104 protein-coding genes (1 of these 104 only partly in view) are annotated in these 115,343 nt (G+C 45.0%); 45 read left to right on the top strand and 59 right to left on the bottom strand.

Going from position 1 to position 115,343, the window contains the following annotated elements; genetic code table 11:
* Nucleotides 1-112: 112 nt before the first annotated feature.
* From KCV26_08370 to KCV26_08300, 15 genes are all read right to left on the bottom strand, one after another.
* A complete protein-coding gene (locus KCV26_08370; protein ID WZX38359.1) occupies nt 113-757 on the bottom strand; it encodes a creatininase family protein in 645 nt (214 codons plus the stop codon).
* 39 nt (nt 758-796) lie between these two features.
* On the bottom strand, nt 797-1,246 hold the full coding sequence (locus tag KCV26_08365) for a GatB/YqeY domain-containing protein (GenBank protein WZX35354.1): 450 nt from the start codon (nt 1,244-1,246) through the stop codon (nt 797-799).
* Nucleotides 1,247-1,311: 65 nt separating this feature from the next.
* A complete protein-coding gene (ftsZ, locus tag KCV26_08360) occupies nt 1,312-2,601 on the bottom strand; it encodes a cell division protein FtsZ (protein WZX35353.1) in 1,290 nt (429 codons plus the stop codon).
* A 22-nt stretch (nt 2,602-2,623) separates the two neighbouring features.
* Nucleotides 2,624-3,973, bottom strand: coding sequence for a cell division protein FtsA (ftsA, locus tag KCV26_08355; protein WZX35352.1), 1,350 nt, complete (start codon nt 3,971-3,973; stop codon nt 2,624-2,626).
* A gap of 5 nt (nt 3,974-3,978) precedes the next feature.
* The gene (locus KCV26_08350; GenBank protein WZX38358.1) at nt 3,979-4,689 is read right to left on the bottom strand and encodes a hypothetical protein; all 711 of its coding nucleotides are present in this window, start codon (nt 4,687-4,689) and stop codon (nt 3,979-3,981) included.
* Nucleotides 4,690-4,738: 49 nt separating this feature from the next.
* The gene (locus KCV26_08345) at nt 4,739-6,115 is read right to left on the bottom strand and encodes a UDP-N-acetylmuramate--L-alanine ligase (GenBank protein WZX35351.1); all 1,377 of its coding nucleotides are present in this window, start codon (nt 6,113-6,115) and stop codon (nt 4,739-4,741) included.
* The gene (gene murG / locus KCV26_08340; protein ID WZX38357.1) at nt 6,105-7,226 is read right to left on the bottom strand and encodes an undecaprenyldiphospho-muramoylpentapeptide beta-N-acetylglucosaminyltransferase; all 1,122 of its coding nucleotides are present in this window, start codon (nt 7,224-7,226) and stop codon (nt 6,105-6,107) included. The genes KCV26_08345 and murG overlap by 11 nt, the downstream gene beginning before the upstream one ends.
* Nucleotides 7,226-8,575, bottom strand: coding sequence for an FtsW/RodA/SpoVE family cell cycle protein (locus tag KCV26_08335; protein WZX35350.1), 1,350 nt, complete (start codon nt 8,573-8,575; stop codon nt 7,226-7,228). The genes murG and KCV26_08335 overlap by 1 nt, the downstream gene beginning before the upstream one ends.
* A 67-nt stretch (nt 8,576-8,642) precedes the next feature.
* Nucleotides 8,643-9,980 (bottom strand): UDP-N-acetylmuramoyl-L-alanine--D-glutamate ligase, encoded by a 1,338-nt coding sequence (gene murD / locus KCV26_08330; GenBank protein ID WZX35349.1) that lies wholly within the window; start codon nt 9,978-9,980, stop codon nt 8,643-8,645.
* A gap of 13 nt (nt 9,981-9,993) precedes the next feature.
* Nucleotides 9,994-11,253: a phospho-N-acetylmuramoyl-pentapeptide-transferase gene (locus KCV26_08325; GenBank protein WZX35348.1), complete on the bottom strand. Its 1,260-nt coding sequence runs from the start codon at nt 11,251-11,253 to the stop codon at nt 9,994-9,996.
* A gap of 13 nt (nt 11,254-11,266) precedes the next feature.
* Nucleotides 11,267-12,727, bottom strand: coding sequence for a UDP-N-acetylmuramoyl-L-alanyl-D-glutamate--2,6-diaminopimelate ligase (locus KCV26_08320; GenBank protein WZX35347.1), 1,461 nt, complete (start codon nt 12,725-12,727; stop codon nt 11,267-11,269).
* Nucleotides 12,728-12,742: 15 nt separating this feature from the next.
* The gene (locus KCV26_08315) at nt 12,743-14,941 is read right to left on the bottom strand and encodes a transpeptidase family protein (GenBank protein WZX35346.1); all 2,199 of its coding nucleotides are present in this window, start codon (nt 14,939-14,941) and stop codon (nt 12,743-12,745) included.
* Between the two features lies 1 nt (nt 14,942).
* Nucleotides 14,943-15,284, bottom strand: a complete 342-nt coding sequence (locus KCV26_08310; protein ID WZX38356.1) for a hypothetical protein — start codon at nt 15,282-15,284, stop codon at nt 14,943-14,945.
* 27 nt (nt 15,285-15,311) lie between these two features.
* Complete coding sequence (gene rsmH / locus KCV26_08305) at nt 15,312-16,220, bottom strand: 16S rRNA (cytosine(1402)-N(4))-methyltransferase RsmH (GenBank protein WZX35345.1); 909 nt, start codon at nt 16,218-16,220, stop codon at nt 15,312-15,314.
* A gap of 7 nt (nt 16,221-16,227) precedes the next feature.
* Nucleotides 16,228-16,671 carry a division/cell wall cluster transcriptional repressor MraZ gene (locus tag KCV26_08300; GenBank protein WZX35344.1) on the bottom strand — a complete coding sequence of 148 codons (444 nt, stop codon included), beginning with the start codon at nt 16,669-16,671 and terminating at the stop codon, nt 16,228-16,230.
* Nucleotides 16,672-16,915: 244 nt separating this feature from the next.
* Between KCV26_08300 and KCV26_08295 the strand changes: the two genes are divergently transcribed.
* From KCV26_08295 to KCV26_08260, 8 genes are all read left to right on the top strand, one after another.
* Nucleotides 16,916-17,752 carry a 1-acyl-sn-glycerol-3-phosphate acyltransferase gene (locus KCV26_08295; protein WZX35343.1) on the top strand — a complete coding sequence of 279 codons (837 nt, stop codon included), beginning with the start codon at nt 16,916-16,918 and terminating at the stop codon, nt 17,750-17,752.
* Nucleotides 17,753-17,758: 6 nt separating this feature from the next.
* Complete coding sequence (locus KCV26_08290; GenBank protein ID WZX35342.1) at nt 17,759-18,775, top strand: GNAT family N-acetyltransferase; 1,017 nt, start codon at nt 17,759-17,761, stop codon at nt 18,773-18,775.
* Between the two features lie 345 nt (nt 18,776-19,120).
* On the top strand, nt 19,121-22,054 hold the full coding sequence (locus KCV26_08285; GenBank protein ID WZX38355.1) for a SusC/RagA family TonB-linked outer membrane protein: 2,934 nt from the start codon (nt 19,121-19,123) through the stop codon (nt 22,052-22,054).
* A gap of 13 nt (nt 22,055-22,067) precedes the next feature.
* Nucleotides 22,068-23,678 (top strand): RagB/SusD family nutrient uptake outer membrane protein, encoded by a 1,611-nt coding sequence (locus KCV26_08280; GenBank protein ID WZX35341.1) that lies wholly within the window; start codon nt 22,068-22,070, stop codon nt 23,676-23,678.
* A gap of 15 nt (nt 23,679-23,693) precedes the next feature.
* A complete protein-coding gene (locus tag KCV26_08275; protein WZX35340.1) occupies nt 23,694-25,133 on the top strand; it encodes a SusF/SusE family outer membrane protein in 1,440 nt (479 codons plus the stop codon).
* A 71-nt stretch (nt 25,134-25,204) separates the two neighbouring features.
* Nucleotides 25,205-27,058 (top strand): glycoside hydrolase family 13 protein, encoded by a 1,854-nt coding sequence (locus KCV26_08270; protein WZX35339.1) that lies wholly within the window; start codon nt 25,205-25,207, stop codon nt 27,056-27,058.
* A gap of 26 nt (nt 27,059-27,084) precedes the next feature.
* Nucleotides 27,085-29,001, top strand: a complete 1,917-nt coding sequence (locus KCV26_08265; GenBank protein ID WZX35338.1) for an alpha-amylase — start codon at nt 27,085-27,087, stop codon at nt 28,999-29,001.
* 152 nt (nt 29,002-29,153) lie between these two features.
* Nucleotides 29,154-29,660, top strand: coding sequence for a flavodoxin (locus tag KCV26_08260; protein ID WZX35337.1), 507 nt, complete (start codon nt 29,154-29,156; stop codon nt 29,658-29,660).
* Between the two features lie 25 nt (nt 29,661-29,685).
* Here the strand turns inward: KCV26_08260 and KCV26_08255 are convergent, their stop codons facing one another.
* Nucleotides 29,686-31,026 carry a hypothetical protein gene (locus KCV26_08255; GenBank protein WZX35336.1) on the bottom strand — a complete coding sequence of 447 codons (1,341 nt, stop codon included), beginning with the start codon at nt 31,024-31,026 and terminating at the stop codon, nt 29,686-29,688.
* A 204-nt stretch (nt 31,027-31,230) separates the two neighbouring features.
* Here KCV26_08255 and KCV26_08250 point away from each other — a divergent pair, with 204 nt between their 5' ends.
* Nucleotides 31,231-32,487, top strand: a complete 1,257-nt coding sequence (locus tag KCV26_08250; protein WZX35335.1) for an arginine deiminase — start codon at nt 31,231-31,233, stop codon at nt 32,485-32,487.
* A gap of 2 nt (nt 32,488-32,489) precedes the next feature.
* Here KCV26_08250 and KCV26_08245 read toward each other — a convergent pair whose 3' ends face one another.
* The 5 genes from KCV26_08245 to KCV26_08225 all read right to left on the bottom strand — a co-directional run bounded on the left by KCV26_08245 (nt 32,490) and on the right by KCV26_08225 (nt 37,119).
* Nucleotides 32,490-33,182 carry a YjjG family noncanonical pyrimidine nucleotidase gene (locus tag KCV26_08245; protein ID WZX35334.1) on the bottom strand — a complete coding sequence of 231 codons (693 nt, stop codon included), beginning with the start codon at nt 33,180-33,182 and terminating at the stop codon, nt 32,490-32,492.
* Between the two features lie 95 nt (nt 33,183-33,277).
* Complete coding sequence (locus KCV26_08240; protein WZX38354.1) at nt 33,278-34,075, bottom strand: hypothetical protein; 798 nt, start codon at nt 34,073-34,075, stop codon at nt 33,278-33,280.
* Nucleotides 34,076-34,190: 115 nt separating this feature from the next.
* Entirely contained in the window at nt 34,191-34,865 is a 675-nt protein-coding gene (gene rsmI / locus KCV26_08235; protein ID WZX35333.1) for a 16S rRNA (cytidine(1402)-2'-O)-methyltransferase, read from the bottom strand.
* A gap of 102 nt (nt 34,866-34,967) precedes the next feature.
* Complete coding sequence (locus KCV26_08230; protein WZX35332.1) at nt 34,968-35,630, bottom strand: hypothetical protein; 663 nt, start codon at nt 35,628-35,630, stop codon at nt 34,968-34,970.
* A gap of 64 nt (nt 35,631-35,694) precedes the next feature.
* The gene (locus KCV26_08225) at nt 35,695-37,119 is read right to left on the bottom strand and encodes an AAA family ATPase (GenBank protein ID WZX35331.1); all 1,425 of its coding nucleotides are present in this window, start codon (nt 37,117-37,119) and stop codon (nt 35,695-35,697) included.
* Nucleotides 37,120-37,236: 117 nt separating this feature from the next.
* Between KCV26_08225 and KCV26_08220 the strand changes: the two genes are divergently transcribed.
* The 4 genes from KCV26_08220 to mgtE all read left to right on the top strand — a co-directional run bounded on the left by KCV26_08220 (nt 37,237) and on the right by mgtE (nt 40,903).
* The gene (locus KCV26_08220) at nt 37,237-37,938 is read left to right on the top strand and encodes a hypothetical protein (protein ID WZX35330.1); all 702 of its coding nucleotides are present in this window, start codon (nt 37,237-37,239) and stop codon (nt 37,936-37,938) included.
* A 27-nt stretch (nt 37,939-37,965) separates the two neighbouring features.
* A complete protein-coding gene (locus KCV26_08215) occupies nt 37,966-38,769 on the top strand; it encodes a DUF3822 family protein (GenBank protein WZX35329.1) in 804 nt (267 codons plus the stop codon).
* 1 nt (nt 38,770) lies between these two features.
* Nucleotides 38,771-39,301, top strand: a complete 531-nt coding sequence (rsmD, locus tag KCV26_08210; protein ID WZX35328.1) for a 16S rRNA (guanine(966)-N(2))-methyltransferase RsmD — start codon at nt 38,771-38,773, stop codon at nt 39,299-39,301.
* Nucleotides 39,302-39,535: 234 nt separating this feature from the next.
* Nucleotides 39,536-40,903, top strand: a complete 1,368-nt coding sequence (gene mgtE, locus KCV26_08205) for a magnesium transporter (GenBank protein WZX35327.1) — start codon at nt 39,536-39,538, stop codon at nt 40,901-40,903.
* Here mgtE and KCV26_08200 read toward each other — a convergent pair.
* From KCV26_08200 to KCV26_08190, 3 genes are all read right to left on the bottom strand, one after another.
* Nucleotides 40,878-43,178, bottom strand: a complete 2,301-nt coding sequence (locus KCV26_08200) for an NADP-dependent malic enzyme (protein WZX35326.1) — start codon at nt 43,176-43,178, stop codon at nt 40,878-40,880. The genes mgtE and KCV26_08200 overlap by 26 nt on opposite strands.
* 142 nt (nt 43,179-43,320) lie before the next feature.
* Entirely contained in the window at nt 43,321-44,670 is a 1,350-nt protein-coding gene (locus KCV26_08195) for a serine hydrolase (protein ID WZX35325.1), read from the bottom strand.
* Between the two features lie 164 nt (nt 44,671-44,834).
* The gene (locus KCV26_08190) at nt 44,835-45,272 is read right to left on the bottom strand and encodes a peptidylprolyl isomerase (protein ID WZX35324.1); all 438 of its coding nucleotides are present in this window, start codon (nt 45,270-45,272) and stop codon (nt 44,835-44,837) included.
* 61 nt (nt 45,273-45,333) lie between these two features.
* On the opposite strand from KCV26_08190, the gene KCV26_08185 reads away from it, so the two are divergent.
* Nucleotides 45,334-45,837, top strand: a complete 504-nt coding sequence (locus tag KCV26_08185) for an SRPBCC domain-containing protein (protein WZX38353.1) — start codon at nt 45,334-45,336, stop codon at nt 45,835-45,837.
* A 17-nt stretch (nt 45,838-45,854) separates the two neighbouring features.
* Here the strand turns inward: KCV26_08185 and KCV26_08180 are convergent, their stop codons facing one another.
* The 5 genes from KCV26_08180 to KCV26_08160 form a co-directional block, all read right to left on the bottom strand.
* Nucleotides 45,855-46,415: a DUF4256 domain-containing protein gene (locus KCV26_08180; GenBank protein WZX35323.1), complete on the bottom strand. Its 561-nt coding sequence runs from the start codon at nt 46,413-46,415 to the stop codon at nt 45,855-45,857.
* Between the two features lie 121 nt (nt 46,416-46,536).
* Nucleotides 46,537-46,890, bottom strand: coding sequence for a DUF2200 domain-containing protein (locus tag KCV26_08175; protein WZX35322.1), 354 nt, complete (start codon nt 46,888-46,890; stop codon nt 46,537-46,539).
* A 64-nt stretch (nt 46,891-46,954) separates the two neighbouring features.
* On the bottom strand, nt 46,955-47,491 hold the full coding sequence (locus KCV26_08170) for a GNAT family N-acetyltransferase (protein WZX35321.1): 537 nt from the start codon (nt 47,489-47,491) through the stop codon (nt 46,955-46,957).
* A 196-nt stretch (nt 47,492-47,687) separates the two neighbouring features.
* Nucleotides 47,688-48,116 (bottom strand): DUF1801 domain-containing protein, encoded by a 429-nt coding sequence (locus KCV26_08165; GenBank protein ID WZX38352.1) that lies wholly within the window; start codon nt 48,114-48,116, stop codon nt 47,688-47,690.
* A gap of 13 nt (nt 48,117-48,129) precedes the next feature.
* Nucleotides 48,130-48,642, bottom strand: a complete 513-nt coding sequence (locus KCV26_08160) for a hypothetical protein (protein WZX35320.1) — start codon at nt 48,640-48,642, stop codon at nt 48,130-48,132.
* Between the two features lie 190 nt (nt 48,643-48,832).
* Between KCV26_08160 and KCV26_08155 the strand changes: the two genes are divergently transcribed.
* Together KCV26_08155 and KCV26_08150 are read left to right on the top strand one after the other, a co-directional pair.
* Nucleotides 48,833-49,261, top strand: a complete 429-nt coding sequence (locus tag KCV26_08155) for a hypothetical protein (protein WZX35319.1) — start codon at nt 48,833-48,835, stop codon at nt 49,259-49,261.
* An 8-nt stretch (nt 49,262-49,269) separates the two neighbouring features.
* A complete protein-coding gene (locus tag KCV26_08150) occupies nt 49,270-49,791 on the top strand; it encodes a DUF4260 family protein (protein WZX35318.1) in 522 nt (173 codons plus the stop codon).
* A 2-nt stretch (nt 49,792-49,793) separates the two neighbouring features.
* On the opposite strand, the gene KCV26_08145 is transcribed toward KCV26_08150, so the two are convergent.
* From KCV26_08145 to KCV26_08120, 6 genes are all read right to left on the bottom strand, one after another.
* Complete coding sequence (locus KCV26_08145; GenBank protein WZX35317.1) at nt 49,794-50,024, bottom strand: hypothetical protein; 231 nt, start codon at nt 50,022-50,024, stop codon at nt 49,794-49,796.
* Nucleotides 50,021-51,277: a S8 family serine peptidase gene (locus KCV26_08140; GenBank protein ID WZX35316.1), complete on the bottom strand. Its 1,257-nt coding sequence runs from the start codon at nt 51,275-51,277 to the stop codon at nt 50,021-50,023. The genes KCV26_08145 and KCV26_08140 overlap by 4 nt, the downstream gene beginning before the upstream one ends.
* A gap of 75 nt (nt 51,278-51,352) precedes the next feature.
* Entirely contained in the window at nt 51,353-52,180 is an 828-nt protein-coding gene (locus tag KCV26_08135; protein ID WZX35315.1) for a hypothetical protein, read from the bottom strand.
* 415 nt (nt 52,181-52,595) lie between these two features.
* Complete coding sequence (locus KCV26_08130) at nt 52,596-54,194, bottom strand: RagB/SusD family nutrient uptake outer membrane protein (GenBank protein ID WZX35314.1); 1,599 nt, start codon at nt 54,192-54,194, stop codon at nt 52,596-52,598.
* A gap of 18 nt (nt 54,195-54,212) precedes the next feature.
* Nucleotides 54,213-57,179, bottom strand: coding sequence for a TonB-dependent receptor (locus KCV26_08125; GenBank protein ID WZX35313.1), 2,967 nt, complete (start codon nt 57,177-57,179; stop codon nt 54,213-54,215).
* Between the two features lie 5 nt (nt 57,180-57,184).
* Entirely contained in the window at nt 57,185-57,406 is a 222-nt protein-coding gene (locus tag KCV26_08120) for a hypothetical protein (GenBank protein ID WZX35312.1), read from the bottom strand.
* Nucleotides 57,407-57,570: 164 nt separating this feature from the next.
* Between KCV26_08120 and KCV26_08115 the strand changes: the two genes are divergently transcribed.
* Nucleotides 57,571-57,942, top strand: a complete 372-nt coding sequence (locus tag KCV26_08115) for a helix-turn-helix transcriptional regulator (protein WZX35311.1) — start codon at nt 57,571-57,573, stop codon at nt 57,940-57,942.
* Here the strand turns inward: KCV26_08115 and KCV26_08110 are convergent.
* Nucleotides 57,939-59,111 carry a dicarboxylate/amino acid:cation symporter gene (locus KCV26_08110; protein WZX35310.1) on the bottom strand — a complete coding sequence of 391 codons (1,173 nt, stop codon included), beginning with the start codon at nt 59,109-59,111 and terminating at the stop codon, nt 57,939-57,941. The genes KCV26_08115 and KCV26_08110 overlap by 4 nt on opposite strands.
* A gap of 135 nt (nt 59,112-59,246) precedes the next feature.
* Here KCV26_08110 and KCV26_08105 point away from each other — a divergent pair, with 135 nt between their 5' ends.
* From KCV26_08105 to KCV26_08080, 6 genes are all read left to right on the top strand, one after another.
* Entirely contained in the window at nt 59,247-59,822 is a 576-nt protein-coding gene (locus KCV26_08105; protein ID WZX35309.1) for a DUF5063 domain-containing protein, read from the top strand.
* Nucleotides 59,813-60,391, top strand: coding sequence for a 3'-5' exonuclease domain-containing protein 2 (locus tag KCV26_08100; protein ID WZX35308.1), 579 nt, complete (start codon nt 59,813-59,815; stop codon nt 60,389-60,391). The genes KCV26_08105 and KCV26_08100 overlap by 10 nt, the downstream gene beginning before the upstream one ends.
* Nucleotides 60,378-61,577, top strand: coding sequence for a class I SAM-dependent rRNA methyltransferase (locus tag KCV26_08095; GenBank protein WZX35307.1), 1,200 nt, complete (start codon nt 60,378-60,380; stop codon nt 61,575-61,577). The genes KCV26_08100 and KCV26_08095 overlap by 14 nt, the downstream gene beginning before the upstream one ends.
* Before the next feature lie 286 nt (nt 61,578-61,863).
* Nucleotides 61,864-62,853 carry a GSCFA domain-containing protein gene (locus tag KCV26_08090; GenBank protein WZX35306.1) on the top strand — a complete coding sequence of 330 codons (990 nt, stop codon included), beginning with the start codon at nt 61,864-61,866 and terminating at the stop codon, nt 62,851-62,853.
* Nucleotides 62,850-65,318: a bifunctional UDP-N-acetylmuramoyl-tripeptide:D-alanyl-D-alanine ligase/alanine racemase gene (locus tag KCV26_08085; GenBank protein ID WZX35305.1), complete on the top strand. Its 2,469-nt coding sequence runs from the start codon at nt 62,850-62,852 to the stop codon at nt 65,316-65,318. Before KCV26_08090 ends, KCV26_08085 begins: the two co-directional genes overlap by 4 nt.
* A 21-nt stretch (nt 65,319-65,339) precedes the next feature.
* The gene (locus KCV26_08080; GenBank protein WZX35304.1) at nt 65,340-65,741 is read left to right on the top strand and encodes a DUF2721 domain-containing protein; all 402 of its coding nucleotides are present in this window, start codon (nt 65,340-65,342) and stop codon (nt 65,739-65,741) included.
* Nucleotides 65,742-66,019: 278 nt separating this feature from the next.
* On the opposite strand, the gene KCV26_08075 is transcribed toward KCV26_08080, so the two are convergent.
* The 12 genes from KCV26_08075 to KCV26_08020 all read right to left on the bottom strand — a co-directional run bounded on the left by KCV26_08075 (nt 66,020) and on the right by KCV26_08020 (nt 77,084).
* Nucleotides 66,020-66,853, bottom strand: coding sequence for an MBL fold metallo-hydrolase (locus KCV26_08075; protein ID WZX35303.1), 834 nt, complete (start codon nt 66,851-66,853; stop codon nt 66,020-66,022).
* Complete coding sequence (locus KCV26_08070; GenBank protein WZX35302.1) at nt 66,850-67,266, bottom strand: DUF134 domain-containing protein; 417 nt, start codon at nt 67,264-67,266, stop codon at nt 66,850-66,852. The genes KCV26_08075 and KCV26_08070 overlap by 4 nt, the downstream gene beginning before the upstream one ends.
* 14 nt (nt 67,267-67,280) lie before the next feature.
* The gene (locus tag KCV26_08065; GenBank protein ID WZX35301.1) at nt 67,281-67,466 is read right to left on the bottom strand and encodes a DUF5320 domain-containing protein; all 186 of its coding nucleotides are present in this window, start codon (nt 67,464-67,466) and stop codon (nt 67,281-67,283) included.
* 287 nt (nt 67,467-67,753) lie between these two features.
* Nucleotides 67,754-68,905, bottom strand: coding sequence for an OmpA family protein (locus KCV26_08060; protein WZX35300.1), 1,152 nt, complete (start codon nt 68,903-68,905; stop codon nt 67,754-67,756).
* 274 nt (nt 68,906-69,179) lie between these two features.
* Complete coding sequence (locus KCV26_08055; protein WZX35299.1) at nt 69,180-70,040, bottom strand: RNA polymerase sigma factor RpoD/SigA; 861 nt, start codon at nt 70,038-70,040, stop codon at nt 69,180-69,182.
* Between the two features lie 206 nt (nt 70,041-70,246).
* Nucleotides 70,247-71,770, bottom strand: coding sequence for a Do family serine endopeptidase (locus KCV26_08050; protein WZX35298.1), 1,524 nt, complete (start codon nt 71,768-71,770; stop codon nt 70,247-70,249).
* Nucleotides 71,771-71,970: 200 nt separating this feature from the next.
* Nucleotides 71,971-73,146: a glycosyltransferase gene (locus KCV26_08045; protein ID WZX35297.1), complete on the bottom strand. Its 1,176-nt coding sequence runs from the start codon at nt 73,144-73,146 to the stop codon at nt 71,971-71,973.
* A 2-nt stretch (nt 73,147-73,148) separates the two neighbouring features.
* Nucleotides 73,149-74,306, bottom strand: coding sequence for a diaminopimelate decarboxylase (gene lysA, locus KCV26_08040; GenBank protein ID WZX35296.1), 1,158 nt, complete (start codon nt 74,304-74,306; stop codon nt 73,149-73,151).
* Nucleotides 74,307-74,392: 86 nt separating this feature from the next.
* Complete coding sequence (miaA, locus tag KCV26_08035; protein WZX35295.1) at nt 74,393-75,307, bottom strand: tRNA (adenosine(37)-N6)-dimethylallyltransferase MiaA; 915 nt, start codon at nt 75,305-75,307, stop codon at nt 74,393-74,395.
* A complete protein-coding gene (locus KCV26_08030; protein ID WZX35294.1) occupies nt 75,307-76,074 on the bottom strand; it encodes a TPM domain-containing protein in 768 nt (255 codons plus the stop codon). Before KCV26_08030 ends, miaA begins: the two co-directional genes overlap by 1 nt.
* Nucleotides 76,064-76,489, bottom strand: a complete 426-nt coding sequence (locus KCV26_08025) for a TPM domain-containing protein (protein ID WZX35293.1) — start codon at nt 76,487-76,489, stop codon at nt 76,064-76,066. The genes KCV26_08030 and KCV26_08025 overlap by 11 nt, the downstream gene beginning before the upstream one ends.
* Nucleotides 76,490-76,505: 16 nt before the next feature.
* Nucleotides 76,506-77,084, bottom strand: coding sequence for a LemA family protein (locus tag KCV26_08020; GenBank protein WZX35292.1), 579 nt, complete (start codon nt 77,082-77,084; stop codon nt 76,506-76,508).
* A gap of 358 nt (nt 77,085-77,442) precedes the next feature.
* Between KCV26_08020 and rimP the strand changes: the two genes are divergently transcribed.
* The 9 genes from rimP (at nt 77,443) to KCV26_07975 (ending at nt 86,192) form a co-directional block, all read left to right on the top strand.
* Complete coding sequence (gene rimP, locus KCV26_08015; protein ID WZX35291.1) at nt 77,443-77,907, top strand: ribosome assembly cofactor RimP; 465 nt, start codon at nt 77,443-77,445, stop codon at nt 77,905-77,907.
* A gap of 83 nt (nt 77,908-77,990) precedes the next feature.
* Nucleotides 77,991-79,274: a transcription termination/antitermination protein NusA gene (nusA, locus tag KCV26_08010; protein WZX35290.1), complete on the top strand. Its 1,284-nt coding sequence runs from the start codon at nt 77,991-77,993 to the stop codon at nt 79,272-79,274.
* A 54-nt stretch (nt 79,275-79,328) separates the two neighbouring features.
* Nucleotides 79,329-82,319, top strand: a complete 2,991-nt coding sequence (infB, locus tag KCV26_08005; GenBank protein WZX35289.1) for a translation initiation factor IF-2 — start codon at nt 79,329-79,331, stop codon at nt 82,317-82,319.
* A gap of 147 nt (nt 82,320-82,466) precedes the next feature.
* A complete protein-coding gene (locus KCV26_08000) occupies nt 82,467-82,988 on the top strand; it encodes an OmpH family outer membrane protein (protein WZX35288.1) in 522 nt (173 codons plus the stop codon).
* A gap of 23 nt (nt 82,989-83,011) precedes the next feature.
* Nucleotides 83,012-83,851, top strand: a complete 840-nt coding sequence (murI, locus tag KCV26_07995) for a glutamate racemase (GenBank protein WZX38351.1) — start codon at nt 83,012-83,014, stop codon at nt 83,849-83,851.
* A 3-nt stretch (nt 83,852-83,854) separates the two neighbouring features.
* Nucleotides 83,855-84,472, top strand: coding sequence for a CvpA family protein (locus KCV26_07990; protein WZX35287.1), 618 nt, complete (start codon nt 83,855-83,857; stop codon nt 84,470-84,472).
* Between the two features lie 12 nt (nt 84,473-84,484).
* Entirely contained in the window at nt 84,485-85,177 is a 693-nt protein-coding gene (locus KCV26_07985; GenBank protein WZX35286.1) for a phosphatidylserine decarboxylase family protein, read from the top strand.
* Nucleotides 85,158-85,868, top strand: a complete 711-nt coding sequence (gene pssA / locus KCV26_07980) for a CDP-diacylglycerol--serine O-phosphatidyltransferase (GenBank protein WZX35285.1) — start codon at nt 85,158-85,160, stop codon at nt 85,866-85,868. Before KCV26_07985 ends, pssA begins: the two co-directional genes overlap by 20 nt.
* A 75-nt stretch (nt 85,869-85,943) precedes the next feature.
* Complete coding sequence (locus tag KCV26_07975) at nt 85,944-86,192, top strand: hypothetical protein (protein ID WZX35284.1); 249 nt, start codon at nt 85,944-85,946, stop codon at nt 86,190-86,192.
* A 75-nt stretch (nt 86,193-86,267) separates the two neighbouring features.
* Here KCV26_07975 and KCV26_07970 read toward each other — a convergent pair whose 3' ends face one another.
* Nucleotides 86,268-87,572: an acetylxylan esterase gene (locus KCV26_07970; protein WZX35283.1), complete on the bottom strand. Its 1,305-nt coding sequence runs from the start codon at nt 87,570-87,572 to the stop codon at nt 86,268-86,270.
* Nucleotides 87,573-87,883: 311 nt separating this feature from the next.
* On the opposite strand from KCV26_07970, the gene KCV26_07965 reads away from it, so the two are divergent.
* The 9 genes from KCV26_07965 to gldN all read left to right on the top strand — a co-directional run bounded on the left by KCV26_07965 (nt 87,884) and on the right by gldN (nt 98,148).
* Entirely contained in the window at nt 87,884-89,143 is a 1,260-nt protein-coding gene (locus KCV26_07965) for a pyridoxal phosphate-dependent aminotransferase family protein (protein ID WZX35282.1), read from the top strand.
* A 5-nt stretch (nt 89,144-89,148) separates the two neighbouring features.
* Nucleotides 89,149-90,480, top strand: a complete 1,332-nt coding sequence (locus KCV26_07960) for a pyridoxal-phosphate dependent enzyme (protein WZX35281.1) — start codon at nt 89,149-89,151, stop codon at nt 90,478-90,480.
* Nucleotides 90,481-90,532: 52 nt separating this feature from the next.
* The gene (locus KCV26_07955) at nt 90,533-91,330 is read left to right on the top strand and encodes an SDR family oxidoreductase (protein WZX35280.1); all 798 of its coding nucleotides are present in this window, start codon (nt 90,533-90,535) and stop codon (nt 91,328-91,330) included.
* A 25-nt stretch (nt 91,331-91,355) separates the two neighbouring features.
* Entirely contained in the window at nt 91,356-92,444 is a 1,089-nt protein-coding gene (locus KCV26_07950; protein WZX35279.1) for a VOC family protein, read from the top strand.
* A gap of 127 nt (nt 92,445-92,571) precedes the next feature.
* On the top strand, nt 92,572-93,495 hold the full coding sequence (locus KCV26_07945; GenBank protein ID WZX35278.1) for a PorP/SprF family type IX secretion system membrane protein: 924 nt from the start codon (nt 92,572-92,574) through the stop codon (nt 93,493-93,495).
* A gap of 62 nt (nt 93,496-93,557) precedes the next feature.
* Nucleotides 93,558-94,970: an SUMF1/EgtB/PvdO family nonheme iron enzyme gene (locus KCV26_07940; protein WZX38350.1), complete on the top strand. Its 1,413-nt coding sequence runs from the start codon at nt 93,558-93,560 to the stop codon at nt 94,968-94,970.
* Nucleotides 94,971-94,991: 21 nt separating this feature from the next.
* The gene (gene gldL, locus KCV26_07935) at nt 94,992-95,600 is read left to right on the top strand and encodes a gliding motility protein GldL (GenBank protein ID WZX35277.1); all 609 of its coding nucleotides are present in this window, start codon (nt 94,992-94,994) and stop codon (nt 95,598-95,600) included.
* Nucleotides 95,597-97,153, top strand: coding sequence for a gliding motility protein GldM (gene gldM / locus KCV26_07930; GenBank protein WZX35276.1), 1,557 nt, complete (start codon nt 95,597-95,599; stop codon nt 97,151-97,153). The genes gldL and gldM overlap by 4 nt, the downstream gene beginning before the upstream one ends.
* Nucleotides 97,154-97,200: 47 nt before the next feature.
* Nucleotides 97,201-98,148: a gliding motility protein GldN gene (gldN, locus tag KCV26_07925; GenBank protein WZX35275.1), complete on the top strand. Its 948-nt coding sequence runs from the start codon at nt 97,201-97,203 to the stop codon at nt 98,146-98,148.
* Nucleotides 98,149-98,158: 10 nt separating this feature from the next.
* On the opposite strand, the gene KCV26_07920 is transcribed toward gldN, so the two are convergent.
* The 8 genes from KCV26_07920 to nifJ form a co-directional block, all read right to left on the bottom strand.
* Nucleotides 98,159-98,785: an NAD(P)H-dependent oxidoreductase gene (locus KCV26_07920; GenBank protein ID WZX35274.1), complete on the bottom strand. Its 627-nt coding sequence runs from the start codon at nt 98,783-98,785 to the stop codon at nt 98,159-98,161.
* A 23-nt stretch (nt 98,786-98,808) separates the two neighbouring features.
* Nucleotides 98,809-100,125 carry a UDP-glucose/GDP-mannose dehydrogenase family protein gene (locus KCV26_07915; GenBank protein WZX35273.1) on the bottom strand — a complete coding sequence of 439 codons (1,317 nt, stop codon included), beginning with the start codon at nt 100,123-100,125 and terminating at the stop codon, nt 98,809-98,811.
* A 33-nt stretch (nt 100,126-100,158) separates the two neighbouring features.
* Nucleotides 100,159-101,391, bottom strand: a complete 1,233-nt coding sequence (locus KCV26_07910) for an ABC transporter permease (GenBank protein WZX35272.1) — start codon at nt 101,389-101,391, stop codon at nt 100,159-100,161.
* 1 nt (nt 101,392) lies between these two features.
* Nucleotides 101,393-101,725: a 30S ribosome-binding factor RbfA gene (gene rbfA / locus KCV26_07905; protein ID WZX35271.1), complete on the bottom strand. Its 333-nt coding sequence runs from the start codon at nt 101,723-101,725 to the stop codon at nt 101,393-101,395.
* 6 nt (nt 101,726-101,731) lie between these two features.
* On the bottom strand, nt 101,732-102,367 hold the full coding sequence (locus tag KCV26_07900) for an O-methyltransferase (GenBank protein ID WZX38280.1): 636 nt from the start codon (nt 102,365-102,367) through the stop codon (nt 101,732-101,734).
* A 3-nt stretch (nt 102,368-102,370) separates the two neighbouring features.
* A complete protein-coding gene (gene pyk, locus KCV26_07895; GenBank protein WZX38279.1) occupies nt 102,371-103,843 on the bottom strand; it encodes a pyruvate kinase in 1,473 nt (490 codons plus the stop codon).
* Nucleotides 103,844-103,901: 58 nt separating this feature from the next.
* Nucleotides 103,902-104,333 carry a type II 3-dehydroquinate dehydratase gene (gene aroQ / locus KCV26_07890; protein ID WZX38278.1) on the bottom strand — a complete coding sequence of 144 codons (432 nt, stop codon included), beginning with the start codon at nt 104,331-104,333 and terminating at the stop codon, nt 103,902-103,904.
* A 133-nt stretch (nt 104,334-104,466) separates the two neighbouring features.
* Complete coding sequence (gene nifJ, locus KCV26_07885) at nt 104,467-108,033, bottom strand: pyruvate:ferredoxin (flavodoxin) oxidoreductase (GenBank protein ID WZX38277.1); 3,567 nt, start codon at nt 108,031-108,033, stop codon at nt 104,467-104,469.
* Between the two features lie 338 nt (nt 108,034-108,371).
* Here nifJ and KCV26_07880 point away from each other — a divergent pair, with 338 nt between their 5' ends.
* Complete coding sequence (locus tag KCV26_07880) at nt 108,372-110,540, top strand: bifunctional alpha,alpha-trehalose-phosphate synthase (UDP-forming)/trehalose-phosphatase (GenBank protein ID WZX38276.1); 2,169 nt, start codon at nt 108,372-108,374, stop codon at nt 110,538-110,540.
* Between the two features lie 24 nt (nt 110,541-110,564).
* Nucleotides 110,565-111,653, top strand: a complete 1,089-nt coding sequence (locus KCV26_07875; protein ID WZX38275.1) for a mechanosensitive ion channel — start codon at nt 110,565-110,567, stop codon at nt 111,651-111,653.
* On the opposite strand, the gene KCV26_07870 is transcribed toward KCV26_07875, so the two are convergent.
* Both KCV26_07870 and KCV26_07865 read right to left on the bottom strand, forming a co-directional pair.
* Nucleotides 111,640-113,433, bottom strand: a complete 1,794-nt coding sequence (locus KCV26_07870; protein WZX38274.1) for a glycoside hydrolase family 15 protein — start codon at nt 113,431-113,433, stop codon at nt 111,640-111,642. The genes KCV26_07875 and KCV26_07870 overlap by 14 nt on opposite strands.
* A gap of 38 nt (nt 113,434-113,471) precedes the next feature.
* Entirely contained in the window at nt 113,472-114,512 is a 1,041-nt protein-coding gene (locus KCV26_07865; GenBank protein WZX38273.1) for an asparaginase, read from the bottom strand.
* 191 nt (nt 114,513-114,703) lie between these two features.
* On the opposite strand from KCV26_07865, the gene KCV26_07860 reads away from it, so the two are divergent.
* Together KCV26_07860 and KCV26_07855 are read left to right on the top strand one after the other, a co-directional pair.
* A complete protein-coding gene (locus KCV26_07860) occupies nt 114,704-115,123 on the top strand; it encodes an OsmC family protein (protein WZX38272.1) in 420 nt (139 codons plus the stop codon).
* A gap of 110 nt (nt 115,124-115,233) precedes the next feature.
* On the top strand, nt 115,234-115,343 hold the start of the coding sequence (locus KCV26_07855; GenBank protein WZX38271.1) for a phosphoglycerate kinase. It continues 1,150 nt past the right edge of the window; 110 of the gene's 1,260 nt are visible here — the first part of the coding sequence; it begins with the start codon at nt 115,234-115,236; its stop codon lies off the right edge, out of view.

Raw genomic sequence — 115,343 nt, 5'->3', positions numbered from 1 at the left:
GTGAAAATACCCCCTCTTACCACTTTCCCATTCCGGTCAGCTATGTCTCAAAAAACTCAAATCCATAAATTAAAAAATGCCCACTGTCAGATCAAGTCTGAACTATTACATTTTATTGTTTCGTATCCAACGGATTTTCGGCTTCTTCAAAAAACTGATTTTGCAATTCAGGCACATTTTTATCCGCCTTGATATCCTGGATACTTTTTACAAATTGCTCCACTACACTGTTTAAGATAAGTTCTCCCGCCTGGGCATTGGCCTTCCTTCCATCTCCAGAATAATGATTAGGATACCGGGCGTACCACCATATTCCGGAATAAACACTGGGAAGATTTTTCAACCTGTCCAAATCCACACCCGATTGTAGCCCTGCCTTTTCGGGATGAACCAAGTCCGGAACAATTGCCGCCACCATAGAGGTTTCCCTGTTTCCAGCGTGTTGATCATAACGATCGTGTTGAGTCAGGGCTTCCGCCTTTTTGATCACTTCAGGGTCGTAGTCCGGTTGAAACCAGTAAAGTGCATAATCTCTTTTTTCGGATAATTGCGCCATACCAAAATAATTCAGAAACGCGTTGTTCCCGCCATGTCCGTTTATAATGATTATTTTCTTAAAACCGTTCCGACTAAGTTCATTGAGTGTTTCCTGAAGTACTTTCCAGATAATCTCGGGTGAATAAGCAATCGTTCCCGGCTGAAGACGCACTTCGTTTATCTGGCTGAAATAATACCATGGAAAAACTAATGCACCCAGTAGTAATGGCCTTAGATAGGAGTAGGTTTGGGAGTTATTTCAACTCAACAGTTTCTTCACCATTTCTGAAATAGCCCGTCCTTCTGCCTTTCCTGCCAGCTGACGGGTAGCGACTCCCATCACCTTTCCCATCTCCTTCATGGATTGGGCACCGGTCTCAGAAATGATCGACTTCACGGTCGACTCCAACTCTTCCGGTGAAAGTTGCTGAGGAAGAAATTCCTGAATAACACGCAACTGCGCCAATTCGTCAGAAGCCAGGTCTGCTCTTCCCTGTGCGGTATAAATTTCCGCACTGTCTTTGCGTTGTTTCACCATTTTTTGCAGAATTGCCGTTGCTGCTTCGTCCGAAAGCTCATCAGATGCACCTTTAGCCGTTTTGGCTTCTAAAAATTCTTTTTTCACGCCCCTCAGTGCTTCCAAACGCACTTTATCTCTGGCGAGCATTGCTTTTTTTATTTCGTCGCTAATTGTATCGAACAGGTTCATAATGTTTAACTATTTAAATGTTTAAAGTTCAAGGTTCAACGTCGAGGCTTGCCTTGTGCTCTCCGCTAATCAAACAACGATGTTGCTGAGCGGGTTTCTGTCTTGAATAATCGAGGATTGAAATCCCGGTCGCGCTTAAATACCGGTGTTTTCTCAAGTGCCTCCAACACCTTATCATCGTCGAGTTCGTCCATAGTAAGGATAAAGGGTTCAAATTTATAATTGGCGGTAGAAAGCATTTTCAATCCCAATGTCCCGTAATACTTATCGATGAGTTTCTGTTCATCCTCCTCCTCTTGCCTTCGTTGATCTTCTTTAATTTTTCTTTCCAACTCTTCCGCTTTCGTTTGCGCTTTGTGCTGCTCTTCAATTCCGGGAACATCCATAATGGAAAAACCGGTTGCTAGTAATGTTACTTTGACCTCTTCCTCCAAATCCTTTTCCACGGCAGCCCCCCAAATAACCTCGATCTCGTGGCCGAATTTCGACATAAAGTCGTGCAGGGCGTTCATCTCTTCCATCATAAGCGGATTTTCCTCGCCAAAAGAGAGGTTGATCAAGATCTTCTTTGCACTGAAAACATCGTTGTTATTGAGCAACGGAGAATTTATGGCATCTTCGATAGCCCTGTTCACACGATCCTTTCCCGAACCAATGCCGCGACTCATAATAGCTACACCACCGTCTTTCAAAGTGGTTTCCACGTCGGCAAAGTCAAGATTTACGTGTCCATGTATAGTGATGATCTCTGCAATGCTCTTGGCGGCGGTTGCCAGCGTATCATCGGCCCGGGCAAAAGCATTCAGCATCGTCAGGTCGTGATAGATATCCCGTAAACGCTCGTTGTTGATCACAAGCAACGCATCCACATTGGCAGCAATCTGTTCTACACCTTTCAATGCTTGTACAATCTTACGCTGTCCTTCAAAAACGAAAGGAATGGTAACGATTCCCACTGTGAGAATGCCCATATCCTTAGCTATGCGTGCCACAACGGGAGCAGCCCCGGTTCCGGTTCCTCCGCCCATTCCAGCTGTAATGAACGCCATACGGGTACCGTCACTCAGCAAATCCTGAATCAGGTCGATACTCTCTTCTGCAGCCCGTCGGGCCACATCGGGTTTGTTCCCTGCACCCAACCCTCCTGTGGTATGTTCGCCCAGCTGTATTTTCACAGGCACAGGTGAACTCAACAAGGCTTGGTTATCGGTATTGCAAAGTGCGAAGGAAACATCGTGTATCCCTTCTTTAAACATGTGGTTTACTGCATTTCCGCCACCACCACCCACCCCAATAACTTTAATAATCGCTTCGGTACGGCTGTTTATTTGAAAATCTAGTATATCGGTATCCATTGTTGGAAATATTTTTTTTCATTCACTGATCATCGTCTTCTTCCTCAAACATAGTAGAAAACATATTTTTCATTTTTCCGCCTATGTTGATGGATTTCTCTTTTTTACCCTTGCTTTCCTTCTCTTTTTGCTCTTTGCCTTTGTCTCCCTTGTCCCGGTCTCCAAAGAAATTACTCCAAACCGATCCTTTCGACTTTTGGTCCGAGGATTCCTCATCTTCGAATTCTTCAACCGTTTTCTCGCAATTTTCACTAGCAAGCAAAAGCATTCCCAGCGCTGAAGTTAGGGCAGGATCATTGGCAAACTCCGGCGTGTTATTTACCAGGGTCTTCCGTGAAGATGCCTTGCGGACAGGTAAATCGAGCTGCTGACTCAAATACTCTTCCAGATTTCTCAGTTGCGACGCACCACCTGTGATAACAAGCCCTGCACCCAGCTGGTCCTGATATCCGGAAAGCCGGATCTGTTCCCTGATGTTGGCTGTAATCTCATCAAGACGCATCACAATAACCTTGTTCAACTCTACCAGGTCGATATCGGGTTTTGATGAAAAGGGTGAAGAGAAAAGCGAACTTTCATTATTTTCCCGGGCTTTGCCGAATTTTATCTTGTATTGTTCCGCATCGCTTTCCACAAAATTGAGTTCCGCAATATCCCGGGTTATGCTTCTCCCGCCAAAGGGTATGGTCACCATACGGCGCAAAAGGCCTCCTTTATATATGGATAACGTAGTCGTTCCGGCACCAAAATCGACAAATGCGCACCCCAACTCTTTTTCCTCCTCGGTAAGAACTATAGCTGCGGCAGCAAGCGGGCCAACGATGTATCCGGCAATTTGCAGGTGTCCTTTATCAACGATGGTTTTCTCGATGTTAGATACCAGGTTGGGACGGCCCACCACAATCTGGTATTCTGCCTCTACCATGGAGCAGGTTACCCCAACCGGGTTTTTTTCCGGCTTGTCGTCCAAAAAATACTCCACATCCCCAATAGCGTATTTTCGCTGCATATCGGGCTTGTACTTTTCGGCCGCATTCCGGAGTTGTTCCACCACCTCTTCGGTAACGATGCCGGAAGAAGAGAGTTGCTTCATCTCCCGGATTACTTCCGTGTGCACCGATTGTCCTCCCAGGGAGACATACACTTTCCCGATTTTCCTTCCCAACGCATTCTCGAGCATGCTTATCAGTTTCCTTACGATTGCCCCGGCTTTATCAATGTTATAAATTGTCCCCCGACGGATACTGTTCTCCGACGGTAAAGACACACACTCCAAAACGGAAATAACGTTGCTTTCGTTTTTACGCCCGATAATGCCGGTAATTTTGGAAGTTCCTAAATCGATGGCAGCTATAAATCCTGATTGAGTCATATATTTTATTTCTTTGTACAAACCACTTGGTTATCGTATTTCAAACTTATTTCTGAATACCTGTTCCAACCTACCACATTCAACCCTTTCTCGATGAACAAGGCAAACCGGGCAAACTTTTCGGAATAGTTATCTAATTTCCCAAAGGCGATCCTGAAATCTCCGGCACGAGGAATCAAATCCACGTCTTTGTTGGGCTTAACCACAATTTGATCGATCCATGCGCTCCATTCGGGATTTTCGTTCAGAAACGCAGCAAAGTCGTAAAGCTCGTTCTGGGCAAATTCTTCATCAATAGCTCCGGTAGCCAAGGGAACATACACCGTAGAATTTGGCGAGACGGGCATCCGTTCCCGATTATCATCGATATAAAAGCTCCCCTTTGTGTCGGAGATAATCCTCAGAACCGGTTCGCGTTGATAAATGTTCGCAATAATTGTTCCATTTTGCGTGGTAAACACTTCCGCCGATTTTACCAACCGGTTGGTCAGTATCGTATCCAAAATTTCCAGCGTATTGATTTCGTCCATAGTTTTACCTACCGGATAAACTTTTTTTCTTTTCAGCAAAACCTCGATGTCTTTTTGATGGATGAACTGAGTGTGCAAGCTGTCTTTTACGACAACCTCAAATTTATTGCACACCTCGTTTCTGGATGAATCATTGAAGTAAATAGCCGAAAAAATAAGATAACCGGTTACCAACAACGCAATCAATATGATGAAAAACTTTTTCATTTACGCAAAGATACAAATTGTATCGGATTTATTTTCCGATACTTTTTTTTTCTAACAATTGTTTAATCGCGGGCAATAAGTGCTCTATATCTCCTGCACCCAATGTAACCAAAACGTCCAACTCTTTGTTTTCCAAGAAATCGAGCAGTTCGGCTTTTTTCAAAAGCACCTTTTCCTTCGATGTGATTCTATCAAAGATAACCCCCGAAGTGATTCCCGGTATGGGTTCTTCCCGTGCCGGATAAATATCCAGCAGGATCACATCGTCGAGCAACGAGAGGCTTTGAGCAAAATCATCGGCAAAGTCGCGCGTACGCGTATAAAGGTGGGGTTGAAAAACACCGGTAACTTTCCGGTCGGGATACAATTGCCTGATAGAGCGGATGGATGCTGTCAACTCTTGTGGATGGTGCGCATAATCATCGATAAAAACGAGGTTGGGAGTTTTCAATTGAAAATCGAACCGGCGCTTCGCCCCCCCGAAAGTTTTCATTGCCGCACGTACCTCATCGGGATTAACACCGCTCAATACAGCTGCAGCTATTGCAGCTACCGCGTTTTCGATGTTCACCTTCACAGGCACACCCAGCTGTATACCGGTAATCCGGCTATTGGGCGACACAAAGTCGAACGTAATTTCCCCGTTGCCGATGCGGATATTTTCAGCATGAAAATCGCCTTCTGATTCGGAATAGGTAAAGACTGTCACCGTTGCATCCGTTCTTGGAGTTAGCGGTGCATCTTTCTTTAGGATCAGGTATCCGTTCTTCCGGATAAGTGATGTGAAATGTTCAAAACTTTCGCGGTAGGCCTCCGGCGTCCCGTAAATATCCAGGTGGTCGGGATCGGCCGAGGTAATAACCGCAATCCAGGGTTGCAGCCAATGAAAAGAACGGTCATACTCATCTGCTTCGGCAACAGTAATGCGACTTTTATCCGACAGCAGCAGGTTGGTGCCGTAATTTTTAAGGATTCCACCCAGAAATGCGTTGCAATCTACTCCCGATTGCCGCAACAGGTGAGCTGTCATGCTTGACACCGTCGTCTTCCCGTGTGTCCCTGCCACACAAACTGCGTCGCTCGTCTTGGTTACCTCACCAAGGAGTTGGGCACGTTTCATTATCGTAAAACCGCTTTGCCGGAAAAACTGCAATTCACTGTGCGATGCCGGTACTGCGGGAGTATAGACTACAAGTGTCTTTTCTTTATCGAGAAATTCAGCGGGTACGAGCCGAACATAATCCTCATAATGGACTTTCGCTCCTTCGGCGACCAGCGCTTTGGTAAGCGGGGTTTCCATGCGATCGTATCCGGCAACCGATTTTCCCTGCTGTATAAAATACCGGGCAAGGTTACTCATGCCGATACCGCCGATACCGATAAAGTATATTAATTCATAATTCATAATGCATAATTTTTTCTATCTCATCCACGATACGCCGGGCCGAACCTCGTTGCGCCAATTTCAAGATATTCCGGCTCAACTCCTCTAATTTGCTTTCATCTTTTACCAGACTCAAAGCCATATCAAACAAGAGTGCCTTTGCTTCGGCGTCGGGCACCATCATAGCCGCATTTCTTTTCACCAGTGCCATGGCGTTCTGTGTTTGGTGATCCTCCGCAACGTTAGGTGACGGGACAAGGATAACCGGTTTTCCCAGCAGAGAGAATTCCGATATGGAACCGGCTCCGGCACGTGAAATCACAAGGTCGGCAACGGAGTAGGCATAATCCATGCGCGAGAGGAAATCGAACAGATACACATTTCCGGGAATTCTTCCCTGCGCCTGCAAGTCAGACATTTCTTTAAAATAGTACTTTCCACATTGCCAGATAACTTGAACATCGGATTTCTGTATATCGGAGCACGATCCGATGATGCTTTCGTTAAGCGTTCGCGCACCCAGACTGCCACCCACCAGGAGTACTGTTTTCCTTTCAGGGTTTAAGCCGAAGTACGTATATCCTTTCTGCCTGTTTTCCTCGGAAACGACTAAATCCTGTCGCGTAGGATTGCCGGTGAGCACAATTTTTTCTTTCGGAAAGAACCGTTCCATACCTTCGTACGCCACACAGATTTTGGCCGCTTTCTGCGCCAGCATCTTATTGGTTACTCCGGCATATGAATTCTGTTCCTGCAAAACTGTCGGAACGCCTTTTGCAGCCGCCGCCCGGAGGGTGGGCCCGCTGGCATAGCCGCCTACTCCCACAGCGATATCGGGTTTGAACGAGGCAACAATGGCTCTAGCCTTTCGCATACTCTTCAATAATTTCACGGCTACCGAAACATTTTTCAGCAGATTTTTCCGGTCGAAACCGGCTACGGGAAGTCCGACAATGGTGTATCCTGCAGCTGGAACACGCTCCATTTCCATCCGGTTTTCCGCACCGACGAAAAGGATTTCGGCGTCGCTCCACCGTTCCTTTATAGCGTTAGCGATGGAGATAGCGGGAAAAATATGTCCGCCGGTACCACCGCCGCTAATGATTACCCGTAGGGGCTTTAATGCTGACATCATACCTGAATAATTTCAAATTCCACTTTTTCTTCCAATTTATCTATGGTTTCCACAGCGTTCTTTTTATCTTTTCTCTCATCAGGCTGATCTGTTTCATCGATGGTCACCTCTCCTTTCTTCTTTCCGATTCCAAACCTGTCTGCACTTAAAATCAACCCGAAGTAAGCGCAAGTGATGAGCAGTGACGTCCCTCCCCGGCTGATGAGCGGCAACGGCTGGCCGGTTACCGGGATCAAATTCACAGCCACAGCCATGTTAATAAACGCCTGCATCGATAACATGAGTGCCGAGCCCAGAACAAGATATTTCGGAAAAAGTTTCTGGGTTTTCCGGGCGATCATTCCCGCCCGGATCAGGATGATGATGTAGAGCAGCAGCACAAAAATTCCACCGGCAATACCCATCTCCTCGATGATTATCGCATAAATAAAATCGGAATAAGCCTGGGGAAGAAAATCACGCTCTGTACTGTTGCCCGGGAACTTGCCTAAAACTCCTCCGTTGGCAATGGCTATTTTAGCATGTGCCACCTGATAGTTCTCGTCGGTAATGGTGTAGTATGTCTCTTCCGATTCTTCCTTGTGGCTGCCAAATTCTGCAATCCGGTTTTGCCAAGTACCTACACGGCTTAACGCGCCGGAATCGGTCCAATCGGCGGGAATCACTTTCAGCAACACAATGAAGAGTACGAGAAAGGCTATCCCTGCTCCGCCCACTTTTAGCAATCTTGCCAACTTTACATTTCCGATAAACATCAGCAAAAAACAAACTACAAAGAGCAGCGCTGCCGTCGACAAATTATCCATTGCAATAATGCCGCAAACAACAATCATCAACCCGATCATCCACTTGAAGAGCAAGCCGTCGTTCATGCCGTTTTGTTTACTGAGCAGAAACGCTATCGTGCCCATAAGCGATATCTTGGCTATTTCCGACGGTTGAATGGTAAAACCAAAGATAGAGATCCACCGCTCAGCACCGTTTACCGTAGTCCCGATAACCGGTGTGAGCAGGAGTAAGACGATCGAAGCGATAAGCACAAAAATCAGGGAAGAGAAATACCGGTAAGGTATATTGTGAATCAAAACAATGACCCCCACTCCTCCGATCAAAAACATGGTGTGGCGTAAGATGGGGCCCCATTGATTTTGCTGTTTATAAACAATGGTGCTGGTAGCACTGAAGATCTCCACCAGTGATATCACACACAAGATAACAAATACCAACCATATGACTTTATCACCTTTAAAGATTTTCACTCCGAATTTCTCCAACGTGGATTTTGAGTTTTCTAAATCTTCCTGAAAATTTGTCGGATTAATGGCATTCTTTATTTTATCAAGCATAATTCATAATTCATAATTCATAATGCAGAATTCACAATTAGCCTTTAGCAACTTTGAACTTTAAACCTCACAGCCTCCTCACACAATCCTTGAATTGATTACCACGGTCCTCGTAATTCTGGAACAGGTCGAAGCTGGCGCAACAGGGCGACAGCAATACGGTATCCCCTTTTTCTGCCATCCGGTAAGCGGTATCAACAGCATCTTTCATGGAGTTTACCTCTTCTATGTCGGGGACGATCCCGTCGAAGAAAGCACGCAGCTTGCGGTTATCTTTTCCCAGGAATATCAACCCCCTAGCCTTTTGCCTTACCAGCTCTTCAATCTCGGTGTAATCGTTTCCCTTATCGGTACCGCCAAGAATCAGCACAACTTTCGTGCGCATACTCTGAAGTGCGTACCAGCACGAGTTTACGTTGGTAGCCTTGGAGTCATTTATGTATTGCACACCTCGCACCGACGCTACTTTTTCCAAGCGGTGCGGAACGCCTTTAAAGTCAGAAAGAGCCAGGCGTAAATTATCGTCCGAGATATCAAGTAATTTAGCCACAATCCCCGACGCCATAGAGTTATACAAATTATGCATTCCCTGTAACGCCAGCAATTCCAACTCCATATCAAAAACAGTTCCTTTGGTTTGTATATACATTTTATTGCCCTCCGAATAAGCCGCAGCCCGTTGATTATTTTTTTCAGTAAAAGAATATAAATCAGATGCGGGTTTAAGTTTTTCGATTTCCTTTGTCACTACCGGATCGTCTATCCAGTAAATAAAAGAATCTCCCATTTTATGGTTGCGTATGATTCGCATTTTTGCATCCACGTAATTTTGCATATTGTGATCGTACCTATCTAAGTGGTCGGGAGTTATGTTCATCAATACGGCGATATCCGCTTTAAAATCATACACGCCTTCCAGCTGAAAACTACTTAGCTCCAGCACAAAGTAGTCGAAATTCTCTTCCGCCACCTGCCTGGCAAAGCTTTTGCCTATGTTTCCTCCCAGCCCCACGTTTAGTCCTGCCGATTTCAGGATGTGATAAATAAGGCTTGCCGTAGTGGTTTTACCGTTGCTCCCGGTAATACAGATCATCTTGGCGTGGGTATACCTTCCGGCAAACTCAATTTCGGATATCACCCGGATTCCTTTTGAAATAATTTTCTGCATCAAGGGTATGGTATCGGGAATGCCCGGGCTCTTTACTATCTCGCTCGCAGAGAGGATGCTCTCCTCTGTGTGGCCGCCTTCTTCAAAATCAATTCCGTAGTCGACAAGCGTTTTCCGGTGTTCCCCCTTAAGCATTCCAGAATCAGAAAGGAAAACCCGGATTCCTTTCGCCTTAGCAAGAATGGCAGAACCTACTCCCGATTCGCCACCACCCAATATTATTAATTCATAATTCATAATATATGATTTACTACCTCATCTTCAACGTTGCTACGGCTATTACCGCCAGAATCATTCCTATAAGCCAGAATCGCGAAACGATCTTGGGTTCGGTGATCGGGATCAGCGGTTTCTGAATCAGGGCATCGATCCCGGCATTTCCTGCTTTCTGAAAATGGTGATGCAGGGGCGACATTTTAAACACCCGTTTCCCGATACCCGATCTTTTTTTTGTATATTTAAAGTAAGTGACCTGCAGAATTACAGAGAGGGCTTCTACAAAAAACACCCCGCACAAGATAGGAAGCAGCATCTCCTTATGGATAAGCACGGCAAAAACCCCGATAATCCCGCCTAACGTCAGGCTACCCGTATCGCCCATAAAAACCTGGGCGGGATAGGCGTTGTACCAGAGAAAACCGACAGTAGCCCCCACAAATGCAGCGGCAAAAACCATCAGTTCATCCCCTCCGGGGATGTACATGATGTTCAGGTATGAAGCAAAGTCGACACGCCCGGACACGTATGCCAGGACTCCCAGCGCCACACCGATGACCGCTGACGATCCGGAGGCCAGGCCATCCAGTCCGTCCGTCAAGTTCGCACTGTTTGAAACTGCCGTAACAATCAGAATTACAGAAAGCACAAAGACAACCCAGACCGCTTCATCGGCAAAATCGCCCATCCACGAAACGAGCCAGCGATAATCAAAATTATTGTTTTTCACAAAAGGGATGGTCGTTTTTGTGGTCTTGACATTCTGATCTTTATACTGCACCTGTTCAATGACATTATTCACCCGGATTTCGGTGTTCTCACGCGCAACGATATCGGGGCTCCAGTACATCATCAAGCCTACAATCAAACCCAAACCGACTTGTGCCACGACTTTGATTTTTCCTTTCAGCCCTTCCTTGTCTTTTTTAAATACCTTGATATAATCATCGGCAAAGCCTAAAGCACCCAACCAGATCGTGCTTATTATCATTATAATGATATAGATATTCTCTAATTTACCCATCAGCAATATCGACACCAAAATAGAGAGGATAATGATAACACCACCCATAGTTGGCGTTCCCCGCTTGCTGTATTGTCCTTCCAGGTCAAGGTTGCGAATGGTTTCCCCTATCTGCTTCTTTTGTAGTTTACGAATGATCCTGGCACCGACAATTACCGAGAAAAGCAACGAAACAAGGGCGGCGAGTGCTGCCCGGAACGTAACAAACTGAAACATTCCCGCTCCGGGGAAGTCAAGTTTGTCCAAATATTGAAATAGATAGTACAGCATATTTAGTTATGAGTTATGGTGACGTGTGGAATATTTTTTCCAACTCTTCTTTATCGTCAAAATGATACTTCACGCCTTTAATTTCCTGGTAGTCTTCGTGTCCTTTTCCGGCAACGAGAATAATATCACCTGGCTTGGCCAGTGCACAAGCGGTTTTTATCGCTTCACGACGATCCACGATCGAAAGTGCACTGCGGCGTTGCTCATCATCCAAACCGGCTACCATGTCGTCAATGATATCCTGCGGCTCTTCGAACCGGGGATTATCGGAGGTCAGGATTACCCGGTTGCTCAACTCCACCGCTTCACGCGCCATTAACGGACGTTTGGTCCTGTCTCGGTTACCGCCGCATCCTACTACCGTTATTATATTGCCCTTCTGATCCAGCACTTCGTGGATAGCATTGAGAACATTAGTCAAAGCGTCGGGTGTATGGGCATAGTCTACAATGGCGGTAAAATTTCCGGGCGATCGTAATGTCTGGAAACGTCCGGCCACAGGTTTCAAAACGCTTAATATCCTGAGTACCTCCTCCGGTTCTTCTCCCAGCAAAACAGATACACCATAAACCGCCAGCAGGTTATACACATTAAAAACACCCACAAACTGTACAATCAGCTGTTTCCCGTTAATTTCTATTTCGGTCCCATCAAAATGTTTCTCGAAAATCCGTGCTTTAAAATCCGCCAATCCTTTTACGGAATAAGTATATCGTTTGGCCTTTGTATTTTGAAGCATCACCCCTCCGTTTTTATCATCCGAGTTGGTAAGGGCAAAAGCGGTTTCGGGCAAAGCGTCGAAAAAAGCTTTTTTCACGTTCCGATACTCCAACATGTTCTTGTGATAATCCAGGTGGTCCTGCGTGAGGTTGGTGAAAATCCCCCCTTGGAAACGCAGTCCGTAGACCCGTTTTTGATGAATGGCATGGGAACTCACTTCCATAAAGGCATATTCGCAACCGGCATCAACCATCTTCCTCAAAAAAGAGTTTAGGGTGATGGGGTCAAGGGTGGTATGCGTGGTGGGGTAACTGTCATCGTTTACACAGTTGGTTACGGTTGAGAGCAAGCCTGCGCCATACCCCAATGTCCGAAACATCCTGTACAGTAATGTAGCGACGGTTGTCTTTCCGTTCGTTCCGGTTACACCAACCAGCTTCAACTGCTCCGATGGGTTCCCGTACCAGACAGAAGCGATTTGCGCCAAAGCGACGGCCGAATTTTCGACCTGAACGTACGTAACTCTCGAAAAATACTCTTCAAACATCGGCTTATCATACACCACGACCAACACATCCTGTTCTATCGCCTTGGCAATATAATCGTGTCCATCGGTATTGATACCCTCCACTGCGATAAAAAGCGAACCTTTTTGCACCTGGCGGGAATCGGAAGTGATACTTTCAACTTCCACATTCTCTTCCCCGTGAATTGCCACGATTTTACACCTTTCTGTAAGTTGACTCAGTTTCATATTAATATCTGTTTTTTACCGCAACGTTATGCTAATGGTTGTACCTCTAATCAGTTTGCTCTCCGGAGTGAACGATTGCGAAACCACTTTCCCCGAGCCGGTCAGATTGACCCTTAATCCTGATTTTTCGAGCAGGTAAACCGCATCTTTTGCACCCATGCCCAACACATTTGGCACCGAATTCTTATTTATCGCCAATGCCTGTGGATGATAAGCAACGCTGTCGTATTTTACTTTCACCCAGTCGGAAGCGGAATCCGAAACGTAAGATTTGAAATTCAGCATCGACAGTACCGCCTGACTGTTTCCCCAGCTTCCGCTTTTAATAGCCGGCATTTTCTGCAGGGTAGAATCTATCCGTGCTTGTTCAGGGGCAAGCTGAGTCCGCTTAACATACGTCTGCTCCGCGATATTTTTGAAAACCATACCTGCTTGTCCTCCGCCTGACGGAACTCCTCGAGGTTTTCTGATACCTACGAAACACGTATAGGTTGGGTCGTCTGCGGGGAAGTATCCGCAGAACGAAACGTAATAATCGCTGTATCCGCCACCACTGGCTATTTGTGCTGTTCCCGTTTTTCCTGCAATAGGGAAATAGTCCGATTTCACAACTTTCGCCGTCCCGTTCTCAATAACCCCTACCAGCATATCCTGGATTTGGATCAGGGTGCTATCTTTACACATCTTTTCGTTCACCACTTCCGCCTTATACTCTTCCACCACTTTTCCGTCTTTCAACAATGTTTTAGCGATAAACGGCTTGATCATTTTTCCACCGTTGGCAATACCGTTGTAGAACATCAGCATATAGATGGGTGGAACTTTGGATTCATAACCGAAAGACATCCACGGCAGTGTGGTTTTGGACCAGTAATTTACCTTATCATCGGGAAAACGAATGGATGATGTTCCTTCAATTCCGTTCAACGGGACATCCCAGGTGAGTTTTTTTCGTAAGCCTATCCTGTCAATGCCTTTTACAAATTTTGCCGGATCATCACCGTATGCTTTAAGTACAATTTTACTCATCACCACGTTTGAAGAGACTTCTATCCCTTCCTTTACCGTAAGGTATCCCCGGTCACGGCCCTGTCGCCAATAGTGGTCGCGCACCCACTTTCCGTTGTACTGATACAGTCCGTTGCCCACGTGAAAGGAGTCGGCAGGAGTTATCAATCCGTCATCGATTGCCACCATGACCGTTACGGTCTTGAAGGTAGATCCCGGTTCGTTCATGTAGGAAAAAGCATTGGGATTACCCTCACCATAGTTCCCGTTACTCATCCGGTCCAAGTTGGCAATCCCCTTAATCTCACCTGTTTTGGTTTCCATAATAATTGCCGTCCCCGATTCAGCCGCCGTCTCTTCAAGCTTTGCCCGGAGCGCACGCTCCGTCACATCCTGAATATCGGCATCGAGCGTAGTTACGATATCGTATCCGTCTTTAGCGGCAATCTCCTCTATATCGGTCCAGCGGCCCTGTATTTTTTGTCGGCTTTTCACCCCTTCAATCCCCCTCAACAGGGAGTCGTATTTTAATTCCAGTCCGCTTGCTCCCCCTTTCTCAAGGTCTTTGTATACGTTTCCAACCGTTCTGTTGGCGAGGTTCCCGAAGGGGCGTTTCCGCGCATTTTTTTCCTCGGCAATTAGTCCGCTGCGGTTGGAACGCTGGTTGAGGAACGGATAGGTACGAATCTCTTTCAAGTCAACGTAGGAGATGTCAGGACGAAGGATACGCACATAGCGCGACCTCAGCGCTACCTTCTTCTCACTGCCTTTTGTGGCATTCTCCTGCAGTTGCCGCTCCTCCTTTTCGCGTAGTTTCCATCCGTTCAGGATAATGTTTCTGTATTGCGAGGCCGTTCTGTCGGGAAACTTTTTAGCGAGGGCTACCGAAAGGTCACCAACATACTTCATCAACGTATCTTTTCTCATCCCCTCTGCCCAGAAATCCATGTACACACTGTACAAAGGCTCACTGGTAGCCAGAAGCTTCCCATCATAAGTATAGATATTTCCTCGCTTAGGAAGAATGACGCGGTCTTTGATAATGGTTTCTCTTTCCCCTACTTCCCGCCACTTCTTTCCTTCCGCCGTAAAAACGATCTTTCCTGCAGAGAAAATAATCATTAGCCCAACTCCCAGAAGGAGGAATACAATTAAGCCGTAACGATTTAAAATCCTCTTTTTGTTTTCGTCGGTTTTCTTTCCCATTTCATTTTTTCCCTTTCTGAATGCGATAAACCGGTTGGTTATTTATTTTCAACTCTAAACCCGACTCTTCCACCCTTTTTTCGATTTGTCCCTGGCGGCTGGCTTCAGTCAAGTCGGATGAAATGTCTAGCGACTCATACTTAGCGTCCTTCAACTCAACTTTCAGGCGCTCCATCTCTGCTATACGCTGCAAAACCGTGTACCGGTGGCTGATGAACAAAATCATAATGACAACCAAAACCAAAATAAATGTAAGGTTCCTGACGAAAAAGTTCTCCGTCAACACATTTCCACCGAAAACGTGTACGAATGATTTTCTTATGTTGTCTAGCTTCACTTTCATCATTTTGTGAGGTGCAAACTCCCTCCATTATATTTTCTCTGCAATTCGCAGTTTGGCACTTCTCGAACGCGGATTGTCCACCTGCTCTTGTTCCGTTGGAACAATCACTTTCCTGTTGATCAATTCAAACGGGGTTTCCCTGTTACCGTAAAAATCCTTGATGATATGCCCCTCGAAATTTCCGGCCTTAAAGAAATTCTTCACTAACCGGTCCTCCAGCGAATGATAGGAAATGACACTGAATCGCCCACCGGATTTCAGCATCTCCAGTCCCTGGATCAACATTTTCTCCAGCGCTTCCAGCTCATCATTCACCTCAATACGCAACGCCTGAAAAGCCTGAGCCAGGGTTTTATTTTCTTTTTCTCGAAAGGCGAACGGCTTCATAATCTCCAGGAAATCAGAAACGGCACCGATCTTTTTCGACCGGCGATAAGCAGAAACGGCCGTTGCAATCTTCCGCGCACTTTTCAATTCCCCGTAAAAGAAAAAAATATCCGACAACTTCTCTTCCGAATATTCATTCAAAACATCAGCGGCTGTTTTTCTGGACAGCCGGTTCATCCGCATATCCAGATCTCCCGGCAACCGAAAGGAAAATCCACGATCCGAATCGTCAAAATGATGCGACGACACCCCTAAATCGGCAAGAATTCCATCCACCTCATCTATCCGGTGATAGCGCAGAAAATTCTTCAAAAATCGAAAATTACTTTTTACGAATGTGAAACGCGGGTCCGGGATATGGTTTTGGTATGCATCTTCATCCTGGTCAAAGGCAAGCAGTCTGCCATTCTTTCCCAACCGCTTCAATATTTCTTTCGAGTGCCCACCTCCTCCAAATGTCACGTCAACATAAACCCCATCGGGACGGATATTCAACCCACCTACACTTTCTTGAAGCAATGCCGGTATGTGGTATATTTTTAAATTCATGGACACATCAGGACATCAGCTCTTGCAACCTTTCTGAAAACTCATCGGGATCAACCAACGGCTTTTCGAGTTTTTCTTTCGCCCATATCTCAATAGTATTATCCACACCCAGAAAACGAACTTCAGATTCGATACCCACCAGCACCATATAGCGCTTAGGGATTAAAATTCGCCCGCTTGCATCCATTTCAATCCGTTCGGCGTCGAGCACAAACTGACGGAAAACCTGCTGTTGCTCCTTGTTCCACTTGTTGAGCCGGCTCCTGAGTGTTTCGATCTCGTTTTCCCAGACTGTACCGGGATAAAGTACCAAACAATCCTGAAAAATATCCTTGCGAAGCACCAAAAACTCTTCTTCTGCACCCTGCAGACGCTTACGAAAAACTGCCGGCACAAATATCCGCCCCTTCGCATCGGTTTTTGCTTCAATATTTCCCAGGAATTGCAACACTATATTCTTAATTCTATGATTTTTGCGGTAAAATTACAAAATAAATCCACTTTCCCCCACTTTTCCACACATTATTTTTAATAAAGTTATCAACAAGTTCTTTAAATGCTGATTAGATGCAACTTACACACTATTTAATCCCATAAAATAGTGTAGAATATTTCTACCGTTTTAAATAAATGAGATCTGCTTGTCCTTTATTCTTAATTATTTTGTATTTTTGTAAGTCCGTAGGAAAGTCATTATGTCGGAAAAAACTGATTTCAAATTAGATATCGATGGTGTTTTGCAGGCTAAAGCAAAAAAACACTACAAGAAAATCCCCAAATTTGTCGTTAATTATTTAAAGCGCACCATTCATCAGGATGAATTAAATGCGATCATCGAGCGTAACCGGGATAAGCAGGGTGTTGATTTTATGCTCGCCCTGGTGGATAAAGAGTTTAAAGTCAACCTAAAAATCCACGGGGAAGAAAATATTCCCGCGGAGGGAAAATTTGTTTTTGCTTCCAATCACCCGCTGGGTGGCCTGGACGGGATTTGCCTATCGGCTTATTTAGGGGAAAAATATAAGGGGAAAATCAAATACCTGGTTAACGATGTTTTGTTAAACATCAGGAACCTCGAATCCATTTTTGTTCCGGTCAACAAATATGGTTCACAGGCCAAACTATCGGCCGCAGCCATAAACGAAGCCTACACGTCAGACAACCAAGTCATTACCTTCCCCGCCGGATTGTGTTCCCGAAAACAGAACGGACGGATAAAGGATCTGGAATGGATGAAAAACTTTGTCGTAAAAGCTATTGAACACAAAAGGGATATTATCCCCGTCCACTTCGACGCGAAAAACTCAGACTTCTTTTATAATTTTGCCAATATCCGCAAATCATTGGGACTAAAATTCAATATAGAACTTATATACCTGCCAGGCGAAATGTTCAAGAACAAAGGTCAAACATTCCACATCACTTTTGGAGAACCCATACCCTGGCAATCGTTGAATAAATCAAAAAGTCCTATGCAATGGGCGGAAGAGATAAAAACCGTTGTTTACAATTTACCCCAAAAAAGAGATTAATTAAGTATGGAAAAAATCATCGATCCGATTGATAAAGCCCTCATAAAAAACGAACTAACCGTAGGAAAAAGAATACGATCCACCAACAAGGCCAACAACGAAATTTACATCTTCACTGCCCACGATTCGCCTAATCTCATGAGGGAAGTGGGGCGGCTACGTGAAATTGCTTTCCGTCACTATGGAGGAGGAACCGGACTAGAAGCCGATATCGACAAATACGACCTTATGGAGCATCCGTATCATCAACTTATTGTCTGGGATCCGGAAAAGGAAGAGATTCTAGGCGGATACCGCTTCATTATGGGTAAAAAAGTAGATTTTGATGAGAAGGGTAAGCCGATGCTCGCCACCGCTCATTTATTAAACTTCTCCGATGATTTCCTGCAAAACTACTTGCCGTACACCGTAGAATTAGGCCGATCGTTCGTCTCTCTCGAGTATCAATCTACCTTACACAGCCGCAAAGGCATCTTTGCACTTGATAATCTTTGGGACGGCCTGGGCGCACTCACGGTAATTGATCCTTCAATGAGGTATTTTTTCGGAAAAGTAACCATGTACGGGACCTATAACAAAGAAGCCCGCAACATGATCTTGTATTTTATGCACCTGCATTTTCCCGACCCGGACAAACTAGTCACCCCAATCAGCCAACTTGTCACCAATACCGATACAGGCAAGATGAAACACCTGTTTAAAGGTAAAAACTTCAAGGAAGACTACAAGGTTCTGAACCGGGAAGTCCGCAGCTTCGGGTTAAACATTCCACCGCTCATCAATGCCTACATGGGATTGTCACCCACCATGCGTTTCTTCGGAACTTCCATAAACGACGAATTCGGAGACGTGGAAGAATCAGGTATTCTTATCGAGATCAACCAGATCCTCGAAGAGAAAAAACAACGTCATATTGAATCCTATATAAAATCCAACCCAAGCAAACGATTCCTTATCGGATTACGGAGAGCCATTTCCGGAAAAAGCAAAAACCTGATCAAAAAATCCAAAAACAAAAAGTGAAAACCTCCGTCTTTTTCCTACCATAAGGCACTCGTTCAAAAACCGTAAATTACTGACAGTTTATTTTTTACACTTAAAAAATGCAATCGTTTGCACAGGTAAATACAGTTAAAACACTGTTTTATCCGTGCAATTTTTTGTTTTAACCTTACTTTTGTGTCAAGAGTGGAAATTAATATGAATAAATGAGAACACATTTGCCGTCATTTACTTATAATTAATGTAATTCTGCGAAAAAAGTAGAGAGTAGAAAAGTATAAATCAGTTAATCTTACAACGTTAACAAACATGCATGTAAATTTCAAAAAAAGTACGAAAGCGTTCTTGATGACAGTGTTGTCGAGCATGCTAATGATTTTATCGGTCAGCGCTCAAACGGGCTCTACGATAAATGTGCGGGGAACGGTAAAAGATGTTGCGGGCGAACCGATCATCGGAGCCAGTATCCTTTTACAAGGAACAACCTCGGGTGTGGTAACGGATTACGACGGGAATTTTTCCATCCAGGCTCCGGGTAATGGAACACTCGTTATCTCTTATGTGGGTTATATAACCCAAACGATAGCCATTCAAAACAGAAACAGCATAGAAGTTATCCTGCAAGAAGACATGGAATTGCTGGATGAAGTGGTGGTAATCGGTTATGCAACAGGAAGTACACGTACCATATCCGGTGCCGTGGAAAAGGTTGGAAGAGAAGACATGAACGCCGGGGTTATCGTGAATCCGCTGGATGCCCTTAAAGGAAAAGTAGCCGGAGTAAATATCCAGAAGACTGGCGGCGACCCGACAGCGGGAAGCGCCATCAGGATTCGCGGAACAACCTCGTTATCAGGAGGAAATGACCCCCTTGTAGTGATTGACGGGGTGTTTGGCGACCTGGCATTGTTGAATGCTCTTTCTCCATCCGACATCGAAAGTTTCACCATCTTAAAAGACGCCTCGGAAACAGCACAGTACGGCTCGAGAGGAGCAAGTGGTGTGATTGTTGTTACCACACAAAAAGGAAAAGCCGGAACAAAATCCATCAATTATGACGGGACTTTCGGCGTTGAAGATGTTTACAAAACCATCAACATGTTGAACGCCGACGGTTACAGAGCTGCCGTGGAGTCGATGGGATACGCCAACGCATTGGACAAGGGCGCCAACACCAACTTCATGCAAGAAATGCTCCAAACCGGATACACACAAAATCACCGCATTTCTTTTGGTGGCGGAACAGCTGAAACCAATTTCAGAGCATCCTTGGGTGTCATTGACCAAAAAGGGATAATCAAAAATAACTCGATGAGGAACTACACTGCAAAAATTGACGGTAGTCAGCTTTACTTCGATAACAAGCTTAAACTTGATCTGGGTATGTTTGGTTCAAAAAGAGAAAGCAGATATGTCAACGACTACCAAAAGACGTTTTATTCCGCCGCATCTTTCAACCCCACTTTTCCCAATACCCAAAACGATGATGGCACCTGGCCGGAAGATCCGAATGCAAACGAAGTGGACAACCCGCTTGGTCGTTTAACTATCAGCGACAAAGAAGACAACGCCTATTTGTCAACAAATGGACGGTTAACATGGGCCATCAACGACAACCTGAATTTAAGCGCATTTGGGTCTTATACCTACAATGCAAAAGAGAACATGAACTACATTCCCACCAACATTAAACAAGGGGTAAGGGAAGGCAGAGGTAAAGCCTATAGAGGAATGAATAAGAGCAATATCCTGATGGGTAACATAAGCCTGAACTACAAGAAAATGTTCCAAAACAGCCGTTTAGACGCATTAGCGTTGATTGAAGGGCAAAACTACAATTACACCGGATTCGGAGCAAACGCACGTGGATTTGACACTAACTTTTTCGGTTATGACAACCTGGCTGCCGGTGCTGTTGTAAAGTACGGAGATGTGAGTTCATATAAAAACGGATACAGTTTGAACTCATTTCTTGGTCGGGTGAACTACATGTACGCTAACCGCTATATTGCTACAGTAAATATGCGTTTCGACGGTTCTTCGAAATTAGGAGAGAACAACAAATGGGGGTTTTTCCCTTCAGCGTCTCTGGCGTGGGTAATGAGCGAGGAATCTTTCCTTAAAGACATCAACGAAATTAACGAAATTAAATGGAGAGTCGGATACGGACGTACCGGTAATCAGGATGCCATCAGTGCCTACAATTCCCTTTTGCTGATGGGGCCTTCAGGATTGACCAGTGTCAACGGAGTACCAACAGTAACCTACGGGTATAACAGAAATGCGAATCCCGATTTGAGGTGGGAAACCAAAGACATGTTCGACGTGGGTATGGACGCATCCTTCTTTGACCGGAAACTGACAGCCACCATCGATTATTATTACTCCAGGACAAAAGATTTGCTGTATAACTACGATGTACCGGTACCTCCCTTTGTGCATCCAAAATTGCTTGCTAATTTAGGTGAAATGGAAAATAGCGGTTTGGAAGTTTCACTAGGTATTACACCCCTCAGAACGGAGGATATGGAGTTGACCGTATCGGGAAACATGGCATTCCAGAAAAATAAGCTCTTATCGTTAAGCGGAACCTACATGGGACAAGAACTCAATGCAGCAGAATATATGCAACTGGCAAGAATTAACGGTGCAGGATTCCAAGGTGGGAACACATACGTAACTTATCAGGTTGTTGGTCAGCCATTGGGTGTTTTCTACTTACCTAAATCAAATGGCATAATCAACGACGGATTAGGAAGCTATAGCTATAACATTCTGAACCTCGATGAGGATCCGGCTATTAATTTGAACAACGGAGCCGACAGGTATTTTGCCGGCCAGGCAATGCCGAAAGTGATCATGGGAACCAACATCAGTTTCCGTTACAAGGCATTCGATATCCAAACACAAATGAACGGTGCTTTTGGCCATAAAATTTACAATGGAACATCATTATCCTACATGAATATGAACGTATTCCCAACCTATAATGTATTGCCCGATGCTCCCGAGAAGAAAATCTTTGACAGCACGGTAACCGACTATTGGCTGGAAAAAGGCGATTACCTGCATATCGCTTATGTAACACTGGGCTATAACTTCAATGTGGAAAAAATGAAAAATTGGGTAAATTCTATACGTTTAACTGCATCTGTAAATAATTTGCACACATTTACCAACTACTCCGGTTTATCTCCAATGATAAACAGTACCACGGTGAATGAAGAACTGGGGCTTGACGACAAAAGGTTCTATCCGCTTTCCCGCACCTATTCACTGGGTTTAAGTATTAACTTTTAATTGAAGTGAGATTATGAAAAATAAAATATTATACAGTTTATTACTCTCGTTTGCATTTGTTCTTTTCAGCTGCAACCTGGATGAAAATCCGGCAGATCAGATGCCCGAGAACGAAGCATTTAAAAGTCCTGTGCTTATTTATCTGAATACCGTAGCCAGCCTCTACACCGAAATTGGCGGAGACGGAGGAAGCCAGGGCTTGGCCGGCACAGACAGGGGAATCTACGATCTCAACACTTTTACAGCCGATGAAGCGCTTCTCCCCACACGTGGTGGTGACTGGTTTGATGGTGGTTTGTGGCAAGATATTTTCACACATAACTGGAAAACCGATAACTCCCTGGTAAAAGGAAGCTGGGACTATCTATACCGGGTGATCGGTAAAACCAACCAATCCATCGATAAGTTAAACGCATTGGTGGAGGAAGACCCGGAAAACAGCTTTCTTCCCGTCTACCTGGCTGAAGTGAAGGCAATCAGAGCCATGTACTACTATTACCTGATGGATCTCTATGCAAGGGTTCCCATTGTTGAAACAGCCTCTGTTCAGATAGCCGACGTAAGACAGTCGAGCCGATCGGAAGTTTTTGCATTTATAAAGAAAGAACTGGAAGCATCCATTCCGCTTTTATCAACAGCCAACAGTTCCAAACAAGGTGAATTTTACGGCCGGATGACCCGCCCGGTTGCCTACTATCTGATGGCGAAATTGGCATTAAATGCACAAGTATATGCAGATGATGATTGGACAGACAATAATGGCATACCGAACGGAACAACCACTTTCAATGTTGGTGGAGCAAACAAAACGCCGTGGGAGGCCACCGTTGCATATTGCGACTCTATTACTGAGTTGGGATACACATTGGAAAGCGATTTTTCGAAGAATTTTAGCATTACCAACGAGAGTTCGAAAGAGAATATCTTCGTCATCCCAATGGATCCGGTACTCTATAAAGCCCGCAACATGTATCTTGTTCGTTCTAGGCACTATGCGCACGCTAAAGCCTATTCACAGGATGGATGGAACGGAGCCTCGGCAACCAAGGAAGCTTTGGCTGTCTTTAGAAAAGATGCGGTTGATCCCCGTATGGAGAAAACTTATTTTCTGGGGAAGGTCTACGGACCCGACGGCAATCCCGTGATGGATGGAGACAAGGAGCTGGAATACAAGCCGGATGCCATTGCGCTTGATGTATCAGGAAGTACCAACGAGAAAACCGCTGGTGCCCGGTTGGCTAAATATGAATTTGATCCGACAGCCCAGGCGGGTGGTCAGCTGGTTCACAACGACTGGGTATTGTTCCGCTATGCGGATGTGCTGCTAATGAAGTCTGAGGCGTTGGTAAGAGCCGGACAGAACGGAGATGCCGAGTTGCAGCAAGTAAGAGCGAGAGCTGGGGCCGGCGCCAGGCCAGCAACTCTTAACAACCTGTTGGATGAAAGATTGCTGGAATTCGCATGGGAAGGGATGAGGCGTCAGGATTTAATCCGCTTCGGCAAATTTCATCAACCCATTTCAGACCGGCCGGTTTCGGCTCCTTACAGATCCGTATTCCCTATCCCGGTAGATGTGTTATCGTTGAACACCAACTTGACCCAAAACCCCGGATATACCAATTAAATAAACTAAACAGAAATGAAACATTTATATAAATATCTATTGTTCTTGCTGCTGCCTTTTTTAGCGAATTGCAGTGACAACGAAAATTGGACAATTGTTGAAGACATTCAACAAGGGGTGTACATCAGCGGTTCGGCCACCGTGTACAGCGGAGAGGCCCCGGCCTCGGCTTTAAAAGCAGTTCCTCTCGATGGAGACGTGACAGAACTGCCCGAATTAGTAGGAATCTATACCTGGTTAAAAGCTGACGGAGATTTCACTATTTCCGTTGCTGCCGATTTAAATCAGGTTGTAAAATATGGCAATGGAGGTGAAGTGAAAAAAGCCGACAATATTACAGTATATACGCTTTCACAAGATGCTACTCCCTTAAAAGTTGAAAAAGACGACTTTTACTTCGTAGTTGTAAATACCGCTTTAAAGGAAATAAACATCCTGCCCGTAAATTATGGTGTAATTGGTGCTGCCACCCCAAAAGGCTGGGATGGAGAAACAGCATTAAGTGCTCCTTCGTTCGATGACAAGTTGACCATCACTTGGAAAGGCAAGCTTAACATGACACCTGGCGGTTATAAATTCAGGTACAGCGGAGGCTGGGGACAAGAAATCAATAAAGAAGGCGGAAAAGCTAAGTTATTTACTGACTTGGGCAACTTCGGCACATCGCAAGCACCGCTAATCGAAAATGCAATGAGCCAGGTAAGGCCCGGAGGCTCCGACTTCACCACTGAAGTAGGTGGTGAGTTTGAATTCACCATCCAGTACGACTTAAGGAGCCGTGCCTACAATGCCTCCTTCGACATCATCGGTGAAGCGGTTGTCCCGCCGGAATATCCGGAAAAAATGTATCTGGTGGGCGATGCCACCTCATACGGATGGGATACTCCCGGCACCAAGGCAGCGGCAGAGATGCACAAAGTGGCAGGGGGAAATGAGGGTTTATACTGGAAGATTCTCTCCCTTGAGGCGGGAAAAGGATTCAAACTATCCAATGCCAACTGGGGAAATACCAATCTTGGATTTGGAGAAATTACTTCTTTCGATTCCAATGGCATTGCAGTTACCGAAAGTGGCGGCAACATGTCAATCGCCGAGACGGGGATTTACACTATCGTGCTTGATTTGCGTAACAATGAGAAAAAATTGTCTGTTGTCCCGGTGAAAGTTTTCGGCATGGGTGACACCTATGGTGGCTGGGACAAAGATAAAGCATCCAACTTGTTTACAGTCAATCTGGACACCCGAACCGTTGTTTCGCCTCCGACAACAACAAGCGGCAATCTGCGTATGTACGTATCCCATCCCTGGATTCCCGATTGGTGGCAGGCTGAATTTAATGTTTATAACACAACGATCGAATACCGAAATGATGGCGGTGATCAAGCAGCAGTTGCAGTTACAGCCGGCCAGGTGGCCACGTTGCATTTTGACGACAACACAGGGTCAATCAAGTAATAATAACTAACTGCCGAAAAGTCTGAGGCTCTCATCAGAACAGCCTCAGGCTTTTCAGCTTATCTCATGCAATGAAAAAAAGAATTTTCACCTTTCTTACCTTTTTCGCGTCGCTCGTGCTTCAGGCGCAACAAATAAAGGTCGAACCCGCCTCCTGGTGGTCCGGCTTGCAGGAGCCAGAGCTACAACTGATGATTTCGGGCAAGGATATCGCCTCATATAAGGTTTCGGTTACGGCAAAAGATGTATACCTGAAAGAGGCGGTAACGCTTGAAAACCCCAACTATCAGATTTTGTACTTAGATATTTCTGACAGTGCTCCGCAAAAGTTCGAAATCGTTTTTACCGAAGGAAAAAAGAAGATCACGTACAACTACGAACTGAAACCACGCGATCCGCAACGTATGGCTATTGAAAGTTTCGGCCCATCAGATGTGCTCTATCTGATTATGCCGGACCGTTTTGCCAACGGCGATCCCACGAACGACCAGATACCGATGCGCACCGAATACAAGGTGGACCGCAACGACCCCAACGCCCGACACGGCGGTGACATCAAGGGGATCTCCGATCGCCTGGGATACCTCTCCGACCTGGGAGTCACCGCGATATGGCTCAACCCGGTGCTGGAGAATGACATGGAGGGTGGTTCCTACCACGGATATGCCACCACCGACTACTACCGGGTGGATCCTCGTTTCGGCACCAACGAGGAGTATCGTCAGCTAATCAGCGATGCCCATGACAAAGGGATGAAGGTAGTGATGGACATGATTTTCAACCACTGCGGGAGCGACCACCCCTGGTTAAAAGAAGTTCCCTCACCCGATTGGTTCAATAACCTGGGAGAGTATGTACAGACCTCCCACATGAAGGAGATGTACTTCGATCCCTACGCATCGGAGTACGACAGAAGCAAGATGGTGGACGGATGGTTCGTGCCCTCCATGCCCGACCTGAACCAGCGCAACCGCCACGTAGCAAAATACCTCATCCAGAACAGCATCTGGTGGATCGAATACTCCGGCGTGGATGGCATCCGACAGGATACCTATCCTTATGCTGACTACGAGATGATGGTCGACTGGTGTAACGCTGTCTACAAAGAATATCCGACCTACAATATCGTGGGAGAAGCATGGCTGAACAATCCCATCGGAACAGCATTCTGGCAGAAAGACAGCAAACTGAACAACCGTGATAATACAAACCTCAAATCAGTGATGGACTTCCGCTTTATGGGACTGTCGCACACAGCCTTCGTTGAAGAGACTACCGAATGGAATGGGGGGCTGCACGGTATCTACGACCACATGACCTACGACTTTATCTATCCGGATATCTACAACGTGCTGCGGTTCCTAGACAACCACGATACCGACCGCTTCCTGAAAAAGTATCCAGAGAATCTCTCCGGCTGGAAGCAAGCAATCACGTTCCTGCTCACCATGCCCGGCACACCGCAGATCTACTACGGCACCGAACTGCTGATGAACGGTAACAAAAGCCTCAGTGACGGAGATATCCGTCGCGATATGCCGGGCGGATGGCTCGGTGATAAATCGGACCATTTTACCCGAGAGGGACGCGACACTCTCCAGAACAAAGCATTCGACTTTCTCAGCAAGCTACTTCACTGGCGTCGCGGCAACAAGGTCATTGCCAAAGGCAAGATGAAACATTACGTGCTCCAAAAAGGTGTTTACGTTTATGAGCGTTATCTTGGCGATGAAAGCATACTGGTGTTCATGAACGGGACCTCGAATGATGTGGAAATAAATCTCGACCGTTACGGAGAGTCAATTCAAAACAAAACAAGTGGAAAAGATGTGATCTCGGGAAAAACAGTGTCTTTTGGCAAAACACTGAAGCTGGGTCCGAAAGAAGTGATTGTGGCAGAGGGGCAGACAAACAGTCCAAGTTGAGAAATAAGGAAACAAAACATTTTAATATGAAAACATTAAGCAAAGCCGTTTTTATTTCTCTCCTTCTATTGGCAATCTCATGTAAAGATGACATTCCCCGGCCGGAACCAATCAAGAAGTTACCTCTGCCGGCAAAAGTAAGTGAAGGAATTAACATCATAAATAACTCCACGGTAACCTTTGTCTTGTACGACAAAGATAAAAATGGCGTCCACAAAGACTTTGCCCACGTTATTGGGGATTTCAACAATTGGGAACCTACAAAAGACGAAAAATCACAGATGAACAGAGACGATGCCTCCGGATGTTGGTGGTTAACAGTCTCTGGATTGGATCCAGCTAAAGAATATGCTTTTCAGTATTATTTAGGGACAAAAACCGGAGAAACGGTCTATGTTGCCGATCCCTATTCACGCAAGATACTCGACCCCTATAACGATCCATTCATCTCCTCAAGCACCTATCCCGATAATAAAATATATCCGCCAAAAGGGAACGGAATTGTTTCCGTTTTCAATACCCGTCCCGACACCTATAACTGGCAAGTTACCGACTTTACAACACCACCAACAGATAACCTGGTAATCTATGAACTGCTGCTGAGGGATTTCACGGAACAGGGGAATATCAGCGGAGCCATTCAGAAATTGGATTATTTAAAAGATCTGGGAGTAAACGCCATCGAACTTATGCCGGTGCAGGAATTCGATGGAAACGACAGCTGGGGCTACAATCCGGCCTTCTTTTTCGCTCTGGACAAAGCCTACGGTACCGACCGGATGTACAAACAGTTTATCGATGAATGCCACAAACGGGGTATTGCCGTACTCTTCGACGTTGTGTATAATCACGCCACCGGAGCCAATCCCTTTGCGAGAATATGGTGGGACGTAAAAAACAATAAAACCTCGGCTAACAACCCTTATTTCAATGTGAATGCACCCCATCCCTACTCTGTTTTTCACGACTTCAACCACCAGTCCGAATTGGTCAGAAAATTCGTAAAACGAAACCTGGAATTTCTGCTGGAAGAATACAACATCGACGGTTTCCGGTTTGACCTTACCAAAGGGTTTACTCAGAACCAGAGTTCTGAAGCTACTGCCGGAAACTACGATGCATCGCGCATTGCTATTCTGAAAGAATACAACGCAGTCATCAAGAATGTGAAATCTGAAGCCCTGGTAATCTTGGAACATTTTGCCGACAACCGCGAAGAAACCGAACTGGCAAACGCTGGAATGATGGTTTGGAGAAACATGAACTGGCAGTATGGCCAAACGGCAATGGGCTATAAAACAGACAATTCTGATTTGTCGGGCACATACTACAATGCTTCACGTCCAGCAAACAGCCTGGTTAGCTACATGGAGAGTCACGACGAAGAGCGTCTCGCATACAAACAGGTTCAATGGGGTATTGATCCAATAAAAACCGATTTAAACGCCAGGATGAAAAGGCTGGAAACCAACGCGGCTTTTTTCTTTACCGTTCCAGGACCTAAAATGATATGGCAGTTCGGCGAATTGGGGTACGACGTAAATATCGATTATAACGGACGTACCGGAAAGAAACCCGTTCGTTGGAATTACGTTGACGTACCCGAACGGAAGCAACTCCACACGACTTATTCCCTCCTGATCAACCTGCGACATGATCATCCCGAACTGTTCAGCTCCACCGCCAACCTTAACTGGCAAGTGACCGAATCTTTCTGGGAGCAAGGCCGTTTTCTCACCCTTTCCTCGTTCGGAAACAGCAAGCAGATAGTTGTTGTTGGCAATTTCACAAACGCAGCCATAACCGCGTCAACCACTTTCCCGAAGACAGGGACATGGTACAATTATATGAACAGTCTGGAAACTCTGAACGCAACCTCTTCAATGATGAACCTTGCTATTCCCGCCAATAGTTTCAGGATATATTCCACGTTTGCACCGTAACCAAAACTATTCACAGAAAAGGAAATCTGCAAAAGCGCACTGCGGCTAAAACCGCAGTACGCTTTCTTGCTCCCGGGTATAAATTTCTTTCTGTTTGCGGATATGAAACTAAATGTTAACTTTGCAAAATCATTTTTTAATCACATAAGCTTATGAAGTCAATTGCAATTATATACGGCTCCAGCACCGAAAACACAAAGAGAGCCGCTGAGAAAATCGCTGAAAGACTATCGGAGTACTCTCCTTCCCTGATCGACATTTACGACGGTGATGAAGAAGCTTTTCATTCCAACGATGTACTAATCCTCGGCATTTCGACCTGGGGAGTAAAGGATTTGCAGGATGACTGGTCTGATTTCTACCACAAGCTGGAAAAAATGGACCTGACGGGGAAAACAGTTGCTCTTTTCGGGTTGGGCGACTCATTCATTTATCCCGATTCTTTCGTGGATGCGATGGGTATTTTGTACGAAACAGTTTCGGAAAAAGGAGCAACAACAGTTGGTGAAGTTTCTCCCGACGGCTACCAATTCGATTACTCCAGGGCATTAAAAAACGGCGTTTTTGTGGGATTACCGCTGGATGAAGACAACGACGCCGACCTCACCGACGAACGCATCGAAAAGTGGGTGGAATCGTTGAAGGAGCACCTCAGTTAAACCGGCCCGCCCCCGGCAAACCCTTTTATCCCAGCTTACATCGCTTCACAAAATCATCCAATACCTCATTCAACGTAGGAGTGCCTATTTCCTGCAAATCGTAGTGAACCCGAACAACGGGCTTCTGAATGTGGATCAACCGATTCAAGTCGATGGGTGTGCCAATGACAACCGTATCGCAATCTGCACGGTTAATGGTTGTTTCCAGGTCCTTCAGTTGCCGGTCGCTATAACCCATGGCCGGCAGAATAGTGCCGATATGGGGATAGGCAGCAAACGTATTTGCTAATTCGCCCACGACAAAAGGACGCGGGTCAACCTCTTCCGCACATCCGTATTTCTGTGCCGCAACGGTACCGGCACCGATCTTCATTTCGCCGTGAGTCAATGTTGGCCCATCTTCGACAATCAGGCAACGCTTTCCTCGGATTAATCCGGGATTATCTGCTTTAACAGGACTGGCTGCATCGATCACTATGGCTGCAGGATTTACCCTGGCAATGTTCTCACGAACAGTCCGGACACCTTCCGGAGAGGCCGTATCCATTTTATTGATGACTACTGCGTCGGCAAGCCTTAAATTCACTTCCCCGGGGTAATAGTTCACTTCGGCTCCGGCACGATGCGGATCGGCCACGGTGATGGTAAGATCGGGTTTAAAAAACGAGAAGTCGTTGTTCCCGCCGTCCCACAAAATCACGTCGCAACCATCGGGGTCTTCCTCAGCCCGCCGCAAAATCCTTTCGTAATCGACGCCTGCGTAAATAACGTTACCCCTGACCACATGGGGTTCATATTCCTCCATTTCTTCGACGGTGCATTTGTGCTTTTTCAAATCTTCCACCGTGGCAAATCGTTGCACAGCCTGGGCCGCCAAGTCACCGTACGGCATCGGATGGCGTACGACGATCACTTTTAACCCACGCTTTATCAGGTTTTCCACTACAGCTCTAGAAGTCTGAGACTTACCACACCCCGTGCGTGTAGCAACAACAGCTATCACAGGCTTAGTACTCGTAAGCATGGTTTCATTCGGCCCCAGCAAAACAAAGTTCGCTCCAGCTGCGTTTACCACCGCACTCAAGTGCATCAATTTCGGATAAGGCACGTCGCTGTATGAAAAAATGCAGTCGTGTATATTTTTCTCTTTGATCAACGCCGGCAATTCAGATTCCAGCACAATGGGGATTCCTTCCGGATAAAGTTCTTTTCCCGCGAGAACGGCAGGATAAACCCTTCCGTCGATATACGGAATCTGTGCTGCTGTAAAAGCAACCACACGGTAATCCTTATTCTTCCTGAAAAATGTGTTGAAATTATGGAAGTCCCTTCCGGCAGCTCCAATGATAATGGCATTTCTTTTCATAACAATGAAGATTAAATGAGTTAATTCTCTGAAACAAAGGTATAATAATTTTTATCAAAAAGATAATTATTCGGTTTGTTTTTTTCAAAACGACAACTCATGTCTGACATACTGAAAGCTTTCAATTATAAAAATACACGTGTCTAAAAAACAGGATAACTTAAATTTTACTATTTTTGTGTTTTAAATCAAATCTTACGTATTATGTCTACGAGCAAACTCACCTTAAACGTTCAATCGGAAATCGGAAAGTTGGAAGCGGTAATGTTGCACTATCCGGGTCCTGAAGTGGAAAACATGACACCAAAAAATGCTCAGCGGGCACTCTACAGCGACATCCTTAACCTCTCTATCGCACAAAAAGAATATGCCCAGTTAAAAGGTGTACTGGAAAAAACTTCTTTAGTATATAAAGTTTCCGACCTGCTTGAAAAAGTGCTGGAAATTCCCGGGCAACGATTATCGTTGCTTCAAAAAATCTGTGTGACGGAACAGGTAGAAGATTATTTCGATTATCTCCTGGAATTATCCTCATCCCAGTTAACAAAAATATTGATTGAAGGGCTTCCGATGCAGGTAAAGACCCTGACCGACTTTCTGAAAGAAGAGTATTATGCGTTGCAGCCCTTATACAATTTTTATTTTACGCGCGACACATCGGTAACCATTGGCAACACCTCGTTGGTTTGTAAGATGGCCAATGCGGTGCGCATGAGAGAATCGTTTATCATGGATGCGATTTTCAATAGCGGGTTGTTTTTCAACGGCAAGATCACTAACATGTATGATGCTTCACAAAACAACCCCTCCGTGAAAATAGAGGGGGGCGATGTATTGGTCGCACGTGAAGATGTGCTGTTAATCGGAAGCGGAGCACGCACCAGTCCCCAAGCCATCGATCTATTGATTCAGGAGCTGTGCAGGGAAAAGCTCAGCAAAAGACATGTTATTGTTCAACAATTACCGGAAACACCCGAATCGTTTATCCATTTGGACATGGCTTTCACCTTTCTAGACAAAAATACCGCCATGGTTTATAAACCTCTGATATTAAACAGCAATCCCTACAAAACCGTACACATCCAGATCGAAAACGGGAAAGTAGTTAAAATCGCACCCATGAACAATATCCCGGCAGCACTAAAAAAACTAGGCATGGAGGTCGAACCGGTCATTTGTGGTGGAAGGGCCGACGACTGGGACCAAGAACGGGAACAATGGCACAGCGGAGCCAATTTTCTGGCAATCGCACCCGGCAAAGTAATTTCGTATGCCCGAAACATTAACACGTTGGAAGAATTAAACAAAAAGGGATTTGAAATTGTACGGGCCGACGATGTGATAAGCGGAAGATTCGACATGGAAACGTCCGTGAAATGTGTGGTTACACTGGATGGATCCGAACTTCCGCGTGGAGGCGGAGGGCCGAGATGCATGACCATGCCACTAAGGAGGCAGTAAAACTACAACAACTCTTTTATCTCTTCCAGCATTTCCACAGTGTAGGTTGGTTCAAACCCGTCGGATGAAAGATTCGCCGGATTAAACCAGATTTGTGCGATACGGCTCTTTTGTGCTCCTGCAATATCTGCATCCCAACTGTCGCCAATCATCAGGGTTTCGTTCCGGCGGGAGTTGGTATTTTTCAGTGCGTAAGTGAAAATACCGGGATGCGGTTTATTCACCCCTGCATCTTCCGAAAGAATAATTTTATCGAAATAGGGCTGCAAACCCGAGTTCTCAATTTTCTTAAACTGAACTTCACGAAACCCGTTGCTGAGTATGTGCATCCGGTATTTCGGCCTCAGATAATCCAGAAGATCCAAGGTGCCGTCGATCAGCTTTGTTTTTCGGGTGGTACGCTCCAAAAAATCGTCGCTCAACGATTTGGCATATCCCGGATCATTGATTCCAAACTTCCTGACCGGAACCAGAAAACGTTCCACAATCAGTTCTTCCTTTCTTATTTCACCCAGACGGTATAAGTTCCACAGATGATGATTGGATGGCATATAAACGTTGTAGTAATCATCGAACGTAGGATAAAACCTATTGTAACCGTAATCCGAATAAATCTCTTCCAGGCATTCCTTGCCGTTTTGGTGAATATCCCACAGGGTATCGTCCAGATCGATAAAAAGGTTTTTATATTTCATTTCGAGGACCAAAAATCAGTAATGCTTTAGACAACACATCCTGAACGCAATAAACGCCCAGGATGCTATTTTTTTCATAATTTCCCCCTTCGCTCTTAATTCACCTCAATAATCAAATACTTCGTGAGGCTCCAAAACCGTTGAGTATCGGTGATCTGGAAAGTGAGGTTGTCGTTGGCTCCCTTTACGAACTCGTAAGTTCCCTCGGGATGCGTCGACCAGATTTTAGCCTTGGGAGCATACAAAGGAATTTCCGTCACTTCACGGACATCGATTTGCAGGAAATAATCCTTGTTAAAAGTATCCTGCATCACTTTAGTGGATTTCAGGAAACCTCCCGAAAGAATTTTTTGTTCTTTCAACTCGTTGGCAGTACCGAAAACATAATAAGCCGTATGTAACGATTTGTCCTGTTCTTTGATGGTCGAAGACTGTTCTTCCGCATGTTGAGCCAGCTCGCTGATGTCACTCGACAATTGGGCAATGGTCGCATCGCGTTTAGCCAATTCCCCTTGCAGTACCACCAGCCTTGCAGAACTTTCCTGCATTTCCTTGTTCAACCGGTCAATCGTACTTTGCATCGACGCCACCTGCTTGTTGCTGGAAGCGTACTTCCTGTTCAGTTCCGCCAGTTGAGCTTTGTTTCGTTTCAAAATCTCCTGAATCATCTGGAAGTTATCGCTTACTCTTTTTTTAGTATCCTGACTCATCTCCCCGCTTTGCGCGGATTGAGTTGAAATGTACTTTTCCGCTTCACGGATCTTATCGAAATTCGCTTCAACTTCACTGATCACAGCCATCATTTCCTGGGTTTCGGCATCCGACGTTTTCAAAACCGCCTGCAATGAATCTCGTTCTGCCTGCAACTTTTGATATTCTTCGGATTCGGTCACTTTCTTTCCAAAATTGGTACAAGAAAACAAAACTCCTGCGCCGAGCAATAGAATGAATACTTTTTTCATAATTCAATACTTTTATTGTTATTAAACGAATTCAGTTCAAAAATGTTTATTTTGATTTTCCCTCTACAACGATCACAAATTCTCCTTTGGGTTCATGAGCCGTAAAATGCTCGATAAGTTCCGACAATGTTCCACGAATGGTTTCTTCGAATATTTTGGATATTTCCCGCGAAACGGATGCTTTTCTATCTGTGCCCATAAATTCAGCCAGTTGCGTTATCATTTTTACTATCCGGTAAGGTGACTCGTAGAAAACCATCGTTCGTGACTCTTCAGCGAGCTCTTTCAACCGGGTTTGCCTACCTTTTTTCTGCGGTAAAAACCCCTCGAAGCAAAACCGGTCGTTGGGAAGCCCCGACATTACCAGAGCCGGAACAAATGCTGTTGCTCCCGGCAAGCACTCCACCTCAACATCTTCCTCTACACAGGCACGGACAAGCAGGAATCCCGGATCGGAAATCGCCGGAGTACCGGCATCCGATACGAGCGCAACGGTCTCTCCCCCTTTGATCCGCTCTGCAATATAAATGGACGTTTGATGTTCATTAAACTTGTGATGCGATTGCATCCGGGTTTCAATGCCGAAATGTTTCAATAGGAAACCGGTTGTCCGTGTATCTTCTGCAAGAATTAAATCACAACTTTTCAGCACGTTAATCGCCCTCAACGTCATATCTTCCAGATTTCCGACAGGGGTCGGTACAACTACCAGCTTTCCCATTTTAATTGTTATTCGGTTTTTATTTAGCTGTAAATCAATCGCTATTCGATCGTTTGGGAGAAAACATCAACACAGCGACTCATAACGCAGAGCAATTACAATTTACTCAAAACCCTTTTTCAGCAGTTCCAAAAAACTTTTCACCCTCTCGTCCTTAAAATCCCACGAGGTTTTTTCTCTTAAATACCGTTCGGTATCTCCATAATTATCGAATGCATTGAGGCGGATCATCATCGCATTCATCGCTTCACGATCGTTATCAAATAATTCTCGCTGAAAATAAAACCGGTCATTCAGGCTCAGCCCGCGTTTGACATCCAACTTGGGAGGAGGTGCCTGAATAACATCGTTTACCGAACGGATCACACCGGAAAACTCCTCAGAGGCCTCTTCTTTTTTCGATTCTGTATTCCTGGGATTGGTGTATGTGGGTAAAGCGAGACCTTCCGCATAAGCATTTTTCCGGATGTGGGCTAACTTCTCCTCCTGCGCAGCAGGCGGATCAATACTTTTCACCTCCTCTTCAGGCTTTCGCAGTTTACTTTCCGACAAGAACAACATCAGTTTCTCCATCTGGTGTTTCATATCTTCTATCTGAAACATTTCCAGTTCATGAAGCAAACGCATCACCTCCTGCCCCTTCTGAAACGCGTCGCGAAAGAAAGAGAAAGAAACAGACTCATCCTGTTTGATGGCGGAAACCTTTGCTTCAAGGCTTTGTAAGTTCTGAAGCAGCCTATCGATATATTCGTTTTTCTTTTCCATGATTATCCGGTTTCAGTTGCTTTTTTGTTAAAAAACGGGATAAATTCGACCACAAAAGTAATCATTATTTGTTTCCTTCAATAAAATCGTTTGTCAAATTCACAAGATATAACATTTGTGAACTTCTTGTTATTGAAGTGTAAAGCCAGCGGTAGAAATTATCGCCCATATGCGATTCATTCACGTACCCCAGGTCCAGGAAAACGTTTTTCCATTCTCCACCCTGGGCTTTGTGGCAGGTAACGGCGTATCCATACTTCACAAGAAGTGCATTAAAATAGGGGTTCTCCTTTACTTTTTTGTACCGGGCACTTTTCCGGGAAATATCAGCATAATCTCCGTTTATGGCTGCGAAGAGCTGTTCGTTTTGTTCACGGGTTAGGCCGGGCACCTCGGTGTGCAAGCTATCAAGATTAATTTTTGCTTCGAACTCCACTCCGTAATCTTTGTGCCGAAGCAGGACATTACAAAAACGGAATCCATACATTGTTTCCTCCCGGCGAACACGTACGACCTCCACAAACTCGCCATTGGCCAGGAAGTCAACATTTTCCATATCACTTGCCCAATAGTAATTGTTTTTTGTAATCATCAGCAAATCACCCGGCGAAAGTTCCTCTTCCCGGTAAAGTACCGTATTACGGATACCCATATTGTAAGCGTTTACCCGTTTATTGGAACGCGAAATCACAACAGTCTCCTCAATACCGTCACGGTTGTAAGCCGACGAGATCTCATCAATAAGCTCCGTGCCGGTTATTCTTTTCACATCGTTGAATGTATCGACATTGAATTTGGGAAAGTCAACAGTATTACCCTTCCGCAAGGCATTACGCAACATCGTTGCGTTGACCAGAACTCCCGATTCTTCTGATTGACGCACTATTTCGGTGAGTGTGCAGGTAACGACTTCGAAAAAAAAAGATTCAATCGTTTTTTCGTCAAGAGCCGGGCTGAAATCCTGCTGCACAGGTGGTAATTGAGCCGTATCACCAATAAGTAGTAGCCGGTTTCCTTCGCCGGAATAAACATACTCCATCAGGTCATCCAGCAACCGGCCCGATCCAAAAATGGAGAACTCTCTGTTGTCGTTGCTGATCATAGATGCTTCATCCACGAGAAACAGTGTATGTTTGTGTTTATTCTCGGCTAGTGAAAAAGTACCGGGTCCTTCAGTAAACTTGTCCATCCGGTAAATCTTCTTATGAACAGTGAATGCCGGCTGACCGGCATATGTCGAAAAAACCTTCGCCGCACGTCCCGTCGGAGCCAGCAAAACGGCTTTTTGATTGAATTGCGACATCGTTTTAACCAAACTACCAATAAGGGAAGACTTGCCTGTCCCCGCATATCCTTTCAGCAAAAAGACCTGATTATTTGACCGCGAGTAAAGAAAATCAACTATCTTTGCAACCGCAGAACGTTGATCGGCAGTAAAATCGAAAGCGAAATTTTCGTTGATTTTTTCGATAAAATACCGATTTATCATTTTTTTGAGTTATTTTTGTGGTAAATGTAGCACATTTATTATTCTTTTTCTAAATTTGTACTCTAAAATCAAAAATAATAATTTAAAAACTCAATAAAAAATTAAAAACAAACATCCATGAAAGTTGTAGTAAGAGTGCTTTTAGTAGCAGCCATCATCCTATTAGCTTTCCTTTGCTGGAAAAGTATTCAAGGCCCAATTGACTTCAATGCAGAGGTAAAACGTCGCGACAACGCAGTCATCCAGCGTCTGGTTGACATTCGCACATCGCAGGTTGCTTATCGTACGCAAAAAGGTTCATATACGGCTAATTTCAATGAATTGGCAGATTTCATCAAAACCGGGAAGGTAGCATCTGTTGCCAGATCGGGAGACCTTACCGAAGAGCAATTAGAAGCCGGAATGACTGAAGCGAAAGCCATGAGCATTATCCGCACCGGAGACGAAAAAGCGATCCGTGCTGCAGGCTTGTGGGATGAAAGCAAAAATGCTCCTCAGCTTATGCGTGACTCTATCTATGCTCCTGCTGCCGAAGTACTTTTCCCGAACAGAAGAATCAATCCCGATTCATTGGCCTTCGTTCCTTTCGGAAACGGTGCAAAATTTGAAATGGCAGTGGATTCTCTGATTACAGCCTCTGGTTATCCGGTACAGGTTTTCGAAGCAAAAACTCCTTACACGGTTTATTTGGGCGATCTGGACAAGAAACTGTTGAACCAGAAAATCCAAGAGGTGTTGGATCGTCCAGGAGACAGGTATCCGGGTATGATGGTTGGATCCCTTCAAGTGGCTAACAATAACGCCGGAAACTGGGAATAATTTCAGCAGTAAACACTGCACTGGGTTATGTTTTTACCGGAAAATATTGATTTAGCTCAATCTGAAAAGTATACTTTATCCATTCGGCTTATGCCGGATGGATTTTCTTTTTGTATCTTTTCACCAGCCGATAAGTCGGTGTTCCATTACCAGGAAAAAACATTCAGTAAAAACTTATCTTTAATAGGAAACATCGAAAAAACATTTTTTGAGGTCAATTTTTTCTCACAGCCTTTTAAAAAAACCTTTGTAACGATTGTATCACCCCGTTACACGATCGTTCCTGACGCCTATTTTGAATGGAGAAAAGCAAAAGAGCTTTTTGAATTTAATATTCACGGAGAGAGCGGGAAGGTTTTAAATAATTACATTTCTGAAAGTAGCTGCCGTATCCTTTTTGATTTGGACGAAGAGGTTTATTCGTTTCTATGTAGGAACCTGTGGAATCCTTCCTTTTTCAGCCATAAAGCCCGGCTTCTTCCCTTTTTTGCCAACTATCGGGTGGTAGACAGGCGAAAAAGATGTTTTGTGGATTTTCACGATGAAATGGTTTCCGTAACCTGCTTTTCAGGGTCAACGTTACTGTCTGCCAACACCTATCCGGATAAGGACAAATATGATGCGCTATTCAATATTGTGAATGTATGGGAAAAACAATCCCTGGATCAAAATTCCGATCTTTTGGTCCTTTCGGGAAATTTACCGGATAACAAAGAAAGCATTGCCACATTGAAAAAACTCATTAAAAACGTGGAAGAGCTCAATTTGCTCCCTCCTGGAAACGAAAACTATATTCCAACCGATATTCTTTTGGATATGGACGCCTGTTAATATGCGTATCATCAGTGGAAAATATAAGTCGAGGCGGATTCCGGTTCCTGCAAACCTTAAAGCAAGGCCCACAACTGATTTTGCGCGTGAGAGCCTGTTTAATGTACTCAATAACCGGGTGGACTGGGAAGAAACTACAGCCCTGGATTTGTTTTCTGGAACAGGCAGCGTAGCCCTGGAATTTGTATCCCGCGGATGTCCGTTTGTTGTAAACGTTGAGACGAATCAAAACCACTACAACTTTATTTGCAAAGCACAGGAGTTACTGGGTGCGAAAGAGTTATTCCCGGTAAAAGCCGATGTGTTTAAATACCTCCAATCGGTAAAACAGAAGTTCGACCTTATCTTTGCGGATCCACCTTACGATTTACAGTCCATAGACACTATTCCCGACCTTATTTTCAAAAAAGAACTCCTGAAACCCGAGGGAGTTTTTATTCTGGAGCATTCCAGAAAACAAAACTTTTCCGCTCATCCTCATTTTGTATCGGAGAGAAAATACGGGAATGTGCATTTTTCATTTTTTGAGTAATAATCTTACATCGCTCCATATTGTCGTTAACCTAAATGCCGAAAGGAATCTAAAACATCACTTTGGATTTCAAATTGACACAGTAAATCCTGTTGCGCAACCCAACATCCTGAAACATCGCGTCATTTTGATTTAATTTGATTACCTTTGTCTTTTCAAACAAGGCAGTGATTCTCACCGCCCTTTCCTGTAAGAGCAGGACCTCCAGACAGGAAAGACACAAAGAAAACTATTATGACTATATGTAACGAAAAAGACCTGCTTAAACTAATCAAAAGGAAAGAATGGACAACGTTGCGAAACGCCATACACGAATTTGATCACCTTGAACTTGCCGGCATTATCGACCGAAGTAGCGAGTTTGAATCAGTGATATTGTTCCGTTTTCTGACGCGTGAGCAAGCAAAAAATGTTTTTCAGGAGCTTTCGCACGACAAGCAGGAAAAGATTATAGAGAGACTGGCGCAACATGCTTTAAAAGTAGCCGATCTGCTCAACGATATGGAGCCAGACGATCGCACAGCTTTTCTAGAGGAACTTCCCGGAAAGGTAACACAACGTCTTATGCAGTTGCTTACTCCCGAAAACAGGGAGATGGCAACCAGACTTCTTGGATATCCCGAAGACAGCATAGGTAGGCTGATGACACCGGAATACGTAGCCGTTAAACCCCACTTCACGGTTGAACAAACGCTGGCGCATATTCGCCAATACGGACAAGACTCCGAAACACTGAACGTAATTTACGTAGTGGACAACAACTGGCGCCTTATCGACGATATTCGCATACGTGAAATAATCCTGGCCTCGCCCGAACAGATGATCGGAGAACTTATCGATTATAAATTTTCGGCACTGAGCGCATTCGACGACCAGGAGACCGGTGTAAGCATGTTCAAGGACCACGACAGGGTAGCACTTCCCGTGATCGATAGTGCCGGAACGCTTCTGGGCATTGTAACCGTTGATGATATTTTTGATGTAGCCGAAGAAGAACAAACCGAGGACTTTCACAAGTTCGGCGCCGTACAAAACGCCATTATCAGTCCGTTACAGGCAACCGTTACTTTTTTGTACAAGAAACGGGTATTCTGGCTTACAACACTGGTTTTCGTAAATATCTTTTCAGGAGCAGTCATAGCCGGCTTTGAAAACGTGCTGGCTTCCACCATATCCCTTGTTTTTTTTCTTCCTTTGCTTATCGACAGTGGCGGGAATGCCGGCTCTCAATCCGCAACACTTATGATCCGTGCATTGGCCATGGGCGATGTTCAGACAAGGGATTGGATAAAACTGTTGGGAAAAGAGTTTATTGTTTCGTTACTCTTAGGCCTGACAATGGCTGCAGGAGTAAGTTTGGTAGCAGCAGTCCGTGCTCCTGAAATAATTTTGATTCTCGTTATAACCATGACGCTGGTGGTTATTGCGGGAAGCATTATCGGGATGATCCTGCCCTTCCTATTCACGAGGCTGAAAATTGATCCGGCAACGGCAAGCGCCCCCCTTATAACATCCATCGCAGACATATTAGGTGTACTCATCTATTTCACCGTGGCCAGCAAAGTGTTGGTCGGCCCTACTCCACCCTTTTCAACTTATTGACAGAGATATTCTCTTCTACAATAGCATCAATAACAGCAATAACCGTCATGTTCACAATGTCGCGGACCGACATGCCCACGTCTAAAATATGAACCGGCTTGTTCAACCCCATTTGGATTGGACCGATAATGTCGCCGACTCCACTTTCCAGAAGTAGCTTATATGCTGTGTTTGCCGAACTCAGGTTAGGAAATATCAACGTATTCACATTTTTTCCTTTCAGCTTGGTGAAAGGAAACTTCTCATCCCTGAAGTCTTTATTCAACGCCACGTTCACCTGCATTTCACCATCCACCACCATATCCGGATAATCCCGGTGTAATGCTTCCACCACTTTGTGGACACTGGCAGGACTTCCCACTTTGTCGTCACCAAAATTGGAATAGGAGAGCATGGCAATCACCGGATCATGAGCGAAAAACTTTACCGTAGAATTAGCCAAACGGGCAATATCGATAAGTACATCGGAATTTGGATGACGGTTAAAAAGCGTATCGGCAAGAAAGAGCACGCCTCTCTTCGAGTTGACAATGTGCATGGCTCCAATGTGATTAAGGCCCTCACGAATGCCAATAATATCTTTGGCGAGATTGATGGTATCGAGGTATTTCCCGAAAACACCGGTAATAAGTGCATCCGCGTCGCCAGACTCCACCATCATCATCCCGAAAGAGTCGCGGTTAAACATCTGCTCGGCAGCTTCCTGAAAAGTATACCCCTCGCGGCTCCGCTTTTCCGAAAGCAATTTCGCGTAATGCAACCGCCTGGATTCTTCCCTATCGTGCCGCAGATTAACAATTTCTACTCCCTCCAAGCTGATTTGATTTTCGGCAGCGATGTTGGCAATTTTTTCTTCGTTACCCAGTAAAACCGGATAACAGATACCCTCGTTAACACAGGTTTCAGCAGCTTTGAGCATATTCAAGTGGTTGGATTCCGAGAAAACCACCCGTTTAGGGGTTTGTTTTGCCATATCGTAGAAACGGCGCAACATTTTATTGTCCAACCCCATCCGTTCACGAAGAATTTCGCTGTACTCTTCCCAGTCGGCAATGGGTTTCCGGGCAACTCCAGACGCTATCGCCGCTTTGGCAACTGCTGGTGCAACAACTGTCAGCAACCGGTTGTCGAGTGGTTTTGGAATGATATAATCGCGGCCGAAACTCAACCGTTTCAAGTTATAAGCGGCATTCACCACATCGGGAACTGCCTTTTTTGCCAGATCAGCAATAGCACGGACAGCGGCAACCTTCATCTCTTCGTTAATGCAGGTAGCACGGACATCCAACGCCCCACGGAAAATATAGGGAAAACCCAGCACATTGTTTATCTGGTTGGGATGATCGGAACGTCCCGTCGCAAAAACAATATCTTTCCGGGCGGCGATAGCCAATTCATACGCTATTTCCGGATTAGGGTTCGCCAATGCGAAGACAATCGGATTTTCATTCATCGATTGAACCATTTCAACGGTCAGCACATCGGCCACCGAAAGTCCGAGAAAGACATCCGCCCCTGCAACAGCTTCTGCTAAGGTTGAGATATTCCGTTCGGTAGCAAACGGTTTTTTCCGTTCGTTCAGATCGGTCCGATTTTTCGATATTACTCCCCGAGAATCGAGCATCACGATATTTTCCAATTTGGCTCCCAACGCCATGTAAAGTTTTGTGCAGGAATTGGCTGCTGCACCCGCGCCATTCACCACAATCCTCACCTCTTCGATCTTCTTTCCTGTCAGTTCCAGCGCATTAAGCAATCCTGCAGATGAAATAATGGCTGTTCCGTGTTGATCGTCATGCATGATAGGGATATCCAGTTCATTTTTTAACCGTTCTTCAATTTCAAAACATTCGGGTGCTTTGATATCTTCCAGATTAATCCCTCCAAAAGTGGGAGAAATAGCTTTGACCACTTCGATGAATTTTTCCGGATCTTTCTCGTCGATCTCGATGTCAAAAACATCTATTCCGGCAAAGATCTTAAAAAGCAGCCCTTTCCCTTCCATCACCGGTTTTCCCGAAACAGCACCGATATCACCCAAACCCAGCACTGCTGTGCCGTTAGAGATAACCGCCACTAGGTTCCCTTTGGAAGTATATTCGTAAGCTTTTTGCTCATCCTTTTCTATTTCGAGGCACGGTTCGGCCACACCGGGCGAATATGCCAGTGATAAGTCGTGTTGGGAACTATAGGGTTTGGTGGGAATCACCTCTATTTTTCCGGGACGCCCCTCGGCATGATACCTGAGAGCATCTTCGCGTAATTTAGTTGACATTGTGCAGGATTTTTAAGTATAACCTAAATAATTACACAAATTTACGCAATGAAATTTAATATATGAAAGATTTTGAAAGATTTTTGTAACAAAACCTCAGCAACCGATCTCTCAAGTTTGGTAACAGTGAGGTTTGATTGGGTTATTTAATAGCATCAACAATTCCCGCTACAAATCCGTTATGGTCAAACTCTCCATTTTTTGAAAAACCGGTCCGGACGATCACCAGTTCTTTCGATGGAATAATATAGATAAACTGCCCGTCATGGCCGCGGCAGCTAAACATATCGCGGGGCACATCGGGATAGTCGATGCCAGCTTGGTTCAGCCAGAAAAATGCACCGTAACTTCTATCGGAACCGTTTGCCGCAGTGGTGCTGTATGCAACCCAGTTTTCTGGCAGGATCTGTTCACCCTGCCAGTTGCCGTTGTTCAGGTAAAGTAAGCCAAAGCGCGCATAGTCACGTAAGGAGGCATAGAGGTAGGACGACCCCACAAAAGTACCCGATGCATCGACCTCAAAAACAGCACTGCGCATCCCAATTTTGTTGAAAAGTTGTTCACGCGGAAAAGCGAAATACTCTGCATCGTCTCCAATTGCCTTGCGCATCAGGTAAGAAACAATGTTGGTAGATCCCGATGAGTATTCAAATACCGAACCGGGGGAATACTCCAGTGGTTTCGAACTGGCAAACCGCGCCATATCACCCTCCTTGTGCAACATGTTGTTCACGTCGGAGCTGTTTCCATAATCTTCGTTCCATTCCAGGCCGCTGTTCATCTGCATCAGGTGGTGGATGGTGATGTTACGCCTTTCGTCATTCTTCCACTCATCCATGCCGGCAGACGCATATATATCCAGTTTACCCTCTTTCACCAGAATACCGGCCAGGGCATTGATAAAGCTTTTGGCCATCGACCAGCTCAGAAAAAGGGTTTCGGTACTAAATTCATCAGCATATTTTTCCGCAACCGGTTGTCCTTGACAAACAACCATCACCGCAAATGTACCCTTGTAGGGGACAGTATCGGCAAATGCCTGTTCCACCGCAAGGTTGAGTTGTTGCATGTCGATACCGGAAGGGATGGTGTCGACAATGAGGTCCCCCATGGGCCATGCAATCGTGTCGGGGTTTTCCGGTAAAACCGGCACAACCGGATAAGGACGTGCCTCTATATCACTCACGGGGTAGTCGTTTACCAGGATGTTGCCATAGCCATTCACGAAAGAAGTATGCGAAGTATGCCAGAGAAAGTGGCTTGTCACGGTTTTACTCCTGGAATCGACCCTGTTTTTCACGAATCGGATAAATGAGAAATTCAGGTCGGTTGCCTCCATCGATTCCTGTGTGCGGTTAGCCAGGAAGATGCCCGACGACAGGTTTTTAGCTGCATAACCGGTAATAATCGGCAGGAGAGGGTTTATGTAAAGAATACCCCCCAAGAGCATGAACAGAATAAGGACTGCGATAATGATGCGTACTCTTTTCATGGAAGCCTGACTTGAATATATCAGCAAAGATAAATAAAAAAAGGACTACTTTTGTTTAGACACTATCATAGTTTTTTTAGGGATCGCTGTGTTCTTAATTCACGTCTAAACGAGCGAACATATCCGAGTACGATGAATCACCTTTAGGCAATCTTGCTTGATCATTACTCTTCAAAAATCAGGATTTTCTCAATTCTGTCACCCTGACGGATCTTGTCAATTACCTCGACCCCTTCGTATACTTTTCCAAAGCAAGTATGGTTACGGTCGAGATGAGCCGTATTCTCGCGGCTGTGACAAATGAAAAACTGAGACCCTCCGGTATCACGGCCGGCATGCGCCATTGACAATACGCCCCGATCGTGGTACTGGTTATTACCGTTGAGTTCGCATTTGATTGTGTAGCCCGGCCCTCCTGCCCCTGTGCCATCGGGACATCCGCCCTGGATCACAAAGTTTGGGATCACCCGGTGGAACGTCAATCCGTCGTAAAAACCCTTTTCGGCCAGTTTTACGAAGTTGGCCACGGTGTTTGGAGCATCCTCCTCATAGAATTTTACTTTCATAACCCCTTTTGCGGTGTGTATCTCTGCTGTCATCATATTTTCTACTTTTTAGATTATTAAATTATGAATCTGCAAAAATAGTTATTTTGGATGTGAAATAAAAGGGGTTTTTTCCGTGGAGAAGGGAAAAAGGGCCATACGTGTAAGGAGAGAATTCAATGCCAGCCTCTCACTCGTCTGGCAGGCATGGACAACCCCTGAACTGCTCGACCGGTGGTGGGGCCCAAGCCCTTGGAGAGCGGAGACCCAAACCATGGATTTCCGTGAAGGTGGATACTGGCTCTATGCGATGGTCGGCCCCGAAGGGGAAAGGCACTGGAGCAGGGCGGATTACATTTCAATTGTGCACGAAAAGTCCTTTACCGCAAAAGATGGTTTTTGCGATGAAAACGGGACATTCGATCCTGAGTTTCCACAAAATTTGTGGGAAACACGGTTCATTGAAACCGAGAGCACGGTGATGGTGGAGATTACGCTCACTTTTGACACCTTTGCTGATCTCGAACAAACCCTTGCCATGGGCTTCAGAGAAGGCTTTACAACAGGATTGAATCAGCTGGATGAGCTATTGCTTGTTACTCCTGCGGAAGGAAGGCAATAGCATCAATCTCTCCAAATCTAAACTTTCAACAATCCACGGAAGCCCCTGGCAGCATAGTAGGATTCGGCTCCATTGTGGTAAATAAAGACCTGCCCGTAACGCCAATCACCAAAAATGGCTCCGCCGAGTTGACGGATATTGTCAGGCGTGGCAATCCAACTGGAAGTCTTTGTGTCAAATTTCCCCAGGCATTGAAGATTCCGGTACTGTTCCTCGTTCAGCAATGCGACTCCCATCTCTCCAGCCATGCCTACGGCGCTGTTCCAGGGCTTATTTTCTTTTCTCGACCGCAATGCTTCGGAGTCGTAGCAAACACTTCTGCGTCCCTTCGGACTTTCAGCCGAGCAATCACAAAAGATGAACTCACCTGTTTTTTCGTCTTGGCCTATAACATCCGGTTCACCTCCGGTTTCCTCCATCTCATTCAGTGACCACAGTTTTTCCGGATAACCTTCCAGTTTTTCTTGTATCTCTTTCCAACTAAGTTCCGGATGGCGGCCCATATTCTTCTCGAAACGTTTTTTCAGAATATTGAATAACTTTTCTTTTTGCTCCTGCGTGATTTTATTCTTTTCCATACCTTTTTTTTAATAATTTCTCATGTCCAATCAGTTATTTCCACTCAGGCCGATTAGCCTGAACAGGGAAACTAAATCTGTGTTGCATGTGCGATGCGAAAAAAACAAAAAATTTTCCGGCTTATTTTCTTAGGATCTTCTCCATAGCCTTTCCTTTGGCCAATTCGTCAATCAGCTTGTCCAAATAGCGTGCTTTTTGCACAATTTCGTCTTCGATCTCTTCTACCCGATACCCGCAGATTACCCCTGTAATTTTTGAAGCGTTGGGATTGATTTGTGGTGCCTGCGTGAAGAAGGTTTCAAAATTCATATCACTGGCCAGTATGTTTTGTAGGTCCTTCTCACTGTATCCTGTCAGCCAACGTATGATGTCATCAACCTCTGCCTTACTACGTCCCTTCTTTTTCGCTTTCTCAACGTAATACGGATATACACTGGCAAAGGATAATTTATATATTCTTTCTTTATTTTTCATTCCCGAGTTCTAATTTGCGAAAAAAATAACAAACTTCAACTCCTTTTTGGTTTGCCTCATCCTGTTACTTGTCCGATTTCAATTTACTGTAAATTTCCAGGTCAGTATAAAAACCGTCAGAAAGCCATTCCCCCTGTCGTTCAACTCCTTCAAGCCTGAATCCCAACCTCTTCGGTATATTACTGCTCGATCTGTTCTGTACTGCGCATTTTATCTGAATCCTGTTTAATTCCAATTTGTCAAAAGCAAAGTCACAAAGTTTATCGACCGATTTTGTAACAATCCCCTGTTTCTGGTGTTTTTCGGAAAGCCAATACCCGATTTCCGTCTTTTTATTTTGTTTGTCGGTGTCTTTAAAACCAATCAGACCAATAAATTGATTGTACTTCCTGATGGTAAAGACATATTCAAATTGGTCCTCTGAAGCATTTACTACTGAGTCAACAAATTTTTCCGTATCTGAAATGTCTTTCGTCTGCGCAACAAACGGTAACCATCTCCCCAGGTAGTCTCTTTGAAGATCAATCGTTTCAAAAATATCTTTTGCGTCCGATGGTTCCAGTTGTTTTAATTCTATTTCTGAATCTACTTCTATTGTCATATCATTTTCTTCTTTCAAATATATTTTATCTCCCACAAATCAACATTAAAAAACACCGGCATCAATGCCTCTTCCTTCCATGATCATGGGTACCTCCCTCCTGTTCGTTTTTCACCGTCTCACGGATATAAGCGCAGAGCCAGTTCCTCCTTCCACTGTCCACTGTAATCAATTCCCTTTCCCATGCAGTGTAATGTTATAGTTTGCCGTAGGTTTCCTTTAGGTAGGCTACCGTGGAGAAGATGATCTTTCGCAGCACTTCGGGGTCTATATCCGATAACTTCTTCACGTAAATACATCCTTTCCCCATTTTGAAATTTCCCAGGCCGGCGAGCAGCTCTTCCTGTTCCAGGATACCGGAGTAGAAGTAGAGCGATATGGCAGTCTTACGGGGCGAAAAACCCACCAGCATCCAGTCACCTTCCTGCCGGCTGCGTTCCGACTTGTAGTGGTACTGCCCGAATCCGATCATCGTATCTCCCCACATCTTCGGTTCGAAACCGGTCACCTCGCGCATCAGCTTCACCAATGCAAAGCTGTCGGCACGTTTTTGTTCACTGTCGGTATAGCTGCGGATAAATTCCGTCACATCACCGTCGTGTTGTTTTGTTTTCAGTTCTCCCATCGTGATGAATTGATCAGGGTTGTTTCTTCCATATCTTGTTCGCATGCTCCAGATAAAGCGGTAGGGCGGCAGAGCCGTACCATTTATAGAGGTCGGCAGCCAGTAATTTCTCCCTCACGGCCGGATCGCTCCCCAACAATGCCTCAGCTTCTTCGATTGTTGCTATATCGAGGATAAAAACACCTCGATAGTGCTGCTCGTTCTTTGCCATCGGACCCGCCACAACCAGTTTCCCCTCTTTCTCCAGGCGGTTGATATTGTCCATGTGTCCACGAAAACATTCAGTTATAAATGCCTTGTCGTCCGTCACATTTGACCCTGTCTTCAGGATTACCAGCACGAAGTTCTTCATCCCGTAAGCATCGGCTCCCAGCTTCTCCGCTAGATCAGCATCATAAGCAGGGTTTTTTATAACCGAATCTGTTTTTATATCCCTCCTTTGGTCCTGCATAATAGGATCTGATGAAGGAAAAGCAGAAACTACAAATGTAATAAACAAGATAGAAACCGATAAAATAATTTTCATACAATATGCTTTATAAAGAGCTGTACACTCTTGCCAGTCAGTTTTCAGCAATTTAACGCACTAGAATATAATTTGTTCTTAAAAAACACAAAACAATCTGCACATGAAATCTGTTATTGGTTACGTAACAGGTATCCCTGGAAGCCGGTCCTTGTCAGCTGTCCGGTAACACCATCATCTGTTGAACAACATGCATACAACCAATTATTTTGATACGTTTATTGAGGTTGCATCCGACACAAGAATGACGCAGGGAACTCCCCCTCCGCTCAAAGGGAAAAAGACGGTAGCCCGTCTACAATACGAATTTATTTCCGAGAATCCCTACCAATATAGGTCGGATGACATCCTCTTCCATGTGTACGCGGAAAAGAACGATACACCCTCCGATAAGCTGGAACAGACTAGCATCCTGTTCTTTTCCAAAGGGCAACCCTGTCTCCGGACATCGCCCCTGACAAAGATCTATGGTTTCGGCATTCATTGCAACAGTGAGGGGAAAGTTGCCCTTTACGGCATGGAAACGGAGGGATATCGAATCTTTCTGGCCGATTCTAAAATCAAGAAAGTGAAAGCAATGCGGTCAGGAAGAGAACAACAAACAAAAAGTAATCAATAAAAAAAATTATGAGTCCTTATACAATCCCTACACAAGTACGCATTGGACATGTACACCTGAAGGTGTCCGACCTGGAGCGCGCCCTTTCTTTCTATCGCGACCTTCTGGGCTTCGAGGTCACCATGATGTACGGCAGGCAGGCGGCCTTCCTCTCTGCCGGTGGATACCACCACCATATTGGCCTGAACACCTGGCACAGCGAGGGGATGCCCGAAGCACCACTGGAGGGAGTGGGTCTCTACCATACTGCTATTGCCTACCCTACCCGTCACGACCTGGCCCTAATCCTGAAACGGCTGATAGAAGCGGAATACCCTCTTACCGGCGCAAGCGACCATGGGGTATCGGAAGCCATCTACCTGAACGATCCCGACGGCAACGGTGTAGAACTCTACTGGGATAAGCCGAAAGCAGAATGGCCGATGGAAGCCGACGGCTCCCTCAACCGGATACTGGGATACGGGTTGAAATATAGCGACAGCTTCGGCAACACACACCTGGGTAAAATCTGTAAAAAAGACGTTGTGTAGCCTTATTGAACATCCTCCTCCGGTGGAGGGATAACAACATCCTTTTCGTCCGTCAAAGAGGCAATCTCTTTGTGATGACGGATTTTATCGATAATTTCTTCTTCGGCGTACCCGATGATCACTCCAAACTCGTAGAGCCGGGTAATCGTCACCCCTTCTTCCCGCAGGTTTTCCGCCACAACGTCTAACCGGTCGAGGTAGTAAGCGGATATGGTGATAATAATCTGCTTCATGGTGCCAAAGAAATTCCTGCGCCTATATCTTCGGCGGGAGACGACAAACGGCCTGCCGTCCGGATCAGCTCTTGTCCGATCATTGCAGGAGTGGCATCGGGAAACTTTTCGCACAGCAGGGCGACCACTCCCGCCACATGCGGTGTAGCCATGCTAGTCCCGGAAAGGGTACGGTATCTCGCGGGCATGGGCCAGGAAGAATAGATCCCGACTCCGGGTGCCGCCAGATCCACCAACCCGCTCTCATTAAGTGCCCGGTTTGAGAAATCGGCTACCTGCAAAGTTGAGTTTACTGCACCTACAGCCAGGATGGAAGGGCAGTCGGCCGGACTGCTCACCGGACTGAATTGATTTTCAGATCGTTTGCTGTCATTCCCTGCTGCCGCCACAATGAGTGTCCCTTTCGAAAGAGCAAACTGGGCAGCTCTTTCATAGGCGATGTCATAACTCTGTCCCGGAAGGACTTTAGAACCCAGCGACATGGACAACACTCGACACCCGTTATTCGCAGCCCAGGTCATTCCGTCCAGAATCCAGGCCTGCGCTCCCCTTCCCCCATTATTCAACACTTTTCCCGCATAAATCTGAGCTTCCGGAGCCACACCGTACCGCATATCTCGTAAACCCGACGAACCGCAAACAATCCCGATACAATGCGTTCCATGCCCGTGGAGGTCATCCACAGCTTCATCGGGAACAAATGAAAAGGCCGTAAGACTTCTCCCTTTAAAGTCTGGATGCTTCATATCGAAACCGGTATCCAGCACAGCGACTTTTATCCCTGCCCCGGTATATGCCGACTCATGCGCCTTTACAGCCCTAATCCCCCAGGTGGAGTTTACGGCTGTGTCAACCGGAACATCGTCGGGAATATAAACTACTTTTTCCGGTTCTACAACATAATCGGCTTGTGCTGTATGCAACAGTTTCATTTTATCATCGTCTACCGCCACAAGGGCAATACCCAATTCATTGTAAAACAATGCATCCGCATCCTTTATCCTGCTTTCGCACATGGGTTCCGACACAAAATCAGCCGTATTGGCAACCAAAAATCCCCATTTCGTTTCGAGCAGTTTGGTGGTTTTTACCACGTCTTTATTCCCATCCCTGAGAATGAGCAGGTATCTTCCTGTATAAAGCGGATTCTCTTCCGTGTCATTGGCAAGAGCTTCACGGTGCAATACACCGGAGGAGCTCTCCGCTGCGGGATAATCCCTCAAGAGTTTTTTTCCTAAAACGGGCGGTTTCATTGCTTTTTAATTTAAGTGGTTTTGTACAATTTGTTTAGGGCTCGCGCCATCTGGCTTTCGATCCCCGGTCTCTATTTATTGCAGCGATTGCAATACCTCTTCGTCAGTGATGTGCAACGTTTCCTTCCCTGTTGAAAGGTTACCGGGATAGATCTCAACTATTCCCTTTGCAATCAACACGTTCAGGACAGCATATTCCTGATGGCTCAGCTTATGAATGCCGGCAAACACGTTATTTTGCACTTTAATCTTTTGCAGCATCTCTCTCTCCTTGTCGGTGAAGTACTCAATCTTATGGGAGACCTCCGGCTCACCGGCCAGGGAGAACATTTTTTTGCCACCTTCTCTCCAGATGGCAGTCTCGGCTTTAAGGATGCTATTTTCCTCCATAACGGAAAACAGGTTAGGCAGGAATATCCGGGTGTAGTAGTAACCGGATATAAAACCGGCTATAAAGAAATAGATAAAGAGCGAGATAATCACCGGCCCGGCAAAGTTACAATCCAGGGTGCTGCAGTTGCTGTTTGCAACAATATAGTCCGCCATGTCCTGCAGGTAACCGGGAATCTTTGTCAGTTGTGTCAGCGTAACCCCGATAATAATTTTTGTCAGCCAGTCCGACACCTCTTCGAGATTTGTATTGGGCATGTACTTTGTGGTACGTCCATAATCTTCCCGCGGATCATAGTTCCGGTTCAATCGCGGCACTCCAAAAAGAAAACCAAACAGGGCTCCGCCAAGCAACGCTGCCAGAGAGAGGATAAGAAGCAATCCGAAGAAATCCCAGTAAGGTTGAGAAACGGCCGCACCGGCAGCGCATGCCCCTATTCCGATAATGATGACTGCGAGGGGCCACAGGTGAGCAAGCCGGTACACGCTGGGTGCGCGTTCATTTTTTTTCATTGTTTTTTAAGCAAGGTTTTTTCAATTTCTCACCTCTGACAGGCGTAAATACCTGTCTTGGACACAGGTAAACCTCAATCCTGCAGGAGCAGGCTCAATGGGACCACACAGGCCAGAAAATCCTGAGTAGCAGATTACATCGCAACGAAAGTGCAAATTAATGGAATCTTTTGAGATATCCAAGTTTCAGACCCTTAATTTTGTTTAACCCGTTGGGGCAAATATAACAGACTGAGCTGTGGTTTATCATTACTGCGGAGTGATGAGCTATACAGGTCGGAGAAAAGTAAATGAAAGTTACAACGAAGTGATATGTAAACCTATCGGAATAAATATCCGGGAAATATAAGGGGCGGATTTAGAATCCGCCCCCCAAAAAAAGAATTCATTTTCCTATTGTTTCAAAAACCATCTTTTAGTATCCGGGGTTTTGAACAAGTCCCGGTTCCACTTTCAGGCTGTTCTCATGGAACGGCCATAGGTAGTTGTGGGATTTAAAGGACCGGTCCTCCACCTTTAATGTTTCCTTACGTCCCTCAACGATCCTCGTATGTCCTTCTGCCGGCTTGTTTAAAACATTCTCTGCAATCTTCCAACGGATAATATCATCATAACGTTGACCTTCTGCAGCAAGTTCCAACCTTCGTTCATTCCGGATCAACTCAACCCACTGTTGTTGAGTATACGAAGCATACGCAGGAAGAGTAACATCGGCAAAATTCATATCCAGACCAGCTCTTCTTCTTACATCATTGATACATTTCTTTGCCAGATCATCGATCTGGTTAAGCATGATCTTTGCTTCGGCATAGGTCAGTAGTACCTCGGCATAACGCAGTAATGGGAAATCCATACTACCGCCGCTTTTGAAAGCATCCGTTTCATCCACAAACTTTTTGAACCAGAAACCCGTTCTGCTGGACCTCAGTTTTTGATAGAACATTGGAGAGTTTTCATTGTAAATGTCTATAGTCTCACCATAAAAATTATCTCCATGACCCATAATTGACGCACTGTAACGGGGATCTCTGTTTAGAGATGGGTTTAGTTCATACTCCTCTTTAGTATGCAACGGACATTCATCAATGGGTCTTCCCTGTGCGGTCCAGTAAGCATCGACCAATGCTTTCGTAGGCACACAGTATGATTGTCCGGGTCCTGTCCTATAATGAGGCCCCAAATGCTGGAATGATTGTGTTGCACTATTGTTATGGCTTGCCATATCAAACCATATAATAAACTCATTATTCGTTTTTGCAGCCTTGTAATTAAAAAGATCACCATATACTGAATGGAGGGAATATTTCTTACTGTCCATAATCTCTTTTGCCAGTTTTGCAGCCAACTCATACCTGCCGTTATAGAGAGCATAACGCATAGTAAGCGCCTTAAATGAGTATCTGTTGAACATATATTTATCGGAAGTATATTCATCGGGCGGCAATTTAGCTGCTATCTCGTCGGCCAAAGGGAATAATGTTTTTAGAATCTCTTCTTTGGGTGTGGCCGGTTGGCGCGCAGTCTCCAGATCAGCCGGTTCCAGGACAAAGGGAACATTCCCCCATCGCATGGTCAGCCTGAAATAGTGCCAGATCCGCAACGCCTCAAGTATGCCCTGGTATTTATCACGCACACTCTCATCTTCCACATACGGCACATCCGCATTAGCAATAAACGTGTTCAAACGTCCCAGATGCTTCATATAAAGCTCATAATAATAGAGGAAATCATAGGTATTGCTGTTGAAATTCCCGTTGGCAATATTCTGATGCCTGTCTCCTTCAAGCCTGCTGTATGCATTATCGGACTTTCCTTCATCCATATAAAAGATTATCCCTCTTGAGGTGTGATGCGTAAAAACGTCCAGATAACTGCTATACACAACTCTTCGCAAGTCTTCTTCATCATTGAAAAACTCAACGAAAGAGGTAGCAGTAGGATCCCGTTTATTCAAGAAGTCGTTACAACCGCTTACCGCGAACATTATCAAGATCAGATATATAATTTTTTTCATCATTGTATAGTTTTAATTTTAGAATAATGTCACCTGAAAACCAACGCTGTAAGTAGCCATCCTTGGATATGCCCCATTACCTCCGTCACGCTCCGGCTCAAGTCCCTCCCAATTGGTAAAGGTGAGAAAATCCTGAGCATTGAAATATATACGAAGATTTCTTATGTTATTCCTCACTTTAGGCATGGTATAACCCAACTGGAGCGATTTAATGCGGAAGAAAGACGCATCGCTCAGCCATACATCACTTAAATATGTATTCGTGCTTGAGCCTGTCCAGACACGGGGGAAGCGGCTATTCGGCGTTTCAGGGGTCCAACGGTTATCGGCATAGTATTGACGGGGAGCACCCAGATTATTGCTCCCTCCATCCACAAACACCGGATAACCTTCCTGACCTCCCAGTCTGCCCACTCTCTTTCCTACACCTTGGCCAAGCAAACTGAAATCCCAATTTTTGTAACGCATATCTAACGTAACAGAATAGTTGAAGTGAGGTGCGGTATCACCTAAGTAGGCCCTATCTTCATCATTTAATATACCATCTCCGTTCTGGTCTACGTACTTAATATCTCCGGGGAGCGTATTGGGAAATTTTGCTGCTGTTGCGTCAATCTCTTCCTGATTTTGGAAATAACCGTCGGTTCGGTAACCGTAATAGTTATTAATGGGGATACCCCGATACCAAATCCGGTCGTTCGTTCCTTTGAATATCAATGTATCCGTTGTGTTATATCCGGCCTTAAGAACCTGATTCCTGTTGTCGAACAACATCCCGCCTATACTGTACGAGAACTCATCAAGCTGGTCTGTCCATTTTGCCGAGATCTCCCATCCCTTGTTTTCAACCTCCCCAATATTTACTGAGGATGTCAGATAATACGATCCTGTTAACGGCGGAACCGGAAAGTCGGAGTATATCAGGTCAAATGAATGTTTTTTATAAATATCGGCAGTAACTGTCAAGCGGTTATTCAGCACCCCAAAATCCAACCCAAGGTTCCCTTGATTCTGCTTTTCCCAAGTAAAATCCGGATTCGGCACTCGCATAGTCCATCCCCAGGTATTCACTACTTCCTGCCACAAATAGGGATCTACATTCTCATTTCCGATTCTTCCCCAGGAAGCCCTTATTTTAAGATTAGAGATAGCCCCCGATTCTTTCAATGGCCTCATGAAAGCTTCATTATGAGCATTCCACCCAAAAGAGACTGAAGGAAAAAAACCCCACTGACGGCCGGGAGCGAACTTGCTGCTTCCATCGGTTCTAGCAGTTGCTTCCAGCAAATATCTGTCATCAAAAGAGTAGTTTAGCTTGGAGAAAAAGGATGCTTTAGTTATTTCCCGATAATCTGTGAATATATAGGACATTACTTCTGTCCCCCCCACGGCATAAAGTTTATCCTTACCTCCCCTCAATTCTTTTTCGAAATTCAACAGGGCCCTTCCGGTCAACTGGCTCTGACTCACGTTCTGTTCAGCACCAATATCATTACCCCATGTTGTCACCGGCTTGCCGTCTCCATCGAAAAACTTATGTGTTAAACGTCTCCATTTGCTTGCTGATTTATCAATCATATACGATACGTTTCCCTCAAAGTTGAGATCATCCGTAATATAATAACGCGGGCGCAGATTGATCGTACTCTTATCATACATATAGTTCCAGGTTCCTCCCTTATCAATAAAGGCCACAGGGTTCATATCATTGTGAAGAATATAATGGTTCGGGATATCCGTGTCTTTATAAAACACCCCCTGAGTAGGATTCATTCTCCAGGCAATCTGATACAATCCATGCCCGTCATTGTTCCTTCTAAGCCTGTCTACTTTCAATCGATGCGCATAAAAGTCGGCCAAAAGAATAAACCGGTCCGCAATATTGATATTTGTATTAAAACGGGCACTAAACTTATCAGAACCTTCAATCTTATTCATCCCGTTCTCTTCAATATAACCAAGCATAAGGTTAAATGTTCCTACACCTCCTCCTCCGGAAATACTCGCCGTTGTATTGTAAGCCGTGGCTTGCCTTTCTATAATCTCTTTCATCCAATCGGTATTGGGAGTAACGCCCTCTTCTGCCTGACTGATATCCAAATCTGTATAAAGCAGAGGCTGACCTTGTAACGTATGTGCTTCATTTCTGAGTTTCATAAAATCGGCCGAGTTTACAAACTTCGGCAGATTGAGAGGATTTTGAATAGCAAACCATGAATTCACATTCACCCTGAACTGCCCTGTCGTTCCTCTGTTAGTCTCAATGATAATAACTCCGTTTGCACCTCTTGATCCATACATGGATGCTGCAGCAGCATCTTTCAGAATATTAATACTCTTAATCTGATTCGGATCCACGTCAGTGAGAGGCTGTTCCATACCATCCACAATCACCAGTGGAGCTGCATTTTGCAGGGTACTTATTCCTCTGATAGAGATACTTCCGGGAACAGATCCGGGAAGATTGCTGCCCTGAAGCATGGTCACGCCAGGAACAGTTCCGGCAAAAGCCTCCTCAAGTTTAACGATGGGGCGACTCACAACCCTTTCCATATCCACAGACTCGATGGAGGAGGCTAAATGCCTCCTTTCTACTGTATTATATCCGGTTACCACTACCTCTTCCAACCTTACATTATCCTCTAAAAGGATGACATCGATCTTTGTCTTTCCTGCTGTTGTTACTTCATAATCCTTAAAACCCATGTAACTAAAGATAAGCGTTACATCTCCATTTACATTTATTTCATAAATACCATTTTCATCAGTAGTTGTACCGATATTAGTCCCTTTAATAAGTACAGTAACATAAGGCAAAGTCTCTCCTCTCTGGTCAGTTACCATTCCATATACCCTCTTTTGTTGCTCCACATCTACTTCACTGGAATGTAGAGTGACCGCTTCTTTTCTTGCTCCTTTTGCGTTTTCGCACAACAACCATGAACAAAGAACGAAAAAGACAATAAAAACATTGAACTTACTCATATTCATTATTTTAATCTGGTTACTTTAATTTCATTTATCAAACCTTGTTCGGTTACAATAAACTGTGCTTTCTTTATTTTCTTTAAACGGGATGCGGCAGCCCTGACAGAACTGGAATTAATCGTTCTCGCAGATATCATCACAGTTTCACCTACCTTTAAACTTAATAGTGTATCGGGTATCGATATTTTAGTAACCGGTTTTATGGTATTTGCCTGATTATTCATATCTTTGTGAAATGTCTAATTTTGTTGCAACGCATTAAACATTAATTAACAATGCAAATATACTGTATATATTCAGTGATTACAAGCAATATTAGTATTTATGGAGTAATTTAGATTTATTCTAAATAATAAAATTGATAATTACCTGAGAAACAATACAAAATATGGAATTCATAGACAGGTTAAAGTTATTCATAAAATCAAAAGGACTGGGACAAACTAAATTTGAAGAGCGGGTTGGTTTTTCGCGGGGATATATCAGTAAGGTAAAAACTTCGATTGGTGCGGACAAACTGTCCAATATCGTGGAAGCTTTTCCGGACCTAAACCTTGATTGGCTTATCACGGGGAAAGGGAAGATGACAAGCACTCCGGTTCAGCCAGCCGCTGTCGAACAAACAACCGACACCTTGGAAGAAAACTCCGTAAAGTATAAAAACAAATACCTGGAGATGCTGGAAGAGAACAGGGTTCTCCGCTTAGAGATAGAAAAACTCCGCAAAGGCACCGGGACAAGAGCGGATAATCCGTTTTAAGTCCGCGAAGTTCCTGCCCATTTATCCATAATCAGCGCAATGGCTCCGTCGCCTGTAACATTGCAGGCAGTTCCGAAACTGTCCACCGCAATATAAACCGTAATCATCAATCCGATCATTTGTTCGTTAAAGCCTAACATGCTCTGGATAATCCCGATGGCCGCCATAATGGCTCCGCCGGGAACACCCGGCGCCGCAATCATGGTAATCCCCACCATAAAGATAAACCCGATAAAAGTGCCCGGATCGACCGGTATGCCGAAGAAATACATAATAGCTAGCGAAAATCCAACAATTTTCATGGCGCTCCCCGCCAGATGGATGGTGGCACACAGTGGAATTACAAAAGAAGCAATACTGGGATTGATCTTATTGTTGAGGGCACATTGCAGCGTCACAGGGATGGTTGCCGCTGAAGAAGCCGTTCCCAATGCCGTCATATAAGCAGGCAGCATCGTCTTTAACGCTTTCAGCGGATGACGACGCGAGATGGCGCCTGCTACCACATACTGGATAACCAGCAGCAGGATATGTAACACGAAAATCACCGAAATCACTTTCAGGAAAAGCATAATCACGGAGTAAACCTGTCCGGTGATGGAGATGGAGAGAAACATTCCAAAAATATAAATGGGTAGTAACGGAATGATTACCGTACGGATAATCATCGTCACAATATCGCGGAAATCAGAAAAAGCTTTCTGCAACGTATCACCCTTGATGAGGGAGAGTCCGATCCCTATGCAAAACGACAAAATCAAAGCTGACATCACATCCATAATAGGAGGCATCCCTATACTGAAAAACGTTTTCACAGCACCTTCATCAATGCCCTGTACCGATCCGGTGTCGATTGCGCCGGTTATTATATTCGGAAAAACAGCCTGACACGAAAAAAAGGTAAAAAAACCCGAAAAAAGAGTAGACATGTACGCAATAACGGTTGTGATCAGCAAGAGTCTCCCCGCTCCTTTCCCTAACTCGCCAATAGCGGGAGCAACTAAGCCGAGAATAATCAGCGGAATGATAAACGACAAGAAATTACCGAATAAATCGTTAAACGTGGCAAAGATTCGTGCAAACCACACCGGCACAAACTGACCGAGGATAATTCCCGAGACAATGGCGATAACAACGCGTCCCAACAATGGTATTTTAGATAGTTTCATTTTTCCGGATAAAAAATTTAGCGCAAAAGTAAGTCTTTTTCCGGATAAACCACGCTTAATCTCTATTGAATTGAGCATTACCCTCATCGTTGTCTGAAAATAAATGAGTACTTTTGCAGTACAATTGGTAATAAAATGTTGAATAAAGAATCCGACAATATAGTTTACTCATCTACCGTAATCGATTTCGTGACGGTCGCCGTAGAATTTTGCGCCTTTCTGGAAAATGGAGAAATTGCCTCGCGGGAAAAGTGGATCGACAAGATGCTCAAGCTCCTGCCCCTGATGTACATCAAGGCGTCGCTCCTGCCTCAAACTGTGGAAATAAACGATGAATCTCCCGAAACGTTTGTCAAAGAAGAGGATTATACCCGAGTATCGGCCACTGTTTCATCCATCATGGGCGAGGAGGATGTTTATCTGGATGTTTTTGTTGAGGATATGAAATACAGCGAACGTCCGGTTTCAGCATTTGTTTCGGAAAATATCGCCGACATCTATCAGGATGTAAGGAATTTTGTTTCGGTTTATCAATATGGCTTGACCGATCAGATGAATGACGCACTTCTCATTTGCCAACAAAACTTTCAGGCATACTGGGGACAAAAACTGATCAATGTATTGAGACCGTTACACTCCGTACTTTACCACAGCGAAGAGAAAGACAATCTACTGGAAACCGATTTAAACGAGGAGGATTTGTGGGATTAACCATTTCAAAAGAAGCAGTAGCAGAACTTCCGTCAGAGGTTTTTGCTGGAAAGACAATAGTTGTAGATCACGAAAGTGAAGTAGAGAAAGCGGTGGCTGACCTGATGAAACATTCCCGATTAGGGTTTGACACGGAAACCAAACCGGCATTTAAACGGGGACAGACTCACAAAGTGGCGCTGATGCAGCTTTCCACCATGGAGGTATGTTATCTCTTCCGGTTAAACAAAATCGGATATCCCGATGAACTGGACGAAATCATCTGCAACCCGGACATCAAGAAAATAGGGCTTTCACTTCGTGACGATTTTGCCGCCATCCGAAAACGCTCCGACAAAAAACCTCAAAACTTTATCGACCTGCAGTCTTTTGTTGATGAATACGACATTGACGACAACGGTTTGCAACGGATCTATGCTATCCTTTTTGGGAAAAAGATTTCTAAAAATCAACGCCTCTCCAATTGGGAAGCCAGCGTCCTGAGCGAAGCTCAAAAAAATTACGCAGCTATGGATGCATGGGCCTGCCTACGTATTTACAACCACCTGATCAGCAATGGGAGCGAATAAAACAAATCAGATCATCCTGCGCCCCAGAAAAGAAGAATCGCTCAAGCGGTTTCATCCCTGGGTCTTTTCCGGCGCCATCGCCAAAACTGGGCAAGGCATTCAGGAAGGAGACATTGTACGGGTTTTTTCTGCCAGTGGAGAATTCCTGGGTGTAGGGCACTACCAGGTCGGCAGCATTTCCGTCCGCATATTATCCTTTACAGACGAAACCATAAATGAGGATTTCTACGCGTGTCGCATTTCTTCCGCATACCGGATGCGCATGAAGATTGGATTGTTGCACGCTGGCAACAACATCTTCCGGTTGATTCATGGCGAAGGAGACCATTTACCGGGACTTATTATCGACATGTACGGAAAAACGGCGGTAGTCCAGGCACATTCTGTAGGAATGGATGGCGATAAAGAAAAAATCGTTGACGCATTACAGCGTGTACTGGGAAAAGATAACCTTGAAAATATTTTTTATAAATCAGAAGGAACACTTCCCTTTAAAGCAGGCATTGAAGCCGACAACGATTACCTGTTGGGCGGGCAAAACGTAGACCCCGTCGCCCTGGAAAACGGATTGAGATTCAATATCGATTGGCTGCGCGGGCAGAAAACCGGCTTCTTTATTGATCAACGTGAAAATCGCCGGTTGCTCGAAAAGTATGCTGCCGGTAAAGACGTACTGAACATGTTTTGCTATACTGGAGGATTCTCTGTATACGCGCTGCGCGGAGGGGCCCGGTCGGTTCATTCCGTCGACAGTTCTGCCAAAGCCGTATCACTTACCGACGAGAATATAAGGCTCAACTTCGGAGAAGAACCCCGACACACCTCTTTCTCGGAAGATGCGTTTAAATTCCTGAAGGCATCTACAGCGAATGCTTACGACCTGATTGTTCTTGATCCGCCGGCATTTGCCAAGCACCGAGGAGCCATCAGCAATGCCCTGCAAGGGTACAAAAGACTCAACCTAGCAGCATTGGAGAAAATAAAACAGGAAGGAATCCTGTTCACCTTCTCCTGTTCCCAGGCCATTAACAAAGAACAGTTCCGCCTGGCAGTTTTCAGTGCAGCCGCTATTTCGGGAAGGAAGGTCAGCATTCTGCACCAACTTACCCAACCGGCCGATCATCCCATTAACATTTATCACCCCGAGGGTGAATACCTGAAAGGATTGGTTTTATTCGTAGAATAAAGTGTGAAAAAACACTTATTATTCATTCAAAACAGCATTTTTAGGTTAATTGATGCAAAATAGAGCGATTTTTCCCCTGAAATATTTTTTTAGTGTAAAAAAAGCCTTTATATTTGCACTGTGTTTTTCATGGTATTAGATTTAAGGTTAACAATGAAGATTGGTTGTCGTGAGACAACCTTTCCTTTTTTATAGCCATTTCATTTCCCCTTTTCACAAATTATAATCATTCAGATTTCGAAGTTGGAAGGTTAATCGCTATTTTTGTACAAGAATTTAGTTAGCGATGGATTTCAGGACACCGGTAATTATTCCGGAATCAACTTTCCGGATTGATCATTCCACAGGGATAATGCTGTTCGGCTCTTGTTTTTCGGAGAACATGGGTTCCAAACTGCTGGAATACAAGTTTCAGGCAAATGTGAACCCTTTCGGGATCGTGTACAATCCGTTCTCCGTTGCGGCAGTTGTAAATCGATTGCTTTCCAACCGGAATTTCAGCGGAACCGACCTTATTTTCCACAACGGCGTTTACCAAAGTTTCATGCATCATGGCCGGTTTTCCCATCCTGACAAAAACAAGTGCATGGAAAACATTTCCCGGATGTTTGCCGAAGCAGCAGCATTTATTCCCCGGACAGATGTATTCTTCATCACTTTTGGCACGGCTTACGTTTACAAACTGAAATCGACAGGAGAAGTCGTGGCCAATTGCCACAAATTTCCACCGGACACCTTTATAAGGGAACGATTAACGGTCGAAGCAATCGTAAAGGAATGGAGCGGCGTCATCAACACCATCTCGGCACTTAATCCTGCTGCAAGATTTATTTTTACCGTTTCACCCATCCGGCACTGGAAAGACGGTGCCCACGAAAATCAGATCAGCAAATCCATCCTTCATCTGGCAATAGACGAATTGCAGGAAATGTTTACATCCGCACTCACTTACTTTCCGGCCTATGAGATTTTATTGGACGAACTGCGTGACTACCGTTTCTTTGCAGAGGACATGATGCATCCATCTGGTGTTGCCACCGATTACATATGGGAGCGCTTTTGCAAAACCTTTTTCCGGAGAGAGACCCAAGACGCCATCTCAGAATGGAATCAGATAAGCCGCTCTCTAAACCACGTACCGTTGAATGAATCAACCGAAAACTACCGTCAATTTTTAAAGCAAACGTTACAAAAACTGATTCTGTTCCGGCAAAATCACCCCCGAATAGATTGTCGCCGGGAAACGGAAGAATTAACAAAAAAAATAAAACAATGAAGTATTCCATCCTTAAAATAGCCTCTATACTGGGCATAAAGAATCAAAATATTGCCGAGGGTGAAATATCGCTGTTGCTTACCGACAGCCGAAAACTAAGCTCTCCGCAGGAAACACTGTTCTTCGCCATCGAAACCAAACAAAACGATGCGCACAAATTCATTTCCGATTTATACGGATCGGGCGTAAGGAACTTCGTGGTGACCAAGCTTTTTCCGGAATGGAAATCCTTTACGGATGTCAACTTCCTGAAAGTTACCAACACGCTTCACGCACTGCAGAAACTAGCGGCCTATCACCGGAAACAGTTCAGTATCCCCGTCATCGGGATAACCGGAAGCAACGGAAAAACCATTGTCAAAGAGTGGCTGTACCAGCTTCTGGAGGAAGACTACAACATCACCCGTTCACCCCGGAGCTACAACTCCCAAACCGGCGTTCCGTTGTCCGTCTGGGAAATGACCGAAAACACCACCTTAGCCATATTCGAAGCCGGGATCTCCCAACCCGATGAGATGAAGTATCTGGAACCGGTTATCCGCCCCACGATCGGTGTTTTCACGAAGCTGGGGGAAGCACATCAGGAAAATTTCTCCTCGCAGCAACAGAAGTGCATGGAGAAAATGGAACTTTTCGTTAACAGCAACGTGTTTATTTACGAAGAGGACAACAAGATCATTAATCAATCAGCCGACAGGATGGTATTGTCGCAAAAATCGTTTTGTTGGTCTCGAAAAGACCCCGATGCCCCGCTTTACATCCGTAAAACGGAAAAAAACGGAAACAAAACCACCATTCACTACTCGTTCCTCAACTTCGAGTACTCCGTCTCCATACCATTTACAGATGAGGCATCCATTGAGAACGCCATCAGCTGCCTGGCTGTTATGCTTTACTTAAACGTTAAGCCCGGGACAATCTCAGAACGCATGATGAAACTGGAGCCTGTAGCGATGCGCCTGGACGTACGTCAAGGAAAAAACAACTGCACCATCATCAACGACACATACAATTCAGACATTAATTCCATAAAGATCGCGCTCGATTTCCAGCAACAGCGAAAAGTAGAACAATCGTTGAAAAAAACGCTGATTATCTCCGATATCCTGCAAACGGGGTTATTGCCGAAATCGCTATACAAACATGTAGCAGAACTGGTGCAGCAAAGCGGGATCGAAAAGCTTATCGGGATCGGACACGATATTTGTGAGAACAGTGAGGTATTCACTGTCCGGGAGAAACATTTTTTCCGCTCTACCGAAGATTTCATCCGTTCCAATACATGGAAAGAATTCGAAAACGAGCTGATTCTGTTGAAAGGCGCCCGGAGATATCATTTCGAGCAGATCAACGAGCTTCTGGAACAACGGATTCACGAAACCGTACTGGAGGTCGACCTGGATGCCCTCGTTCATAACTTCAACTTCTATAAATCGAGAATATCCCCGCAAACGAAACTCATCTGCATGGTGAAAGCCAACGGATATGGAGCCGGCGCCGTGGAAATTGCCAAGACTCTTCAATATCACCGTTGCGCATATTTTGCCGTCGCCGTTGCGGAGGAAGGAATTGAGTTGAGAAAGGAAGGCATTTCCACTCCGATAATTGTGTTGAACCCGGAAGTTAACGGATTTGAGGAGTTGTTTTCGAAAGACCTGGAACCCGAAGTGTATAATTTCAGGATATTGGATGCATTTATCCGGGAAGCCGAAAGACGCGGCATAACCAACTATCCCATTCACCTGAAGATTGACACCGGCATGCACCGGTTGGGATTCCTTCCCGCTCAGATACCGGAACTCCTGGAAAGGTTAAAATCACAAAAAGGATTAAAGGTGAAGTCGGTTTTCTCCCACCTCGCTGCTAGTGAAAGCTGGATGTTCGACAGCTTTACACAGGAACAGATCGATATTATTGATGTCGCCCACCGGGAAATTGGGGAGAAACTGGGATATCCTGTCTGGAAACATATCCTAAATTCCGCAGGCATTGAACGATTTATCAACGCACAATGGGATATGGTTCGCCTGGGAATAGGATTATACGGAGTGAGCGCAAGCGGATTAAACGGGCTGAAGAACGTCTCCACACTCAAAACTACCATTCTGCAGATCCAGGAGATCCCAAACCACGAGACGGTAGGCTACGGAAGGAAAGAGGCCCTAAACCGCGATGCGAAAATAGCCACTATCCGAATTGGCTATGCCGACGGGCTGGACAGAAAATCAGGGAACAGGAAAGGAAAAGTATGGATAAACGGCAAATATGCCCCCATCGTGGGAAATGTCTGCATGGACCTCTGTATGATTGACATTACCGGCATCGATGCGAAGGAAGGTGATTCGGTGATCGTCTTCGGTGAAAACCTGCCGGTATTGGAGGTAGCCGAAAGCATAGACACCATCCCTTACGAAATCCTGACTTCCATTTCTCCCCGTGTAAAGCGTATATACGTAAAAGAATAAAACAATCCAATTATAAACAAGATGGAACAATTAAGTTTAACTACGCCGTCGCTGTTGTTTTCGGCTATATCTTTACTGATGCTTGCCTACACTAACCGGTTCTTGTCTTATGCACAACTGGTCAGAAACCTGAAAGAGAAAGTGATCGAAGATAAAAGTTCAGTAGCGCTTCCGCAAATTGCCAATTTACGAAAAAGGCTAAACCTCATCCAGAGCATGCAGGTTTACGGAATAATGAGCCTTTTGTTGTGTGTGGTAAGCATGTTCTTCATTTATATAAAAATGTATAATGCAGCCGGCTACATCTTTGGCATTGCATTGATCCTGCTTATAGTTTCTTTAGCCATATGCGTACGCGAGATACAAATTTCGATGCGGTCGCTAAACCTGCATTTACACGACATGGAAGAAATTGAAAAATAAACCAGCCCCATACGCTCTTGGGCTACTCCACAGGATCCTGCAGCACAAACAATGGCATATAGCCCGCCGGCAAGCATCATCTTTACATCCATTTGGGACAGATCAAAAGCAATATTCGACTTGCAACCACAACCGGCTGGTGAACGAAGTATTTGTTTATCTGTTATTTCGTTGTTTTCAGAAACCGTATAGATGGTGTAAAATTCACAATGCCCGAAATGCGCATCGATTTGATTGTTCTCTTTTGTAGGTAATGCAATTTTCATGCTTCAGTTTTTTTATTCAATTATTGTTGTGTATCCGGTGTAAAACCGGTTCAGTTGATTTCCCAATTTATTCCGGAGCCGTTCATAAACCTTTTCTCCAGTACAATGTCCTGTAATGAAGTTGGTCTCCGGATAATTCGTTTTAAGCGCTGAAGCAATTGAATCTATTTCATCCGGAGATTCATACAGCCGTCCTTTTTCACTATCGAGCAGATGAAAGCCGCCCATCAGTGTTCCCACTTTTTTCCCGGTGGACAACCTGACGGAATCCAGGATATTCAAGAGCCCCCTATGTGCGCAACCGCTATAGACAAACAGTTGCTCCGAACCAAAAGCAAAAATGATCTCATGGTCGAAATCGTCCGGAACAATTCCTTCTCCGGCATCCTTGTACAAGGCCTGATTTGCTTTGAGACGGGGATACTGACGGGAAGAGGCCATAGACAAGGTAAGCTCATGACTGAAAACAATTCCTGGCCCCACATTGACAAAACGGTCTTCATAAGGTGTAAGATCTACATCGAGGCTTATCCGGTGAAATCCGTTTCTTTCGGAGTAATAGATTTGACTCAACAGGTTTTCTGAGAGATAAACAGGCGCCGTTTGGTTAAACTCCAGGAAGGCAGGCAAACCACCGATATGATCCATATGCCCGTGAGAGATAAATACAAAATCTACTGCACGGATATCAATATTCATCTTTTCAGCGTTCCTTATAAATCGGTCAGAAGCACCCACATCTAGCAAACAGCTGAATTGCGCAGTTTCCAGATAGAGGGAAAGCCCGTGTTCCGGTTCCAGCGACCCACCCTCAGCCCGATTATCAGACAGCACTGCAATTTTCATTTCCCGTCTGCATTTATGGGCATCAACTCGTCGTTTCCATATATTTTGCAGTCCTTGCAACGAACATGATTCTCCCTCCCCCCGACCAACTTATAACAACGTCTACAGCGAAACCACTCCCTGTCGAACTGCACGTTGCCACCCTCAATATTGACCATGTTCCCTTCCACCAACGCCTGAGCAATGGTCTTGCGGGCCTGTTCGTAAATGCGCGTCAAGGTAGGCCGGGATACGTTCATCTGCTTCGCTGCCTGTTCCTGACGCAATCCTTCGTAATCCAGTAAACGGATGGCCTCATATTCATCATACAACAAAGTAACCTCTTTCAACATTTTTCGCGGGATACCAAACGGCTTAAATCCCTGCATCAGGGGAGGATTGGATATTTTTCGGTTTTGTTTGGGACGCGACATATTAATCTTCTTTTTTAAAATTGATTTCCTTCCTGGTGACGTTTTCTATTACCGTCTCCTCCGCCTGCCTTGCGGCGCTTCCCCATTCCAAGTCCCAACCCTTTCGCTTTTTCTTCAGGTGAAAGCGAACTACAATTACCTAATTTTCGTCCTGTTCCACAGCCTTGTCCGACAGGACCGCTACCGTCCATTTTTGGCATGACATCAGTTTTTTTTACGTGTTTTAAACTTACTTATCAAGTTTTTCAGCTCCTTATTTATAAATTTATCAGGTGTAAAGATAATAATAGTTTTGAACATATGCTCACCAAAAGATCTGTTCTTTAAAAAAATGAGAAATAAATATAAGAAATACAAAGTAGGGAGAGCGTTTTCATAAAGAAGAAAAGCCGGATGTCCGGCGTAAACCGGGTCCCGGCTCAGCATATTACAATAAAAAAAGCATCTCAAACGAGATGCTTTTTTTAGTATATCTTGGCTTTCTGAATTATTCAGCAAAGAAGATAGCTACGCGGTTCCAGTCGTTTTCTGCGTAAGGCTGTTCAGTATCACCTTTCCAGTCAACAGAGATGCGGCTGCTGTCAATTCCGTATTCCGAAGTCAATGCGTCAGCAACGGCTTTAGCACGTTTTTCAGAAAGAGCCAGGTTGTAAGCAGGTGTACCTGTTTGTCTGTCGGCGTAAGCAACGATCTTAACGGTTGCGTTAGGATTAGCTTTCAAGTATTCAGCAGTGTTGTAAACGCTAACTTGCTGGCCTTTATCAATCTTATAAGAGTCGATGCGGAAGAATACTACGTTAGGAACGTAAACACTTTCAGTAACTGCAGGAGCAACTTCAGGACAATCCGGGCAAGATTCCGGTCTTTTTCTGAGTTCTTCGTTTTCTGCGCGAAGTCTGTTGATCTGGCTGTTCAAATCGTTGATCAGGTTGTAATCCATCAACTCAGCAGGAGTGAAATCTTGTTTACCAAGGCCGAATTTGATTCCTGCGGTTCCGGTAAGCATGCTGTCGTAGTCGTAATCTCCGCTTGTTGGGCTTCCGTCAAAAGATTCCTGCATTACTCTCCATCCCAATTCGAGGAATAAAGCCACGCTTCTTGAAATCTGGAAGTTGTTGATCAAACCAACGTTGTAAGTAAGGGATTGATTTTGGAATTTTAATGTTTCACCGTTTGGATTCGGTTTCTTCCAATCTTCATCCAATCCATACATGTAACCAATACCAAGATAGGGAGCAAGGTTCCATACTCTATCAGCATTGTAACCACCCAAAGCATTGGTCATGCTCCACATTATATCAAGATGACCGCCCAACCAATTTTGTTCAGGTCCGAAAGGTACGTTAGCTACGTGTTTAATATGACCGCCGTCAATAACCAGACGGGTACCCCATACCGGAGAATTCCATCTTCCAACTTCAAGTTGTCCCATCCATCCTAAACGATCGCCGAAACTTGCATCTGCATCGTTCTCTGCTTTAGTAAGATAGAGGTTTGTTCCACCACCAAGACCAATATACCAATGGTCACTAGCTTTATCCTTCAGGTACACCGTACCGTTGGAAACGTTTTGTACTTCTTGTGCACTCATGCCGAATGCAAAAAGAGCCGTAATTAAAAGTAAACTAAACTTTTTCATAAATTTAAATTCTAATTAAAATTTGTTTTATTACAATAACTCGATAATTAATGTCTATAGTTAATACTGCTGAGTATGATCTATGTTTTATAACATTTGTATTTTTAAAATGTTCGCAAAAGAATAAAAAACTAATAAAATTAGCTTTTCTTAAGCGAAATCATCGCAAAGATAAATCTAATTTCCAAAACACAATCGTTTTTTTAAGGAAAAATGATAAAAATGACCTGATTTAGGGTATTTTTCCACATTTTTCATTATATAGATGGTTCTATCAGCCCAAATAGCTTTTTAACAGTTTACTCCTGGAATCCTGACGAAGCCTCCTTATGGCTTTTTCCTTTATCTGACGCACACGTTCGCGGGTAAGTTGAAATTTATCTCCAATCTCCTCCAGTGTCATCTCCTGACAACCTATGCCAAAAAACATCTTGATGATGTCGCTTTCACGGTCGGTAAGGGTGGCCAGAGCACGATCAATCTCTTTTTGCAACGATTCGTTAATCAGTGTCCTGTCTGCAATGGGCGCATCGTCGTTTACGAGGACATCCAGCAGACTATTGTCCTCACCCTCAACAAAAGGAGCGTCCATCGATATATGCCTTCCTGAAACCTTCAGCGAATCCGTCACCTTATCAACCGAAAGGTCAAGCTCCAAGGCCAGTTCTTCAGCAGAAGGACGCCGCTCGTTCTCCTGTTCAAATTTCTGGAAAGCCTTGCTGATTTTGTTCAAAGACCCCACCTGATTAAGCGGCAGACGAACGATTCTCGATTGCTCGGCCAACGCCTGCAGGATAGATTGACGGATCCACCACACCGCGTAACTGATGAATTTAAATCCCCGGGTTTCATCGAATTTCTCGGCAGCTTTTATCAACCCGAGGTTTCCCTCGTTAATCAGGTCGGGAAGGCTAAGCCCCTGGTTTTGGTATTGTTTTGCCACAGACACGACAAACCGCAAATTAGCTCGGGTCAATTTTTCAAGAGCTTTCCTGTCACCTTTTTTAATTGCCTGAGCCAATTCCACTTCTTCCTCCACTGTTATCAGGTCTTCGCGGCCTATCTCCTGAAGGTATTTGTCCAAAGAAGCGCTTTCACGATTTGTGATCGATTTTGTAATCTTTAATTGTCTCATTTATTATATTTTATCCTTTCTACTTTTAAAACGGGGGTGCAAAGATACTGTTTTTTTTTGCAATAAGAGAATTTTAATCCATCTTTATATCCTTTGCTTTTAACAGCGAAGGATTTGGATACTCCAAACCCTTTGCTATACAAACACACTTCGGTATGTTTTTGTTACAAAAAAAACGGCCAATTAACCTAAATTAACACAACCTCCTATTTTAGGCCTTGCGATAAGTCTATCGCAATGTATTGAGTTCTTCCGTTCGGGTAAAAACCGGCAATCAATATAACTTTGTCCTGGCTGCTTCTGCTCACCGATGAAACAATTTTAGCAATTTCGTCTCCGCTGTTTACAGGGGTATTATTTACCCGCATGATTATAAATCCTTTGTTTATTCCTTCTTTCCTGAATAAACCGCTGTTATCCACGCTCGACACCTCGACACCGCTGTTAATCCCAAGCTGTTGTTTTCTGCTGTTGGGGATGTCGCTGAAAGTAGCACCCAACAAACTCATACTGTCCGAACTTCTTTGAATTTCCGTATTTCCGGCATCGTTTTTCAATTCAACAGTATACGAATGCTCTTTACCATTTCTGTCGACAGTTACCTTTACCTTGTCTCCGGGACGATACCTGCTCAACTGGTCCTGCAATCCTGCAAAATTACGAATTTGCACGTTGTTAATCGCTTTAATGATATCCCCTTTTTCCAGGCCAGCGGCTTTAGCAGCACTTCTGTCACCAAAATCTTCCACCAAAACTCCTACAATCCGGGAAAGTTCACTGGCTTTGTCAGGATCCTGGCGTCTGACCATTTCAATGTTCGGCACTTGTATTCCCAGCACGGCTCTCTGCACGGTTCCGAATTGCTTCAAGTCTGCCGCCACTTTCCCTGCAATAGAGATAGGTACGGCAAAAGCCAAGCCATTAAAATCACCCGATTGAGAGAAGATGGCTGTATTTATTCCCACCAATTCACCTCGGGTGTTGACCAATGCTCCCCCACTGTTACCTCTGTTTACGGCAGCATCAACCTGGATAAAAGATTGGATATTCAAATTTCCACCAACAATATTTCCCCTATTTTTAGCACTAACGATCCCTGCGGTTACAGTAGAAGTCAGGTTAAACGGATTTCCAACGGCAAGAACCCACTCTCCCACTTCTAAAGCGTCGGAATTTCCGAAAGTGAGATAAGGGAAATCATCCCCTTCTATTTTTATTAAGGCAATATCTGTCTGCGGATCCGCACCGATAACTTTGGCCGTCATCTCCCTGTTGTCGTTGAGAGAAACCGTTACTTCGGTTGCTCCTTCAACCACATGGTTATTGGTGATTATATATCCGTCCTTTGAAATAATAACCCCCGACCCGAATCCGATTTGTTCACGGGGTTGGGTATTTCTTTCTCCAAAACCGAAGAAAAAATCAAACGGATTCATATATTGCTGTTGGCTGACGGACTTCACCTTTACGTGGACAACTCCATTCACCGACTTGGCAGCGGCTTCTGTAAAATCTGGATACCCTTGCTGGGTAGTCAAATTAGCCAATCTCACGTTTTTGTCCTGATCAAAAGAATCAGCGTATTCACTTTGTCTGACACTCCCGGAAGAATTTAAAATTCCTTTCGAATTATTTTTCGTAACAGTATTGTACCCAAAAAGAGTAATTACCGAACTGAGTATAGCGACAATAACAATTGTCACAATGTTTCTTACGTTTCCAGTATTCATATTCTTATTTATTAAGTTTGAATTTTAACACTTACACAAATGTAGAAACAAAAAGCGTACAAGAGTTTAACTCAAAGATTCTTTTTTGACACTTTTAACTAAAAGAAGAATCGATTAACCCGCTTTAACCGTAAAAAAAACAATTTCAAAACTTTTAAATGTCAGATTGGCAGAAAATCGTCTGAAAGCCACAGCATCTCTTATTTTCTCAATCGGTTCCTTTTGTTGGCGTATTTCCTGAATTTGAAGTTATTGAAAGGTTGAAAAAGATCAAAAAAGAATAGGTTGACATGGTATTTTCCGGCATTAAAGAGCCGGCTGCTTTTACCGATTACGTATAACTGAACCACAAACCTGACAATCAGGAAAAAGACACTTAAAGCGATGAGCGGGTAATTACCAAAGACCATTCCGTACGTAATTCCTGAAACAACAGAGAGATAGAACAAGTATTTCGAAAATGTTTCGAAACCAAAAACTAAAGACGATACTCCTTTATAAAACTGTTTGGTGTACAAATACTTGGACTTCAAAGCCCTCCAGGTAAAAAAATTGTTCACTACATCACTTTGCGTCATGCTTTCCGGCGATACCACCACCCCTACACTCTTCTTCCCGGCTATCTTATTAATGAACAAGTCATCTTCACCCTCGTCGATGTTCAAAACCGACGAGAATCCTTTCTCCTCGAAGAATATTTCCTTTCTGTAAGCCAGGTTCCTGCCGATCCCCATAAATGGCTTTCCGAGAACAGCGAGCGACAAATACTTCAACCCGTGGATCAGGTTGTCGTAAAGTATGAACTGTCTCATTGCAACCTTCTTCCCAACCTGTAATTTACAAAACCCCAATACAATATCCCTACCTTTAGAGAATTCACGGCCAAACTCCCGGATCCAATGATCTGAAGCCGGCACACAGTAAGCTTCCGTAAACAATAAGATATCGTTTTTTGCCGCCTTGATCCCTAAGGTCAATGCAAGTTTCTTCCCGTTCACATCCTCTGCTTCAGCCGGCACATAGGTATGGTAAAGATGGGGGTATTTTTGATTAAGGCCTTTGAGCAATACATCCGTCTCATCCGTCGACCCCATGTTTACCACGATTACCTCAAAATCAGGATAATCCTGTTCCAGTATAGCCGGAAGGTATTTCTCCAAATTTTCAGATTCATTTTTTGAAGCAATAACCACCGAAACGGAAGGTAGATTTTCTGAAAGCGGCAGAGATTTGTTCCTTTTCTGTTCGTAAACATACGGTTTTCTGTAAACCAACAAATAGTAAACCAATTGAATACTAAAAAAAAGCAAAACAGCTCCCGAAATAATCCAAAAGGGAAGTGGAAAATTGAAATTAAAAATGTACGGTAAATCCATAATTACAACGAGTCAGAAAAATAAGACCGGGGCAATGCGCGGCAATTGTACATCGACGCCATCGTCTCTCCGTAAGCACCGGCAGAACGGATAGCGATAAAATCTCCCCGCCGGGATTGATTCAACAACACAGCCTCCCCAAAAACATCACTCGACTCACAAACGGGGCCGACAACATCGTAAGTTTCGTACTCTTTGTCTGAACTGATGTTTTCGATATGATGGAATGCCTGATAGAGGGCAGGGCGGATCAAATCGGACATTCCGGCATCCGTGATCAGAAACTTTTTGGTGGTACCCTCTTTCACGTATGTGGTCCTCGCGATAAGGGACCCACACGGTGCGACGAAAGATCGCCCCAACTCAAAATGAAGTGTTTGATTTTCCTGAAGTTTCAAGTACTTGGCAAACAATCTGAAATAAGCTTCAAAATCAGCAACAGGACAATGATTGGGATGATGGTAATTAATTCCCAAACCACCCCCTACGTTAAGAACTTCGAAAGAAATACCCCGCTGAGAAAACCAGTTCTGTAATTCAACGGCTTTCACACACAAATCCTCAAACGACGATAAATCCGTAATCTGCGAACCGATGTGAAAATGCATCCCGATCAACTTCAAATGCTTGCTTTTCTCGATCAAATCAATAGCCTTCGGTAAATCCGATTCGTTAAGCCCAAACTTATTTTCTTCCAGTCCGGTGGTGATATACCGGTGTGTGTGAGCATCCACATTCGGGTTGATTCGCAGCGCAACAGGAGCCACATTTCCTGTTTCAGAAGCCAGCCGATCGATGGCCTCCATTTCAGGCAATGACTCCACATTAAAGCAAAAAATACCATTATCCAACCCGATCTTGATCTCTTTGTCGGTTTTCCCTACTCCGGCAAAAGCTATTTTCGACGCGGGAAATCCGCAATCCAGGGCTTTAAGTATTTCGTTTCCGCTCACACAATCCGCTCCAAAACCATAAGACGCTATTTCGCGCAATATCCTCGGATTGGCGTTTGCTTTCAATGCGTAATGAACAATGTAATTCTTGCCTTCGACCTCCTTTTTTACCGCGTCAAGTGTTTGACGCAGCAAATCCATGTCGTAATAATAGAATGGCGTTTCCAAAGAATGAAATTTTTCGACGGGAAATTGACCTTTGATCATCGATTTTTATTTTATAGAATGTAAAAAATGGTGCCGGCAAAAATACATTTTTTTGCCGATATTTCGGGAATTTACACGGTTTAAATTCAGGAATTCCGGATAAGGACAAGCGCTTTTTCGATTTTTTCATCCACCGGCAGCAAAAAATCCAGCCAATGAATGGTAAAACCGCGCCTCTCCATACCACGGAACCAGGTCATCTGACGCTTGGCAAACTGATGAATGGCTATTTCGAGTTCCGAAAACATCTCCTCGAAATTAATTTTACCAGTTACGTACAGCGTTACAAACTTGTATTCAAGTCCGTAATAAATAAGATCATCGGGAGAAACACCCTTATTGAGCAGGGACTGTACCTCTGCAACCATTCCTTCATCCAACCTTTTTTTCAGGCGTGAAGATATTTTTTGCCTTCGGGATTCCCGGTCGATGTCCAGCCCGATGATAACACTCTCAACTGGAGGGTAATCAAGTTCCGAAGCCGGATGTTTACATTGGAAATCCGCAATTTCTATAGCGCGGATTGCCCGTTTTTTTGTGTCGGTATCGGTGGTATTGTGAAGCGGTTTGTATGAAGAGAGAATCCGCGTAAGTTCATCCAGCGATTTAGTTTCCAGCCTTTTCCTCAGGACGGCATTCTCGGGAACATCGGGCAGGCGGTACCCTTTCAGGACAGATTCAATATAAAGCCCGGTACCTCCGCACAGTATCGCTGTCTTGTTGCGCGATAAAACATCGCTGTAAACCTTATGGAAATCGTGCTGGTAATTGAACAACGTGTACTTGTCGCCCGCATCACGAATGTCGATAAGGTGGTAAGGGACCGGATTGTCTCCAATCCGGTAATCAGCCAAGTCTTTTCCCGTACCTATATCCATTCCGCGGTATACCTGACGCGAATCAGCACTGATAATTTCGCCGTCGAGCCGTGAGGCGAGATGAGCTGCAAACGTAGTTTTTCCACTGGCCGTAGGACCAAGAACGGTTATGAGTTTCTTCATCACCAGCTTCCTCCTGCTCCACCACCACCGAAACTTCCGCCGCCACCGCCACCAAAGCCACCGCCACCGAAGCCACCGCCCCAACCGGAACTTCGGCCTCCTGAAAACGGTGGAAAAAACAGAGGGCCTCCACCGGCCCTGTGATGTCCGTCACCGTCTATGTGCTGATCCCCACCCCGGGAGAAAAGAGAAAACAAGATAAAAACAACGACAAAAAGCAAAACAATTGCCCAAATAGGAACCCCTTCAGGTTTACCGGCATCTGCATCAAATTCCCCCGACAACCGGGCGATAATTGCATCAACTGCGGCGTTTACTCCTCCAAAATAGTCGTTCTCCTGAAAATAGGGAATCATGTTGTTGCGTACAATCCTACCGGCGAAAGCATCGTTGATGGAACCCTCCAGCCCATAACCGGTGGCAATAAACGCCTGCCCCCTGCTATCAGCGGTTTTAGGTTTTATGAGGATCAGCAACCCGTTATCTTTACCCTTTTGCCCGATACCCCACTTTTCACCCAGTACAAATGCGTAATCCGATGCCGGGTATCCGCCCAGATCGTTCACAGCCACCACGTAAATCTGAGTGGATGTAGAATCGTTGTATGCTAGTAACCGCTGTTCCAACGCCTGTTTTTCGGCAGCAGAAAAAATGTTGGCAAAATCATTTACCAGGCGGTACGGATAAATCGGATCAGGAACATCCTGTGCCGAAATTCCCAAGGACAGTAAAAAAAACAATACAATAAAGGCAAGCCTACTCTTCATCCCATATAACATCGTCGCACAATTCATTTACATCGTTCTCCGAAACCGGATAACGGGAATTTACCAACTCTCCAACTTTACCCACACCCCGACAGATCCCCTCGCAAATACGTCCGTTTTTAAAAAAAGAAAACATCTCTTCAAGCACCGAATCCCAGAAGCCTTCCTGAGCTGCCTCATCTATTCCTGAGTCACCTACAACGGCAGCCTTGTGATTGTAGGGGGCTACATAAATCAACACCGAATTACGCAATGCGGTAGTATCCATTTTTAGCTGTTTGAACTTCTTGTAAGCGGCATCCAGGGGATTCTCCTTACATTTTTTCGCAATGCAGACTCTAATCTCTGCAGAAGTCCTGCCCTCTGCGGCCCGAATGGATTCAACCACCCTGTTTAATTCTTCCGGAGTTAACATAATCGGGGCAAGGCGTTTAAAACTGAACCTGGGGAGCCGTTTCCGCTCCGGGAGAAGACTGGAAATAACCTTTTGGCTTGAAACCAAACCATCCGGCATAAATAACACGCGGGAACTGACGGATATAAGCATTAAAATCCTGAGCCGTTTGATTAAACTTGTTTCTCTCCACCGAGATGCGGTTTTCGGTACCTGCCAATTCGTCCTGAAGAGCCAAAAAGTTTTGATTTGCCTTCAGTTCGGGATAATTTTCCTGAATAAGTAGCAATCGTCCGATAGCAGAACCTAGCTGGCTTTGAGCTTGCTGGTACTGCTGAATACTTTCTTCGGTCAAACTTTCTGGATCAACTGTCATCTGCGTTGCTTTAGCGCGGGCTTCCGTTACTTGTGTAAAAGTTTCCTGCTCGTGCTCGGCATACCCTTTAACAGTTGCCACCAGGTTGGGGATTAGATCGGCACGGCGCTGATATGCGTTCTCCACATTTGCCCATTGTGAATTAACGCCTTCCTGTTTGCTTACCATCGTATTGTAACCACAACTCGAAAGAGCAACTCCCATAACGGCTAATACTAAAATGTACGTTAAATACTTCATCGTTTGTAATTTATTTTAGTTCTGTTTATATCTTCCAGGAGACCTGGCGCATTAACACTCCTAAATTCCCTCAAAAACCGCGCCAATTTTCCAGGCCGCCTGCATCCCTTTTAACCGTCCTTATGCTGGCAGGTTTTATCTTTTTAGAAGTTTTTTAAATCTTTTAATTAACGTTTAACTATCCGTTTTTGTTTTATTTCTCACACAACATCTACATATGAGCGTCTTTGAATTAATCCGATCGACAACAGAAAAAAACCCAAACATTTTGTCAATCCATTAGAAAATAATATCTTTGTACCGGTAAATGACGAGGGGAGCACTGGAATGCTCCTTTTTTGTTTGTTTGCATGTGCACATGATGGAGAAAAACGAGATAAAAGCAATGGCTGAAGAGTTTTTAAAAGACTCTTCCGACTACCTTGTCGATGTTATTGTTGCCGCCGGCGGCACGATAACCGTCGAAATCGATAACGATAACGGTGTTAACATAGACGACTGTGTAAAACTGAGCCGCTACCTCGAATCGAAACTCGACCGAGACGTTGAAGATTTCGAGTTGACAGTTACTTCTGCCGGATTGACATCTCCGTTTAAAACCCCTCGTCAATATAAAAAATACGAAGGAAAAGAGATTGAAGTGCTTACCCGGAAAGGTGAAAAACTCAAGGGAACCCTAAAATCCTCAACAGAGAAGAACTTCTCCGTTGAGGTCGCCAGAATGGTCAAGCCGGAAGGAGCAAAGCGAAAAACTGAGATAAAAGAAGAACTGATCTTCCCTTACGACGAAGTAAAATACACAAAATACATCATTAAGTTTTAGCGACTGTTTCTTACAACAAAAAAAAGTTAGAAATCAGAAGCAGGAATAAAAAACTCGAAACCCAAAACAAAAAATTATAGAATATGGGCAAAAAGAAGGAAACAATCAGCCTGATAGATACATTTTCAGAATTCAACGAACTGAAGAATATTGACAAAGCCACCATGATAAGTGTGCTAGAAGAGTCGTTCAGAAGCGTGATTGCCAAATCGGTGGGTACGGATGAAAATTTTGACATCATCATCAATCCCGACAAGGGAGACCTGGAGATATGGCGCAACCGGGTTATCGTTGAAGACAACGAGCTCCAGAATCCCAACATGGAAATCAGCCTGACCGAAGCGCACAAAATCGATGAAGATTTTGAAGTGGGTGAAGAGGTTACCGACGAACTTCAACTGGAAGACTTTGGCCGAAGAACCATATTAAATCTTCGTCAAACCCTGGCTTCAAAAATCCTTGAACTCGAAAAAGACAATCTTTACAACAAATACAAAGAAAAGGTAGGAGAGATCGTATCGGGTGAAGTTTATCAGGTCTGGAAAAAAGAACTACTCCTTCTCGACGACGAGCATAACGAACTTATTCTGCCCAAAACCGAACAGATCCCCAGCGATTTTTTCCGTAAGGGAGAACATGTTCGCGCTATAGTTGCCCGGGTTGAAAATAAGAATAACAACCCGAAGATTATCCTTTCGCGTACATCGCCCATATTTCTCGAAAGATTGTTCGAAATGGAAATTCCTGAGATTAACGACGGACTTATCACCATCAAAGGTATTGCCCGTATCCCGGGAGAACGGGCCAAAGTGGCTGTTGAGGCCTACGACGACCGCATTGATCCGGTTGGAGCCTGTGTGGGGATGAAAGGGTTCCGTATTCACGGAATTGTACGTGAGCTTCGCAACGAGAATATTGATGTTATCAACTATACGAACAACACCAATCTGTTTATTCAGCGAGCACTTAGCCCTGCAAAGATCAACTCTATCTCCGTTAAGGAAGAAGAACGCCGTGCCGAGGTATTTCTCTATCCCGATGAAGTTTCACTGGCAATCGGTAAAGGCGGGGCAAATATTAAACTGGCATCTATGCTGACAGGATATAACATAGAAGTTTTCAGGGAAATCGATGATTTCGACGAAGAGGATATCTACCTGGACGAATTCCGCGATGAAATTGACGGATGGGTAATCGATCAGCTCAAACGAATCGGTTGCTCAACGGCCAAAAACGTGTTGGCAATGCCGCGTGAAAGGCTCATCAAGGAAGCCGACCTGGAAGAGAACACCGTGGACGAGGTATTGAAGATTCTTCGTTACGAATTTGAAGATGAAGATACTACCGACGAAGAGCCGGAGATTTAAGACTGTTAAACTGTTCACAAAACCAATAAATTAAGAAAGGACAAACTCAACTATATGGCTGAAAGATTAAGTAAAGTTGCTAGGAATTTAAATGTAGGGATCAACACGTTGGTTGAATTTTTGCACAAGAAAGGAATTACTGTTGAAGCAAATCCTAATACAAAGATTGAGGAAGAACAGTATAATTTGTTGGTGGCCGAATTCAGCAAAGACAAGAAAATTAAAAAAGAGGCCATTGAAAATCTCGAAAGGATGCACCGGAAGGATGATAAACGGGAAACAATTGCCATCGAAGGGTACGAAATAGAGGAAAAACCCAAGAAGAAAATAGAAAAAGAGACCATAAAAGCTGAAATCCCGGATGACTTGAAACCAAAATTCAACGTCGTAGGAAGCATCGATTTAGACGAGCACAAGAAACTGAAAAAAGAAACCGAAGCTAAACAAGAAGAAGAAGTTGAGGTTGAAGTTGAAGTTGAAGTTGAGGTTGAAGTTGAGGTAAAAGAAGTAAAACCGGAAGAGCCTGTACAAAAAGTTGAAGAGGTTGAAACAGTTACACCGAAACCGGTGGAGCCGAAGGAAATTGAAGTCCCCCACGATGAAGCACCTGTTGTAACGGAGGCCCCTTCATCTGAAGCCGAAGAAACCCCGGAAGAAGTGGTGAATGAAACGGCAAATAAGGAACGGGAAGACTACTCCCCCCAGGAACAAGAGACAGAAGCAGAAGAAGATATAACTCTGCACGAGAAGGAGAAGGGCCCGGACGAAATATTTCGGATACGTAAAGAACTGAAAGAACCCAATATCGTGGTGAAAGGCTCCATCGATCTGGAATCTATAAACGACAGGACCCGTCCACCCCGGAAATCAAGGGCACAACGCAAGAAAGAACGCCTGGAGCGTGAAAAAGAGCAAAATGCCAAGAAAGCGAAAGAAGAAGCCGTAAAAAGCCTGAAAAAAGAATCGATCGAAGAAAAAGAAAAGAAGAAAGGGGCGGTAATCAATACAGCGGAGGAAGACAGTAAAAAGAAAAAACGCAAACGCATAGATAAAGGCAAAGTCAATATAGAAAAAGCCGGAGCTCACGGAGAAAGCACCCGTCGGGATAAAAAAGTTCTCCGAAAACCGATAAAAGCCGAAGTAAGCGAAGAAGACGTTCAAAAACAAATAAAGGAAACACTTGCCCGGTTGACCGAAAAACGCGGGGGAAAAGGCGGAGCAAGGTATCGCCGCGAAAAACGGGAGGCCGTTTCTCAGCGACAACGCGAAGAAATCAAACAACAGGAACGCGAAAGCAAGATATTGCAGCTTACCGAGTTTGTTACGGCAAATGACCTGGCAAACATGATGGATGTCCCCGTTACCAGCGTTATCGCTACCTGCATGAACCTGGGCGTTATGGTGGCTATCAACCAACGCCTGGATGCAGAAACAATCAATATTGTTGCCGATGAATTCGGCTACAAAACCAAATTCGTGAGCGCTGACGTTATCGAAGCCATAGCTGAAGAAGAGGATAATCTCGAAGATTTGCTACCACGCCCGCCAATCGTTACCGTTATGGGACATGTTGACCACGGCAAGACATCCCTGCTCGACAGCATCCGCAACACCAACGTTATTGAAGGGGAAGCCGGAGGAATCACCCAGCATATTGGCGCGTACAACGTGAAACTGCCTGACGGCAGAAAAATCACGTTCCTGGATACTCCCGGCCACGAGGCATTTACCGCTATGCGTGCCCGCGGGGCTAAAGTAACGGACGTAGCTATCATCATTGTAGCTGCCGACGACAATGTGATGCCCCAAACCGTTGAGGCCATTAACCACGCCGGGGCCGCAGGTGTCCCCATTGTTTTTGCCATCAATAAAGTGGATAAGCCGGGAGCAAATCCTGAAAAAATAAAAGAGCGACTGGCTGAGATGAATTACCTGGTAGAAGATTGGGGCGGAAAATACCAGTCACAAGACATCTCTGCCAAAAAAGGAACAGGCATCAACGAATTGCTCGAAAAAGTGCTGCTCGAAGCAGACTTGTTGGAACTTAAAGCAAACCCCAACCGGAAAGCATCGGGCTCCATTGTGGAATCGTCACTCGACAAAGGCCGGGGCTACGTGGCAACTGTCTTGGTTGAAAACGGAACGCTCAAGCAAGGCGATGTGTTATTGGCCGGATCATACTACGGACGCGTAAAAGCGATGTTCAACGAGCGGAACCAGAAAATCAACGAAGCAGGGCCGTCAGAGCCGGCGCTGGTGCTCGGGCTGAACGGCGCACCGCAGGCCGGAGATACGTTCAACGTCATGGAGAGCGACCAGGATGCGCGCAACGTTGCCGCACGCCGTGAACAGTTACAGCGCGAACAATCGCTGCGTACGCAGAAAATGCTTACCCTGGATGACATCGGCCGCAGGATAGCTATCGGAAACTTCCAGCAGCTGAACATCATTGTAAAAGGTGATGTGGACGGTTCGGTAGAAGCACTTTCAGATTCGCTCATCCGCTTGTCTACCGAAGAAATTCAGGTTAACGTGATTCACAAAGCTGTAGGCCAAATCTCTGAATCGGACGTTACCCTCGCGGCAGCATCAGACGGAGTTATTATTGGATTCCAGGTCCGTCCTTCTTTGGGAGCAAGGCGTGAAGCGGAGAAACAAGGTATCGATATCCGTTTGTACTCCATTATCTACGACGCAATCGAAGAGGTCAAGGCCGCCATGGAAGGTATGCTTTCCCCCGATATTAAAGAAGAAATTACAGCAAACGTAGAGGTGCTTGATGTCTTTAAAATCACTAAAGTAGGTACTGTAGCCGGTTCAATGGTGCGGGACGGAAAAATAAAACGTACCCATAAAATTCGTCTTATTCGGGACGGAATTGTTATCTTTACCGGCGAATTGGATTCACTGAAACGATTCAAAGAAGATGTCAGGGAAGTTGCGTCCGGGTACGAATGCGGTATCAGTATCAAAAACTTCAACGACATAAAAGTGGGCGACATCATTGAATCTTACGAACAGATAGAAGTAAAAAAGACTTTATAACCAGTTGACATTGTAATTTTAATTCCTTTACTTAGCCGCATCCCGCCGGAAGCGGGGTGCGGCTAAAACACACAAGGAGGAAATTACAATTGCCAACTCAGGTTACGGTATAAAACAAAATTTATTTACATCTAAAATAGGATTATTATGAACAAAACAAAGTTGATAAGCTTGGGTGTTCTATTTTTAATACTGAGCGCCACCCTTTCGGCCCAAAATCCACAGGTAGCGGTTGCTTATGTGAATACAACCGATCTTCTGAGTGCTTTCCCGGCAAAGGAAGAAGCCACACAAAAACTCGTAGCATTGAGTGAAAACTATAAAAAAGAACTCGAGCTGATGCAAAACGAATACAACAAAAAATATTCAGATTACATCACCTATCAGGGTTCATTGGCCGAAAACATCAAATTACGCAGGATGCAGGAGTTGACTGAACTGGAAAACAAGATGCAACAGTTTATGCAATTGGCTCAAAAAGACATCGAGCAGCAGGAAAAAGCTATGCTTGAACCGTTAAAGAAACAAATTTCCGATGCCATCCGTCAGGTAGGTGTCGAACATAATTTCACGGTTATCTACGACCTTGCCAATCCGGGAATTGCTTTTGTGAACCCGGTAGCAGTGGATGCCAATCCTTTGGTAAAGGCAAAACTGGGAATCAACTAAACTTATTATCGCCAAAAAGTGTGATAGCGGGTACTGAACAACAACAATCGCCTATCGGTATTTTTGATTCCGGGTATGGCGGGCTTACCGTATTGTCCGAAATCAAATCGTTACTTCCTCAATACGATTACATGTATCTGGGTGATAATGCCCGGGCACCCTATGGGAACCGCTCCTTCGAGATCGTGTATCAATTTACAAAAGATGCAGTAAAATGGTTCTTCGGGCAGAACTGCCACCTGGTTATTTTAGCCTGCAACACCGCATCGGCAAAAGCGTTGCGGACCATCCAACAGGTCGACTTACCCGCAATGGATCCATCGAGAAGGGTGCTGGGCGTCATTCGCCCTACGGTCGAATCCGTTGCCGGTTTCACAAAGACAGGCCATATCGGTGTGTTCGGGACATCAGGCACCATAAATTCCCAATCGTACGATATCGAAATTACCAAACTGCATCCCCACCTGAAAGTGACGGGTGAAGCCTGTCCCATATGGGTCCCACTGGTGGAAAACAATGAATTTGATAAACCCGGAGCCGATTATTTTGTAAAACAACACATCCACAACCTGCTCAAAAAGGATGATAAAATCGACACCATTATCCTGGGTTGCACACATTACCCACTCTTGATCACTAAAATAAAACAGTTTTTACCCCAGGGTATTCAAGTTATATCGCAAGGGAAATACGTGGCGGAAAGCCTGAAAGAGTACCTTCAACGTCACCCGGAAATGGAGAAAAGATGCTCCAAAGACGGCACAGTTAGATATTTCACGACCGACCTACCCGGGAAATTTGCAGATATGGCGTCCTTATTTCTGAAAGAGAACATTGAAGCTCAAAAAATAAACATCGATTGAATTATGTTAAACGGGTTTGATCTCATCATACTTATTTTTCTGCTTGTCGCATTCGTAAACGGATATAGGAAAGGGCTGGTTATGATGCTCGTTGGGTTGGCAACCGTCATTCTCGCTGCCGTTTTCGCCGGCAAGCTGGCTGTTACCGTTCTGCCTTACCTCCAAAAAACGTTCGATTTCTCTCCACAGGTTACCCATGTACTCTCCTACGTGGCTGCTTTCCTAGCCATAGCGGCTGTTGTCTCATTAATCGGTTTTCTCGTACAAAAAGTGTTCGAATCGGTAAACCTCAACTTTATCAACCGGATTCTCGGAGGTGTGGTTTCCATGGGGACAACCGTTGTTGTTCTAAGTATTCTGCTCAATCTTATTCTTATGCTCGACGGAGAAGAAAAAATCATTAAACCCAATATAAAACAGAAATCCTTTTTTTACGAAAAGGTCCGTGTTGCAGTACCTGCCATCGTTCCCTACCTGAATAAGGAAGTGTGGGAAGAATTTGTTCCGGAGAAATACAGAAAACAAATCGAGAACTCAGGCAGCATAAACTACGATACGGAAAACGGACAACCCATTGATTCCGCTTTTCAGAAAAAATATTTCGAAACCGATTCTATTTAAAAACCTTACATCATGCTAATTCACAAGGAAGGGAGAAAAACGCTGTTTGTCACAACCGTTATTTTGGTATTATTAAACGGATTTATGTTCCGTTTTTTCCCGGAAAGTCCCTTTTCTTTTATCCTGTTGTTTATTTCAGTAGTGGTTTTTGCCCTGATGATGAATTTCTTCAAAAAGCCGAGCCGCGTTTACGAAGGGGACTTGCTGGATTATGTGAATGCACCTACCGACGGGAAAATCGTAGTGATTGAAAAGATTTTTGAAAAAAAATACTTTAACGAAGAGCGGATACAAATTTCCATCTTTATGTCATTTTTTAATGCACACTCAAACTGGATACCCGTCACGGGAAAAGTAGTGCATTATTCACACGAAAAAGGTAATTTCCACGCAGCATACTTGCCTAAATCAAGTCACGAGAACGAGAGAAGCAACATCATCATTGAGACACCCGACGGGCACCGTGTACTTACCCGGCAAATCGCCGGTGCGGTGGCGCGTCGAATTGTCACCTACGTCAGGGAAGGCGAATATTATCATATCGGAGACCGCCTGGGTTTTATCAAACTGGGCTCCAGGATGGATGTCTTTCTGCCCATCGACAGCGAGATCCTGGTTCAAATAGGCGATGAGGTCAGAGCCAACGAAACACTGCTGGCACGGTTACCGCAAAGACTAAAAGGGGATGAAAAAACAAATTCCTAATATAATTACCTTGCTGAACCTGTTTTCAGGTTGTATTGCCATGGTCATGGCATTCAAGGGAAATTTCTCAGCGGTCGTCATGTGGGTCATACTGGCAGCCGCCTTCGATTTTTTCGACGGATGGACCGCACGGTCACTGGGGGTCTCTTCCAAGATCGGAGTAGAATTGGACTCCTTGGCCGACATAGTCAGTTTCGGGGTTGCACCTGCGTCTGCCGTCTTTATGCTGTTGGAGGACTTTACACTTTTCCCCTCTTTTCTTGCCCAACCGGAACCGATCATCCCCTACCTGGCTTTCCTGATCCCGGTTTTCTCGGCCTACAGGCTGGCAAAATTCAACATCGACGACCGCCAGACAACTTCATTTCTCGGCCTTCCTACACCCGCCAACGGATTATTTTGGATCAGTTACGTGTACGGTACGCATCAGGCGGCTGTCACCAACGGATTTTATTTCTACCTGACTGTAGTTTTTATTCTGGTTCTCTCAATACTGATGGTTTCCGAGATCCCCATGTTTTCACTCAAAATAAAAAGCTTGAAGATCAGAGGAAATGAGAGACAGCTATTGCTCGTTGTTGTGATAGTTGCGTTTGTTTTACTTTGGGGGATTACGGGGGTAGCTTGGGGAATTCTGGTGTACATTGTTATGTCAATTGCCACAATGAGAAAAAACAAACTCATTCGTTAATTTTTTAAAAGCGTTGAAATACATTTAATTATTCCTCTTATCTTTACACATATTTTTGAATTAAATGACTAGAACATGGGATTTTTAATTAAGGTCTTACTGGTATTTGCAGTTATTTACATGGTAATCAATTTTTTGGGGCGTGCCCTTTTCGGAACCAGACGAAAACCTCAAGCCAACCCCCACAGCCGTCATTCGCAACAACAACAGAATGAACCGGAAACACAGGAAGCACGGATCCTCGATTATCAGAAAAAAAGTTTTGAAACTACCGATGCCATTGATGTGGAGTTTGAAGAGATCAAACAGAAAGAGCGGAGGTAACATCCATTCTTGTTATATAGAGTACAGCCGTTTGATAAATATCAGGCGGCTCTTTTATTTTACAGATGGGTTTGATTATTTCCCAAGTATGTTAAGAGCAAATTCATAAGCCATCCCCCACTGCTCAGGGTAAGTCCAGTGCCCTGTTTCTTCAACAAGGAAAAGGGTTTTCGGAGCCGTGATCACGTTGTAAGCAGCATACATGGAGGTAGGCGGACAGGTTACATCATTGTATCCCCATGAATAAAATCCGGGTACTTTCAAATGACGCGCAAAATTAACAACATCATAATATTTGCTGGTTTCAATTTTCTGCGGTGAATTGTTGAACGAAAGGTTAGCTGCATTGAAAAAATGAGGCCATCCTCCCGCACGATTGTGCAAATAACCTGTAACATCGGAAAGAGCAGGGTAAAAAGCGACCAGCCCTTTTATCCGGTTATCCAAAGCAGCGGTAACGATAGACAAAGCACCGCCCTGACTTCCACCCAGCACGACAATATTATTTCCATCGAATTCAGGTAAACTGAAGATATAATCCACTGCACGTACACAACCTAAATAAACACGTTTATAATAGTAACGATCTTTGTCATCCAGGTTATAATTCTGATAACCATCGAGCGATGCCGTTCTGATGTTATCGTACACGGATGCATCCATTGTTACCGGAATGCCATGAATACCGATCTCAAAAGTAATAACACCTTTTTCTGCGTTACCTGTATCTCCATTGTAAGGGCGCACTCCCGCTCCAGGTACACGCAAAATAGCCGGATATTTTCCTGCTGCCTTGGGGACGCACAAAATACCAAACAAACGGGTGCCTGGCTTATAGTTTTGTATGTTTACCTCATACACATTTATTTTTTCCGTGCAACGCTCGGGTAACAACCTCACCTTTGCATCCATGGGTATTTTTGCATTCGCAGCCTTTGCTTCATCCCAAAATCCGATAAAATCCTTTGGTTCATCCGTTGTCGGACGAATCCCTTCAGGATTAAAAGCAGCCGTTGCCAATCCTGCATATTCTTTTCCCTCGTATGTGGCCACCACTCTACAACGTAAAAATCCAGCCTCTTTCAGGGTGCCGCCATCAATGGTCGCTGTCCCGTTTTTCAACACGATATTTTCTTTCTTTAAAGGAGGCATCATCTCGGGGCCGACTTCGTACCAAACAGATACATTCTGCACGGGGATATTGTTCTTGGTGACGGACAGGTTAAATTTGGCCTTTTCATTGGGCTTATATACCCAGTCACTCTTTTCAGGCGCTATATTCACGTCAATCAGGGTTTGTGCAGGTTGCGCCAAAAGACTTGAAACGAAAACGATAATGAAAATTGAGGATGCAACAATTTGCTTTGAAAACTTCTTCATGTTATTTATTTTTTGATGGAGCCTGAAAGTTTTCTACAGTTATTTTTACCGAATTCAAGACTGTTTTGAACCTTTTCAGCTCGTCCTGGAAACTGTTTTGTTTTTTCACAAAACAAAAGTAATAAATTATGATCAGTAAAATAATCAGGGACAAACAAAAAAGACGGAAATTTCACAAATTCAGAAAGAAAGATTATTTTTGTACAAGAAATCAAGAAGTCGTAAGTCAAGGATTCTAATCCTATAGCATAAATTAGTCTTGGTTCTTGATTTTCAAAGTCTAATTTTTTTAATCAAACATTTAAAATTTTATGTTAGATATTTTTGACCGGCTAAAAGGTATGGAAGGTCCGCTGGAGCAGTATCGCCAAAAAGCAGAAGGCTATTTTATGTTTCCTGAACTCGAAGGAGAGATTGGACCCAGAATGAAGTTTCACGGACGTGAAGTAATAACCTGGAGTTTAAACAATTATCTCGGACTAGCCAATCATCCCGAAGTAAGGAAAGCGGATGCGGAAGCTGCAGCAACATGGGGAATGGCTTATCCTATGGGTGCCCGAATGATGTCCGGTCAAACAAAATACCACAAAGAACTGGAAGAACGCCTCGCCAAATTCGAGAAAAAGGAGGCTGCTTATCTTCTCAATTACGGATATCAGGGAATGGTCTCCATCATCGATTCGCTTTGTACACGTCACGATGTGATTGTATACGACTCCGAGTCGCACGCCTGCATCATGGACGGCATATTCCTTCACAAAGCCAAAGGCGGAAAGAGTTTCGTTTTCCCGCACAACGATATGGAGCGTGCCGAAAAGATGCTCCGCTTCGCCACCAAACAGGCCGAAGAAAATAACGGTGGAATCTTGTTAATCACCGAAGGGGTTTTCGGAATGTCAGGTGATCTGGGCAACCTGCCGGGAATTGTAGCGTTGAAAAAACAATTCAACTTCCGGTTAATGATCGATGACGCACACGGATTCGGAACGATGGGAAAAACGGGGGCAGGAGCGAGTGAACATTTCGGATTGATGAACGAAGTGGATATTTACTTCGCCACATTTGCCAAATCGATGGCAGGTATTGGGGCTTTTGTAGCCTCGGATAAAGCCGTTGTCGATTCACTGAAGTACAACATGCGTTCCCAGATTTTCGCCAAATCTCTCCCGATGCCTATGGTAATCGGCGCGCTCAAACGGTTGGATATTCTCCAAAATCGACCCGAAATAAGAGAAAATCTATGGAAAATAGCCAAAGCACTCCAGGATGGCCTTGTGGCCGAAGGGTTTAACATCGGGAATACGCAATCCCCGGTCACCCCTGTTTATTTCAGTGGATCGGTACCCGAAGGGACAAATATTGTGATTGATCTGCGTGAAAACCACAATGTTTTCTGCTCCATCGTTGTCTATCCGGTAGTGCCGAAGGGTGTTTTAATGCTCCGCCTTATACCTACGGCATCACACACGATGAAGGAAGTAAACGAAACCATAGACGTTTTCAAAAAGATAAAAGTCAACCTCGAAGCAGGAAAATATATTTCTGACGAAATGCGGTCGATGACCATGTAATAGAAATGAGACTACGCGTAAAAAGGCAAAAAAAGTACTACCTGAAATGTGCCGGATGCGGTTTTGTGACACCCAGTTTCAAAGCATGGTTCGATCAGTTTCAGAAGTGCCCCAATTGCGGCAGTAAGCACTCCGAAGTTTGGTATAACACCTCTTACAAACGATTACCCCGTTTTATCAAAGGGAATCCGCAAAATTTCTGGCACTACTTTCCTTATTTGCCGTTGGTGCTAAAAAGGCACATCATTACCCGGTACGAAGGGACCGCTCCTATCGAACGGTGGCATTTTTTGGAAGAGTTTGCCAAAAAAGAATACGGGTTAACCCTTGAGGTCCACGCTTACCGCAACGATTTGAACGGGGGAACAGGTACATTCAAAGATGTTGCCGCAGCACTTGCAGCGAGCATATTCAAAGAAAATAACCTGAAACAATACTGCATTGCTTCCACCGGAAACTCGGCTACCGCATACGCTAAGTACCTGTCCATTGCCGGAGTGAACTGTTCGGTTTTTATGCCAGAAGACGCTATCCGGGCCTCGGAGGCCACCATCAGTTCTTTCGGGCAACAGGTCTTCCGCGTAATGGGTGATTATGCCAAGGCCAAGGAAGTGGCCGCCGAATACGCCCGGCGTCACCACATACAGATGTCCACCGGGAACATCGATCCCATCCGGATCGAAGCCAAAAAGACAATGGTTTTTGAATGGTTGCGTCAACTCGGGAAAGCACCCGATGTATATATTCAGGCCATCAGTGGAGGTACAGGTCCATTAGCGATTGATAAAGGAATACGTGAGATCGGTCACCTCTATCCTGATCTTCAGAATCCACGCTTTATCATGGTGCAATCCGACGGTTGCGACCCGATGGTTCAAGCGTGGGAAAAAGCAGAAGCCGAAGGCTTTCCTGAAGGTTTCGAGAAAAATTATCCCGTCATCGACAATCCAAAAACCAATGTTCCCACGCTGGCGACCGGAAATCCGGCTACCTACCCCATCATTTCGAAATTAGTCCGGAAAACCGGCGGTTCATTCGTCAGGATGCGCGAATCGAAGCTGATTCCGCTGGGGAAACTGATCGCTTACGAGCAGAAAATGGTTCCGGGGCCTGCATCAACTGTTTGTGTGGCCGGCTTTTTTAATGCATTGAAAAAAAACCTGATCAACGACGGAGAGACGGTAATGGTTAACATCGGGGAAGGGGCTGTTCGTGCCCCCTATTTCCTGGAGCAGATGATCTACACCACACAGGAAGTCACCAATGCCGATGAGTGTGCACCCCACGAAATCGACGGTTACCGGGATCAGCTTTGGAAAGATGTATTAAATGATTAATTTTCACAATAACCTGACGATCTAGTGTCTTTCTCTCGTTGTTCCTAAAACTATGCAAAAAAGTACAAATAAAATTATATGGATCACTGGCGCTTCGTCGGGTATCGGCGAAGCCTGCGCGTATATATTCGCAGCTGAAGGGAACAAGTTGATTCTGACAGGCACCCGTGAGGGCCAATTGAAAAAAGTACAGCAAAAGTGCATCGATTTGGGTGCGGAGTGTGAGATTTTGCCTGCCGACCTATCCCAAACAGAACAATTGGATACCCTTACCGACCGGGCACTGTCCTTCTTTGGCAAAATTGATGTGATGTTCCATAACGCAGGAATCAGTCAACGTGGCAAATCGGTGGACACTGATTTCTCGGTGGACAAGAAAATCATGGACATTAATTTTTTTGCTCCCGTAAAGATTACCAAACGATTGCTTCCGGCAATGATTGCCGGTGGAGGCGGAACCCTGGCAGTAACCACAAGCATCTCCGGCAAGTTTGGATTTCCGTTGCGTTCTGCGTACGCCTCGTCAAAGTTCGCGCTCTATGGATTTTTTGAGACCGTGCAGGTCGAGTATTACGATCAGGACATCCGCGTAGTGATGGTTTGTCCGGGACGGGTGAAAACCAACATCTCCTGCAACGCCCTCGAAGCCGACGGCACCAGACATGCCCAAATGGATGCCGGACAAGCGGAGGGTATACCGGCAGAAAAAGCCGCCCGAAAAATTGTGAAGGCCATCTGGAAGCAGAAACCGGAAGTGCTGGTCGGCGGAAAAGAGTTGCTGATGGTTTATATTAAACGGTTTTTTCCGGGATTGGCAAGAAAAATAGTGCGGAAAATCAGGACAACGTAACCCTTTCACTTTTTGTAAAACAACTATGGAGAATAAGTATATTATTTCAGGCATTCAGCAAGTCGGTATCGGTGTGGAAAACCTCCACGAAGCGTGGAAATATTACATCGACGTGTTTCATATGGATATCCGCATCCTGGAAGACAACAAGGTAGCGGAACTGATGCTTCCATATACCGGAGGGGTACCCCAGCGCCGTCACGCGGTAATCGCTGTGAATCTGCAGGGTGGTGGCGGTTTTGAAGTATGGCAGTATGCCGGAAGAAAACCAAAACGGCTCGGTTTTGAATTGAATATGGGCGATCTGGGTGTACTGGCGTGCAAAATAAAAAGTAGGGATGTGGCGAAAACCTTCGGGGAGTTTTCCCGGGATCCAAAAGTCAATATCGTCACCAAACTGAGTCAGGACATAGACGGTAAACAAACTTTCTACGTGAAGGACCCTTATGGGAATTTGTTCCAGATTGTTCAAGACGAATATATTTTCAAAAACGAAGGCCGGTCTACCGGAGGTGCAATAGGTGCTCTAATCGGTGTAACCGATATCGAGAAGGCAATGGTTGTCTACAAAGACATCCTGGGCTACGACAGGGTCATCGCCGACGAAACCGGTGTTTTCGCGGATTTTGAAGGATTGCCTTCGGGCAGTCAGCGGTTCCACCGCCGGCTGCTCACCCACTCCCAACCTCGAAAAGGGAGTTTCAGTGAACTGTTCGGGCCGTCATACATCGAGCTGGTACAACCCCTGGAACGTTCGCCGCGCAAACTCTATGAAGGACGTTTCTGGGGCGATCCGGGATTTATCCAGATCTGCTTCGACATCCGGAACATGGATGCATTGGGGAAACACTGTGCCGAACTGGGGCATCCGTTTACCGTAGATACCACCCAAAAGTTCAAAGAAGGTGCTTCGTTTGATATGGGCGATGCCGCCGGGCAATTCGCTTACATCGAGGATCCGGACGGGACACTGATCGAGTTTGTGGAGACACACAAAGTTCCGGTGATGAAGAAACTAGGATTGAGCATCAACCTGAAAAACCGTAATCCCGAAAAACCGCTTCCAAAATGGATGCTGAAAATGCTACGGTTCGGGCGTGTAAAAGGTGATTAATCCCTACGAAAGTGAAATAAACCCGTGATGAACCGCACAATTTTTTCGCCGGTTTTCCGTTATACTTTCAATGGAAAACCGGCGATTAATTTTTTTGTCTGCATTTTTCCTGTTCTGCATTGCTCAAATGCAAGCGCAATGGGATGTTCCGTTCAATCAATTCTGGACGGCAAAGACTTATTACAACCCGTCTTTTGCCGGCGAAACCGGTAAAATCCAGATTTCGGGAATCTATAATTACCGGTGGACAAACATTAAAGATGCGCCCAAACATCTTTTTCTTTCGATGGATATGCCGGTTGAGTTTTTGGGCCTACAACACGGCATCGGTATTCAAACGCTTTCAAACGTCACCGGAAATAAACAAAACACCCTCTTTGCCGCCCAATACACGTTTAACCAAAAATTCGGAAAGGGAATACTCCGTATCGGCGTTCAGGCGGGAATGCTGAATCTCAATTTCGATGCAGCTTCTCTACAGCTGACCACCGACTCTGCGAAAAACAACCGGAAAATCATCAGGGCCCAGCCTACGGATAGAAAATCCCTCGACCTGAATGCCGGAATTTCGTGGACAACCCGGAATTTTCACGCCGGTCTGGCAGCTATGCACCTTAACCAACCGTCGTTTTACCCACTGCGAAGTCCCGGCCCACCGGAAAACGCGAAGGCCGATTCAATCCATTCAAGAATTCCCCTTTCGTATAATTTCATGGCCGGATGCAATATAAACGTTTTTCATCCGTTAGTTGAAATACAGCCAATGGCTCTTCTGATGACGAGCTTAACCGACACCCGGTTGCATACAGCCGTACGTATGGTATATGGCAAGAAGTACTCGGCAGGTGTGTCTCGAAACGGTAAAGAAGGATGTTCCTTATTCGCCGGGGCTATTATAAAGAATATTGAAATGGGTTATGCTTACAGCATGTATACATCTGGCATAGGAAAAGGAAGCGGTGGTAGTCACGAAGTGAGCTTCAGGTACCGGTTCCCGATAGATTTGTTCAGGAGAGAACCGATGCCTTACAAAAGTATCCGGCTTCTTTAAGATCTAACGTTTAAAGTTTTATCCTAACTCTTGGCTCTAATGTCTTTTTAAACTGTATGACAATAAAAAAATTAATTGTTCCGATCCTGATTCTCATTGTGCTGGCCTCCTGCGGCCGGCGGGGTATTGGAATAAGCACGGGAGGTGAACTGACTGGGGTTCCCGTAGGAAAAGTCTGGAATGAACCTACACCCTACAATATGGTACTGGTCACACGGGGCTCTTATCGAATGGGTCCCGGAGAGATCGATTCGTTGTGGGGGATGACTGTTCCTACCCGCGGCGTATCCGTAGATAACTTCTGGATGGACGAAGCTGAGATTACCAATTCGCAGTATAAACAGTTTGTCTTCTGGGTACGTGACTCCATCATCCGCGAACGTCTTGCCGACCCTGCTTATGCCGGAGACGACTTTTTCAGGATTACCGAAGACGAATACGGCGAACCCGTACAACCTCGTCTCAACTGGAGTATTCCCATTCCCTGGACAAGAAATACCGAAGAAGAGGAAGCGGCCATCAACAGCGTGTACATTACACATCCGATTACCAAAAAGAAAATGCTGGATGCCCGTCAGATGAATTTCCGCTACGAATGGTTTGATGCTGCCGAAGCGGCAAAACGACAAAACAGGCTTGATCCGCAGGAGAGAGTTTTAAATACCGATATCGCCGCAAATCCGGATGAGGTGATCATGATATCAAAAGATACAGCATATATCGACGAAGAAGGACGTATCGTGAACGAAACCATTACGCGTCCGTTAAACAGTTTATACGATTTTGTACACACCCGGATAGTAAACATCTATCCCGACACCACCTGTTGGGTAAACGACTTTAGCAACGCCAACAATGAATACTACATGCGCAACTATTTTTCTCACCCCGGCTACGCACATCATCCTGTAGTTGGTGTTTCGTGGGAGGCCGCAACCGCGTTCTGCGAATGGCGCACCCTGTTTCTTCGCCGGGGATTGCAGCGCCGGGATGTAAAGGTTGAAAAATACCGCCTTCCCACCGAAGCAGAATGGGAAATGGCCGCCCGAAGTGGAAAAACAGAAAACAGATACCCTTGGGGGCCAACCGCGGCGCAAGCCGAGGAAGATTGTTACCAGGCAAACTTCAAACCGGGAGAAGGTGCATATGCTGCCGACCGCAACCTGATTCCCGCCAAGACGAAAAGCTACCGCCCCAACAGCTTCGGTTTGTACGATATGGCAGGCAATGTAGCCGAATGGACCTCAACGGCCTACACCGAATCCGGAAATCAACTCATGAGTGACATGAACCCCGAATACCGGTATAATGCCGCTGCCGAGGACCCCTATCCGTTGAAGAAAAAAGTGGTGAAAGGCGGTTCGTGGAAAGACATCTCCACCTTTATCCGCTCGGATATGCGTGATTCGGAATATCAGAACCACGGACGGTCCTACATTGGATTTCGGTGCGTAAGGACTCCGATAGGAAATTAACAATACGGAAAAAGGTAGAAAATGAACAAAATAATCAGAAAAATAGAAAACAGCCTTCAAACCGATAACGGACAACGGTTTCTGCAATACGCCTATAGCTTTGGCGCAGCCATCGTTATTTTTGGGGCTATGGTCAAGGTATTGCATTGGTGGGGTATTTGGGGAAATATCATTTTCGGAACAGGAATGGCCATAGAGTGTATTGTTTTTATTCTCTACGGGTTAGACCGTCCACCAAAGGCTGTTCCGGCTGAAAAAGAAGCTCCGGCAATCCAGGCAGCACAGGATCTCCCCGTCACTTCCCGGTATCCGAAGGAGCAACCCGGAGAGGTTTCAGAAAACGTGATGAAGTTTGAACAAGAATATGTTCAGCAAATGAAAGCACTCAACCGGAATATATCGGGACTGAACACCATTTACGAAATACATCTGAAAGGCATCAGCGGGCAACTCGATACGCTCGACCAGATCAATAAAGGCTTAATCAGAATCAAGGAGATGTATGAAGGGAGCGTACCTGACAGTTCTATTTTCAGCAGGGAAACCGAGAAAATGACCCGGCAAATCCAGGAACTAAACCAAATTTACGGACGCTTGATTCATGCAATGACAAACACGCAGCCCAAATGATTATCAATAATCCCAACTCTCCCCGCCAGAAAATGATAAACCTGATGTACCTGGTGTTTATCGCCATGCTGGCGCTTAACGTGTCGGCAGAGGTGCTCACCGGATTCGATATTGTTGGTGACAGCCTGAGCAATTCATCGGAAAATATGCACACCAGGAACCGGTTGATTATGGATGAGCTTGAGGGGTACAACTCTCAAAACAGGGAAAAGGCCGGTGAATGGTACGACAAAGGGGTGCAGGTGAAACAAATGAGCGACTCGCTAGTGAGCTATATAGAAGACCTGAAAATAAGAATTGTAAAGGAGTCGGACGGCAAAAAAGGAGACATAAACAATATCCGGAATAAAGACAACCTGGATGCAGCCTCTTCTGTCCTGTTATCCCCTCCGGCCCGACAAGGACACCGGTTGCGCACAGCTGTTGACCACTTCCGACAAACCGTAACCGGTCTTATCCAGGACGACAACCGACGAAAAATCATTGAAAACAACCTCAGCACGACCCCTTCTGAGAGGAACGACTCCCATAAAAACTGGGAGGAGTCGCTCTTTGAAAAAATGCCCGTGTCTGCAGCCGTTGCTATCCTTTCCAAAATCCAGAACGATGTCCGCCTGTCGGAAGGCGAAGCGTTGGGCAGCCTGCTCAACAGCATCGACGTAAGCGATTTCAGGGTAAATGAACTCAATGCATACGTCATCCCCGAATCAAAAGTTATCATTCAAGGTGGTACTTACAATGCCCGGGTCATCCTTTCGGCGGAAGACTCCACGCTATCTCCCGACATAATCGTAAACGGCCAATCTCTCGACCCCTCGGCAAAAGGGTTCTTCTCCACAGCAAGCTCCGCTGTGGGAACTTTTCCGGTGGAAGGCTATATCGAAACGAGGGGAAGCGATGGCAGTACGGTACGCAGAAGCTTTTCGGACAACTATACCGTTATAGAACCCGCAGCCACCATTGCACCAACGCTGATGAACGTCCTTTATGCGGGGATCGGGAACGAGATCAGTATCTCCGTACCGGGAATTGCACCGCAAGACGTCTCGGCAACCATGACCAACGGTTCACTCGTCCGAAAAGGCAACTTATGGGAAGCCAAACCTGTTGCCGCCGGCCGGGATGCCACCGTCTCGATATCCGCGAGAACGGGCAGTCAGGTACGGCAACTGGCGTCAAAAAATTTTCGTGTCCGCTCTCTACCCGACCCCAGTCCCTATATCGAATATGCTGATGCCAACGGGAACCCGGTTGTTTTTAAAGGCGGCAACCTGGCCAAAGCCGTGCTGGTAAATACTCAGGGGATAAAAGCCGCCATTGACGACGGCATTTTAAATATTCCCTTCCGGGTAACCGGCTTTCGCACCCTGTTTTTCGACTCCATGGGAAATGCTATTCCCGAAGTGTCTGAAGGAAGTCGGTTTTCGGAAAGGCAAAAAGAACAAATCCGCCGGTTACAACGCGGCAAATACTTCTATATTTCGGGCGTGAAAGCCATCGGCCCCGATGGGTTGGAAAGGGAAATAGCAGTGATTGAGGTGAGGGTGAACTGATTTACGCATTGAAGTCCCGGACTGGAAATTTAAAAAATTATACGACAATGAAATTTAAGCCAATATTTATTTCGTTCTTTATTTTCTGTTGTATCGGAAACTGTTTCTCCCAGGAGACTGCGCGGGAAAGGCTGCAACGCCGGAATCAAGGCCAATCCAATACAAACAGCACCGTGGAATTAACCAGCCGCGCCACACAGATGAACCGTACACAATCCACGGATATCAACGATGCCAAATGGTTGCGTGAAATTTACCGTTATCTCGATCTGTCAAAGGAAGGCAACGCGCCGCTCTACTATCCGGTATTGCCGGAACAAGGTCGGATGAACCTGTTCACCCTGATTTTCAACCTGCTCTCCGAAAACAAAATTACGGCTTACGAGTACCTGGACGGCAGGGAGGTCTTCACGGATGAATATAAAATCGATTTCAAGGAATTTCTCGACAGGTTCGGAATTTTCCACGAGACTCAAAACGGAAACATCGTCGTCAGCGAGGTGGATATTCCCAGTCACGAAGTACTGGGGTATTACCTGAAAGAAGCCTATTATTTTGAAACCGGGACATCGAAATACGGGGTTAAAACAGTTGCCGTTTGTCCCATTATCTATCGTCAGGCCGACTACGAATCCCAAACCGTCCGCTATCCGCTCTTCTGGATCGTGTATGATGAACTCCGCCCCTATACTCTGCGTATGCCCATCATGACTTCAAGCCTCAACAACACCATGACGGGAACGATCGATGATTTTTTCCGCATGAAACACTACGACGGTGAAATTTACAAGGCCACCAACCCACGCAACCTGGCCATTTCACAATACACTTCCACTCCCGAGGAAATGAAGGCGGAACAAGAACGAGTTGAGCAACAGCTCAGGGATTTTGAAGAGAGATTGTGGAAAGGGGACACCGATACAACACGGGTTCTGCCCTATCGTCAGAAACAGAGGGCTGGAGGTTCAACTACCATGCGAAACAGAAGGTATTAACCTTTTATAGCTAAATCTTCTCCACCAGTAGATCCATCGGTTTTCTGATTTTCGGCAAATAAATCAGTTTATCCTCTTTCTCGTCCCGGTAACCCAACGCCAGCATCACTACAGCCTCCTCTTTCTCCGTATCGAGACGAAGGACCTCATTGAGCGACTGCGCATCAAACCCTTCAATTGGAGTAGCGTCGATTCCCGACGCTGCCGCTGCAACAGTGGCGTACCCTAGCGCGATATACGTTTGCCTGATCATCCAGCTGAATTTGTTGATCTGCGGATCGTCAATCACCCTTAAAATCTTGGAACGATAACCATCGATGTATTCATCCGTGGAGTTTCTCTGGCGCTTCATCTCTTTCAAATAACCCTCCAGGTATTCGGAGTCGAGCTTTTTCCTTGCTTTAAAAACAAGCAGGTGAGAGCATTGCCTGATCACAATTTGCGGGCAAGACTTCCTGTAAATCTCACCGATAAGGTCTTCATTTCGGGTAACAACCACTTTAAAAGGCTGTAAACCATATGCTGTGGGCGTTAAACGAATGGCTTCCAAGATGATGTTGAGGTCGCTTTCCGCGATCTTTTCCCCTGTCATCCGTTTTGTCGCATAACGCCAGTTAAGCGCTTCTATTAAATCCATTTTTTGATAACCTGAACTTCGTTTTATAAACCTATTCCCCTGTATCCGAATCCGTAGGAAAAGAGGTCTTCCTTGTTGTAAATGTTCCGCCCGTCGATAACCAGGTGCGTACGCATAATTTTTTTCAGAATCTCCCAGTTGGGAAGACGAAACTCTTTCCATTCCGTAGGGACAATGAGAGCATCAGCATTGTTCGCAGCGTCGTAAATATCTTTAGCGTAGTATATTTTATCGTTCAACCGTTTTTTGGCTTCATCCATAGCTGCCGGATCATATGCGCGAACATTTACATTTGATTCCAGCAAACTGTCTATCAGTTGCAGAGCAGGTGCATCCCGCACATCGTCAGTTTCGGGTTTAAAAGACAACCCCCAGACAGCAACGGTTTTGCCCTCTACTACACCGTTGAAAAACTCACTGAATTTTTGGAAAAGAATCTTCTTTTGATTTTCATTTACCTGCTCTACTGCCTTAAGCACACTCATCTCATACCCTGCATTTTCGGCCACCTTGATGATCGCTTTTACATCTTTGGGAAAACAACTTCCGCCGTAACCGCAACCCGGGTAAAGAAAGTTCTTTCCGATACGCGTGTCACTGCCGATCCCCCGCCGCACCATATTCACATCTGCACCTACCCGTTCGCACAGGTTGGCAATATCGTTCATAAAGCTGATCCGTGTTGCGAGCATAGCGTTAGAGGCATATTTGGTCATCTCCGAAGAAAGAATATCCATGAAAATTACACGGAAATTGTTAAGCAGAAACGGGCGGTAAAGCCGGGTCATCAACTCCTTGGCACGTTCCGACTCCACACCCACCACTACACGGTCGGGACTCATAAAATCATCAACAGCAGCGCCTTCCTTGAGGAATTCCGGATTGGAGGCTACATCAAATCCCAGGTTGCTGAGGCCGCGTCTATCCAATCGTTTCTGCACCCGTTCCTTGATCCGGTGTGAAGTACCCACCGGGACAGTACTTTTGGTAACGATCAGCAGCGGTTTATCAATGTGGTCGCCAATGGTTTCTGTAACCTTCCAGACGTACTTCATCTCAGCATTTCCGTCTTCGTCCGAGGGGGTTCCGACAGCGATAAAAACCATATCCATATCGTTCAAAACCGACGGTAAATCGGTAGTAAAGTGCAACCTACCGGCATCGTGATTGCGAACCACAATATTTTTCAACCCGGGTTCGTAAATCGGGATAATACCTTGCTTCAATCCTTCGATTTTTGCTTCGTCAATGTCAACACAAGTTACATCCACTCCCATTTCGGAAAAGCATGCGCCCGAAACCAATCCTACATATCCTGTTCCAACTACTGCAATCTTCATAATTAATATAGTTTTGAGCGAAAAGTATAGTTCTTATACCTCCGCAAATTTCAATTTCTTCTTCAAGTTATTGATGGGATAAAATACAGTAAGCAGCGAAATGATGCTAACTACTACAAAGACGGTTACAATATCCCAGAACCGCACAATAACAGGATAAGCATCCACCACATAAGCTCCGGGAACATTACTCAGGCGGAGCAGTCCGAAATGTTGTTGCAACAAACACAAGGTCAATCCGGCAACAATTCCTGAAACGATTCCAAAAAAAGTGATTAACCAGCCCTCGTACAGGAAAATGCGGGAAATAAGGTTGTTGTTAGCTCCCATATTTTTTAAGCTTTTGATATCTATCGTCTTTTCCACAATCAACATCGAAAGTGATCCAACCACATTAAAAACAGCAATTAAAAGGATGAAAGCCAGAATAAGGAACGTCACCCATTTTTCAATCTGCAACATCCTGAAAGACTCAATCTGCTGCTCGAACCGGTTTTCCACCAGAAAATCGTCGCCCAATATCTTTTCAATTTCAGATTTTACCTTCTTCACTGACGCATCGGGATGAAGTTTCATATCGAGGGAGGAGACTTCATTATCATACCTGAACAGTTCACGCGCCAAACGGATGGGAATAATGGCCACCTGATCATCCACATCGGGTTGATTGAGGCTGAAAACACCACCTATCTGTATGTCTTCGCGCGTGAATGCTGCCGAGGGGTTTGCCAAGTTAACGTTTACGTCGCGCTTCGGGGCGTAAATTTCAATCGGGTTTATGAATCCGGCCCGAGCACCCAGCGTGATGGCCAGGCCTGTTCCCAGGGTAGTGTAATTCACGACGTCTTCGGTAAGGCGGAAGCTGCCGTCTACCATCAGTTTATCCATATCGGTCATCAGCCGGAACTCTTCCGATACACCTTTCACGAGGACCGGCACCTGGCGGTCCTCAAACTTATACAACGCATTCTCTTCCAGCGACTCCGATATCATTTGAATGCCATCAATCCGTAAAGCTTTATCAAAGTCGGGCGTGTGATAATCAAATACCTTTCCGGCTTTGGCCGTAATTTTCAGGTCCGGGTCGAAAGCGCTGAACATCCCTTCCACAATTCCGCCAAATCCGTTGAAGACCGACAAAACACAAACCATTGCCATCGTTGCAATAGCAATTCCACAAACCGAAATAAGCGAAATGACGTTAATGGCGTTGTGTGATTTCTTAGAGAAAAGATATCGGCGAGCGATGAATAGTGAAAGATTCACGTTATTTCAACAATTTATCAATATTTTCGATGTAGTCGAGCGAGTCGTCCAGGTAAAAAACCAGTTCAGGTACAACACGTAACTGTTTTCCGACTCGTTTTCCCAAATTGTATCGGATCGATTTCACGTTATCGTTTATGTTCCGCACCATTTCGCTTCCTTTTTCCGAAGGGAATATGCTCAGGTACGAGTGGGCAATTCCCAGGTCGGGAGTTACCCGTACATGCGTAACCGATACCAGTACGCCCGGCATCTTTTTGGTTTCCACCAGAAAGATCTCTCCGAGCTCTTTCTGAATCAGCCGGTTCACTTTTTGTTGTCTGTTTGTTTCCATTCTTCTCTATTTTTTTCGAACAACCGTAATCCCGTCACGTACGGGGAGGATTACCTTTTCTACCCTGTCGTCGTTAGCCAGTTTTTCGTTGAAATTCAAAATACCCTGGGTCGCCCGGTCACTGCTCTCCACCTTTTCTACAACTTTTCCGTACCAGAGCGTATTGTCAACAAGAATGAAACCGCCTTTTCTGATTTTCGGAAGCGTAGCCTCGAAATATTTCCAATACAACTCCTTGTCGGCATCGATAAAGGCAAGGCCAAAACTTTCGTCTTCAAATTCCGGAATGATTTGTGTAGCATCTCCGATATGCAGTTTTATCTTGTTTGCTAGTTCAGACTTCGCAAAATTCGAACGAATAAAATCTTCCAGTTCATCATCGATTTCTATCGTATGTACCTCGCCATTCTCTTCCAGCCCTTCAGCAAAACACAAAGTGGAATACCCTACAAAAGTCCCGATTTCAAGCACCCGTTCCGGTCGAATCATCCGGGTTAGCATCTTCAGAAGCCGGCCTTGCAAATGACCAGACATCATGCTCGCATGGAGCAGCTTAACGTGGACCTCCCTGTCAATTTCCTTCAGTAATTCCGGCTCCGGATCGATATGCGATAATATATACTCTTCCAGTCTATTGTCCATCTTTTATTGCGTATAATCCGGCAAATTATATTTGTCTTTCGCTTCCAAAATTCTCCACGCTTCTGCTATTTCAAGATAAGTGGTTCCACCGGTTTCACCGAAACTGCCGCCCATGTACGCCACGCGATCCTCAGGCTTGATCATCTTATTCTCAATCAGTTTTGTTATCGCACCCACAAAATAGGCCCGGCGGCTTTCTTTGGTGTTTCCATCTCCTTTGCCACTCTGATGGTGTGCCCATACTCCGTAAGACAGGGCCAGTTCGCGTGCCAGCCTCTCGGTTGTGGTAATGGCATAAACAGGACTTTTACCCCGGAAAGCAGCCAAAACCCGGGCTGTTCTACCCGTATGGCTGTCGGTAACGATAGCCTTTGTTTCTAACCGGTCGCTCGATTTAACGGCTTGTTTGGCGAGGAACGAAGTAACTTCGTTATCGTCCAAAGGTTGGTATGGAACGGCGATATCGTTTTGTGGCAGTTTTGTTTTTTCGGTTTCAAAAGCCACTTTTGTCATGGTTCTCACCGCCTCCACCGGATATTTTCCGTAAGCTGTTTCACCGCTTAACATAATAGCGTCGGTCCGGTAATAAATGGCATTGGCAACATCGGTTATTTCGGCACGCGTCGGGCGGGGATATTCAATCATGGTGTGCAACATTTGCGTTGCGACAATAACCGGTTTTTTATGATGGATAGCTTTCCGGATAAGTGTCCGCTGAATAGCCGGAATTTTCTCCTGAGCCACCTCCACTCCCAAATCACCACGCGCAATCATAATCCCATAGGCATGGCGTAATATTTCATCGATGTTGTCCACACCTTCTTGATTCTCAATTTTCGCGATAATTTTTATTGGACTGTTCAGTTCATTCAAAATTTTCTGGACTTCCAATACATCTTCTTTGTTTCGCACAAACGAATGTGCAATAAAATCGACATCGTGCTTTGCCGATAGGGCAATAAATTTTCTATCGCGTTCGGTTATACTCGGCAGGTTGATACGGACTCCGGGAATATTCACGCTTTTCCGGCTTCCGACCGTCCCGTCATTTTGCACACTACAAAGCAGGTAACCAGCATCTTTATCGATCACCTTCAGGTCAATTTCTCCGTCATCAATCAGAATATCGTCACCCACGTTCATCTCATCGACAATGTTCGGGTAAGAGACATAAATAGCCTCCTTGGATGAAACGCTCCCGGGATTACCGATAACCTTCACCCGGTCGCCAGTGGTGAGTTCGATGGGTTCGGAAGCTACAGTTGTCCTTATTTCCGGGCCTTTCGTATCAACCAGAATGGCAATTCTGTCCGACACTGCACGAACGTTGTTTATAATTTTCAGAAATCCTTCCTGGTCAAGGTGAGCCGAATTTAACCTGACAACATCCATTCCTTCTGCAAAAAGCTGCTGAATGAAAGGAACATCGCAACGTTTATCCGAAATTGTGGCTACAATTTTAGTATGTTTTAGCATTGTTAATTTAGTTGAGAATTTTTTAGATCTCAGATGTCATCTGACCATTAAACACTTTTTAATCCGTTTTGTTTGCCATTATCAAGGCTTCCACAGCTAAACGATAGGAGTTCAGTCCAAACCCACCGATCACCCCTGCACAAACTGCCGAGATCATGGATTGATGACGGAACTCTTCCCGGGCATATACGTTGGAGATATGTACTTCGATCACCGGGGTCCTCACCGATTTAATCGCATCGCGAATAGCAACCGAGGTGTGGGTATACCCCCCGGCATTGAGGATGATGCCGTCATAATCAAACCCCGTCTCATGAATCTTATTGATGATTTCCCCTTCAACATTCGATTGATAATGGTCCAGCCTGATTTCGGGAAACACCTCCTTCAACCTTTCGAAAAAGGCCGAGAAAGATTGATCTCCGTAAACACTGGGTTCCCTCATCCCCAACAAGTTAAGATTAGGTCCGTTGATAATTTGGATTTTCATTGTTGTATATGTTTGTGGTTGCAAAGATACGATTTTAACGCAGTCCGACGATTAAAAAAATCAAAGCAAACCGGCAAAAAAAGCGAAACGCCGACCGACGTATCGCTTTTTTATGTTCATGAATATGCAATTGTTATCCTTCTGCTTTCGCAGTTTCAGCATCCACTGAGCCAAAGTGGGCATTGGCCATACGTTGGTATGAACGATAACGCCACTGGGCATTTTCCTTGGCCGCTTCAAAAAGTTCATCGGCTTCGTGCGGGAAAGATTTCACCAGCTGCGTGTAACGCACTTCACCCATCAGGAAATCCCTGAACTTACTCCAGTCGGGTTCCTTACTGTCGAGTACAAACGGATTTTTGCCCTCTTCTTCCAGTTTCGGGTTGTAACGCCACAAGCTCCAATAACCGCATTCAACGGCTTTTTTCTGCTCGGTCTGAGCCATACCCATACCGCTTCTTAACCCATGGCTGATACAAGGCGAATAAGCAATAATAAGCGACGGGCCGTTGTATTCCTCGGCTTCTTTCAATGCCTTGAGGTAATGAGCCTGATTGGCGCCCATAGCTACCTGAGCCACGTATACATAACCGTAAGTCGCCGCAATCATACCCAGGTCTTTTTTGCGGATACGTTTCCCTGCAGCGGCAAATTTGGCAACCGCAGCTGTAGGAGTCGATTTGGAGGATTGTCCGCCGGTATTGGAATATACTTCGGTATCGAGCACCAGCACATTGATATCCTGCCCCATAGCCAACACGTGGTCGAGGCCGCCAAAGCCAATATCGTATGCCCAGCCGTCACCACCAAACACCCAGATGGATTTCTTGGTCAGGTACTTTTCGAGCGAAAGGATCTCTTTGGCAATTTCGTTTTCCATACCGGTTAGCACGGCCACAATCTGAGCCGAAATCTCTTTTACGGCTTCTCCGTTGTCCTTGTTTTCGATCCACTGGACAAACAGCTCCTTTTGAGAATCAGAAAAGTCAGCCGATTTACGGGCTTTCTGCATCAAATCCCCTACGCGGTTACGCATGCTTGCCTGAGCAATTACAAATCCAAAACCAAACTCGGCATTATCCTCGAACAACGAGTTAGCCCACGACGGCCCTTTGCCTTCTTCGTTTTTGGTATATGGGGTTGACGGAGCCGACGCACCGTAAATGGAAGAACATCCGGTAGCATTGGCAATCATCATACGGTCGCCATACAGTTGCGTAATAAGCTTGATGTACGGAGTCTCACCGCAACCCGAGCAGGCGCCGGAGAACTCAAACAACGGTTTTGCGAACTGGGAGTTTTTTACGTTCAGCTTGGTATCCACCAGGTGGGCTTTACTGCTGACGTGTTGAACCATATAATCCCAGTTCTTCTGGTTATCGTATTGTGTGGTAATGGGAACCATTTCGAGAGCGCTCTGCCCTTTCTTGCCCGGACAAACATCCACGCAATTTCCACAGCCCAGACAATCCAGCACATCCACTTGAATCCGGAAAGCGGTTCCCTCGAACTGTTTTCCCTGTGTTTTCAATAGTGCCACCTCTTCTCCCAGCCCTTTCTGTTCTTTCTCATCGAGCACGAACGGACGGATAGTAGCGTGCGGACAAACGTAGGCACACTGGTTACACTGGATGCAGTTGTCGGGATTCCAAACAGGAACCGAAGCAGCCACACCGCGTTTTTCATAAGTAGCCGTACCGTGTTCCCATGTTCCGTCTTCACGGCCCACAAAAACCGAAACCGGCAAATCATATCCGCGCTGGGCATTTACGGGACGAACCACTTTTTGAATAAATTCCGGAGCATCGTCTTTTTGTACCATATCCACATTCAGGTCCGCCCATTCCCGAAGAACTTCAACCTCTTCAACTTCTCCTCCGCGGTCAACAGCCGCATAGTTCATTTTTATAATCTCTTCCCCTTTTCTGCCGTACGATTTCACAATGAATTTCTTCATCTGTTCCACCGCCAGCTCATAAGGAATTACGTTGGATATTTTAAAAAATGCCGACTGGAGAATGGTATTGGTCCTGTTGCCCAATCCTATCTCATCCGCTATGTTTGTAGCATTTATGATGTACAACTTAATGTTGTTTTTGGCCAAGTATTTCTTCACGTTGTCCGGCAAATGGTTACCGACTTCTTCTTTCGGCCACAATGAATTGAGCAGGAAGGTTCCTCCCTTTTTCAGTCCAGCGGTAACATCGTAAAGATGCAGGTATGCCGGAACGTGACAGGCTACGAAGTTGGGTGTATTCACCAGATAAGTGGAGCGGATACGGTTATCTCCAAAACGGAGATGGGAACAGGTAAATCCTCCCGATTTCTTGGAGTCGTAAGCAAAATAGGCCTGCACATACTTATCGGTATTATCCCCGATAATCTTGATGGAGTTTTTGTTGGCTCCAACCGTTCCGTCGGATCCCAGGCCGTAAAACTTGGCTTCGTAGGTTGTTTCATCCATCGAGACCTCCTCAACTTTCGGCAACGATTTAAATGTCACATCATCCACAATTCCGATGGTGAAATCGTTTTTCGGCATGTTCATCGCCAGGTTGTCGTAAACCGAGATAATCTGTCCCGGGGTAGTATCTTTAGAGGATAAACCGTAAATACCTCCGACAATCACCGGGGCATTCTCTTTTCCGTAGAAACTGTCTTTCACGTCCAGATAAAGAGGCTGTCCGGTAGCACCGGGTTCTTTTGTCCTATCGAGAACAGCAATCCTACGGGCTGTTTTCGGGATGACCGACAGAAATGCTTCGGCTTTAAAAGGACGGTACAGGTGAACGGCTACCATACCCACTTTTTCGCCGTTGGCGTTTTTGTGGTCAACCACTTCACGAATAGCTTCAGTAACGGAACCCATAGCAATAATCACTCTTTCCGCTTCAGGATCACCGTAATAATCAAACAATCCGTACTTACGGCCGGTTACAGCTGCCAGTTTTTCCAGGTATTTCTCAACAATACCCGGAACAGCGTTGTAAAAAGGATTAGCCGCTTCACGGGACTGAAAATAAATATCATCGTTTTGAGCCGTTCCTCGTGTAACAGGTGCATCAGGACTCAACGCTCTCTGCCGGAAACCGGCTAATGCCTCCTGATTGATTAACGGAGCCAGATCATCGTTTGTCAACGCTTCAATCTTCTGAATTTCGTGTGAAGTGCGGAATCCATCAAAAAAATGCAAAAACGGTACCCTGCTCTCTATTGCTGCCAAATGGGCAACAGCTGCCAAATCCATCACTTCCTGTACAGATCCCGTAGCGAACGATGCAAAACCGGTTGGGCGTGCTGCCATAACGTCCTGGTGATCACCAAAAATAGACAATGCCTGTGCAGCAATGGCCCGTGCCGATACATGGAATACTCCGGGGAGCAACTCTCCTGCAATTTTATACATGTTGGGCAACATCAACAACAAACCCTGTGATGCGGTAAATGTGGATGTTAATGCCCCCGCCTGCAACGAACCGTGAACAGCGCCTGCGGCTCCAGCTTCGGATTGCATCTCCTGTACCAGTACAGGCTGCCCGAAAATGTTTTTTCTTCCCGCAGCGGCCCATTCATCGATGTATTCTGCCATCGTCGACGAAGGTGTAATCGGGTAAATAGCAGCTACCTCACTAAACATATAGGCGATATGTGCTGCAGCCTGATTACCGTCACAGGTTAAATAGTTCTTCTTTTTTGTCATGACAATATGATTATTTTATTGATTTGATTTTACGAAAGTCTTGAAGAATATAAGCATTGTGAAATCTGAGTACGAAATTACTATAAAAATATGGAACAGGCAAAAGATTGCATTTTTTTTAGATTCCTGACAGAAGTTCAACACCAATTCCTCCCTTATATTATAAAAATATGTTAAAAATTGATCTTTCCTGGAACGGGACTGTTATATTTTTAAACCGATTGGAAAAAAATTGATTGAACTGCTCGCCAATTATCCAGGTTCAATGCTGTATATCAACGCAGGACACCTTATATCCTGCGGGAACCAATAACAAAAGTGAATAAAAATAGAATCGTATGAAAATCCTTATTATAGCCAACAGGCTTCCTGTCAAAATTGAAAGAACCGAAGACTCCTTTGTCGTAAAACGCAGCGAAGGAGGGCTGGCCACAGGATTGGGGTCTTTGGAAACCGATGCGGAAATGCATTGGGTGGGGTGGCCTGGAGTCCATGTGGATGATGAAAATGAAAAGCAGGAGATTACCGAAAAGCTGAATGAGTTGAATTATCATCCGGTTTTTCTGTCCGGAGAACAGATTGAAAATTATTACGAAGGTTACAGCAACAGCACCATATGGCCGCTATGTCATTACTTTTTCGCATACATACAGTACAAAGCCGAGTACTGGGAAGCGTACCGGCAGGTGAATACACTGTTCTGTGAAGAAGCGCTGCCCTTTATAGAAGACGATGATATTGTCTGGATACAAGATTATCAACTGATGTTGCTGCCGAAAAAAATCCGCGACAAAAAGCCCAAAGTAAACATCGGGTATTTCCACCACATACCCTTTCCGTCTTACGAACTATTCCGTGTGCTCCCGGAAAGGGAACAAGTACTGGAAGGGTTGCTTGGAGCCGATTTAATCGGATTTCACACGCACGACTACATGCGTCATTTTATCAGTGCCATCTACCGGGTTCTCGACCTGAACTGCAACCTCGACGAGATCAGCCTGAAAGACCGTATCGTACATGTGGATGCATTCCCTATGGGTATAAATTATGAACAGTATCATCGGGCGCCCTCACTCCCGGAGGTAAAGAAAATATCAAAAAGGCTGATAGAAGAACTGGGTAATCAAACCATTGTTTTGTCGGTCGACCGGCTCGACTACAGCAAGGGAATTCTGCACCGGTTGAACGGGTTCGCCAATTTTCTTGAAAATCATCCCGAATACCACAAAAAGGTATCGCTGGCAATGATAGTCGTACCTTCCCGCGATGCAGTGGACAGGTATGCCGACCTGAAAACCCGGATAGACCAATATATTGGTAAAATAAACGGCATGTATTCTACCCTCGGCTGGACCCCTGTGTACTATTTTTACCAGAGTTTCCCCTTCAATGAACTGGTAGCACTTTACGACATTGCAGACATCGCTATGGTTACCCCGCTACGCGACGGAATGAACCTGGTAGCCAAAGAATATCTTGCCACCAAACGGGGAAAACCCGGCGTATTGATACTCAGCGAGATGACGGGGGCAGCCATTGAACTGACCGATGCCATCATTATCAATCCGAACGATACACAGGAAATTGAAGCGGCTATTCTCCAGGCATTGACCATGCCGAAAAAGGAACAACGTATCCGGCTCAACAACATGCAAAAACGGATATCCACCCAAACCGTAAAAAAATGGGCGAATGATTTCGTGAAGGAACTTCTCTACATAAGTAAGCAAAACAACGAAATTTTTCAGAAAATCGTAGGTAAACGACAGCTCTCACAAATAAAAAAGGAGTACGACCAGGCTTACACAAGATTAATCTTGCTCGATTACGACGGGACCTTGTCGCCCTTCGTGAAAAACCCCGAAGATGCAGTCCCTTCCAAAGAATTGTTGAACTTATTAAAAAAGATGACCGCCGACAAAAAGAACAAAGTAGTCATCAACAGCGGAAGGAATCGTCAGGTGCTGGACAAGTGGTTCAAGGGGATCGATTTGGACTTTGCCGCTGAGCACGGCGCTTTTTTCAAGGAAAACCACAAATGGCATAAAAATGTTCAGGAAAAAATAACGTGGGACGATGAGATCCTTCGAATCATAGAGCACACCATCGACAAAACTCCCCGCTCACGTATGGAAATAAAGGATTCCTCGCTGGTCTGGCATTACAGGAACGTGGATGTATGGCTAGCCGAACTACGCCAGAAGCAGCTTATAAATGCACTGATGGGGCCGGCTTCACGCCTGAACTTGCAGATCGTTCCCGGAAATAAAATCGTGGAAATCAAATCTCCGGACTTTAACAAAGGCAGCGAAGTGAAACGACTGTTGGGGAAAAATAATTACGACTTTATCCTTGCCATCGGCGACGACACCACCGACGAAGATATGTTCCACGCACTTCCGCCCGGCGGGGTGAGCATAAAAGTAGGGCATTTTTCGCCTGCTGCTAAATACCGGATTCCGGTTCAATCCTCGGTAATTCCTTTTTTTGAAAACCTGATTAAATAAGAGACTTTTTTGACTTTTTATCTTATGAACGATATAACTGACCTGATAACGGAAAATAAGTGGCGCCACATTTTTGTTTCTCTTATCTTCATCATCCTGTTTATTTTGCTCACTTTGGCTTCCAACTTCATTTTTAAAAAATTGCGCAATCGTGCACTGAGAAGCCAAAGCCTGATAGATGATTTTATCGTGCGGCTTTTTAAAGTCCCGTCTGCGTGGATCATTTTCTCCATTCTACTGAATATTTTCAGTTCATTACTCGATAAGAATACCCGGGTTTACGATATCATACAGAAAACAGGACAGGTATTGCTGATTCTTTCCATCGGGTGGCTGATAGTCCAGGCAGTCCGTGCCGTATTCCGGTACTTCCAGAACAAACTTGATGTTAATCAGTCCGATAACCTGACCGCACGCAGGCGGCTCACCCAGCTGAATATGATTGAAAAGGTACTCATCGTAACCGTAGTGATCGTTTTCACCGGAATTGCATTAATGACTTTCGAAACCGTAAAGGGATTGGGCATGAGCTTACTGGCCTCAGCCGGTGTACTGGGAATTGTGGTCGGACTGGCAGCACAACGGAGTGTCGGACAAATTTTGTCGGGTGTACAAATAGCTATAACGCAACCCATCCGCCTGGACGATGTGGTAGTCATTCAAGGCGAATGGGGACGCATCGAGGAGATAAACATCACCTATGCGGTTGTAAAAATCTGGGACGAGAGACGGCTCATTGTACCCATCGATTATTTCCTGAATAACCCCGTACAAAACTGGACAAGAACCAGCTCCAATATTCTGGGGACAGTATTCCTGTACGTTTCTTACGGCCTGCCAGTAGCACCGCTTCGTAAAAAGCTTGCCGGTTTAGTGAAGAACGACCCCAACTGGGACGGGCGCGTACAAAACATTCAAGTTACTGACAGCAAACAGTGGTATAAGGAAATCCGTGTACTGGTAAGCAGCGAAGATTCCTCTAAAAACTGGGATTTACGCGTGTCAGTCCGCGAAAAACTTATCGATTTTATCAACGAGAATTATCCGGGGTCGTTCGCAAGGATTTCCACAACGGGTGAAGAAAAACAACGACACACTGCTACGGACGGATAAACCTCGACAGCTTCTTCTCTTCAGAAAGCAGCGTAGCCGTATTGATGAATGCCAGGTGAGAGTATGCCTGCGGGAAATTCCCGAGCTGACGCTTGGTCTCAAAATCCAGGTCTTCGCTGTACAACCCCACGTGATTGGAATAAGTGATCATCGATTCGAAAATTTCACGAGCCTGATCCGTCTCTCCGATTACAAAAAGCGCTTCTATCAGCCAAAACGTGCAGATGGTGAACGATGAGGTAGGTTTTCCAAAATCGTCTTCAGCTTTATACCTGTACATCAACCCGTTGTGAAACAAGTTCTCTTTGATTGCCTTCACGGTTTTCACGTAACGCTCATCGCGGGCGTCAATAAAGTCATAAAACTGCATCAGCAGAAGCGAAGAGTCGTGATCGGTATTCTCATAAGCCTGTGTAAAGCATTGCAATTCTTCGTTCCAGCCCTTTTCGTGTATCTCCTCCTTAATACCGTTTGCTTCTTTTCGCCACAATTCCGCGTAATTGTCTTTGTGCAGCAGCTCTGCAATCAGAGACGCCCTGTCAAGTGCCACCCAGCTCATCACTTTGGAAAACACAAAATTCAATTCACGTGTGCGGAACTCCCAAATGCTCTGATCGGGAGAGCGCCACGATTTCAGCACCATCCGCACCATGTTTCTCACGACTTCCCAGATCTCCTCCACTTCGTCGAGCGTCCCCGGAAAGTACAGGTAGTATTTGTATATTACATCCATCAGGTATCCCAGTGAATCGTTCTGCAACTGGTTATAAGCAGCGTTTCCGATACGGACGGGATAAGAATTCTCATATCCGGCCAGGTGGGATAAAATTTCTTCGGTCAATTCCCTCTCACCCCGGATCCCGTACATTATCTGAAAAGTATCCTCACGCGACTTCAGAATACGTTTTATGAACCCTATAAATCGTTCGGCCGTGCCCTGATGTTTCATGTGCAGCAAGGTATCGATAGACATGGAAGCATCACGAAGCCAGCAGAAGCGATAATCCCAGTTACGGGTTTCCCCGATGCTTTCGGGCAGACTGGTTGTAACGGCTGCCAACATGGCACCGGAATGCTGGTACGACATTAGTTTCAACACCAGCATACTGCGGTTAACCATATCTCCGTATTGACGGTACTCGCGTGAACGGTTAATCCAGTTAAGCCAGTACACTTTCGTACGCTCGTAATCCAGCAAGACCCGGTTTTCGTCTATCGCTACAAGCTTTTGGTTGTAAGAAAGCAGAAAAAACTGATGATCCGTAAGCGTGAACTCTTCACCGCTCAGGATAACGTCGAAATTCACGCTCGAGTAGAGGTAAATCTTGTCCTCGGCATCTACCGCTGACGATGTTCTTATGTAGTTGGGGAAAACCGTATGCACAGCCTCTTCTCCGGCATAATTCATTTTCGGGTCATACAAAATGCGCATTTTTGGCTTTCCGTACAAAACACGCAGGTACCTGTGGACTTCGGGCGGCAAGTAGTGGCTTTTTTCGCTTGTCCTGTACCGGGGCATATAGTCCAGCACGGTAAATGCTCCCTCAGGTGCTTCAAACCGCGTGGAAAGGATATTGGTGTTACCCAGATATGTTTGCGTTACAACATACTCACCCGACACTAGAAAAGCGAAGCTCCCTCCTTTTTCCTCATCCAACAGACGGGTAAAAACCGAAGGAGAATCGAAATCGGGCAAACAAAGCCAATCGATACTCCCTTCTTTGGACACTAATGCCGCCGTTCGGCAATTTCCTATCACTCCGTAATCTAAATTCTTCATTTGTTTTCTTATGTATGTTGAAAACAAAGATAAGAATTTTACCTTTCCGTCAGCTCTCCTCGTAACGAAACCGACATCAACCTCCTTACCTGATCGGGGGTTTTGCCGTTGCCCTGCAAAATCATTAACTTGGCCAAAGCAGCCTCCGTGGTGATGTCGTGCCCCGAAACAACCCCTAATTTTTCCAAATGCTGACCCGTTTCATACCGGTGCATTTCCACGTTTCCGTAAAGGCATTGCGTCACGTTAACAATAACAATTCCTTGGTCTATCGCCTCCTGCAACGCATCAATAAACCACTGATCGGTAGGCGCATTACCCGAACCGTAAGTTTCCAGCACAACACCTCTCAGTGCAGGAACCGAAAGGATTGATCTCACCACACTTTCCTGAATACCGGGAAATAATTTCAGGATAGCAACGTTGTGATCGAGCCTGAAATTAAATATGACAGGCTTATCATAATCCGGCTGTAAAATAAACTTATCGTGGTAACGAATATCTACCCCCACCTCAGCCAGGTACGGATAATTAGGACTGTTAAAAGCACTGAAGTTCTCCGAGTTTACTTTCGTTGTTCGATTTCCACGCATCAGCAGGTTTTGCATATAAATACACAATTCAGGCACGACTGGCCTTCCCGATTTATCTTTATCGGCAGCAATCTCAAGAGCAGTAATCAGGTTTTCCTTCCCATCTGTGCGGAGTTTACCGATAGGCAACTGTGATCCGGTGAATATAACGGGTTTTGTCAGGTTCTCGAACATCAAACTCAGTACCGATGCCGTATAAGACATCGTATCAGTGCCGTGCAAAATCACAAAACCGTCGTAATCGTTGTAGTTATCTTCCACTACCGTGGCCATATCCTGCCAGTTTTGAGGACTGACTTCCGATGAATCAATCGGTGGATCAAACAAGTAGGTGTCTACATTGAAATTTAAACGCTTCATCTCAGGCACGTTTGACTTCAAATGACTGAAATTAAAGGCTTCCAGGGCTCCGGTTTCCAGGTTCTCAACCATCCCGATGGTTCCACCCGTGTAAATGAGCAAAACTCGTGCGTTTTTGTCAATCATAATAGCCTAAATTTTCACAAAAATACAAAAACAATTGACACTTTGCTACGAAATACTGACTTTTTTCAAAGAACAAAAGTATCTTTTTTTTGTTTAATCAAAAAGCGGAAACTGAACGGATGACAGGCATCGGAAAAATCGGCCATCTATCAGTGAAGAGGTCTAAAAATCAACCATCAAACATTACATTTATGACACATTCAATTAAAACCATTTGGAAAGATAACAACATTTTTGAAACCGACGTTGACGGACACAACGTAGTAATTGACCTGGCGGAAGATGCCGGAGGCAATGATGCAGGGCCACGGCCTAAAAAACTGCTTCTGGTAGCCGCAGCAGGTTGTACAGGGCTTGATGTGGTAGAAATCCTGAAAAAAATGCGCATCGACATTAAAGGATTTAACGTTCAAATAGAATCCGGCATGACAGACGAATATCCCAAACAATATACCGACCTGAAGGTAGTATACGAATTCGAGGGTAAAGATTTACCAAAAGATAAATTGGAGCGTGCATGCCAATTATCGTTCGATAAATATTGCGGCGTGTTGGCGATGTATAAAAAAGCGGTTCCGGTTTCGTACGAAGTGAAAATCACGGATGTGTAACTTTTTTTGCATAATTAAAGAAAAAATTCTGTATTTTCCTTATCTTTGTGTTCCAATTGCAAAGATTGTTTATACACTCCAATGAATATATTCTCATAAAATAAAAAATTATGCAAACAATTGACACTTTCAATTTTGCCGGTAAAAAGGCATTCATTCGTGTGGATTTCAACGTGCCGCTCGATGAAAACTTCAAGATTACTGACGACACCCGCATTCG

This window comes from Petrimonas sulfuriphila, assembly GCA_038561985.1.
GTDB classification, from domain to species: Bacteria; Bacteroidota; Bacteroidia; order Bacteroidales; family Dysgonomonadaceae; genus Petrimonas; species Petrimonas sulfuriphila.
Note: the sequence above shows the minus strand (reverse complement) of the source record. Positions and strands in the feature narration are given on the sequence as shown.

Bases quoted from the DNA above. Each gene is read 5' to 3' on its own strand.
- KCV26_08225 (WZX35331.1), bottom strand. From the start codon at position 37,119: ATGATAAATCGGTATTTTATCGAAAAAATCAACGAAAATTTCGCTTTC.
- KCV26_08165 (WZX38352.1), bottom strand. From the start codon at position 48,116: ATGGGAGAACTGAAAACAAAACAACACGACGGTGATGTGACGGAATTT.
- KCV26_08135 (WZX35315.1), bottom strand. From the start codon at position 52,180: ATGAAAAAAAATGAACGCGCACCCAGCGTGTACCGGCTTGCTCACCTG.
- KCV26_08120 (WZX35312.1), bottom strand. From the start codon at position 57,406: ATGAATAATCAGGCAAATACCATAAAACCGGTTACTAAAATATCGATA.
- KCV26_08275 (WZX35340.1), top strand. From the start codon at position 23,694: ATGAAACATTTATATAAATATCTATTGTTCTTGCTGCTGCCTTTTTTA.
- gldM (WZX35276.1), top strand. From the start codon at position 95,597: ATGATTATCAATAATCCCAACTCTCCCCGCCAGAAAATGATAAACCTG.
- KCV26_08255 (WZX35336.1), bottom strand. From the start codon at position 31,026: ATGAAAAGAAATGCCATTATCATTGGAGCTGCCGGAAGGGACTTCCAT.
- gldL (WZX35277.1), top strand. From the start codon at position 94,992: ATGAACAAAATAATCAGAAAAATAGAAAACAGCCTTCAAACCGATAAC.
- KCV26_08295 (WZX35343.1), top strand. From the start codon at position 16,916: ATGTCGGAAAAAACTGATTTCAAATTAGATATCGATGGTGTTTTGCAG.
- KCV26_07955 (WZX35280.1), top strand. From the start codon at position 90,533: ATGCAAAAAAGTACAAATAAAATTATATGGATCACTGGCGCTTCGTCG.
- KCV26_08075 (WZX35303.1), bottom strand. From the start codon at position 66,853: ATGAAAATTGCAGTGCTGTCTGATAATCGGGCTGAGGGTGGGTCGCTG.
- KCV26_08320 (WZX35347.1), bottom strand. From the start codon at position 12,727: ATGAAACTGAGTCAACTTACAGAAAGGTGTAAAATCGTGGCAATTCAC.
- KCV26_08195 (WZX35325.1), bottom strand. From the start codon at position 44,670: ATGAAAAGAGTACGCATCATTATCGCAGTCCTTATTCTGTTCATGCTC.
- KCV26_07950 (WZX35279.1), top strand. From the start codon at position 91,356: ATGGAGAATAAGTATATTATTTCAGGCATTCAGCAAGTCGGTATCGGT.
- KCV26_07965 (WZX35282.1), top strand. From the start codon at position 87,884: ATGTTAGATATTTTTGACCGGCTAAAAGGTATGGAAGGTCCGCTGGAG.
- KCV26_07990 (WZX35287.1), top strand. From the start codon at position 83,855: ATGTTAAACGGGTTTGATCTCATCATACTTATTTTTCTGCTTGTCGCA.
- KCV26_08155 (WZX35319.1), top strand. From the start codon at position 48,833: ATGCATACAACCAATTATTTTGATACGTTTATTGAGGTTGCATCCGAC.
- KCV26_08190 (WZX35324.1), bottom strand. From the start codon at position 45,272: ATGATGACAGCAGAGATACACACCGCAAAAGGGGTTATGAAAGTAAAA.
- rimP (WZX35291.1), top strand. From the start codon at position 77,443: ATGATGGAGAAAAACGAGATAAAAGCAATGGCTGAAGAGTTTTTAAAA.
- KCV26_08095 (WZX35307.1), top strand. From the start codon at position 60,378: ATGGGAGCGAATAAAACAAATCAGATCATCCTGCGCCCCAGAAAAGAA.
- KCV26_08125 (WZX35313.1), bottom strand. From the start codon at position 57,179: ATGAGTAAGTTCAATGTTTTTATTGTCTTTTTCGTTCTTTGTTCATGG.
- KCV26_08265 (WZX35338.1), top strand. From the start codon at position 27,085: ATGAAAACATTAAGCAAAGCCGTTTTTATTTCTCTCCTTCTATTGGCA.
- KCV26_08230 (WZX35332.1), bottom strand. From the start codon at position 35,630: ATGGAAAAGAAAAACGAATATATCGATAGGCTGCTTCAGAACTTACAA.
- KCV26_08280 (WZX35341.1), top strand. From the start codon at position 22,068: ATGAAAAATAAAATATTATACAGTTTATTACTCTCGTTTGCATTTGTT.
- KCV26_08060 (WZX35300.1), bottom strand. From the start codon at position 68,905: ATGAAAAAGTTTAGTTTACTTTTAATTACGGCTCTTTTTGCATTCGGC.
- KCV26_08290 (WZX35342.1), top strand. From the start codon at position 17,759: ATGGAAAAAATCATCGATCCGATTGATAAAGCCCTCATAAAAAACGAA.
- KCV26_07920 (WZX35274.1), bottom strand. From the start codon at position 98,785: ATGGATTTAATAGAAGCGCTTAACTGGCGTTATGCGACAAAACGGATG.
- KCV26_08220 (WZX35330.1), top strand. From the start codon at position 37,237: ATGAAAGTTGTAGTAAGAGTGCTTTTAGTAGCAGCCATCATCCTATTA.
- KCV26_07900 (WZX38280.1), bottom strand. From the start codon at position 102,367: ATGGACAATAGACTGGAAGAGTATATATTATCGCATATCGATCCGGAG.
- KCV26_07870 (WZX38274.1), bottom strand. From the start codon at position 113,433: ATGAAGAATTTAGATTACGGAGTGATAGGAAATTGCCGAACGGCGGCA.
- KCV26_08115 (WZX35311.1), top strand. From the start codon at position 57,571: ATGGAATTCATAGACAGGTTAAAGTTATTCATAAAATCAAAAGGACTG.
- KCV26_08000 (WZX35288.1), top strand. From the start codon at position 82,467: ATGAACAAAACAAAGTTGATAAGCTTGGGTGTTCTATTTTTAATACTG.
- KCV26_08170 (WZX35321.1), bottom strand. From the start codon at position 47,491: ATGACAATAGAAGTAGATTCAGAAATAGAATTAAAACAACTGGAACCA.
- infB (WZX35289.1), top strand. From the start codon at position 79,329: ATGGCTGAAAGATTAAGTAAAGTTGCTAGGAATTTAAATGTAGGGATC.
- murD (WZX35349.1), bottom strand. From the start codon at position 9,980: ATGAATTATGAATTAATAATATTGGGTGGTGGCGAATCGGGAGTAGGT.
- aroQ (WZX38278.1), bottom strand. From the start codon at position 104,333: ATGAAAATCCAAATTATCAACGGACCTAATCTTAACTTGTTGGGGATG.
- KCV26_08045 (WZX35297.1), bottom strand. From the start codon at position 73,146: ATGGATTTACCGTACATTTTTAATTTCAATTTTCCACTTCCCTTTTGG.
- KCV26_08365 (WZX35354.1), bottom strand. From the start codon at position 1,246: ATGAACCTGTTCGATACAATTAGCGACGAAATAAAAAAAGCAATGCTC.
- KCV26_08215 (WZX35329.1), top strand. From the start codon at position 37,966: ATGTTTTTACCGGAAAATATTGATTTAGCTCAATCTGAAAAGTATACT.
- ftsA (WZX35352.1), bottom strand. From the start codon at position 3,973: ATGACTCAATCAGGATTTATAGCTGCCATCGATTTAGGAACTTCCAAA.
- KCV26_08345 (WZX35351.1), bottom strand. From the start codon at position 6,115: ATGAATTATGAATTAATATACTTTATCGGTATCGGCGGTATCGGCATG.
- ftsZ (WZX35353.1), bottom strand. From the start codon at position 2,601: ATGGATACCGATATACTAGATTTTCAAATAAACAGCCGTACCGAAGCG.
- KCV26_08050 (WZX35298.1), bottom strand. From the start codon at position 71,770: ATGAATACTGGAAACGTAAGAAACATTGTGACAATTGTTATTGTCGCT.
- KCV26_08270 (WZX35339.1), top strand. From the start codon at position 25,205: ATGAAAAAAAGAATTTTCACCTTTCTTACCTTTTTCGCGTCGCTCGTG.
- nifJ (WZX38277.1), bottom strand. From the start codon at position 108,033: ATGACAAAAAAGAAGAACTATTTAACCTGTGACGGTAATCAGGCTGCA.
- KCV26_08020 (WZX35292.1), bottom strand. From the start codon at position 77,084: ATGAAGTATTTAACGTACATTTTAGTATTAGCCGTTATGGGAGTTGCT.
- KCV26_08110 (WZX35310.1), bottom strand. From the start codon at position 59,111: ATGAAACTATCTAAAATACCATTGTTGGGACGCGTTGTTATCGCCATT.
- KCV26_08335 (WZX35350.1), bottom strand. From the start codon at position 8,575: ATGCTTGATAAAATAAAGAATGCCATTAATCCGACAAATTTTCAGGAA.
- KCV26_08105 (WZX35309.1), top strand. From the start codon at position 59,247: ATGTTGAATAAAGAATCCGACAATATAGTTTACTCATCTACCGTAATC.
- lysA (WZX35296.1), bottom strand. From the start codon at position 74,306: ATGATCAAAGGTCAATTTCCCGTCGAAAAATTTCATTCTTTGGAAACG.
- KCV26_08260 (WZX35337.1), top strand. From the start codon at position 29,154: ATGAAGTCAATTGCAATTATATACGGCTCCAGCACCGAAAACACAAAG.
- rbfA (WZX35271.1), bottom strand. From the start codon at position 101,725: ATGGAAACAAACAGACAACAAAAAGTGAACCGGCTGATTCAGAAAGAG.
- KCV26_07975 (WZX35284.1), top strand. From the start codon at position 85,944: ATGGGATTTTTAATTAAGGTCTTACTGGTATTTGCAGTTATTTACATG.
- KCV26_08150 (WZX35318.1), top strand. From the start codon at position 49,270: ATGAGTCCTTATACAATCCCTACACAAGTACGCATTGGACATGTACAC.
- gldN (WZX35275.1), top strand. From the start codon at position 97,201: ATGAAATTTAAGCCAATATTTATTTCGTTCTTTATTTTCTGTTGTATC.
- nusA (WZX35290.1), top strand. From the start codon at position 77,991: ATGGGCAAAAAGAAGGAAACAATCAGCCTGATAGATACATTTTCAGAA.
- KCV26_08145 (WZX35317.1), bottom strand. From the start codon at position 50,024: ATGAAGCAGATTATTATCACCATATCCGCTTACTACCTCGACCGGTTA.
- KCV26_07875 (WZX38275.1), top strand. From the start codon at position 110,565: ATGAACGATATAACTGACCTGATAACGGAAAATAAGTGGCGCCACATT.
- mgtE (WZX35327.1), top strand. From the start codon at position 39,536: ATGACTATATGTAACGAAAAAGACCTGCTTAAACTAATCAAAAGGAAA.
- miaA (WZX35295.1), bottom strand. From the start codon at position 75,307: ATGAAGAAACTCATAACCGTTCTTGGTCCTACGGCCAGTGGAAAAACT.
- KCV26_08025 (WZX35293.1), bottom strand. From the start codon at position 76,489: ATGTTAACTCCGGAAGAATTAAACAGGGTGGTTGAATCCATTCGGGCC.
- rsmD (WZX35328.1), top strand. From the start codon at position 38,771: ATGCGTATCATCAGTGGAAAATATAAGTCGAGGCGGATTCCGGTTCCT.
- rsmI (WZX35333.1), bottom strand. From the start codon at position 34,865: ATGGGAAAGCTGGTAGTTGTACCGACCCCTGTCGGAAATCTGGAAGAT.
- KCV26_08245 (WZX35334.1), bottom strand. From the start codon at position 33,182: ATGAAATATAAAAACCTTTTTATCGATCTGGACGATACCCTGTGGGAT.
- KCV26_08085 (WZX35305.1), top strand. From the start codon at position 62,850: ATGAAGTATTCCATCCTTAAAATAGCCTCTATACTGGGCATAAAGAAT.
- KCV26_08200 (WZX35326.1), bottom strand. From the start codon at position 43,178: ATGTCAACTAAATTACGCGAAGATGCTCTCAGGTATCATGCCGAGGGG.
- KCV26_08310 (WZX38356.1), bottom strand. From the start codon at position 15,284: ATGAAAGTGAAGCTAGACAACATAAGAAAATCATTCGTACACGTTTTC.
- KCV26_07945 (WZX35278.1), top strand. From the start codon at position 92,572: ATGCAAGCGCAATGGGATGTTCCGTTCAATCAATTCTGGACGGCAAAG.
- KCV26_08140 (WZX35316.1), bottom strand. From the start codon at position 51,277: ATGAAACCGCCCGTTTTAGGAAAAAAACTCTTGAGGGATTATCCCGCA.
- KCV26_08065 (WZX35301.1), bottom strand. From the start codon at position 67,466: ATGCCAAAAATGGACGGTAGCGGTCCTGTCGGACAAGGCTGTGGAACA.
- KCV26_08175 (WZX35322.1), bottom strand. From the start codon at position 46,890: ATGAAAAATAAAGAAAGAATATATAAATTATCCTTTGCCAGTGTATAT.
- KCV26_08160 (WZX35320.1), bottom strand. From the start codon at position 48,642: ATGAAAATTATTTTATCGGTTTCTATCTTGTTTATTACATTTGTAGTT.
- pyk (WZX38279.1), bottom strand. From the start codon at position 103,843: ATGCTAAAACATACTAAAATTGTAGCCACAATTTCGGATAAACGTTGC.
- rsmH (WZX35345.1), bottom strand. From the start codon at position 16,220: ATGAATTTAAAAATATACCACATACCGGCATTGCTTCAAGAAAGTGTA.
- KCV26_07960 (WZX35281.1), top strand. From the start codon at position 89,149: ATGAGACTACGCGTAAAAAGGCAAAAAAAGTACTACCTGAAATGTGCC.
- KCV26_08250 (WZX35335.1), top strand. From the start codon at position 31,231: ATGTCTACGAGCAAACTCACCTTAAACGTTCAATCGGAAATCGGAAAG.
- KCV26_08090 (WZX35306.1), top strand. From the start codon at position 61,864: ATGGATTTCAGGACACCGGTAATTATTCCGGAATCAACTTTCCGGATT.
- KCV26_07970 (WZX35283.1), bottom strand. From the start codon at position 87,572: ATGAAGAAGTTTTCAAAGCAAATTGTTGCATCCTCAATTTTCATTATC.
- KCV26_07915 (WZX35273.1), bottom strand. From the start codon at position 100,125: ATGAAGATTGCAGTAGTTGGAACAGGATATGTAGGATTGGTTTCGGGC.
- KCV26_08055 (WZX35299.1), bottom strand. From the start codon at position 70,040: ATGAGACAATTAAAGATTACAAAATCGATCACAAATCGTGAAAGCGCT.
- KCV26_07880 (WZX38276.1), top strand. From the start codon at position 108,372: ATGAAAATCCTTATTATAGCCAACAGGCTTCCTGTCAAAATTGAAAGA.
- KCV26_08315 (WZX35346.1), bottom strand. From the start codon at position 14,941: ATGGGAAAGAAAACCGACGAAAACAAAAAGAGGATTTTAAATCGTTAC.
- KCV26_07860 (WZX38272.1), top strand. From the start codon at position 114,704: ATGACACATTCAATTAAAACCATTTGGAAAGATAACAACATTTTTGAA.
- KCV26_07865 (WZX38273.1), bottom strand. From the start codon at position 114,512: ATGATTGACAAAAACGCACGAGTTTTGCTCATTTACACGGGTGGAACC.
- murG (WZX38357.1), bottom strand. From the start codon at position 7,226: ATGTCAGCATTAAAGCCCCTACGGGTAATCATTAGCGGCGGTGGTACC.
- KCV26_08070 (WZX35302.1), bottom strand. From the start codon at position 67,266: ATGTCGCGTCCCAAACAAAACCGAAAAATATCCAATCCTCCCCTGATG.
- KCV26_08180 (WZX35323.1), bottom strand. From the start codon at position 46,415: ATGGAAAAGAATAAAATCACGCAGGAGCAAAAAGAAAAGTTATTCAAT.
- KCV26_08130 (WZX35314.1), bottom strand. From the start codon at position 54,194: ATGAAAAAAATTATATATCTGATCTTGATAATGTTCGCGGTAAGCGGT.
- KCV26_08030 (WZX35294.1), bottom strand. From the start codon at position 76,074: ATGAAGAGTAGGCTTGCCTTTATTGTATTGTTTTTTTTACTGTCCTTG.
- KCV26_08285 (WZX38355.1), top strand. From the start codon at position 19,121: ATGCTAATGATTTTATCGGTCAGCGCTCAAACGGGCTCTACGATAAAT.
- KCV26_07985 (WZX35286.1), top strand. From the start codon at position 84,485: ATGCTAATTCACAAGGAAGGGAGAAAAACGCTGTTTGTCACAACCGTT.
- pssA (WZX35285.1), top strand. From the start codon at position 85,158: ATGAAAAAACAAATTCCTAATATAATTACCTTGCTGAACCTGTTTTCA.
- KCV26_08080 (WZX35304.1), top strand. From the start codon at position 65,340: ATGGAACAATTAAGTTTAACTACGCCGTCGCTGTTGTTTTCGGCTATA.
- KCV26_08325 (WZX35348.1), bottom strand. From the start codon at position 11,253: ATGCTGTACTATCTATTTCAATATTTGGACAAACTTGACTTCCCCGGA.